The organism is Fibrobacter sp. UBA3629 (assembly GCF_002374005.1).
Taxonomy (GTDB): Bacteria; Fibrobacterota; Fibrobacteria; order Fibrobacterales; family Fibrobacteraceae; genus Fibrobacter.
Window position 1 is genome coordinate 27,055 of the sequence record NZ_DFLC01000012.1, and the last position, 115,343, is coordinate 142,397.

The following is a 115,343-nucleotide window of genomic DNA, read 5'->3' on the forward strand; positions in this document are numbered from 1 at the left end:
CTGAAGAAAAAGTTGTTCGAATCCCCGGACGATTTTGACAAGTAGAATTTTAATAAAGAAACATTTTTCATAACAAAGGAATTTATCATGAAGGTCGTTTTATTCAATGGTAGCCGTCGCGAAAAGGGTTGCACCTACACGGCTCTGAACCTGGTGGCTGGCGAACTCAAGGCCGCTGGCATCGAGACGGAAATCTTCTTTGTGGGTGGTCGCGTGCTGAAGGGCGAAACCGATGCCGTGGTTCACGAAGCCAAGGAAATCCTTAAAACTGCCGACGCCGTCGTTTACGGCTCCCCGGTCTATTATGCATCCCCGAGTGGCGAGATGCTGATGTTCTTGGACAGGCTTTACGGCATTGCCGAAGCGGAACTGCTCTTTAAGCCCGCCGCAACGGTTGCTTCTGCCCGCCGTGCCGGCACTACCGCAACGCTCGACGCCCTGAACAAGTACCCCACCTTTGCGCAACAGCCCCTGGTGACATCTCGCTATTGGAACATGGTTCACGGTTCCAGCCCGGAAGATGTGCTGAAGGACGATGAGGGCGTGCAGATTATGAAGGAACTGGGCCGCAACATGGCGTGGATCCTGAAGAGCATCGAAGCGGGCAAGAAGGCGGGTGTCGTGCAGCCTATTGCCGAAAAGAAAATCTTCACGAACTTTATCCGCTAGAATGGGAACGATGCGCTTGCGTTTTGCAAAGAACAAGAAACTCATGATTACGGCGATTATCTTATCTGTACTTTTTATTTTGGGAGATGTGGGCGTGTTGTTCTTATCGCAGGCAAGTTTCGGGCGCATCCCGCAGGGCAAGCGCCTTGAACGTATCAAGCAGTCGCCGAATTACGACGGAAAGCAGTTCATGAACGAGGTAGAAACCGTCACCATGACGGGCGACAGGAGCGTATTTGCCGTTTGGAAGGATTTCCTGTTCGGAGACAAGAGTCAGACCGTTCCCGACACCGCATTGAACGTCATCAAGACGGACCTGAAGTCGCTACCGCAGGACCGCGATTGGATTGTGTGGTTCGGACATTCCTCGTACCTGCTTAATTTATCCGGAAAGAAAGTGCTGGTGGACCCGGTTTTTTACCAGGGTTCGCCGGTGAGTTTCGTGAACAAGATGTTCAAGGGAACGGACGTCTACAAGCCCGTCGACATGCCGGATATTGACTACCTGGTGATTTCGCACGACCACTGGGACCACTTGGATTACCGGGTGGTGACGGAACTGGAACCCCGCGTAAAGCGCGTGGTGACTGGCCTCGGCGTGGGCGAGCATTTTGAATACTGGAAGTATCCCGTTGAAAAACTTACGGAACTCGACTGGTGGGAATCTGTTGACCTGGGCGAAGGCTTTAACGTGACGGCGACTCCGGCAAGGCATTTTTCGGGCCGCGATCTTCACCAGAATAAGACTCTGTGGGCGTCGTTCGCGTTCAAGTCTCCTAAGCGCACAATTTGGATTGGCGGCGATTCGGGTTATGGCCCGCACTTCGAGAAAATCGGAAAGAAATTTACCGACATCGATTTGGCGATTCTTGAAAATGGGCAGTACGACAAGGATTGGTCGCTTATCCACACCATGCCGGAATACCTGGGCAAGGAAATGGTGGAACTAGGCGCGAACCGCTACATGACGGTTCACCACTCCAAGTTCTGCCTGAGTAAGCATTCGTACACGGAACCGCTGGAAAATGCGAAACGCGCCGCCCAGGAATCGGGCAAGCCCGTGCTCATGCCGCAAATGGGCGAGGTCGTGTACCTGGAATAAATTACAACTCGTGATAGTACGGGCAGATGTTTTCGTAATGCCCGTCCTTCATTCGAAAACCTTTCGGAATGGTTCCGAGCTGGACAAATCCGAGGCGTTCGTACAGGTGTCGCGCGTGCGTGTTGCTTTCGACGACGGCATTAAACTGCAAGACTCCGAAGCCATGCTTTTTAGCTTGTTCAAGACAGTCCTTCACCAGCTTTTCGCCGATATGCTTGCCCCTGGATTCCGAAGCGACTGCGTAGCTCGCATTTGAAATGTGCCCGCAACGGCCCACGTTATTCGGGTGAAGAATGTATAGCCCGAAAATCTTGTCGTCCTCAACCGCAACGGCGCAGTAGGTCTGTGCGGTAAAGAACTGCTTGCCGCTTTCGGGTGTGAGCAAGTCCTCTTGCGGGAAGGCGATGCCGTCTTCGACCACCTCGTTCCAGATGCGGATCATTGCCGTAAGGTCCGCTTCGTTGTACTGCCTGATAACCATAAAATAAATATAGTTATTCATGGGACACAATTTTTTTCATAACCCTTTTTTCTATTTTTTTATATGATGAACAAAATGACAAACATTATTTTTTCTGTACTCCTGGCTTTTGCTGTGGCAACCGTCTATGCAGTCGATGTTTCTGCACCGTCAGGAGCAACGCGTAACCTTACAGCAAATGACTTCTTGCCACACCAAAATAGCGCAAAGGAATTCAACGAAACATGGAGCTACCAGTTTGTATTTGACAACGGCACCCGTGCTTTTGTAAACTACTCCACGCTATATGTTCCGGCGTCCGGCAAAAAAGTTGGCTGCGACCTGACCTTCTGGAATTTCAAGAGCAAGACCCACGCCGTCGGACGCCAGTATCCTCCGGAGCGCCTGAAAGTTCTCAAGGAAAAAACATCCATCGATATCAAAGGTGAATATGCGATGGAAGGCAAGCCCGGCAAGGGCCACCGCGTGTATTTTACCGCCGACAAGGAGGGAAAATTTTTCCTGGATTTGACATTTGAAAGCGCCGAACAGGGCAAGGTCAACGGAGACGGCATCTGGAAAGTCGGCAACGACAAGTTCGCCCAATACATCCATATTCCCTATGGCCGTGTCTCGGGCCGCATCGGCTACAACGAAGACACCATCGCCGTTAAGGGATACGCCTACATGGACCAGACCTGGCAAACGGTACAGGCAACGGATCTCACCATTCGCTCGCTGAATTTCAGCACGAATGCGAGGAACCCGATGTTCGCAGGACGCATCTCGCTCACCAAGGACGGGAAGTCCTTCGGCTATGCGCTCTACAACGACGGAAACGGTTCCAAGGTCGTAATCCCGGCAAGCATCAAGGAAGGCGAAGAAACCTACAACGGGAAGAAGTTCCCCAAGAATCCGCTCGCCATTGAATGGAAAGAAGCCTCCCCCATGCTCAGTTTCCCCGTGAACAAGACTTACCAAAAAGCAAGCCTCTTGGACAAGGTAGACGGTTGGATCGCGAAAAAGGCGATGAAGATGGCAGCCGGTGGCGAAGTCCTGTTCTACCGCGGCCGTAGCGATGGAAGCAACGGCAAAAAAATTGACTGGACGGTCACTGGAGTGAAGGACTAATGACCAAGTTCCGCCCCTGCATAGACCTGCACGACGGCCGCGTAAAGCAGATTGTCGGAAGTTCCCTCTCTGACAGCGGAGAAGGACTCAAGACGAATTTCGAGACCGATCGTTCCCCAGCCTGGTTCGCCGAGCTCTACAAAAAAGATGGAATCAAGGGCGGGCATGTAATCATGCTCGGAAAGGGAAACGACAAAGCGGCGAAAGCAGCCCTCGCGGCATACCCCGGAGGACTGCAGGTCGGAGGCGGAATCAACGCCGAAAACGCTCGCGAATATATCGATGCGGGCGCATCGCATGTTATTGTGACAAGCTGGATTTTTCCAGAAGGCAAGCTCGACCGCGAAAGGCTCGAACTGCTATCGGCAACCGTAGGCCGCAAGCATCTCGTCCTTGACCTGAGCTGCAAGCGCACAGCCGACACGTATAGCAATGCAAGGCCCCGTTGGAAGATAGCCATTAACCGTTGGCAAACGCTCATCGATATCGAGATTACGGCAGAGACGCTAAACGACCTTTCGCGCTATTGCGACGAATTCCTAATTCATGCCGCCGACGTGGAAGGAAAGCAGCAAGGCATGGACGATGAACTTATCGTTTTCCTAGCAGAAAACAGCCCTATTCCCTGCACCTACGCGGGGGGAGCCAAGTCACTTGCCGACCTTGAACATTGCAAAAAAATTTCTAACGGAAAGATTGACCTCACCATCGGATCGGCCCTTGACCTTTTCGGTGGCAAAGGAGTAAAATATGAAGACTGCGTCAGGTTCAACAAAGCTTAAGGCGACCGACGCGCTGGATTCGCGCCCCCATATCTTCGGGCGCACTGTCACGAGCACCTTCAGGAAGATGTTCAGTTTCAGACACCAGCCCCCAGGAAACCTCCGCACCGGCTTGATTCCGCCCGTAGTATTCTTGGCGCTCCTCGTAAACGTTCCCAAGCTCCTTAAGCTACGCTTCTATTTAAAGCAGGAACGCAAAAAGCGTCCCGCCGACGACGTGCGCATCCTTTTCTACTCTGACAACCTGGACGAGACAAACGGAATCGCAAACAACCTGAGAAACGTGATTCCCTACATGCGCGCCCACAACATGAAGGCTTTCCTTGCGGGAAGCGCGTTCAACACGCGCCCCTGCGGTGTCGTCGAAAACAGCTACTGCATTTTGCTTCCGCGCCTGTTCAGCATGGAACAGCTCGGGTACGCGAACAGCGAACTCGCCATTCCGCGCATAGGCCCCGTTCTACGACTGCTCAAACGCTACCCCGTCGACCTCATCGAACTTGAGACGCCGAGTCCCGGCGCCTGGCTCGTATGCTTCTGTGCAAAGGTTGCGGGCATCAAGGTATTCAGCCACTACCGCACCGACGTGCCCACCTACACGCGCACGCTTGTAAAGGCAAAGTGGATGTACTATTTCGTGCTTTGGCTCATGAAAACCTTCTATGGCATGACCAAACCCGTCGTAAGCCCCTGCAAGGACTACGCAGACATTCTCACCTCGCAACTGAAAGTTCCCAAGAACCAGGTCCAGATTCTACCCCGTGGACTCCCGCTCGAAAAATTCTCGCCCGACCTGCGCGGCAAAGGCGTGTGGGAACAGTTCAACGGCACCGCAGCATCGGCACAAGCCGAGCGCAAGGTGCGATTCTCGTTCATCGGCCGCATCTCGAAAGAAAAGAACCTGGAATTCCTGAACAGCGTGTGGAAAAAATTCGCGGCCAAGCACAATGATGTGGAACTCATGTATGTTGGTTACGGCTGGTATCTCGAAGAAATCAAGAAGTTCTTCGAAGGCGACAGCAGCGTGCACTTTGCCGGAGAACAGGGCGGCGACACTCTCGCAAGCCTCTACGCAGATTCAGACTTTTTCCTATTCCCGAGCGTAACCGATACTTTCGGAAACGTCGTGGTCGAAGCCATGGCGACGGGGACACCCGCCCTCGTAAGCGACTATGGCGGTCCCCACGACATCGTGATGGACAACGATGCCGGGCACATTCTCCCCATCGAAGAAAACGCCTGGCTCGATGCGCTGGAAGAAAGCCGACGTCTCTATCTCGAAGAACCGGAAGCATACCGGAAAATGCGCGAGACCGCATACGAACGCACGCGCAAATACACGATGCAGAGTTCCACCAGGGCTCAGTTCGAGTATTTCAGGAAACTGAAGAAAGAAGCCTACGGGCTATAAAAAGCAAAAGTATCGCCTAGCGGCCGCCGACGAGAATCTGATCGACCTTAATGCTCGGCTGTCCCACGGTCACGGGCACATGTCCCGAAGAGGCTCCGCAGACTCCCGCAGCCAATTCCCAGTCACTCCCGACCATGCTGATGCGCGGCATGATTTCGTGCCCCTTGCCGATGAGAGCAGCCCCGCGCACAGGTTCGCAAATCTTGCCATTGCGGATGACATAGCCTTCGTCGACCGCGAAATTGAACTCGCCCGTCGCAGGGTTCACGGAGCCGCCTGCCATGCGAGCTGCATAGAGACCATTGTCGACGCTCGCAATCATGGAATCGAGCGTATCCTTACCAGGTGCGATAAACGTGTTTCGCATGCGGCTCACGGGTGCGTACTTGTAGCTTTCGCGACGGGCAGACCCCGTGCGGGCAATCCCCACTTCGGCAGCGCCCACGCGGTCGCTCATGTAAGTTTTCAAAATACCATTCTCGATAAGAGTCGTGCGCTGCGTGGGCATCCCTTCGTCATCGAACTTGAGACTTCCCCACACGCCATCGAGCGTGCCGTCGTCAATGGCTGTAAGGCACGGTTGGCCAATAGCCTCACCGAGTTTACCACAGAAGGGACTAGCACCACGACGCACCGCTTCCGTTTCGAGCGGATGGCCGCACGCCTCGTGGAAAATTACACCACCAAAGCCGTTACCCATCACCACGGGCATCTGACCGCCTGCGATGTAGCCTGCATCGAGCATACGCACGACGCGTTCGGCACAGACAGTCGCCAATTCCTCCGGAGAGTAATTATCGAGAAGTTCGTAGCCGCCAAGTGCGCCCGGAGCTTCGTGCGTCGTCAATCTCTCGGTTCCATCCGTCGCCGTGACCGTTACGTTCACACGGAGACGAGAACGATCCAGAACGAGATTCAAGCCCTCGCTGTTCATGAGCGTTATCATGGAACAGGAATCCGTTACCGAAGCGCCCACCTGGACTACCTTGTCCGAAATTTCACGAGCTGCCTTGTCGGCACGGAAAAGAAAATCTTGCTTGACCGCCTGCCCAAGCACGCGAGGATCGCGGAACGCATCCGCATTAAAATCCGCCACGCGCTTCCGAGGTGCAAATTCTACAGGTTTCGCCGACATGCCGGCGATACGTCCAAAAGCAAGCGTCTGCACCAATTTGACCAGAGCATCTTCGCTATCATCGCTCGTAAAGCCGTAAAGGACCTCAGTCCCGTACAAGAGGCGAATGCCGATACCGTATTCTGTCCCTGCCGTTGCAGTCTCTATATGGCGATCCTTAAGTCCAAGAGACGAGCTACGGGTTTCTTCTTCGAAAATTTCGACAAAGTCGGCGCCGGCAGCCTTGCCCGCCTCGAAAATTTTGACAGCGACTGACGGATTCACTTTAAACCTCGCCGTTCATCTTCTTGCGCACGGGGATTCCCGCAGCAAGCATTTCCTTCTTGATTCCGGGAACCGTGTAGTCGCCGAAGTGAACCATCGAAGCAACCAGCGCCGCATCGGCAGAAGTCTTGCGGAACAAGTCCACGATATGCGTCGGAGTACCAGCGCCACCGCTCGCAATCACCGGCACCTGCACGGTTCGCGCCACCTGGTCGGTGATGTTGAGTTCGTAGCCGTTGCGCACGCCGTCGGTATCAATGGCGTTCAGGCAGATTTCGCCCACGCCCAAATCTTCGGCCTTTTTCGCCCACTCGACAGCATCGATTCCCATCGCCTGGCGACCGCCACGGATATACACCTCGTAGCCGCTTTTGAACTTGTCCGAAACACCCACGAACTTGGCGTCCATGCCGAGCACCACGCACTGGCGACCAAACGCCTTCGCGCCGTCGACTATGATTTCGGGATGCAGCACGGCGAGGCTGTTCACGCTCACCTTCTCGGCACCTGCGAGCAGGGCCTCGTGCATGTCGTCGAGGTTGCGGATTCCGCCACCTACGGCAAACGGAATAAACACACGCTTAGCAATCTGGCGTATCATTTCCATGTCGCACGGGCGGTTCTCGGCGCTCGCTGTAATATCGTAAAAAACGAGCTCGTCCACGCCATCGGTACTATACTGCGCCCCCATTTCTACGGGGTCGCCGATATCAACATTGCCCTTGAACTTGACGCCCTTCGTCACCTTGCGGTTGCGGACATCGAGGCAAACAATCAGACGTTTTGTCAACATGGAACTACAGGTTCCTGTCGATGACGGCCTTGACGGTCGCCTTGGGCACGGCACCCACCACGTTTCCTACTTCTACGCCGTTCTTGAACAGCTTCATGTTCGGGATGTTCGTGATGCCGAAGCGGGCGCAAATGTCCTTCGCGCCATCGCTGTCCACGTCCATCTTCGCGATAATGGCCTTGCCGTTGTATTCGTCGGCAAGTTCATCGATAATAGGGCCCATCATCATGCACGGACGGCACCAGGTTGCCCAGAAATCCACAAAAACAAGCTGACCAGAAGAAATGGCCTTGTCAAAATTTTCAGCAGTCAAATGTATTGCCGGCATAAAAATCTCCGTTTTTGTAGATAAAAATAGAAAATTCTAGGCTAGAAAGCAAAGCCCATGGAGAAGTTCAGATCGAAACCAAAACCGTTTCCGGCAATTTCCTCGGCATCTTCAGCATCGCTGGCAGAACCCGACATTACCGTATAACCCATACCGACATCCATGGCCATGACGAAGCGCCCGCTCGTATACTTATAACCGCCATAAACAACAAAGACAAACGCATTCACGGAAGCCTCCTTGTCATCGTCATGATCATATTTGTAAGTGTACTCCATCGAAACATGTTCATAGCCAATCTGCGGGGAGACGTACCAACCACGATGTCCTTCTCTAAAATAGTACCTGACACCTTCATAGAGGCCAACCAAGAACATGCTGATCGATTCATCCTTATCCGAAACGTCCAGCCACATCAATTCCGGACGGGATACCAGGGACAGGTGGGTGCCAAGATTATTTTCGACCGTCGCAATAATCGAAGGCATTCCAATAAGAGAGAAAATAGCCATCGATATCGGGTGAATGGACACGGACATGGAGTAGTCGTTCGACGGAGCCGAAGCAGCCGGCTGGGCTTCCTGGCTAGACTGCGTGGCGCTACTTCCGTCAGAATCCCCATAGCTATAATCGTCCTGGGCATTCGCGAGAACAGCGACAAGGAGGGATGTGACAATGATTCGTTTGAACATTTTGATCTCCTTCTAGTAAAGAATGGTTAAATATGTTATCAAATATAGTAATAAATCAATAGAACAAGCGCATCTCGTCAACCCAGAGAGTAGCCCCGACAGTCCCCTTGTAGAGATTTCCGAGCGCACTGGATGCCACGACAACGCGGATATGCGTCACGTCAAAGTCATCCGGGGTTTCCGTCTGCACCATATGGTTGTCGATTCCGGCGGAATTCTTGAGGTTCTTGTTAAAAGCGCTAGAATTGAAAATCGGCGACCCTTCTAGGGGGGGGCCATACTTGAGCGCAAGGCGGATAGTCTTGTAGCCATCGCGTCCGGCATCGGTAATGGAGACCACATCCGGGTCATCCTCGCTCTCGACCGTCGTCGCGCGGTACCATGCAGAGGCCACCATCGTGTTCACATCGCTGGACGTGCGGTACTGGTTCTTGCCCTCGTTGCTCGTGCGGCTGCGGTGTTCGAGAATCACGTAGAGGTCACAGGAATCCTTCTTGCCCTCGTACTTCACGTCGAATTCCACAAACTTCGGGCGACCGTAGAACGGCCTGCCAAAATCTATGAGTTCGTTGCCGTCGTCGTAGCTGGTCAACTTGAGCGTGCCTACGCCCTTGGGATTGAAATAGCCGATAAACATGTTGCCACTCGCAAAGCGGCCTATGCCTAAAACAGTCGCATTTATCGATTCCATCTTGATAACTTCTTCATCCTCGTTCACAGTAAGAGTCTTGGTCGACGAAATGGCGGAGTTGTTGCCATTGTCCCAGCCGTCGATATCGTTCTTGTTGCCAAAGTCATCCTTCGCCCAGTGGTTGAAATCGCTGCCCGGATACTGGTAGCCCGCCTTCACGGTGTAGGTTCGCTCAGCATCGTCATTAGAAAGAGTCACCTTCAATCCACGCGAAAAGTCGTGGGACTCGCCCACCTTGACATTTGCCGTAGCGCCATCCGAAAGATCCAGTCCCTTGATTTCAAGGTCGCGCAAGTCCAAATCAATTGCATAATCCATATTCAGGAAAACCGTACCGGCATCCTGGTCGATTTCGCCCTCGACCTCTCCCGCGCCGGCAATAAACCTGAGGAGTTTCGGGGCATTCGCTGGCACCTCCACTGACGAGGAGGATTCCGGTTCCTCGCCACTCGCCGAAGACTTTCCACTGCTTGCAGAATCGCCACCCTTTGAAGAACTGCTAGACGTCTCCTTCTTCGCGCTACTCGAAGAACCATCCTTATCGGAATCTTTTGCCGAAGACGATGACTTGCTAGAGCCTTTTGCCGAAGAGGACGACTTGTCCGATTCCTTCTTTTCGGGAATTTCAAACGCGATCTGCCACAAGTCGGGAATACCGCTTTCGGAAACAACCACCACATAGACAATCCCGCTCGAAGGAATGCGAATCTTATCGCCTTCGCGCAAGCGTTCCTTCGCATACGAAACCTCCTGTGAAAGCGAATCCAATGCAGCGGAATCCTGCGGGAACTCCTTGAACTTGCTGGTGACGAGATGGAGCGTCGCCATGGAGCTTATATCGAGATTGCCAATAGCCACAGAATCCCAGGTATCGAGACTGTCGGGAATCTCGGCGAGAGTCACCATAATCTTGTGTTCATCGGGATAGACCGCCGCATTGCCATCCTGTTCCTCAAAGGCAATCTCGTTCATCTTCCGGTAATCGGACGTGCCGAACGTATCGTAGTCCGCAGTACAGCCAACAAACAAAAGGAATGACGCCACAACGACGAGCAGGAACTCAAGAGGGCAAATCGCAAACTTCTTCATCTATTCCTCCTCATAAATCAGTTTAAAGTCATCCAGCACAAGCGCCGAATTTTCGCCACCACGATACTTGTCATCATTGCCCAGCGTCCCGCCACTCACGACATGAGCGTATGCGGAAGAAGCGAACATCACATGAATCGCGACCACATCCTCGTCACCCTTGCCAAGCGAAAGGCCTTCCGCGACGGGGTATTCTCCCGAAAGCAGCCCGAACGGATCCTTGCCGTAAGAAAGATTCACCGTACGGTTTTTCATATCCACGCTCGCATCGTCCGAGAACGCCCCCGTAGCCACGACCTTGCCGTTCTTCCCCACGAGCATCACGTAAACGAGGCTCTTTTGAGGGTAATCCGAAGATTTTCCAGTCTCATGATGGTAAGAATACCTCAATTCGAAGGCAACCGGACGCGCAGTAAAGGGCTTACCGAAACTCATGTCATTTGCAATGTAAGAATCGCCTGTCGAAGGTGTACCTCCGTCAGAGCCCTGCTCATAAATATCCAGCGCCGTCTCACCTGCGTATTCCCCGCTAAAGTAGAAACCGCCCGCCATCTTCCAGCTTCCATCAATAAACAAGAATGAGCCTTCCACTTCGCGGGTCGTAACAGTCGCCATACCGCCATCGAATTCAAGATTCGCCTTCGAAGAGACCTTTATGGCGGCAGACGATGTCTTCGTCGCCATTGCATCGCTCGTTGTAGCCCAGAAGTCGTTGCGGGCGCTAAAGTCGGAACCGGGCAGCTGCACTCCGGCAACCACGCTGTAGGTTGCAACTTTCCCGGAATCATCCGCAAATTCCATCGTTACCCTGTGCCGCAAGTCGTTCACCGTATCGAGCGGCAAAAGATTCACCTTCGAGATGTCCGTTCCGTAGGGCACTTCCACATACACAAGCGAATCTTTCACCGTCACAGTTCCCTTAGCGACAGAAAGTTCAGAAAGTTTCACCGCCTCGCTGGAGCTAGACTCTGGCATTTCACTACTCGACGATTCCTCGCTAGAACTGGATTCGGGAGTCACACTGGACGACGACTCATCCTCCGACGAGCTCGATTTTTCCGAAGAAGAACTTTTTGCCGACGACGAAGATTTTTCACTAGAAGAACTCGACTTCGCCTTTACACTACTCGAGGATTTCTTTTCAGGCAACCTTATAGTCCAGACAGCAACGACACGACTCTCGTCGTCAAGGACGACCAACCGGAGATCTTCATCTCCAAGTTCGATTTCCGTACCAGTATTTACGGGATTGTCCCAGTCAATTTCGGGATCTACCGGATCGTCGTCGAGCGCGAGATAGCACTTGCTGCCGCCAAGGGCCGCAATATTATCGACCGTAAACGAATTTAGCCCATCGGGAAGCACAATCAAGTGCGACTCGATGTCGATTTTGGCATCGTCTACATCTTCAAAGAGTTCGGACATCTCAGGCGCTGCAACAGGAACTTCCGGTTCCTCCGCGCAAGCGTGCAGCAAAAAGGCAAAAGAGCACAAAAAGCCCGCACCCAGCAATTTCTTCCATTGAAAAGCAAACCGCATTGGAACCTCCTAGAAGAACGTCACCAGCGAGAACTTGAGCGCCAGGAGGTTGATTGTAAAATTGACGACATTATATACGACACGGCTCTTTGTTTCGTCATTTTCTTCCACATCGATGATGCTTGAGCTAAGCCCCAGAAGTCCCACCGATGTTTCAAAAGCAATGCGGTTCAACACCATGATGCAGATGCCCGGATTTATACCCGCTTCGATGGACCAGCCCGTATTGCGGGTTTTCTTCAGGTCTTCGCCGTCATCCGTCTGCGAGATTCCGTAGGAATACTCCACCAAAACGGAAGTCTCGTTGAAGAGGTAGAAAATGCGCGAATCCAGCACCTTCAGGTAATTTTTCAAAAGCGGCTGCACAAAGAAGCCGTTGCTCACGTACTTGCGGCGCTCCTTCACGTCCATCAGGTCTTCCAGAAGCGAGAAATCGACATCGAACCAAGTGCGAGAATAGCCCGCTCGCAAGCCAAGCGCCATCGCATCGCGGATAAAATAGCCCCCGAATCCCTCTACCGTGAACGTGTATCCGTAAGCGTCATACACATCGCCGATAAGAATGTTCAAGGCATCGTCTTCCGTATTCGCCTGAATCAGCGAAAGTGTTGCGCCCGCATAAAAATTCCCTTTTGCAATCGACTCGTCCGGTTCAACCGGGAAAAGGGCACCCAGAAGGCCCGATTTCTTTGCAGGCTTTAGTTCCTCGGTCTGCACGGGAACTACGGCCTGGGCAGAATCCGAAACCTTTTCCTGGGCAAACACGGGGAAAAAGGCCAAAAGAAATACGACAAAGGCGGCTTTTCTCATACCCCTAAATTTACCTTTTTACAAGGCAATGAGAAAGAGCCTCAAAATTATCTGTGAGAAATTTCAACTAATCTGGTGTATTTTCGGCATCCCTGACGCAACGGACTGCATAACCCATGCGTCTATCGAAGGATTGCCCCTTGAATTCATTGACATGAAGGTACCAGTCAACGGCCGACCTTGAATTCGAAGATGTCGCGCTCCAGTAGTGGGCGTTTTCTCCGCTGGAATAAGCCCTTCCTTCACGACCATCCATCTCCCCCGACGGAACCGCTCCAAAACCGTAGGCGTCCGTCCCGCGAGGTACCGCCCACATTCTTGACCCGGGATAAATTCCAACAACGGACTGCAGCAGCAGCCACTCATCATCCGTCGGCACGTGGAATCCCGCAGGGCAAATTCCGCGAACAGGGCTATCGAGCGAGCAATCCTTTTCATACCCGCATTCTTCTTCTGTCTTCCCCATTGCTGCATGCCACAGGTAAAGCGCCCCACGCACTTTGCAATTTTCGGGGTCATCCTGCCAGCAGAATGTGGAACCCTTGAGGACGGGCGTTTCCGTGCTGTCGACGTACCTCAGGTTTTCCGCCATCCAGACCTGCGTGCCAATTTCCACCACACGATAAACTTCACCATCACGCTCGTCCGTGAAGGTTTCCAGGTCATCGCGGAACACATAGCCCTCGCTACTCGAAGATTCCGCAAGCGTTTCGTTCGACGACGATGAAAAGCACGAGTAGTCACACGAATACTGAGGACGCGAAGAAGAAGACGACTTTTCCGAACTGCTCGAAGATTCCTCAGGTATGATATACTTGTCGAGTTTAACCTCGCCCGAATCGGCAACGCAACGGAGCGCATACCCATACGACTTTCTGTAGCTTTGGCTATAGAAATTGGAATCTCTGCCGCAGCGGTAATATTCGTACGAAGCTTCGGCATTCGCCTGTGACGCCGTCCAGTAGCGGGCACAGTTGTCCATCGTGGTTTTGCTTCCATGTTCACCGGTCGGGGCAGAGGGGAATCCGAGATAGCTATCGAGAGGCACGCCCAACGCGACAGCTTCCTTCAAAAGGAAATCCCATTCATCATTGGAAGGAACATGCCAGCCTTCCGGGCAGATACCCCTGTGCGGGTAGGAAACTTCGCAGAGAGAATAGGCACATTCCGGAACATCCATCACAGCGGCGAAGTCGTACAGATAACCGTCTTTTCCGCAATCAACCCCAGAACCGATGCACCAGCTATAAGACTTGAGAGCCGGGGACGCCGCCGTATCGTTGTACCGCAGGTTGTCCACCATCCAAATCTGCGGCCCTACCGTAAGGACGCGGTAGACGTTGCCATCGCGCTTGTCCGTGAATGCGTTCAACCCTCCCTCAGCCACATACGATACATCTATTGTGTACGAAGACGATGACCGTTCCATGAAAGAACTTGAACTCGAATATACCCTTCTTGAAGAAGACGACCCCTCATGCGAGCTAGGCCGTTCCGGTATTTCAAATTCGACATACTTGTCGAGTTTGACTTCGCCCGAATCGGCAACACAGCGGACCGCAAAGCCATTGTCCTTCGTGCTTTCAATATGAAAGAAATCCGCAAGGCCATCCTCGAGCAACCACACGAAAGCCTCGTTGCTTGCCCTGGCCGACGACGTCCAGTAGTAAGAGTCGATATCATCTATCAACAAGTCCTCGTCCGCATAGTACATGCCCGTAGGCGACCAGTCGAATCCGGGATACTTCACAAGTAACGAATCCTGCCCAGCGGCAAAATCGAACAGTTCCTGCCATTCGTAATTCTCGGCGACATGCCAGCCCTCGGGGCAGATTCCACGGTGCGGGTAAACAACATCGCATTTCGATTCCGCACACGACGAATCGAGCATCACGGCCGCCCAGCTATAAAGAAAGCCTTCCTTTTCGCATTTCTTTTTGTCACCGGATGCGCACCAGGAATTATCCTCGAGAATCGGGTCGGCCTTGACATCCCGGTACCTGAGATTTTCGGCCATCCACATCCGGCCATCCACCTCGACAACGCGGTAGACGTTGCCATCGCGCTTGTCCGTAAAGGCATTGTATTCATCATTATTGCCACCTTCACGGGGATTCGACGGGCCGTCACCTCCATCACAGGCCAGAAGCAGGAACGCACCCCCGATTAGCGCCGGGAAAAGCAACTTGCCGAGTTCATTACGCATAAAGTCCTCCTATCAAACAATTCAAATATATATAATAGGCAAGGACAAAGGTCTACTTTTTCTTGTATCTCAGATAAAGGCCCTCTATTTCGGAACGAAAGGCCTTGAAAAGAGACAAACCGTCAAGTCCGTCAGCAAAATATTCCACTTCAAGCGATTCCGGGGACTGCACATCCGCATTTTCCATATCCGTCGTCATCTGGATGTAATTCGACGGATCGGCAACGACAACGACGAGCATCGTCCAGTCGGCGGCAACAGGTTTCGTAAGCTCCGCGACAAAATCGATTACCAGTTTTCCTTTCGACAGTTCCGCCTTGAAATTCTTGATGCGGGAAACCTTCAAGAAGTCCGTCCCCGCCTGCACGTAGTTGAAATAGTTTTGCTGCTTGATGGGGTCAAGGATTGCGGATTCGAGTATCTTCGCTTCGCTTTTCGAAATTTTCCCGTCTTTATCCTGGTCGGCGGAAGCCATCATCCCGGCGCTATACATCTCGTCGTAGACCCAGCGGTTCTCGACTCCCGTAAAACCGGACGCATCAAAAAGCGCCTTTACCGTAATATCGGCAAACACATGCGGATGCGCATGGGCCAGCACCGCAAATGCCAAAAAAAGAAGGAGCGCCGACAGGCGCCCCGTGCGAAAAAGACTAGAAGACAAAGACAACTCCCGCCACCAGAAGGCCGATTCCGAGCGCCCCAAGCCCTATGGCGACACCGCCCTTGACATCGCCCTGCTTGTTCAAGTCGTGATTGTCCTTGATGAGACGCTGCGCCTTCTCGCTATCGAACACGGAACGATCATACTCGTGCTTCTTGTCGGCCGCATCGCCCCAGTTGCGTTCAGCCAAGTACCAGAGGATGCCACCCGCGACAATCGGCGCGATGGAACTGAGCAGGAACACCTTACCTATGCGGCGGTCGCTGCGCTTCTGGTTGAATTCCCTCTGTCCCTGGATGTACTCGACATCGTCGATAGACTGGAGTTCGACATTGATGAAGTTCGGCATGAACGCCTTGACTTCTGTCGTGATGGTCGTATCGCGGTAACCCACCTTGCGGAAAAACAGTTGCAGCTGCGGCTGCGGCTTGATTTCGTCCACCACCACGTCGGTCACGTAGTCGGGCATGTGGTTCACCGAAGGTTCCTCGCCGATATAGACCTCGACCGCTTCGGGGTTCGTATTGAGCGTAAGCCTCGTCGACGGGCGCTCCACGGCGATATCCACCTTGTTCAGGCTGTCCGCGTTGATCTTTACCGTCTGCGTACCCCACCATTCCACGTCGCGCAGCACCCTCATCACGGAGATAGTGTACTTGCCCGGCTTGATATTCTTGATGGTATCGGGCGCCACCTGATGGAGCGGGATGCCGTTCACGAAGAGCGAGCACGCTTCCGGATTCGACGTCACGAACAGGTTCGCGTTTCCTGCAGGATAAAGTTCAATGGTCTCCTCTTCTTCCTTGACAACCGGGACCACGTAATTCGAAAGCGAAAGGTCAATCATCACCTTGTCTTCGAGGTTGTACAGGCGCTTGAGGTCAAGCCTGAAAATCTTGATGTAGGGGTTTTCGACAACGTTCGCAAGGCTGTCCTGGATTTCACGTTCGCGGATTTCGGCCTCGACCTTCGCTACCTCTTCCATCTTGAGGCGCTTCTCTTCCTTTTCGAGGGCAGCTTCAAGATCGTCTTCGGCATCGGCAGCAATCTCGGCAGCCTTCGCGGCCTCGGCGGCGGCAATGGAATCGGCAGCGGCGGCAGAATCGGACTTCGCGGCCAGTGAATCCTTCACGGCATCGGTCATAATGATTTCGGCTGGCTTCGCGGGTTCGGCCTTGTCATCATCCTCGAACTCGTCTTCTTCCTCGACCTTCTGGCCGTTGCTTTCCTGAAGCGCAACCGCCTCCTCGTCGCGGATTTCTTCAAGCACCTTCTGGGCGGCATCGTCCGGGGCACGCAGGTAGACGGTATCCTTCTCAATCTTCACGAAGATGGCTTCCTGTTCCACGGAATCACCCACAAGGAAGTAGCGGACGGGCACCTCGCGGGTCGTAGCCGTATCGGCTTTGGTCGGCACAGAAGATACAGGAGCGGCAGGGCTCTCGGCAGCAAACGCCAGGGCAGCAGCTAAGGACACAACAAAAAACACGAAAGGAGCAAATCGTTTCAGCATAATCTAAAGATATATAAAAAAAGCCAAACTAGGGAGCCTTTTCGAGTTTTGCACAATAAATAGGGCCGCGTCCTTCGCAACGGTCGGGCAAAATGTGGACGCCGAATTCAGTACGGTCGGCGCCGGAGGGCAGTTCCGCTATCTGCACGCTGCGCATCGAGGGCCGCTTTTTGAGAATTCGCTTCACCACGTCGTCGTTTTCCATGGGCGAAAGTGCGCAGGTCCCGTACACGAGCGTTCCGCCGGGTTTCAGGGCATCGATTGCCGAAGCCAGGAGCCCGCCCTGTTCCACCGCAAGGCGCTTTACGCGCTTTACCGACCACACCTTGAGATGTTCCGGCGAATTCAGCACATGGCGGTCCGAAGAACAAGGGGCGTCGAGCAAAATCTTGCTGTAGGATTCCTTGCGGTGGAGCCCGAACTTCACGCCATCGTAGCCCGAGACCGAGACTATCTTGCGCCACTCCTCGGGGAGCGAATTCTCGATGACATGCGAAAGCCGTAGGCGCCTGTCGGGAGAACGATCATTGCTCTGCAAAAAGCCTTCGCCCTTGAGCATGGAGGCAAGCACAAGCGTCTTTCCGCCGGGAGCGGCGCACATGTCGAGCACGCTGTCTCCGGGACATACCCCCAGGGCGCAGGCCGCGAATACGGACGCCTCGTCGAGATAGTAGGGTTCGAGGCTTTCGCCAAAGCGGAGCTCCGTGGCCTTTCCCTCCCCCTTCAGGGATTCGAGCAGTGCGGGCCAGCGGTCGCCGAAAAGATTGGAAAAGTAGTCGAAGAACTCCATTTTTACCAAAAATAAAAAACCTCTCGGGCGAGAGGTTATTGAGCTACCAGGATTCGAACCTAGACAAACAGAGTCAGAATCTGTTGTGCTACCATTACACCATAGCTCAGTGTGGGCACAACTTTAGAAAAATTTCTTCTGTCGTGCAAGGGGTAAATTCAATTATTTTACAGATTTCGGCAAAGCGGGCGGGGTATAGGTCATTCCCTGCCATTCCAGCACGTCCCCTTCGGGGAGGTTCACAAAAACGCTCACCACATACTCGTCGAAAGCCATTTCGGCATCCTGGAGCGTCGAAATGACCTTCGCATCGCCGGAATAAAGCACCAGTTCCTGTTCCCCGGACGGGATTTCGGCAATGGACAAAGGCTTGCACGTCACCGCGCGGACAAAATGGGCGGTTCCCTTCGCTCCGATAACGACGCTATTCATCATGCAGTTGTCCGACTGGCTGGAATCCTGCTTGTCGATAACCAGGGCTATCCGGCTGTTGAGTCCCGACGGCTTGGAAAGTTCGACCGTACCAAGGTCCAAGGTGTCTTCCAGGGCCTCGACTTCCGACTTCATCACGTAGCGGCTGAGCCCCATCCCCGGCACCTTGCCCACCGCGCGGAACTCCACGCGGAAGCTGTCGGCGGGAATTTCGGACGGGACCGGCAGCCACCAGCGTCCCAGACTGTCGGTCGTGGTCTCGGCGACAAATTCGGAGACATCCCCTGCAAAGCCAAAGCCGAAGAGATCCGTAATCGCCATGACCTCCACTCCGGCACACTCCTTAGCGTTCTTGCAGGCTACACGGCCGGAAATGCGCGAAACGGGCGTTTGTTCTTCCGGCTGGTTCATCAGGGAATCCACTTCGGACTCGGTGCTCCAGAGGAACGGCCCCGTAAGGAGCGTATCGCCAGGTTCGACCTCGACAGAATCCATGTTCCACACGCGGTAGATGAGGCTGTCGGCAACGCCCGAATCCTTGAGCTTAGCCACGATCTGCGGGTCGCCCGGGCAGAACCCGAACCACCACGTGCCGGCAGGGATCATCATGGAGAAGGAATCTCCCGCGAACACGCTCTGCGTGAACGGCATGCCGGGCATGTACACCATAAAGTGCGACCCGACCGGCACCGCAGGCTCGGTCACTTCCTCGTAGAAAAGCACTCCGCCGAACACGGCCGCCTTTTCGAGCTTGATCTTTTCGAAATCTTCCTTGGACGCCGCCGTTACGCGCGGCATGTAGGAGATTTCTTCTGCATCCTCGTCCACGACAGCAAGCTGGAACGTGTCGGCGATAGCGGAATCGAACGCGAACACGCCCGTCGTATCCGTCCGGACTTCGACAAATTCGGGAACGGAAAGATTTTCAGATTCATCGTAGATACGCGCCATGCGGACCACGGCATTCTTCGCATACGAGCCGTCCGTCCGGACAACAGAGCCCGAAACTTCCGCCGTTATCATGTTCTCGGTATCGGTCGCCGTGCCGGCAACCTTATCCCCATCGGAGCAGGCGCAAAGAGCAACCGCCGAAGCGACGGCAATCTTCAAAAAGTTCTTCATGTTGCGTCCTCCACGTCCTCCACGGACTTCGAAGGTTCCCTCTCCTTGCTGAGGGGGAAAAACTGAACATTCAACTCACACACCATGGATTCACCACTATCCGACCGTACAATATCCAAGATTTCCTTGCGGAACACGTCTATCTTGTTGATGATGCGCTCCAGGCCCTCGGCCGAGACACTCATCGTAGTACAAGATACATTTCTGCGTTCGGTGCTATAATGGTCAAGAGCGTTTTTCGCAAGGTCAATCATCTGTTTCTGGAACTGGTGACCGAAAAGCGGGGCGATTTCGCGGCCGCTCGATATGGTCTTGTTCACGGAACGGTAGAAACCGTCCTCGGCAATCTCGATAAGCCCGAGGTCGAGCAGGAGCTGTACGGCCTGCTTCGCCTGCGGGAGCGAAATTTTAGGATTCAGGAAGAGCGCCACCTCCTGAATGTTCTTCTCGTTGATGTTCAATACCGAAAGCGCCTCGCGGACAGCCACGTAGTACCACTTGCTATAGTATTCCTGCTGGTTCCGGGTGAGCGTCTTGACAGTGCGGGGCAAAAGTGCCGACATCTGGTCGAAGATCTGCTGCTTGGACGCCGGAGTCGTCGCGTGCGTAAAATCCACCATCAGGGTAAAATAGCGGCTTTCGCGTTCGTTCAGGCCGAGCGCCTTGATAAACTTGGGCAACATCTGCGGGGTGAGCGACTTGCGGCCACGGATGAGGTCGAGATAGAGTCCGGACGACGAGTAGCCCGCCTTCTTCGCGAAGGACCGGTACGAGAAGTAGCGCTGGACGGACTTACGGTACTCGTAATAGTCCTGCAGGTACTTCCTGTAATTGTAGTAGGCGTAGACGTTCATTGCTTACAAAAATAATTTTTTATTTTCCCGGGAACACCCCCTTTTTGCGATTTTTGATAAAATTTGCGATATTTGTCAAATTTTGGGTAAAAAAGAACACTTCGAGAACACTTTTCGTATTCCACCCATACCCTTTGCCAAAAAATTTGGATATATTTGGGGAACACCCAATCCCATCCCTCGGACCTTCGCTGATACTCCTAGCGAAGGTCCTTTTTTTCGCCCCCTTATTTCTATATTTGCGCGCATGGACATCAAGAAGAGCGCTACCGGAATCGCATTCCGCATTTTACGTCTTGTGGGAATCCTCGCCGTCATCTACGTGAGCATGGTTTTCTACCTCGCGCTTACCGAACGCCGGAACGCCTTCCCGAGAGCCATCACGCACAAGGAAGCGCGAGAGGCCATCGCAAACAGCGCTAAATCCATCACCTGCACCACCAAGGACGGAATTGCGCTCGAAGGCTGGACCATCGGCAATTCGGTCGCACCCTTACTGCTCTATTACCCCGACGCAAACGAGGATGCAGCGCAGTTCCTCGCCGAGGCCCAAGGTCAAAAAGGGTTCTCGCTCGCCGCATTCAACTACAGGGGCAGCGGTTCGAACAAAGGAACGCCCTCGCAGGAGGCATTCGAGGCCGACGCGAAGGACATCGCCGAATGCGCAGCACAAATCGGCGGTAAATCTCCAGAATTCCTTGCAGGACGTGGAACCGGAGCCATTCTAGCCGCCGAACAGTTCAACGGGAACGGGAACCTGCTCCTTATCGACCCCGCCATGAGCATTGCCGACGCTATCGGGGCAAAATACCGCTTTCTCTATCCGAAGTTTTTGGTGCGTGCCGATGTAAAAATGCCGACAGAGAAGCTAGAAAAGTTCGGGAAGCGCACCACAATCCTTCTGGACCGCAGTTTTAGCCGTGATGCAAATCACACGTTCAAAAGCCGTTTCGGCGGTCTAAACTCCTTGGAAAGAGGCGAAAAAAGCTTCGCAGAAATCCTCCTCTACTGGATTACTCAATCGTATTAAAACGCCTCCAGTCCCTTATTTTATAAGGGTTTTTATAGGAAACGTTATTTAATGAAACAACGTAATGTGCAAAATAGTTTTCATGCAAAAATACAAGAAAGTGAAATACCTCACATTCCGCTTTTTTGAACAACCGCTTGACAAAAGCCCCTTATTTTGTTTATCTTTTATATGGGGTGAAGAAATAATCAAATAAAATAAGAGGTGTATAATGGACTCTATCAACGTCAAAATGGACATCCGCGGATTCATCCGCTTCTCCAACGAAGCTGTCAAGGAACTCAAGCTCGACAAGAATCCGTATGCGGATCTTGAAATCGATGTCGTCGGCAAGCGCATCGCCGTGACCCCGAGCAAGACACTCAAGCCCACATCCTTCCGCTTCATGCCGAACGGTGCCGGCTACCTTCTCTACTTCAAGGGTGCCATGAACGCCACCGGCTTCCAGATTGTCACCGGAAGCTACACCATGGTCAGAGAAGGCAACAAGTTTGTATTCACGGGCAAGGCCCCCGCCAAAAAGAAGGGCGCATGGGAAATCATCGCCTGCCGCAATTCCGTCGGCATCCCGATGCTCTCCATCGACTCCCGCGGCACCATCATTTTTGACAAGCGCACGAGCACTGCCGTCGAAACGGCCAAGAACGACACCATGATCGCCGAATACGACATGGCGAAGAAGACCTTCAAGCTCACCTTCAGCAAGAAGGGCTTCATCAACGTCCGCACTATTGCAAGCCATGCGAATGCCTCCTTCATGGGCACGCTCTCCTCTCACGGGATTGCGCTTCCGAAGAAGAGCTTCCGCACCGAATGCAAAATCGACGGCAAGGTCGTCACCTTCAGCGTTGCGGCTCTCGTCGCCGAACAGAAGGCCCTTGAAAAAGCGGCAAAGGCAAAAAAGTAAACAACTAGGCGGTAGCCATGATTGACGTTCTCAAGGCATTTTACAGCGTTCACTACAATTTCGGCATCCTCGCCATAATCATCCTGTTGATCGGCATCCTCTTCGCGACGAAGAAAATGTGGATCTTCCTTGCGATTACGGTAGTTATCGTGCTCATCATGAACGTTGCCTTCTACAAGATGACCGATGGGAAATCCTGGACCATCGAACCTGCAGTCGTCAAGACCGAGTTCGGCGAGACCAAGGGTTCTCCCATGACGTTCGATGTCAAAAAGAACTGGGTCAACGAAGAAGGTGTCATTGTGGATCGTGGCGACACCATCCACCACTGGTGCTGGGTCGACCAGATCTGGGAAAATTTCTCGGAGACCGATGTCATCGGAGCACTGTGGGGCGAAAACAAGAGCAAGAAGATGATCAAGGCGTCTGAATCGCACGGCGAAGGCGTCGGCGAATAAAAGCTCGCTCTAGAGATTCTCAAGAATTAGCCCGCCTTTTTCCATACGGAGGAAGGCGGGTTTCCATATCCACTCCCCGGGAGAGGCGACCACACCGCCCTCGACATCCCACATGCCTGCGAGATGATGGTGACCGTGGATGCAGAAGTCGCAATTGTTGCGCTTGAGGACGGACTTGCCCCAACTCAGGTATTCTTCGAGGCGGATCTTTCGGGATTCGCCGATTTTTCGGCTATTGCGGCCCACAAAACGCGCAAGCGCCATTCCCCAGTCCGGGTGAATCTGCTTGAAAAGGAAACGGTTCAGCGGGAAGTCGAGCACGCGCCGCATGATGCGGTAACCGAAATCGGATTTCGCGACACCATCGCCGTGATGGAAATAAACGCGCTTGCCCTGGATTTCAAGGACAAGGCTCCTGTGGACCTGAACACCCAGCGCCTTCGGGAAAAAATCCCCGTAGGCAAAGTCGTGGTTTCCGCGCAAGATATGCACCTCGCAGCCCGCCTGGACAAGTTCACGGAGCGTGAAGAAGAGTTCCATGTGGTTCTTGTTCACGTAGTCGCTGTACTCGTACCAGAATTCGAACAGGTCGCCCACGACAACCAGGTGCGATGCCTTGCCCTTGATGGAGGCGAGGAAGTCCACGAGCATCTTCTCGCGGTCGGGCAACGCTCCAGGAGGGTTTACCCCCAGGTGGGCATCGGATATGAAGTAGGCACAGGATTCCATTGTAGAAGAATATAGTAATTAGTTGGCAGAGCGCAGAACTTAGTTGGCAGAGCGCTGAACTTAGTTGGCAGTAGGTGAACAAAAGAATTATATTTAAGGTAATGAAATTTTCCGTAGCAAAATCGCTGGCCATTGCAGGTTGTGCGCTCATTGTGGGGTGCTCGATGAGCCTCACGAAATACGACCTGCAGGAATACCCGAAGACTATCCCGTTCTTCGAGCCCATCACGATTGCATACGGCGGGGACACGCTCTACCTCGATACGAACCTGCAGCGCGCCTACACGCGGGTAATAGACACGCTTAGCTACCCGATGGAAAGCTGCCGCGGGGTAGCCCACATCAATGCAAGCGTCTCGCAGGACGAACAGCCAAGCGCCTGGAACGTGGGTCTCGCATTCGTGCCGTTCTGGCCGATTGCCCCCGTGAAAGAAACGTGGACCTACAGGATGGACGTGCGCATTTTTTGCAACGGCTCCCTCACCTTCAAGGCGGAACTCGAAGAAAGCGAACACGTGGACGCCTTCTGGTACGGCAAGTTCCGGGCCGACCTCGTGAACGATGCCTCGCAGGAGATGCACCGCAAGCTGCTGGAGCGCATCCGGTACGAAACGCAACTCGGAAGGAACACCGACCTCAATTCCGCGCAGGACTTTTAGCATGCACACTCTCTATATTGTCGCGACCCCCATCGGGAACATGGAAGACATCACCTACCGCGCCGTGCGGATCCTCAAGGAAGTCCCGCTCGTGCTCGCCGAGGACACGCGACACACGCGCATCCTGTTCGACAACTACGGGATAAGCACCCCGATGGAAGCCTACCACGACTTCAACAAGGAGAAGGTGACCCCGAAGTACGTGGAATACCTGAAGAACGAGGGCGATATCGCGCTCGTGAGCGACGCGGGAACGCCGGGCGTCGCCGACCCCGCTTTCAATCTGGTGCGGCAGTGCGTGCGCGAAGGTATCGACGTGCGTGCCGTACCCGGCCCCTGCGCGATGATTACCGCGCTTGTTTCGAGCGGCATGCCCACAGACCACTTCACGTTCCAGTACTTTTCGCCCAAGAAGAGCGCCCAGCGCATCCACCTGCTCGAAAAGCTGAAGGACGAAGAGGCGACGCAGATTTTTTACGCGAGCCCGCACAACATCGACAAGTTCGTCGAGGAAATCGGCCAGGTTTTCGGCGAAATCAAGATTGCGCTGATGCGCGAACTCACCAAGAAGTTCGAGGAACACCTCATCGGCACGCCGGCCGAGATTACGGCGCACTTCAAGGCGCACCCGCCCAAGGGCGAATTCGTGCTGATATTCAACCCGAAGGACAAGAGCGGACTGTAGGTTAGACGATAGATGGCAGATTTTTTGAACCAATTGAAATTGCGGGTTAGCTCGCTCCCAAAAATTTACTGGATTTATTTTGCAGCTCTTTTTGTAGCGGAACTTGTCGCGTTCGCGCTCCGGCCCAACGAACCGGGGTTATACTCGAACCCCGTGCACTTCGCGCCGCTCGCCATCGCGCTCGGATTCCTCTTTACGCACGAGGCCCGCAAGAACTTCCGCCGCCACATATACACCTACGGCATATTGCAGTTCGTTTTCCTCGCCCTCGACTACACCCTCGGGGACAATGCCGGCACAGGACATGCGGGCCTGTACCAGATAGCGACCCTCGCCCTCCCGCTGTTTATCTTCTGGCTCGTGCTTTTCGCCCGCTGGAACGTGGCCCGCATCCGCGAGTTCGATTCCCGCAGGGCGCTTCTCCTAAGCGGCATCGCCTGGGGGCTGTTCGCATTCGCCTTCCCGCCTCTCCCGCTCGGGCCCGCCGCCCTCCTGCTTCTCGTGCCCTGGTTCATCGTGCTTGACCGCTACAACAGGAACACCGCAATATTCGCGACGTTCTGGTCGGGAATGATTTACAACACGGTGAACTACTACTGGATTTACAACGTGATGAACGTGGATTCCGCGCCCTCCGGCCTAATCTGCCTCGGTGTGTTCCTGCTCATCGCATTCTTCAGCGCGTACAGCGTGTTCGCCGCGTTCATCTACACGCTCGCAAAGAACATCAAGTTCGGTGGCCGCGCCTGGCTACTCGCGCTCTACCCCATATTCTACGCGGGTCTCGAGATGACGCGCACACGCGGGGATTTCGCCTTCCCGTGGAGCCACCTCGGGTACGTTTTCGGCAACACGCTCGAAGCACTGCAGGCGCTCTCCGTCATCGGCATCTTCGGGTACACCGCACTCATCATCGCGTCGAACATGATGGTCGCGAAGGCCATCGAAAGCCCGTGGACGCGCAACAGGCGCGACGTTCTCGCGAAACTCCCACTGGCTGCACCCGCACTGATATTCGCAGCCCTCCTGATTCACGGGAACATGGTGCTCAGCAAGCCCGAGGCGCAGCCCTTCTACGGCGCAGAAGCCCCCGAAACGCCCCTGATGGCGATGATCCAGCCGAGCATCGAGCAGGGAGAAAAATGGAGCAAGGCCCGGTTCGATTCCATTACCGCAAAAACCTTCGGCATGGTGAACGACAGCGTGCAGAAGGGAACAAACCTCATCATCCTCGCCGAGACCGCCGTCCCCGACCATATCCGCAGGCAGCCTACGACCATCAGGGAACTCCACAAGCTCGCGGAACGCCACAAGGCGAGCATCCTCACGGGGGCGCTCGACTTCCACCGTAACGAGCCGGACAATCCGCGCAAATACGACATCTACAACGCGTCATTCCTGTTCACTCCCGACAATTTCCATTCGTACCAACGCTACATCAAGAAACACCTGGTGCCATTCAGCGAACGCATTCCCTTCGACGACATCTTCCCCATCCTCAACTACGTGGACCTGGGCGAAGGCGATTTCGTTCCCGGCAAAGAGACTCCCGTATACGAACCGTACAAGTGGACGCCCTTCATCTGCTACGACGCCATCTTCGGCGACCTCGTGCGCGAGGCAATCAACGCGGGTTCACGCCTGATGGTGAACATTACGAATGACGGCTGGTTCGGCAGGAGCACCGCTCCCTACCAGCACCTGAACCTCGTGCGCTACCGCGCCATCGAGAACGGCATGCCCACCGCAAGGCTTGCGAACAGCGGCGTCACGGCGTTTATCGACCAGTACGGGCATTACGACAAGAACACCGAAATCTTTACCGACCGCGTAGTCTCGCGCAAGATGCAGCTCAAGACCCGCGACACGCCCTACCAGCACTACGGCGACAGCGTAGAGACCGCCCTCCTGTGGTTCTTCGCCATCTATGTGCTGGCATGCTTCGGCCTTGCCCTCATCAACAGACGCCCCACGCCCGCTTGCAAAACAGCGTAAAATCTATGCACAAATGAGCAATTTTTTGCTATATTTGGCGCGATGGATTTTGGAACACGCGTAAATACCTGGTGGAGCCGCAAGTGGCTCGACACGCTCCTGGAATCGGCCGACGAGCAGGCCGTGAAGCAGGGGCTAAAGTTCGTGGAACGCGGGCAGGTAACGAGCATCGACATCATCGACAACCGCGTGATTTCCGTAGTGAAGGGCCCGAACGGCGGCATCCACAACAACTACATCGTGTTCCCCAAGTTCAAGGACGAGAAGGCCGACGTGTTCATGAACCTGCTGATGCAGCAGCCCGCCGAGATGCTCGCGCTCAAGAACGGGGCGATGAACCCGCCGCTCGAACTTCTGCTCGCCAAGAGCGGGCTCACGCTTTTCGACAGCATCGCCGACGTGAAGATGGGTTGCGACTGCCGCGACCCCGTGCCCTGCAAGTACATCGTGGCGACCTTCGTGAAGATTGCCGAGCAGGCCGATTCGAGCCCCAACCTACTGTTCAAGCTGCATGGGCTCGACCTGGAAGCCTACCGCGAGCACCACACGTTAGAGACGAACCTCGAGGCCCCGCAGGAACAGAAAATCGTGCGCGCCCTGGGCGGCAAGAGCAAGATTTTCGAACAGGCGATAGACAACCGGCTCGACTTCGCCGAGGATTCGAGCGACAGCTTGTTTGCAAACTCGCAGGCTTCCGTAACCCGCACGCCCCGGCAGATACTGCCGCAATTCGATTTCGATTCCTGGAAGGACTACTCGCGCATACTGCCCGCCATGCTGCCGAACTACCCCAAGTTCTGCCCCGCCGGGAACTTCCGCAAGAGCTTTACCGACGAGCTGGAAGGCTGCCGCAAATTCTTCGCAAACTACGAGAACTTCGACCAGTTCCTGGAGCACTACCGCGTAAACAACTCCAAGACGTTTATCGCCGAGAACGAGGCCCTGCGCATCTACCACAAGAACGGCTGGCGCTGGCATTTCGACCACCTGAACGAAGGAGGGAACGTCATCGAGACAGGCCTCAGCGTGCCCCAGGTGATGGGAGCCGTGAGCTGGCTCGGGGGCCGCAACCTCTCCTGGCACCACTACACGGCATGCTACCTGTTCTTGCTACTGAAGGTGGCGTTCCACCTGGTACGCACGGGCGCCATCTACCCGCAGGTCTTCTGGACGCACAAGGATGTCGCGCAGGTGCGCTGGCTCCCCGCCGAAATGCTGCCCGATATCCTCGGGATTGTCGCGGACCTCGAGGCGGCCGCCCCGCAAAAGTTCGCATTTACCGCCCGCGAAGAGGATTTCGTGGAAATGGCGGAACCCGCGGAACAGGTGCTCTCGCTGTTTATTTCGCAGCTGCTGCGGTTCGCGCACACGTACAAGCCCGCGCTCAAGACAAACCACGGGAACCTGCTATCGTTCTTCTTCACGTGCGTCTCGGGCAGGCTTGCGGGCAACATGCTCTCCGTACCGGCGGGCATCCAGAAGTGGTTCTCCGTCTATTCGAGCCTAGACTTCCGCACGCAACTGCTGTTCAAGTGCTACGAGAGCGGCGAGCAGGTCGCACTCGAAGTTTTCGTTATCGATACGGACAAACTCACACCCCTTTCTACTTTATTCGAAGAGAACGATGCGCGATTGCTTTCGATCCTGAACATTCTGAACGGCATCGCGGATTCCTTCAAGCCGATGGGCACCTACATCGAGAACCGTGCGGCCTCCCCCATCATGATGCAGGGAGCCGTACTGCTCCAGTTTTTGCAGGATTGCCTCAAGAAACTTGAAATTTTCGGCATCAAGACCGAAATTCCGAAGAACCTGATGAACGTGGGCAAGCCCAAGCCCAAGATTCGCCTGCAGGGGAGCATGAGTTTTGGCGCATTTACCGCGAACGACCTGCTCGATTTTGACTGGGAAGTGGCGATTGGCGACGAGAACGTGTCGGCGGAAGAATTCCTGGAACTTGCCGAGAATGCGGATGGGCTATTAAAATACAAGTCGCAGTATGTGGAGGTGAGCGCCGAGGACCTGCAACGCATCCGCGAACAGATTGAAGGCCGCGCGAAAGGCGATAAGGGCGCGAAAGACCCAGATGCGGAAGGCGCCGCAGACAGCGAAAACGCGGGTAAAGACGGCGCAGGTTCCGCTGCGGGTGATGAAAGCGCGGACGGCGAACCGATCATCACGCAGGCGAAACTCGTGCAGGCGTGCTTTACCGGGGAATGCGACGGCATCCCGGTCGACATGGCGGGCGAATTCAAGCAGCAGTTCGATTCCTGGCGCAGCGAAACCGAAGTCGCCCTCCCCGAACACCTGAACGCGACCATGCGCCCCTACCAGGTGCGCGGCTACTCATGGATGTACAAGAACCTGGAAATCGGTTTCGGCTGCATCCTCGCCGACGACATGGGCCTCGGAAAGACCCTCCAGGTCATCGCGTTCCTCCTCAAGATGCACGAAGAAGGCAAGCTCGCCGAAAAGAAGGCGCTCGTGGTATTGCCCGCGGGCCTACTGTGCAACTGGCAGGTCGAAATCAAGAAATTCGCGCCCGACCTCACGTTCTTCGCCTACCACGGCGGGAGCCGCGACCTCGAGAAATTCCACGCCGATGTGCTGCTCACCACCTACGCCACGTTCCGCAAGGACTTTGACGAACTGAACGAACGTGAATGGCAGGTAATCGTCATCGACGAAGCGCAGAACATCAAGAACGCCGACAGCGAGCAGAGCAAGCTATTGCGCCGCATGCGCGCCCCCATGAAAATCGCGATGAGCGGCACCCCCGTCGAGAACCGACTCATGGAATTCTGGACCATCATGGATTTTGCGAACCGCGGGTTCTTCCCGAGCGCCGCCGAATTCCGCGAAAAGTTCGAGACGCCCATCCAAAAAATGGGCAACGAGAAGGTGGCAGAAACGTTCCGCAAGATTACGGCACCCTTCATGCTGCGCCGCCTCAAGACCGACAAGAGCATCATCAGCGACTTGCCCGACAAGATTATCCAGGACGAATACGCCGAACTCACCAAGCCGCAGGCAGCTCTGTACCAAAAGACGCTCGAGCACTTTATGCAGGAACTCGAGATGGAACAGGCGCTGAGCGAGAAGGCGAACGACGCGCACGCGCTATTCAAGCGCAAGGGAATCATATTGCAGATGATTCTCGCCCTCAAGCAAATATGCAACCACCCCGCGACATTCCTGAAGGGAGCCGCAGCCGCATCGCAGGAGAAGGTCGCTGAGCCTGCCGAAGCGACGCCGGCCCTTTCCTCCGGCAAAATGCAGATGCTCCTCGACCTGCTCACCTCCATCCAGGAACAGGGCGAAAAGACGCTCATCTTCACGCAGTTCGCCGAGATGGGATTCCTGCTCGAAAAGACCATCACGGAAGAACTCGGGCTCCGCACGCACTTCTACCACGGCGGATGCACGCAGACGCAGCGCACCTCCATGATCGAGGACTTCCAGAAGAACCCCGAATGCAAGGTGCTCATCCTCTCGCTCAAGGCGGGCGGAACGGGCCTCAACCTCACCGCCGCATCGCAGGTCATCCATTACGACTTGTGGTGGAACCCCGCCATCGAAGCGCAGGCCACCGACCGCGCCTTCCGTATCGGGCAGACACGCAACGTGCAGGTCCACAGGTTCATCACCAAGGGAACGTTCGAAGAAAAAATCAACGCGCTTCTCGAGACAAAGAAATCCATCGCGAACATGACCGTGAGCGCGGGCGAAACCTGGCTCGCCGACATGGACGACAAGCAGCTCGGCGAAGTCTTCGGGCTCGACAACACCCTCGTATAGCAAGATTTCAGCACAAACTAATCACAGAAAAAGGCCGCCGGAGCGACCTTTGGAAAAAACAAAGCATTTGAATTAGTTTCTTAATGAGATAACATTTCTTTTAAAAAATTTCCTTTTGGGGTAGTATCAATATATTCATCAGGTTTCAATCGTATTTTCCCGCTATATACATCAATTTTTATTTGACCATATCTACAAAGACGAACATCTTTCTTGCAAAAGTCATAATGACTCAACAAGGTGTGCACCCGATATTTGTCCTCATCTATTTTTTCAACAGATTTGGCTAAACGAAGAAGGATATACTTTGATGTTAAAAAATACGCTAGCAACACGAATAATATGAAGAAAACATAACATTCAATAAACTTACTAGCATAAGGGCTATTAAAATAAACTACAGATATATATGCAATCATCGTAATAAAGATGACCGTCCATACAATAAAGAAAAACCAAACAAATTTCAGCAATCCTTGTTTTAGTACTAACATTATTTACTCCGGGTAACACTCTGTACCTCTCCAATCATAGGAAATTTTCAGCGACTTGAGCCTGGTTTCTATTCCGCCCAGTGGTTTCCGTTGTAGTTCTTGGCGGTGTCGGCGTCCATGCCGATTTGGCGCACAAGGTCTTCCATGCTGGCGAACTTCTGTTCGGGGCGCAAATAGGCCATCAGGTCGAGCACCAGGTGCTGCCCGTAGATATCCTCGCTAAAGTCGAGAAGGTAGGCCTCGATAGCCATCTGGTGGGGCCCGGGCGCAGAGGGCTGCACGCCGATATTCACCACGGCGCGGCAAATGCGGCCATCCGCAAGCCTCGCGGACGCCACGTACACGCCGGATTTCGGCAGGAACTTGTACTGTTCCACCTGCAAATTCGCGGTCGGGAACCCGATGGTATGCCCGAGGCGCTTGCCCACGACTACGGTTCCGGAGAGGCGGTAGGGTCGCCCGAGGTATGTCTGCGCGCGGGAAACGTCGCCGTTCAAAAGTGCGTTACGCACGGCGGAAGAACTCACGCGTTCGCCCTTGTGCAGCACAATGGAAAGCATCTGCGTGCTGAGTTCCGGGAACGCGGCGGTAATCGTCTCGTAGTTGCCCTTGCCGCCAGCACCAAAGCAGTGGTCGTGCCCGAAGAACATGGAGCACACGCCGCGCTTCTCGATGAGTTCCTTACGGACAAATTCATCGAACGGGAGTTTCGCGACTTCGGGCGTAAACGGCAGCACCAGGAAATCGAGTCCGAGACTCTCGATGAACTCGCGCTTTTCTTCGGTGGTGGTGAGGAGCAGCGGGTCGCCGGGGCCGCGCAACACGTAGTTGGAATGGGGTTCGAAGGTGATGACGGTCGGAGTCCAGCCGTTCACTTCGGCGACGGCCTTGAGCGTGCGGAAAAGCGCCTGGTGCCCCAGGTGGCACCCGTCAAAATTGCCCATCGTCACGGCTCTTTTCTGTTTCTCGTTCACCGACATTCGTTCCCTACCTTGTCATTCCCGCGAAGGCGGGGATCTTCCTTACTCATCTTCCCCTAAATATATCTTCGGGCAGATACGGCCCGGTTCGTAGCGACACACGCTCAGCACGTTGCCGCTTGCATCGGCGGCGAACACGAGCCTTTCGCAGTCGTCGCCACGGCCCTGCTGTTTTTCGGCGCCTTCCACGGGCTCGCGCCACGGAATCCAGTTGCCCTTGCGGATAACCGCCATCTGGTCTGCATCAAGTTTCACGACCGGGAAGTCGAGCACCTGCTCCACGGACTTGAGGTGTTCGCGCGTCAGGTCTTCCCCGCGCACGGCGGATTCCACGGAGACCTTCCCGATGCAGTGGCGGCGAATCTGCGAGACGCACCCGCAGGTCCCGAGAGCGCGGGCAATGTCGCGCCCGAGCGCACGCACGTAGGTCCCCTTGCTGCACACGCACTCGATATCGAACGTCGCAAATTCCTTGCCGGAGCAGCCTTCGGTTAAGCCACCCTCGCCCACGACCCTGAGCGATTCGATGTGGATGCGGCGCGGCTTCATCTCGAAATCCTTCCCGCGTTCGGCCCAGTCGCTCGCGCGGCGGCCGTCAATCTTCACGGCGCAATAGCGGGGCGGAACCTGGTCTATGTCGCCCGTGAACTGCGGAAGAACCGCCTCGATGGCGGCACGGCTCACCGTCAACGCGGCCCCTTGCTCGGCGACATCTCCATCCCATTCGAGGGTGTCGGTCTCGTAGCCCAGATGCAGGCGGAACGTGTAGCACTTGTCCTTCGCCTCCACGTAAGGCAACAAGCGCGTCGCACGCCCGGTGGCAGCGATAATCAGGCCCGACGCCCGCAAGTCGAGCGTCCCGGCATGCCCCACGCGCTTAGTACAAAAGACCCTTTTCAACGGGAAAAGGGCCTTGAACGATGTTTCGCCGGCAGCTTTGTCCAGCAGGATGAATCCCGAAGGAGCCAACTAGAGTTCCCCTTTCTGCTTCAGCTCGGCGAGGATTTCCTCGATGTGCATCGCATGTTCCAGGTTCTCGTCCAGCACGAACTTCAGTTCGGGAATCTTGCGTATCTTGAGCGACTTGCCCAGCACGCCGCGGATAAAGCCCGCGGAATTGTTGAGGCCTATCAGGGAATCGGTCTTTTCCTTGTCGGTACCCATGACGGACACGAGAATCTTCGCATAGCTCAGGTCCTCGGTAATCGTCACGCGGGTAATGCTCGCAAGGCTGCTCACGCGAGGATCCTTCAAGCCTTTCTGCAAAAGCTTTCCGATTTCCTCGCGGAACTGTTCGCCCAGTCTGTCTGTTCTGCGGCTCATTAGGCGTCCTTTTCCTCGGCAGCCTTCTTGGCCTTCTCTTCGGCTTCTTCGCGGGCGACGTCTTCAAGCGTACGGGCAACCTTGACTTCCTTGAAGAAGATGAGGCTGTCGCCTTCCTTGATATCGTCGTAGCCCTTGAGGCCGATACCGCACTCGAAGCCACGAGCGACAGACTTGACGTCGTCCTTCATGCGCTTGAGCGACTGGACCACAGTCGTACCGAGTTCCACGCCGTTGCGGTACACGCGAACGTGAGAGGTGCGGTCCACTTCGCCGTCGGTAACCATACAGCCGGCGATGAGGCCAATCTTCGGAATCTTGAACACCTGGCGGATTTCGGCTTCGCCCGAAAGTTCCTCGCGCATAATCGGCTTGAGGAGGCCTTCCACGGCGTTCTTGATATCTTCAATACAGTCGTAAATCACGCGGTAGTTGCGGATTTCGATGCCTTCCTTCTGCGCCATCTCGCGGATAGAGAGCGAGGGCATCAGGTGGAACGAGACGATGATGGCAGATGCGGTCGTCGCAAGCAGGATATCGGATTCCGTAATGGTACCCACACCCTTGCGGATGATGTTGACGCGCACTTCCCTGTTGGTAAGCTTTTCGAGGGATGCGGCAAGAGCTTCGGCAGAACCACCCACGTCGGCCTTGACGATGAGGTTGAGTTCGGAGAGCTTGCCTTCCTTCTTGTCGTTGAAGGAGTTCTCGAGAGAAACGGTCTTGCGGGCGCGCAGGTCGCGTTCGCGAGCGGCCATGCGGCGCTTGCTCGCGATCTCACGTGCCGTCTTTTCGTCGTCGACCACGATGAGGTCGTCACCGGCCTGCGGCGTACCGTCGAAGCCGAGCACCTGGCACGGGCTGGAAGGCGGCACGGCCTTGAGCTGCTCGCCACGTTCGTTGAACATGGCGCGCACGCGACCGGCGTAGATACCACACACGAACGGGTCACCCACATGGAGCGTACCGTTCTGCACGAGGATCGTAGCCATGGAGCCCTTGCCCACGTCGAGCTTGGATTCCACCACAGCACCGCGGGCGTGAGCGTCCGGGTTCGCCTTGAGTTCCTGAACTTCGGCTTCGAGCGCGAGCGTTTCCAGGAGCTGGTCCATGCCCTGACCCGTACGGGCAGAGACTTCCACACAGCTCGTGGTACCGCCCCACTGTTCCACTTCAACGCCGCGTTCGGCAAGTTGTGCGCGGATCTTGTCGGGGTTCGCCGTCGGAAGGTCGATCTTCGTGATGGCAACAACCATCGGGACCTTCTCGCGCTTTGCAAGTTCAATACATTCAACCGTCTGGGGCATCACCATGGAGTCGGCAGCCACAACGAGCACGATTACGTCGGTCACCTGAGAACCACGGGCACGCATGGCGCTGAACGCCTCGTGACCCGGAGTATCGAGGAAGGTCACCTTGCCCTGTGCCGTCGTTACCTCGTATGCACCGATGTGCTGGGTAATGCCACCCGATTCGCCAGAAACCACGTGAGTCTTGCGGATCCAGTCGAGGAGAGAAGTCTTACCATGGTCCACGTGGCCCATCACGGTCACCACCGGATGGCGCGGCTTCAGGTTTTCCTGAGATTCCTCTTCCACGCCGAGAGCTTCCTCTTCGTATTCTTCCATGAGCTGGGCCTCGTAGCCAAACTCGTCGGCAAGAATCTGGATGGTCTCGAAATCGAGGCGGGCGTTGATGGTCACCATCATGCCCATCTCCATGCACTTCGCAATCACGCGGGCAGGCATCTGGTCCATAAGGCCGGCGAGTTCGCCCACGGTAATGAAGTCGGAGGTCTTGAGAATCTTCTTCTCTTCGCCGGAACCGTTGTCGTTGTGTTCCTTGCGATAAACTTTCTTGACAGGCTTCTTGGAAAGGTCGGCCATCACGCGCGAGACGTTCTGGCGTACCATTTCCTGCTGCTGTTCTTTCTGCTGTTCCTGGCGGTCACGGCTGTTGCCACGGCGGTTCTTGTCGTTGCCGTGACGGCCATTCTGGCCCTTGCCCTGAGCGTTGCCGCCCTTGCCGGCATTCTGCGCGCCCATCCCGGATGCGCTCGCGTTGAACGCCTCCTGCATGGAGCCGCTGGAGAACCCGCCGTTACGGCCGGTGTAGCCGCCGCGGGAGGAACTTGCATTCTGGCCGCCTTGGCGACCACGGTTGTCGTTGTTGCCGCGCGGGCCGAACGAACCGGTGTACCCCTGGGCATTGCCCTGCGGGCGTCCGCCAGGACGGCGGTTGCCACCCGGGCCGCGGCCACCCTGCTGTTGCTGCTGGCTCTTCGCGATACGCGCGAGGATTGCTGCATCGGGCTTGAAGACCTGGGCCTTCATCGGCGGTTGCTTGAGTTCAGTATTGGCCGTCATCATCGTAGGCGCGGCCGGGGCCGGAGCGGCAGGCTTCGGGGCGGGAGCCGCAACAGGCTTGGGATCCATCTTGGGCGCCTCTGGCTTCGGCTCGGCCTCGGCGACAGGCGCTGCAACAGGCTTTTCGGGAGCAGCGGGTGCGGGAGCCACCGGAGCCGGCTTTTCGGGAGCCTTCTCTACGGGCTTTGCGACGACGGGTTCTGCAGCAGGAGCCGCATCCGGCTTCGGAGCGGGAGCCGCGGGCTTTTCGACCGCAGGCTTTTCTGCAGCGGGTTTCGAAGGCTTCGGCACAGCGGGTTTCGCGACCTTCGCAGCAGAATCCTTCTTGACTGCAGCCTTCTTGAGGCTTACCTTCACGCCGTTTTTCGTCGTCGATGTCGTCGTCGACTTCTTCTCGGCAGGGGCTGCGTCAGACTCCGAAGAAGACGCCTTCTTCAAGTTCTTCGCACGGGAGTCCTGCTTCTGCTTTTCGGCAGCGGCGGCCTCTTCAATCTTCTCGAAATCGGCGGCATCCACCTTGGACACATGGGTACGAACGGTGACTCCCGCATCACGCAGGAGCTTCATGACCACGTCTACCTTGAGTCCGTGCTTGTTCGCCCAATCGATCGGTTTAATTTGTTCTTCAATACTCATCAATTAGCCTGTTTATAAAACCCTTTTCCTGAGATGCGACTACTCGTTCTCCTGAGCTTCCGCCACAGCCTCTTCCTGAGGTTCGGCAGCAGCGTTCTCCTGCTTGGCGGCATCGCCAAAGAGAGCGTCGGCCTTGCGGGCGGCGGCACGGCGCAGTTCCTGCGGGCGCGGAGCGAGCACGAGAGCCTTAGCCTCGTCGTCCTTCTCGGACCATTCCTTCTCGCCGAACACGTCGAGGTCACGTTCCACAAGCTGGGAAGCGAGCTTCACGTTCTGGCCGTTCTTGCCGATAGCCTGCGCGAGATTGTCGTCATTGATGACCACCACCACACGGCGCGTGCCCGGGACTTCGGAAAGCTTCACTACATTCGCCGGAGCGAGGGCACGGGTAATGAACACGTCCATGTTCGGATTCCAGTGCACGATGTCGATGCGTTCGTTACCGAGTTCGCGGACAATCGTCTGCACGCGAGCACCCTTCATGCCGACGCATGCGCCGACCGGGTCGATCTTCTCGTCGCGGGAGTATACGGCAATCTTTGCACGGTACCCCGGTTCGCGGGCGACACCCTTGATTTCGACGGAGCCATCGTAAATTTCCGGGACTTCCTGGCGGAAGAGTTCCTTGAGGAAGTCGCCACTTGCGCGGGAAAGAACGACCTGTGCGCCGTTCTTCGCGGAATCTTCAACGCGGGCGATGACAGCCTTCACGGACTGGCCCTGCACGAGGCGTTCGTGACCAATCTGTTCGCGGGGAGGAATCATGGCCTCGGTCTGCTTGCCCAAGGAAACAATCACGTTGCGGCCTTCGAGGCGGAGCACTTCGCCGCTGATCATCGTGCCGATGCGGCCGCGGTAGGTGTCCGTAATCTTCTGGCGTTCGGCATCGCGGATTTGCTGGGTCAGGAGCTGCTTGGCGGTCTGGATGGCCTGGCGACCGAAGGAGGTGGTCGGAACTTCCATTTCGAGGAAGTCACCCGGCTGGGCATCTTCGTTATATTCCTGGGCCTCGGCTACAAGCATGTAGCCTTCGTCCATCTCCTCGACTTCCTCGGCGGTCATGTTCGGGTCGTAGTCCGGATAGTCGTCCACAACTTCAACGCGGAGGAACACGTGAATTTCGTTCGTTTCCTTGTCGATGTCGACTTCAATCTTCTTGTCGATATGCAGGTACTTGCGCGCAGCAGAAATCAACGCCTGCTTGAGGGCTCCCTCGATGACGGAGTCGTCCATGTTCTTGGCATCCATCACTTCCTTGAGCACTTCAACCAAATTGACCTTGGGTTCTTTAATTTTAGCCATTCTAGACCTTCCTATTATATTTGTACATCCACTTTCGCCACAAGCACCTCGGAGCGCGGCACGACGATATCGCCGGCATTTCCCTTGAGGGTGAGCGTCAAGCTTTCTTCATCGCAAGCCTTGAGCTTGCCTGTCACGGGCTTTCCGGTGCTGCGGGTCACCCGCAAAAAACGACCGATGTTGCGTGTAAAATCAGCGACCGACTTGAGGGGGCGGTCCAACCCGGGAGACGACACTTCGAGCGTGTAGGCCCCCTCAATAATCTCAGGGTCAAGGTCCAGGGCGTCAGAAAGGTGACGGCTCACGTTCGAGCAGTCGTCAATCGAGACCCCTTCGGGTTTGTCTATGTAAAGGCGCAGCGTCTTGCGCTTCCCGGCACGGAACATGTCCTGTTCCACTAGTGTCACGCCAGCAGCCTCGCAAGCCTCGGCGATAAGCGTATCCAGTTTCTGGTTAACCAAATAGACCTCGTATAATAAACGGCGTTCGTATACGGCCCCGAAATCTGCTCATTTAAGCCGAAAACGGGTCCACGAACGTCAAGACGCACCAAATAGAGAAAAATTTTTTGCCTTAGGCAACCCAAAGAATCAAAAACAAGCGGCAAACGGGGCTATTAACGGGCCAGCACGAACTTCTCGATAACCTCGGTGATTCCCGAATGGTTGTTGTCGTTTACGGTCACGTAGTCGGCAATGTCCTTCGCCACCTGCGAGGCGTTTGCCATCGCGACACCTGTACCCGCCGCCTCTATCATCGGGCAATCGTTTTCCTCGTCGCCCACCGCAATCGTATCTTCGATGCCCACCTTGTAGAAGTCGGCCATGAACTTCACCGCAGCACCCTTGTTGCTTAGCATGTGAGAAAACTCGAGCATCTCGGGCTTGCTGAACACGTCAAAGAGCTTGCCCTCGGTAGTCTTGCGCATCTCGGTGCGGAAATCCACGAGGCCAGAATGTTCGAAGGGCGTAATGATGTTCACCTTGATGGGGGGCTTTACGACGACATTCACAAACTTGCCGTAATACTCGCGAATGTCATTTACAACAACGTAATCCATCTTCATCAGGCGGCAATACGTCTTGAGCTGTTCCGTCTCGTATTCCGAAACAACCAGGTCGCCCGAGTAGGTGTGCGCGTGCATCCCGCGGGCGTGAGCGGCATCCATGATGGCCTTGACCTCGTCGACGGGAATGTACCGCGTGAGAATCGGCTTCTTTTCGCCGCAATCGTAAATGAGCCCGCCGTTGAAACTCACGAGGAAAAACCCTGGTTCCAGGAACCCGTACTGTTCTGCCAACTGCTTGACGCTCGTGAGCGGCCGACCTGTAGTCATCACGAACTTGTGGCCCGCATCGATCATCGCGCGGATAGAGCGCATGTCGGTTTCCGAAATGCGCTTGTCGTCGGTCAGGAGCGTGCCGTCAAGGTCTGTGAACAGGATTTTCATCGCGGGCAAATATAGAATTAGTCCTTCACGCAACGGACAGAATAAGCGCAGTACACAAGGACGTGAGGCAGCTCTGCATAGTCGTTGTCGTAGTACAAACTCATTTGGTACGCATTTCTGCTATCGTACGCAGTAGAACTCCAGAAAAACGCGTAGTAGCGCTCACTGTAATACCCAGAGCCACCCCTGCCAGCAGGCAGCGCCGAGAACCCAAAATCATCCGTGCCATTGCCATTGCTAAACCACCCAGACGTTGACTTGAGTTTTGTTCCAGCAGTGGAAGAATCGCCGACTGCAGTGCACAAAGTTTTCCACTCTATTTTGCTGGGTAGATGCCAACCTGTGGGGCAAACGCCACGCACGGGATAAGTCGGCGAGCACCTCTTGTCATATCCGCACCCCTTGCCGTTCGTACTCCATATACCAGCACTATCCATGGCGTCACTCCATAAATAAAGGCGACCGTACTTGGCGCAGTTGCTGGTGTAATCGTTGTAGCATTGGCTATTCGACGTTTCGTAGTTCAGGTTCTCCGCCATCCATACTTGGTCACCAATTTTCACAGTCCTGTAAGTTTGGCCGTCACGTTCGTCCTTAAAGCAGTTCTCGTCTGTTTCAACATTACACTGATCCCTTTTATCTTCAGGATCAGACGACTTCGCAGAACTGCTGTTCGTCATGACGGACAGAGCCTGCTCTGAACTTGATGAATGAAATTCGCCATCTCCCCTATTGCTACTAGATTCAGCACTGCTACTGGACACGTTTGTCTCGCCATCGCTCGACTGCAATATAATACTAGACGAAGATTTCGCCAAACTGCTGGACATAACAGAAGAAGACGAATCGCCGGAAGGCTTCGTCGCGAAATCGCTGTCATCGTCGCTACAGGCGACAAGCATCGCCGCACAAAGAAACGCAATGGATCCTATCAGTCGCCTGCGGCTCCTTCCAGGATGACACCATAAATTTGTCATATATCCTCCTTTTATATTTCAAAAATATAATAAAGAAGAATTTAGAGTCAGCGACTATCAGAAGAACATATTGCCAAAGCGGACGATGACACCGGCGAAAACGACGCTCACCATGGTCATGAGCTTGATGAGGATGTTGAGCGAGGGGCCCGCGGTATCCTTGAACGGGTCGCCCACGGTATCGCCCACTACGGCAGCCTTGTGCGTATCGGAGCCCTTGCCACCATAGTTGCCCTTCTCGACAAACTTCTTCGCATTGTCCCAGGCGCCACCCGAGTTGTTAAGCATGGTGGCAAGCGCAAACCCGCTCGCAAGCCCGCCGGCCAACAGCCCGAACACGCCAGCCACACCCATGAAGAGGCCCACCAGTACGGGCACAACCACCGCAAGGATAGACGGCACAATCATCTCGTGCTGGGCACCCGTCGTTGAAATTTCCACACAGCGAGCATAATCGGGTTCGCCTGTCCCTTCCATGATTCCCGGAATCTCGCGGAACTGGCGACGTACCTCCTCCACCATCGCGCTGGCCGCACGCCCCACCGCCTTGATGGTGAGCGCGCAGAACACGAACGTCATCATCGCGCCGATGAACAGGCCGCCAAGCAGCATGGGGTTCATCAGGTTCAGGTTGTATATCTGCATGAAGTCCGCGTAATTTACCTTGCTCGCGACCATACCGAGCAGGTCGCCGTTCTCAGCAATCGCACGCGTGCCTCCATCCAGGAACTTGACACCAGCGACACCCGAAAGCGCATTCGCAAGGTCGTTCGCGCCGTTCGCAAACGCGACGGAGCCCACCTTCCACACGCCCTCCGCAGAGGTCGCGAGGTGCCCGAGCCAAATCTTCACTTCTTCCACATACGAGGCGAGCAAAGCCATCGCGGTAAGGGCGGCAGAACCAATCGCGAATCCCTTGCCCGTCGCGGCGGTAGTGTTCCCGAGCATATCGAGTTCGTCGGTACGGGCGCGCACTTCGGGGTCGAGGCCCGCCATCTCGGCGTTGCCGCCCGCGTTGTCGGCAATCGGCCCGAAGGCATCGGTCGCAAGCGTAATGCCGAGCGTGCTGAGCATACCCACCGCGGCAAAGCCCACGCCATAGAGGCCCATCGCCATGTTGTCAAATCCGCCGGAGCAGCCAAACGAGAAGATGATACCCACCACAATCGTCACCACCGGAAGCCCCGTGGAGAACATGCCCACAGATATGCCGTCGATAATCGTGGTCGCGGCCCCGAGTTTTGCCTGGCCCGCAATGCCACGCGTGGGCTTGTACGCATCGGAAGTGTAGTACTCGGTAAACTGCCCGATAAGGATACCCGCGGCAAGGCCCGAGAGCACGGAGCCGAATATGCCCATCGAGATGAAGTCGAACTTCACGAGCACGAGGAGCGCCACGAGAATAAGCACCGACGAGCCAAGCGTCCCCGTAAGGAGCGAACGCAACAGGGACTTGGTCGTGGCATTTTCCTTCGTGCGTACAGCAAATATGCCCACGAGGGAAAGGACAATCCCGATTGCCGCCACCACCATCGGGGCGATTACGAGCTTTATACCGCCCATCGGGAGGGCCGCCCCGAGGGCAGCCGTCGAGAGTATGGACCCGCAGTAAGATTCGTAGAGGTCGGCGCCCATCCCGGCGACATCCCCCACGTTGTCACCGACGTTATCCGCAATGGTCGCCGGGTTGCGCGGATCATCCTCGGGGATGCCCGCCTCGACCTTGCCCACAAGGTCGGCGCCGACATCGGCCGCCTTCGTGTAAATGCCTCCACCCACGCGGGCGAACAGCGCCTGCAGGGAAGCACCCATCCCGAAGGTAAGCATGGTCGTGGTGATTTCCACCATCTTCGCGTGCGCCCATTCGGCGTTATTCACCATATCGGTGCTCCAGGCCCCGAGCGAGAGCTTTGCGGCCACATCGGCACCGAAGTTCCACACGTTGTGGTCGTAAATGTAGTTGAGCGCAAAGAACCAGGCCGAAATATCGAGCAGGCCGAAACCCACCACCACGAGCCCCATCACCGCACCGCTCCGGAACGCGATGACAAGCCCGCGGTTCAGGCTGCTGATGGCACAGTTCGCCGTCCTGGAACTCGCGTAGGTCGCAGTTTTCATGCCCAAAAAGCCACAAAGCCCGCTGAAGAAGCCGCCCGTCAGGAATGCCACCGGCACGAACGGGTTCTGGATGCCCATAACGGCTAGCACCACGAACACCACGAAAAGCACGGCAAACACGATAGAGACCGTCTTGTACTGCCGCCGGAGGTAGGCAAACGCGCCCACGCGCACAAAATGCGCAATCGCCTTCATTTTCTTATTGCCGTCGGGTTGCCGTTTCATGAAGCGGTAGAAGAAGAACGCCATGGCGAGCGCCACCAGCGCTGCGACCGGAACCAAATACCAATAGCATGGAATAGTAAGCATAGAGACCTCTTTTTTTACTAGACCTGGCCGGCATCCGACGACCTTATAAAGAAATCTATACCGAAAAAGCCGAAAAAGGAGTAAAATTTTTAAATTTTCCCTCCATGTTGGAAAACCTCAATTTCCATTTCGCGTTTTACGACTGGCTGCTCGTGTTCATGGTGACCGCTTTAGGCGTTTTCAGCGCCTACACCAAGGATCCCCAACTCAAGGCCGTCGCCGCCACCATCCCCATCCCCTGCGGTTTCGCCTACATCGCCGTCGGTCTCCCGATGGGGGCAGCTAACGCCATTTCGGGGTTCATGTGCCTCCTGTACGTGCATATCGTGCGGATCATGCACTACAAGGTCAAAATCCCGATTATTCCCTCCATCGTGATCGGTCTTGCCTGCTTTGTCGCCCTCGGGACCTTCCTCATGCCCATAGTCCCCGATACCGAAGCCATGTTCCTCGGGGCGTGCGCATTTGATTTCACCGTAGGCGTAATCCTCTTCCAAAAACAGAAATACAAGTCCGGTGTGCGTTACAAGACGCCCCTCCCCGTCTACATCAAGGCCCCGGCCATCGCGGGCGTAGTCGCCGGGCTCATGGTCATCAAGAGGCTCATGGGCGGGTTCTGCACGAGTTTCCCGATGATGAACTCCATCGTGAGCTACGAGAGCCGCTTTTCGCTGGGCGACCAGTGCAGGCAGCTCCCGCTATTCCTCATCGCGGGCCCCTTCATGTTCATCGAGATGCGCTACCTGGAAATTTACCTCCACCTGAACCACTGGATTGTGCTCCTGTGCGGCTACATCCTGTTCGCCTTTATATACTGGCCGCTGAACAAGGAACTCAAGCGCAGGAATGCCGTCAACTACAACAATCCGGCCCCGAAAGATCCGTAAAAAAGCACGGCGGCAAAAAAATTATTAGATATTTTCCGTCATGGATAGTCTGGAACTAAAGGTCATCGCGCGAATCGAAAGCGACTTTCCCGAAAAATTCGGGATTCCGAGGCAGAGCGGGATAGTTCCCGCGCTGCGTTCCACGATCCGTTTCGAACCCGAATTCCGCAACGCCGATGCCCTGCGTGGACTTGACGGATTCAGCCACCTGTGGCTCCTCTGGATTTTCTCGGAGAACGTGCGCGACACCTGGAAACCGACCGTACGGCCGCCCAGACTCGGAGGCAACACTCGGCTCGGGGTATTCGCGACCCGCAGCAGTTTCCGCCCCAACCCCATCGCAATGAGTTGCGTGAAAATCGAGGAAATCCGGCTAGAAGGTTGCGATGGGCCCGAAATTGTCGTGAGCGGCGCAGACCTCATGGACGGCACCCCCATCGTGGATATCAAGCCCTACCTGCCGTATGCGGACGCCATCTCCGATGCGAAGGGAGGTTTCGCCACGGCAGTCGCCGAAGACAAGCTCCCCGTGGTCGTTCCCGCGGAACTCGCAGACGCTCTTCCTGCAGGAAAAATGGACGCACTCAGGGAAGTCCTCGCGCAAGACCCGCGCCCGCATTACCAAGACGACCCCGAACGCATTTACGGGTTTCCTTTCGCAGGCAAGGAAATCAAGTTCAAGGTCAACGAAAAAGGCCTAAGCGTAGTTTCCATCGCCTAGGCCTCATCACCACCCCTGGTTGCTTCTCCAACCGAACCCCAAAGAGGTGATTTTTACTTAATCTTCAACTTCTGCACCGAGCGAACAGCGCCCACCTCGACAGAAACAATGTAGTTTCCAGACGGAAGCATCGCGGAATCGAACCCGAGCATGCCACCGGCATAGCTGCTGCCAAAGTCAAGGACCTCGTTTCCAAGCAAACTGTAGACCTTCGCGACAATGCGGTTCGCGGACGCCATGACCGGGACGGACACGCGGTTATCCTTCACGACTACCTTTCCGATGATTCCGGACTGAGCCTGTTGCAAATCAATGGCATCCGTCGCAGAAGATTTCGGCCAGGACCAATTGTGATGGCTGGAACTGGACGCCGCGCTCGATGAACTTTCTGCCTGATGGCTGCTGCTTGACTTCGCCTCGGAACTGCTTGACGCGGCCGCGGTCGCAGGCTTGATCTTGTCGCCCAGCACTTCGATCATCTTTTCGGCATAGCGCTTGCCGAAGTCGCGGTATTCCTGCGAGGTAAAGTGCACGTTCTGGCCATCGCCCAATGCCTGGTTGAAGCCCTCGGAAGAGACCACATAGAAGTTCTTGGACTGCTGCGGGAGTTTCGCGATGTTGTTGTTGGCACCGCTGCTTACGCCGCTGCGCAGAACTTCGCCAGCGAGGAACGGAATGTCGCTACCGAGGCCCAGATCCTTGATAATGTTGTCGTAGACCTTCTTGACCTTGGAGGGCCACTGGCCGTTACCGGCATCCGTTTCGCCCTGGTGGAAGATAATGCCCTTGATGACGCCTTCTTCCTGGGCCTTCTTGGCCATCTCGATCATGCGACCGTAGGGATTGCCGCCATAGGTGTTGATTCGCTGGGTCATCCAGCTCTGCTGCGTCCTCGCATAATTTGCGTAGTTGTCCTTGTCAAACAGGTCAATACTGCACCCCGCGACAGCCACCACGATGACACCCACCTTGATCTGGGGATCCGTCTTTTCGACCATGGTACGGCCGAAGTAGTCCGTGGGGCCGAGCTTCGCGCCCTGGCAATGGGCCAGCGGCGGAACGGCAGTAGACCATTTGCCCTTGGTCTTCCCAGAACAGGAGCCGTTATCGGCCGCCCAGAGAACCTGGAAACGTTTGTCAACCGTCGTGTCCTGATTCCCGATATCGCCCTGACCTTCCATGTTGGACTGGCCAAACGCGAGATAGATATGGAAATTCGGGTCCGGCGCTGCGTATACAGCCGAAGCAACGCACGCTGCGAGTGCAATTTTCTTTAGATTCATTTTATACTCCATAACATAGACAGGTAACCAGCCCGTCACCATGTAAAATAAATCATAAACGCTGGATAATCGAGCCTAGAATCCAAATTCCGTTGTATAAAAAAGCAACACCAGCCCCTTTTTAAGGCTCAATAACATCAAAAAAAGATATGTCGACTAGCTAGTTGCAAAAGTTTTATATATATTCTCTAAAAACACTATCCGGAGAAGTTCTATGAAAAAAATTTTCCTGACCGTCCTTGCCGCAGCAAGCCTCTCGCTCCTTTCTGCCTGTGGAGACGACCCCGAACCGACCATGGTCGAAAAGTGCGCCAACGGTCTGAGCAAGGACTGCCTCGTCGGCACCTGGAACCTCCAGGCCATCAAGACACTCGACCTGAGCAGCGTCCACATCGACTTCGGTACAACACCAAGCACAATCGAGTTTACCAAGGACGGCAAGTTCACCTTCACCTGCACCTCCAACACGACCGAATCCGAAATGGCAGGCCGCGGATGTGCCGGGCAGAGTTCGTTCGGAACATGGGAAATCGCAGGCGCGAACCTTAACATCAAAATCGACATTTCCCGTTGCGGCGAACCCGTCGAAGGAAGCTACACGGTCACGCCGACCATCAACGACACCTACATGGACTTTCACGGACTCCTGTTCCATGTGAACGACATGACGGACTCGCTCACCAACAAGAACGCGACGGAATACTACATCCGCGCGGCAAACTAACGGCGCCAGCGGTTCTTCTCGTAATCGCGAATTACATCCAGGGCACGCTCGAAGAGGGCGCGCCTTTTTTGCGGGATACCCTCTGTATTTTCTATCCGCCGCAAGAACGCACCGACCGTTTCTCCGGGCTTGCGGACAAGCCCGAGCCTAGCAAGTGCTTTTTCCGCAGAATCGAGCCCCTTGACCCAGTGCTGCACGGACTGCGCGTATCCCGCATTTGACTTGCGGCAACGGAGCCCCCGCACGAACCTGAAAGCAATAACCGCAAGCGCGATGCACCCGAGAACCACATAGAGGGCAGTCCCCGAGAGGATGTTCTGCACGGCATCCTGCCAGGAATTCAAGGCAAGCCTCCATTCCCCATCGCGCAACACGTGGAAAACGCGGGCCGCACGCGCACGCACCCATTCAAACTTCATGTCAAACCAGGAGGGGCGTTCCACCTTCACCACGAACAGCGGAGGCGTCGGGTCAAACGTTGCCCAGGTTCCCATGTTACGCATTTCTACCCACGCATGCGAGGAATTCCGGCGGAATATTGCATACGGGCGCCCCGGTTCGACTTCCGGGCGGGCAAAACCCGTCACATAACGAGCCTTGATTCCAGCACGGCGCAACAGGAGCACAGACAACGTTGCATAATACTCGCAATAGCCGGAGCGGGTCGCCCAGAAGACCCGAAGCGGGTCTGCCTTCGCGCCCAGCTTGGCGGCAGCCTCCTTGGAATCGTCAACCTTCAAGGAATACGCAAAATGATTCAAGAAGTAATCACTTATTGCACGAGAATAGCGATATGGTCTTAATACAGCCGGTTCGTCAGGAATCGTATCAAGCCCCATTTCCATCGCAACCGTATCGAGGAAGCCCGCGAGGGGTGCAAAGACCTGCAAGTAGGAACTGTCCGGCGTATCGTTACCATATGTACCCGCAACAAACGGCCCCGTGGAGCCGCTCGGCACCGGCATGTAGTAGAACCAATCGCCACGGCGAGTATCGCCCTGCTTGAATATATTCGCTCTGAAATATTCCACGGAATCCGCATTCTTCGCGGCAACGGCAACGGCATCGTAAGGGGCGAAAATAAACCCGAAATTGTCGAGCGAAGATTGCACCCACACCGGGCGCGTGCTATCGGCAGACGACACGGAATCGCGGGTTTCGAACACGGCGTAATCCACCTTGTAGCGCGAAGCGTAGAGCATGCGGTCGTGGTGTGCCGGAAGTTTCCAGATGCCACCCACGTATTTTTCGTACACGGCTGCGCGCATATACTTCGGAGCGAGAGTATCCCACACGCGCAATACGACCTCGCGGTTGTACTTGCCTGCAAAGTTGGATTCGAACGACCCGAGCTTTACCACAGGGTCAAAGCCCATCAGGTTGCGTTTCTCATAGTAGTTCGCCATGCGCTCGGCGCTGTAGCTGCGGTGATGACGCCAGTACTGGAATCCCGCATACGAGATGGCGGAGAAGCCCGCCAAAAGGAGCAAGAACAGCGCATGTTTCCACCACTTGACTCGGGGCCTGGCGTAGGCATGGACAAGGATCAAGAGCGCCACAAGGACCGCCGCAGCTCCGTTTCCATACCCCTGATAGCAGCTCAACAGCATCGCCGCCACGCCATTGAAGAGGATAAAGACATCGTGTCCGCCATTGCCTAGACTTCGCATCTGCAACAAAGCAAGCGACAAGAGATAATATGCGGGAATATACACCAGCCATGGAGAAATTCCATATTCCGCCTGCGGGCTAAGCACCCACCAGATGGCAAAGGGAACAATCAGCCCGTAGGCTATCGACTTGCGGTACACAGGATTGCGCGAGGCATCGTTGCGGAAAAACACCACCATGAAAACCGCAAAGAAAATAAAGCCCAGCCAAACCAACCCCGAAGAGAATCCCAGGTTGATGCTAGTCATGCCAAGGAGAAGCAACTTCGCCCATTCGCGCAGGGTGAATTTTTTCATAGCGCCACCCCCTCCGCATCAAGCCTATCCAAGTCGACAAACAGCGCGTCTTCCGCACATTCCTTCGCAGCCGACGAGGCTACAACAACCTGCTTATGGACAAGCGGGTTTGATTCCACCTCAAGCCCCAGCCGAAGCACTGGTCCCATCGGGCGGGCCGCGGGCGACCAGACTTTACCTGCAGGCGATCTTGCAGACGAGCCGCGAACCCACCTTTCGAATACTTCCGCACGCGGGATGCGCGCCAAGGCCTCCAGGCAAGCGTCGAAGCGGCTGTCCGCATTCAGCGCAATCTCGCTGTCGCAAATGAAGAGCCTACCGAGGATTCCACGCTCGCACAGCCAATGGCAAACGCCGGCCGCTAGCCGGATCAAGGGTTCCACGCGGTACTTTTCCTGTATCGAGCGGGCTGTAACATCTATAACGAGCACTATGCCCGCACCGCGCTCCACTTCGAATTCCTTAGTGAAGGGACGACCATAGCGCGCAAAAGCCTTGTGATGCAAGTCGCGCAGGGAATCGCCCTCGCGGTATTCGCGCACACCCACAAAATCGAGGCCGCGTCCGAAATCCGGCATGAGGAGCGGGGCGAACGCCTGGCCGTTCTTCCCCATCGTGAGATAGGCAAACGAACGCAACGCAATCTCGCGCGGGTACACGAGAAGTTCGGCTTCCCCGCAGACAAAGGGCCAGCAGAGCATTCCCCTGATCTCGGGAACGACAAGCGACACGCGCGGAATCACGAAGGCCCCGCGGCGCGACGTAGCTATATCGCAACGCAGCGTGTGGTCGCTCCCGGGCGCGCATAGCGTCGCGGGCCCGGATTCCTTGCAGACAAGCGAAGTATCTATCCGTTCGCAAGAAAGCGTCGCGTAGTCAAGAGGACTCAGGGCGCGGAACTGGAGCTCGACATGCGCGACATTCCCTTCCACCGCATTCACGACGCGGATACCGCGGCCTTCGATACGGGTCTTGCGCGCCGTCATGAAAAGCGACGGGACAAGCGTCAGCATGAAGAGGAAGCAGACTCCCGAGAAAACCCACGGCAGCCAGAAATTCGCGACAAAGCCCACCATCAGCGAAAACAGGAACAGGCTCGCACAGGCGCGGCCCGCATAGGTGAAGCGTTCGCGCCACAGGTAATAGAGCCGCATCAGGATTCCGGCACGGCGCGGAGTCCTGGGGATAGAATCCAGAAACCACTTGAAAAACGACTGCCTCAAGCTTACCTGGGGATAGACGTTTGCGAGAGGATTCCCGAGAGAATGGCATGCGAAGCGCCGGGCGCGCTCTCCTTCGCGAACACGCGGTGTTCCATCACGGGGTAGAACACCCTCTGGATATCATCGGGGTTCACGAAATCGCGCCCCGCGACATAGGCGCAGGCTCGCGCCATCGCCAGCAGGTTGATACCCGCACGCGGGCTTGCGGCAAGCCGCACCCCCGCATCGCCGCGCGTCGCCTGCACGAGCGACACCGCATAGCGTTCCAGCGACTCGTCGACATGGACATCCCGCACCTGGGCCCGCGCGTCCAGGACGCCTTCCGGCGACGTCACCGCGCCGAGCTTTGCCAAAGGCCGCCCCGCGCGGTGGCTCCTCACGATGTCGAGTTCTGTCTCCGCCGTGGGGTAGCCGAGCGAAAGCCGTATCATGAAGCGGTCCATCTGCGCCTCGGGAAGCGGGAAAACCCCGTGGAATTCCACCGGGTTCTCGGTCGCGAGCACCATGAAGAGTTCGGGCAGCGCGTGGCGTTCGCCCTCGAGGCTCACCTGCCGCTCTTCCATCGCTTCCAGGAGGGCGCTCTGCGTGCGCGGCGAGGCTCGGTTGATTTCATCGGCCAGGAGCACCTGGGTAAACACGGGTCCCTTGCGAATTTCGAACTCGCCCGTATTCGCCTTGAACACCGCACCTCCCGTCACGTCGGCGGGCAAAAGGTCGGGCGTGAACTGGATACGCGCGAAGTCGGCACCGACAGCCGCCGCCAGCGCCTTCGCGAGCGTCGTCTTGCCCGTGCCGGGCACATCCTCGATCAGCACGTGGCCATCGGCAAGGAGCGCCATCACAAGCAGTTCAACGGAATCGTGCTTTCCAAGCAGCACGGAATCAAGAGCGTCAACAAGTTTTTTCACCATATCCGTAAAATACATTTCTATCCGCCCGCGCGGTTCAGAAATTTTCGCAAAAATGCCCGCCTTTCTTCTTTTCTATATTTTTGGTATGGAAATAGAGAAGCAAACCGTCGCCGTAGGGCTTTCCGGAGGAGTCGACTCCTCGCTCGCCGCCTGGACCCTCAAGCAGCAGGGCTACAACGTCGTGGGCATCACCATGTCCACATGGGACAACTCCATCCCCGGCATGCCCAAGATCGAGGGCCGTTCCGGATGCTTCGGCCCCAACGAGGACGAAAGCATCGCCGAGGCGCAGGAAATCGCGAAACGCATGGGAATCCCGCACTACACCGTCCCCGTCTCCGACGAATACAAGCGCCAGGTGCTCGACTATTTCCGCAGCGAATACCGCGCGGGCCGCACCCCCAACCCCTGCGTCCGCTGCAATCAGACCATCAAGTTCGGCGCCCTCCTGCATACCGCACGCAAGATGGGAATCGCCTTCGACCGATTCGCCACCGGCCACTACGCGCGCCTCGAATTTACCACCCCCGACAGGCCGTTCCTCTACCGTGCCGCCGACAATTCTAAGGACCAGTCGTACTTCCTTTCGAGACTGAGCATGGACCAGCTTTCCACCGTCATCTTCCCGCTCGGCGGCATGCACAAGGAAGACGTGAAGAACCTGGCCCGCGACCTCGGCTGGAACGACTACGCCGACAAGAAGGAAAGCCAGGACTTCCTCGAATGCGGAGACTACTCCGTACTCTTCGACGAGAGCGACAACGTCCCCGGCGACTTCGTGGATATAAACGGCAAAATCCTCGGCAAGCACAAGGGAATCGTCCACTACACCATCGGGCAACGCAAGGGGCTAAACATCGGCGGCCAGCCGGAACCCCTGTTCGTCGTGAGCATCGACGCCAAGAACAACCGCGTCGTCCTCGGACCACGCAGCACCCTGCAGTGCCACCAGGTCCACGCCGTAAACCTGAACCTAATGGTCGACCGCGACTCTTCCCTGCTTACAGGCAAGCTGTCCGCGCAGATCAGGCTCGGGCACAAGGGCGCACCCGCGCACATCACGCAGCTCGAGAACGACAGTATCTCCGTGGAATTCGAAGAGCCCCAGTTCGCATCGACACCGGGGCAAATCCTGGTACTCTACGACGGAGACGGTGTTGTCGCCTCCGCCGTCATCGACAAGTAAAAACTAGCCCTGGCTTTCGGTATATTCGCCGCCGAACGCCATCCCGCTCACCGAGAGGATCGGCGGGAACTGGATGCGTTTCGCAAGCGCAAGCCCGCGGAAGCGCCTGTGCCATGCGCGCATGTCCTCGAGCGCATCGGCCTTCGTCTTGAAAAGCTTCTTGAAGTACTTCGGGTCCGCCCCGATTTCCCTGCAGAGAGTTCCCTTCTCGAGCAGTTTCTCCGTATCCTCGAGACCATGGTTCTGGTCTACCCAGTAGGCGAATAGCCTGTCGTGGTACGGGTACTTGATCGGATCGCCCTTGCCCTCGTCCACGTTCATCGCCTCGCTGAGTTCCGCACTCGCGGGTACGTCGATGGAAGCCTTCGGGATGATTTCCTTCTTGCGGTTGATATAGCGGGCCAGTTCGTACACCTGGGTCTTCCAGAGGTCGCCGAGCGCGCACATCACGCCGCAGGTATCGCCGTAGAGCGTGCAGTAACCGGCAGTGGCCTCGCTCTTGTTGCCGTTGCAGGTGATACCCGCACCGAGCACGGATGCAATCGAAAGCAGCACGGAAGAAGAACGGGTGCGCGCCTGCAAGTTCTCGTAAGCAAGCCCTTCGATATTGATTTTCCTGTCGCTACGTTCGAACTTGCACTTGGAGAGGCTCCCGCGCACGGCTTCGAGCATGTCAGAAATCGGGGCGACCATGTAAGGCGTCTTCAGGTTCTTCGCGAGATCGCGAGCCGCATTCTTCGTGGTATCGGAATTGAAGCGCGTCGGCATATTCACAAGGTAAACATTCTTCGCGCCAATCGCCTCCACGTACAAGGCCGCAGAAACGGCACTGTCGATACCGCCGCTCGCACCGATGACCATGCGTTCGATATGGAACTTCTTCAGGTTCTCGCGGATCATGTACACGAGCGCATCATGGAGCTGTGCAATCGGCTCCGCGGGCTTCACGGACTTTTGACCCGAAATAAACTTCACGCGGCCCTTCGTAATATCCAGCAGGGCCTCGCATTCGCGGAACTGCGGCATGCGGTAGGCAATTTTGCCCGTCCTGTCGTACACGCGGCAACCGCCATCGAGCGCATAGATGTTCTTGCCGGAATTCTCCGTCCCGACAGCGCCCATGTAGACAATCGCCTTCTTGTTTTCCTTCACGAAATCCGTGCAGAACTCGTCGACGTATTCTTCCTTGACAATCGAGAATTCCTGATAATCAGAGACGACCTCGAAGTCGTTCTTCCAGTCTTCGACACAGCCATTCACATAATGGTTGTACATGAATTCTTCGAGCATCGCACTCGTACCTGCGAGAATCTCGACACCCTTCGAAACCTTTTCAAGTTCCACTTCCGCATCACGGCACCTTATCTGGAAGCCGATTTCGTCTTGTCTGGAGCCGAGCCTGCTGAAATCGCCAGATACCGAAAATTCCGGGAACAGCACCACCTCCGCACCCGCCTTCTTGGCGCGCGCGACAGCGGCCTTCATTGTCTTGAAATTTTCTTCCGGCTTTCCCGGAACCACATTCATCTGCGCTATATAAACCTTCATGGCAAGCCTCTTGTATATTCAATCCAAATATAAAAAACGCTGCCAGCACAAGACCGGCAACGTCATAATCACTCAATGGCGTTCAGCCTCGCCACTATTCGTACTCCGGAGCAATCCAGTCCTCAGGAATCGAGGGATCGTCGGGATCCGAATTGCCGTAGTTGAAGAACGAGCCGGCCTTCCATTTCGAGACAGAGCCTATCACGGCCGGAGTGCACTTGCCGCCCAGGCAGCCGGTCACCTTCATCAGCAGCTGGTTGCCGTAGACATCCCACGTTCCCTGCTTGAGCGCCTTGTTCTCGTTGCCCTTGAAGGCCTTCACCTCGAAGGTGCGGTCGGTGCGCAAGTCAAGAGACCAGGCGAGGCCGCCTTCGTCAGATTCCCATTCGCCCTCGAGATCGGCAGCAGGCACTTCGTTATACTTCAATTCGCTCAACGTGCACGAGACATCTTCCGCTGATATAGTCAACGTCTTGTAATCCGAGCTCACGGAAGCCGACACCAGCGCATACACAGGAGCACTGTAGAACAACGGGCGCATCAGGAGCTTGCCGCGGTGGATGTCGTAATAGCCGGCAGACCAGGATACAAGAGAATCGTTCGTTTGTTTGGCATTTCGGACAACATCGGTCGCCACATAGCGGCCCTTATAGAAGCTATAACCCGTAAAGGTATTCTCGCCGGTCTTGCAAAAGAGTTCCTTCGATGCAAGGCTGTCGCCGTTCCAGACTACCGAGGAATTCTTCTTGACGGAAGTCTCGCCAACATCCTTGTATTCCCCGCCATCCAGGGAATACTGCAGCTGGTCATCCTCGTTCACGATAAATCTCATGGAGTGGTCGGAATCCTTCTCCACCAGCTTTTCCATGGACTTAATCGCATCGTAATCTATCTTGATAGAAGTAATGGCACCCTGGCTAAAATTGAGCACGCCATCCTTGAAATCGGACGGGGCGGCAAGCCATGCCGTGTCGGGAATCCAGAGAGAGAACAGGCCGTGCTTCTCGCCCGTCGCCAGGTAGATGTCGCGCCCGAACAGGCCCTTGAGGGTCATGTTCTTCTCGAGGTCGTCGAGGGTGGCCGCGCGTGCACCCTTGGGAATATCCTTCGAGACAGACGAAGACGATTCTTCCTCCTGCGAAGAAGAAGACTTCCCGGAATCATCGGCAGAAGACAAGATATCATCATCGGTATCGGACGGAGAGCTGCCGCCACAGGCGACAAGCGAAATCGAAGCGGCCAAAATGCCCGCACAAAGCAAATATTTTTTCATAAGAACCTCTTTCCCTTGAATATACTCTTTTATACGGGAAACGACACGGAAAAACGCAAAAAACATCCTACAAAGCGTTTTTCGGGTGATATTCGAGGTCTTTTTCCGCATTTTCGATGCCGGGTACGGCATCATAGAGGAATCCGGCGAGCGCCTGCTCGGCAGAAACGCGCCGTCCGCCAATCCAGTTCCGGAGTACCGCAAGCCTTTTCGCAATCCACCAAGGCAGCGGGAACATCTGGTGGCGTTTCCCCGCGGTACGCAAGATGCGCGCCGCCATTTCGGCCATCGTCATCACCTCGGGGCCCGCAAGCGCATACGTATTCCCGATAGCCTCGGGAGCAAGACCCGCAGCGGCGATTCCCTTCACGAGGTCAACACTCCGGACGGGCTTCTTGCGCGCGGTACCGCCCCCCGGGAGCGGGTAGACCGGGAACCTGCAGACAAAGTCCGCATACATCCTGAATTCAACACCCCCGCCGTCACCAATCACGAGGGTCGGCCGCACGATGGTCCAGTCAAGCCCGGATTCCTTTACCGCAGTCTCCCCCGCAAGCTTGCTTGCCCCGTAGGGAGTGAGCACCGGATAGGTGACAGAAATGCTCGAAACATAAAGCAGGCGACGCACGCCCGAATCTTGGCAGGCAGAGACCACGTTGCGCGTTCCGCCCGCGTTGATGCGCTCGAACGCGGAAGCATCCCTCGAAAGGAGAATTGCCGCCAGGTGGAAAACGCAGTCCACGCCATCGAACGCGGGCCGAATGGAGGCGTAGTCGGCAACATCGCCATAAACAACATCAATATTTCGAGGAAACGACTGCACCAGGGGATCACCGGGGAGCGTCAGGACACGCACACACACACCGCGTTCCTGTAGCTCCCGGCATAGCGCCCTCCCTACGACGCCAGCCCCGCCCGTTACCAGAGCCCGCATCAGGACTCCAACATGTAACGCAAGTCCCTGACGCGCCCCGCAAGGGCCTCGTCATCTTCCATCATCTTTTTGAGGGACTGAATGGCGGCAATCACCGAGGTATAATCGCGCTTAAAGACCTTGCCCACATCCTCGACCGTTTCGGAGGTGAGCTCGCGGCAAAGGAACATCGCCACCTTGCGCGGCAAGGAGGCGCCCTTGTCCTGGCGCCTGGAAGAAAGCACAATCGTGTCGACACGGAAGGAGGCGGCCACGGTTTCGCTGATATTCTTTAGCGTAAGCGTCGCGCCATCGTTTTGCGGGGATACAAGCAACTGCTTGATGCAGTGGAGGCTCAGTTCCACGCCGTTCAGTTTGTGCATGGCGTCGAGCCAGTGAAGCACGCTTTCGATGAGGCGCACGTTCGCACGCGGCGGAATGGAAAGGAACCTGCAGATTTCCTCGCGGTCTTCAGCCACGAACGGGAGATTCTCCGACTTCTTGCGGATAACGTCCATGCGAGTCTTCAGATCGGGTTCCTCGATCCCGACGGCGACACAACTTTCGAGATGGTTCAAAAGAATCGACGTAAACTGCGGCGTCTGATCGTCCGTCGGCTTCTCGCCCGGCATGAGCTTGCGGAACGAACCCGGATGGCGGTCGCAACTCAAGATAATCTGCTTTCCCTCGTGACGGAGCGTGTTGATGAGTTTTGCAAGATGATCTTGGCAATAGACGCTGCTCTTGAGCAACTGGATATCGTCCAAAAGCAGCACATCGCAATCGATATACATTCCCTGGAAGCGTTCCTTCAGCTCGTTCGCGAGAGTCCAGTTTTTCTTGGAAGACGCTCTCACGATATCCATGGTATCGCGCAAGAAGTCATAGGCCTGGCGATAAACGACCTTGAGCGAGGAGTTCCGCGCGCAAAGCCTCGCCGCAACGGCATGGAGCAGGTGCGTCTTGCCAAGGCCAGTCGCCCCGTAAACCAGGAGCGGGTTCATGGCCATGTCGCCCGGATGATCCACGACCGAAAGGCACGCCTTCAGCGCCGTGTTGTTGCAATCACCCTCGACAAAGTTCTCGAAGGTATAGTTTGCATAGAGTTTCGGGATGCGACACGACTTCTTGCGGGTGCGAGCAGTCGCTTCCGCCTGCTTGACAACCGCAGGGGCCACCGCCGGAGCCGAAAGCTTCATTTCGGGAACCGCCGCGGACTGCGCAATTTGACGCACGCGGTAATCGACAAAGGAAGACCCGACAACCGAGGCAAACGCCTTGCGCAAAAGTTCGCCATAGTGGCTGTTCAGCCAAGTTTCACGGAACTGGTCCGGGACTGTCAAATAAGCAATGCCATCGTCGATTCCCTCGAATCCGACCGCATCGAGAATAGCCATTCCAAAATCATTGCACTGCGAACGCATGTACTCCATGACCATCGGCCAGGGCGACGCAGATAAACTCAATAAGGTAACCGTATTTTCCACAATAAACCAAATAAACCAAAAAAACTTTCGGGTTTAAAAATTAGATAAAGGGCCAACAGCGAAACCGGGGCTTTTTCTTTTTTTTTAAAAGCCCCCCAAAAAGGGCCAAAAAAGGCAATTTCCCACAAAAAACTTTTTATTCCCGCTTCTATCCCCAAATCTCGGGAGTTTAATCACGCAGCAATCAAGGTATCATCACTACCGACTGCACAACATATCAACAGAAAAATTTTCAATCATCCCTTGACAGCGAAAATAATGACCATTTGTTCACTACAACCCTGACAAAATGCGTTTTTTTGTCAAATTTCGGCACTTTAGGAAGGCCCGGAATTCGTAAGTTGTTGATATTGTTGCCGTTATGTGAGTTTTATGTATCATTTTTTGCAGAATACGATATAGTATTCATCCACATGCCCCACTTGCCATTCCGGGGCACTATCGAGAGCGTCGAGAACCCTTCCCCAACGGGCATAGTAGCGGAGCGGAAAAACAGCGCGGTCGACCCCCCAGGAATCCGCCTCGGAGAAAAACAGTCCCGGCTCTTCGGCAAAGCGCAGATAGCGTTCAAAAAAGTCTGCCGTCTTGAGAATAAAGCGTCCATCGACATAGACGGAATCGGACGGGTTCACGAAAGCGAGGTAGCCGCCAGCGCGATCGTCATTGAAAAGCCTGCCAGCATGCGGATGAGCCGACATCCATTTCGCCGCATCGACAGGGACCCGCTGGTAGGCGACAAAGGAATCATAAGCGGCAAGGGAACGCGCCCAGAGCCCGAACACAAAAGCCAAGACCGCAACCCCCGACCATTTATAGAACAAATTAACATTTTGCAAGCAACATTCAGCACGAGATATTTCATGTAAAAAAGCAACGGCAAATACGGGTAGGAACAGCGCCATATTGCGTTCTGCGACTAACGCGAGTACCGCCGTCGTCAAAAGAGAAGCAGACAAAGTCCACTCCCGACGGTACAGGATGTTGCGAAGCGACCAAGCACACGCCACAGCGCACACTGCAACCGCAAAGACACATCCTAAGACGTTTTCTCCCGCCGCAAGTATCGAAAACGGGCTACGGTTCTCGGCGATGGACGATGCAAACACGGCCACCGACGGAGTAATGCCGAGAAGCCTATCCAAAAGCCCAAGCGGGTACAGAAACAGACGCAATCCATCCCCGCGCAACAAAGGCATCGCAAACATCGAAAGGAGGAATGCGGATTTCAGAAGGCGTTCGCGCGCGTTCGCACTTTTTACAATCTGCGGCAAAAGCACGGCCGCCGCAAAGAGCGGCCCCAATATATAGAGGCCCTGCACTCGACACCACAGCCACTGCAAAATGAGAATCGCGACAGCAACGGGAACACGGCGCAATCCCGGCAGCAGATTCCAATAGACACCCAGAATCAACAGGCTGAACAGCACCGGCCGTATTTCGAAGCAATAGCGGAACACAAACAAAGTCACTGTCAAAGTAGCGGCAGTCACAGCATTGCATCGGATTGCCTTACGGAACGGCCAAAGGAACAGCGCAAACACAGTTCCCCAAAGCAACGCCTTGAAAGCGACAAGCAACGGCGCCCCGCCGAGAGAATACGCCGCATAGACGACCTGCTGGAAATACTCGTGAACATTCACTGCGGGAAGCCGCACCGGGGACCACGTCAGATACCACTCCCGGGCACAAGCCAGATGCCACCAGATATCCGTATCCGTCAGAGGAAACAGGGCAAACAGGGCAACCGAAACGGGGACCAGGAGCCCGCTACTGATTGCTCTTTTCGTGATGGCACAGAGTTTCAACAGAATGTCCAAGCAGTTTTTCGATTTCGGGCAGGAGCGAGCCTTTCACGCGCTCAAGGTAAAGGCACTGCAGCTGAATCATGCGGTCGCGATGACGCCCAGCGTGTTCCTGAATCCAGTTGCTCACGGCGGCCTGCCTGTTTTCGAGCTGGCTACGCAACGTCTGCTGGATAAAGGTCCGTTGCACTTCCATATAGCGGTGCATATTGAAAGGCAAGCGGTAGGTGCGGATAAACTGCTTCAGAAGGACCAGGAGCGAAAGGTTCTGCCCCTTGTGCAATTCGATGAAGTTCTTCAAGTCATCCAAATGATCCCTGAAAAAAGGGACGATTGCCTTATCGTCTATTTGATAAAGTTCCAACTCGTCCTGTTTTTTCGTCGCTTCGTCGACTGCCATATTCAAAATTTACGTATTAGACGCCCTATGCGCTGTGATTTTCTTTACAATGAACCCGAAATTGGCCTTTTCCGTGTTTTTTAGCACATTTTCCTGTAAAAAGACGCGCCCTTCCGTCCCCGGGTTCAAGCGGTCGGCCGCCGCACCCCGGAAATCCATCAGGCTTTCCACCTGGATCGGATCCATCCCCGCGGGAGTCATGATTTCGAGCGAATCGTCCATGCAGAACGGGTTCTTCACGTTCACGCGGCAGGAATTCGTCGTAGCGTCATAATCGAGGATCTGTGCGGCGACACACCCGCCTTCAGCATCCACATGTGTCGCCTCGTAATTCTGCGGCAGGGGGCCACGTAAAAATCCCGGCATGAACCCGCGGCCGTCCACAAAGCGCATCGCCCTGCGGGACTCCTGCGGAACAAGGTCCTGAGAGCAGGGACTTCCCGATTCCAGGGCAACAACCGACGCATCGATGGCCATGCGATAAGCGCGCACTACTTGGGAAAGGTAATATACCGAGCGCGTGCGGCCTTCTATCTTGAACGAGTCGAGTCCGCCCTGCACCAGTTCGGGAATCACGTCCAGGGCGCAGAGGTCCCGGCTACTCATAAAGTATGTTCCCCAAGTATCCTCGTCCAGGGCCACCGGTGGAAGTTCGGGTCTATCCGTCCGCTGCAAGCTGAATTCGCCTTCGTGTTCGCGGTAATCCTCCACTTGAGGCCCGGAATTGGCATAAAGCCGGTAAGGCATACGGCAGCTGTTGTCGCAGGCCCCCTGGTTCGCATCGCGGTGGGTCACCCAGTTGCTGAGCATACAGCGTCCGGACATTGCCATACACACGGCACCATGAACAAACACCTCCAGTTCAAGGTCCGGCAGCTTTTCCTTTATCTCCAAAATTTCAGACAGCCGAAGTTCACGACTCAGGATAATTCGGCGGACACCCAGATCTCGCCAGAACTTTGCGGCGAGGTAATTCGTGGTATTCGCCTGCACCGAAAGGTGGATTTCCACATCGGGACGTTCTTTACGAAGCCAGCCGACAAATCCAGGGTCAGCGACAATCAGCGCATCGGGCTTGAGTTCTATCGCCGCAAGCAGCGCCTTTTGGAACGATTCGACCTTCACGTTACGGGGAATCACGTTGCTCGTGAGGTAGAATTTTTTCCCGAGGCTCCTCGCATAAGCGATACCTTCCGCCAGGTCATCCAAGCTCCTGAACCCGTTTTCGCGGGCCCGGAGGCTAAAAGCAGGTTGGCCCGCATATACAGCGTCCGCACCATAGGCATACGCATACTTCATGCGCACAAGGTCACCCGCAGGAGCCAACAGTTCTGGTTTTTTCATACAAGCTACCACTTGAATCCGGCGCGGAGGTACACCTTGCGGTCGTCAATAAAGGTAAGTTCACCCATGAAGCTTACGTATTGTCCCTCATATGCAAGTGCGGGCGTGAGAGAATACTGCATTTTCGCCCCGTCGAGAAACTTCTTATGGATCTTCATGTGGTTATGGCGCGGAGTCGTGTCATTTACGGCACTCCCGTAATCCGTCCCCTTCCAGAACCAGGTATTGCGAAGCGACGCGAAGATATGGCCGTCGAACTGCGCAAATACATTCCAATCTATCGTTTGGCTATTCGGACCGCCCTGGTTTCCGAGCGGATAGCCCAGGTGCGCCATCTGCGCCGTATTCTTCACGAAATGCGTATAGACATAGGGCTCGACACGGGCATATTCAGCGACAGTCCCCACTTCGAGCTTTTTCCCCTTGATATAGAAATCATGTCCCGCCTGCAAGCCGGCCATCCATGCCCACTTCGCTTCGATATTGTCGTTCTTGACGAGACTAATCGGAGATTCCATGTCATCGAGGAAGAATTCCGTATAAATTCGTACCTTGTTGAACAGGCGATAATTGAAATCCATCGCCAGGGAGCCATTGTTGCTGCTTTCGGAATAGTTGCCCTTTTCCATAAAGAGCGGAACCGTCGGCACAAACAGCCACGGCTTCATGTTATTGTAAAGCACCGTGAGTTCGCTAATGCCCACCGTCGCATTCCCGAAGGCAAGTTCGTAGCGGTGTCCAAAGAGGTTGCGCGTTTCGTCCTTATTCTTGTCGCTCATGCTCCCGTAAATGCGAAGATCGCCATAGAAGCTAAACACGCGCAAAGGTCCGAAGCGCAAATCGACACTCATCGAATTGAACGGAAGCGAGAACTGATTCAACGTGAGGTTGTTATAGTAGCCAGGGCCCCAGTGCATCACGTCACGACCGAAGTCCAGCCGGAACCAATCGTAATTGAACGACAGGTGCGTGCGATAACGGGCATAACTCGTATATTCGACCCCGGAGTTGTTTTCTTCTTTCTGCACTTCCAGGAACTCGCGGTCCCACGACTTCGGTTTAGCCGCGGAATGTCCTTCGTCGTAAATTCGCGCATCAAGTACAAACTCGACGGAATCGGCAAAGCCGCGCAGGTAGATGCCACCGTCGATTCCTGGCCAAATGGTATCGCCCAAAGCCTCGCCTCCGCGATAGTCGATTCCACCCACAACACTCGTCGCAATTCCTATGCGCGGAGCCCTGACAGAATCATCATCGAATCCGTGGCCCGCAATACCCACGCCGTTCGCATTGTCGTAATAGAGAATCGCGTTCGATTCCGTTTCGACAAAATGCTTGTGGAATTCCGCATCACGTCGCGGATAGGTAAAGAACTGGCGGTCGCTACCGGTTGTCTGCCGATGGTATTCAAAAAGCATCGGGGCCATTTCAAGCGTCCGCAAATTGCGCGTGTGCTCGGGGCCAACGACCGGGGATGCAGCAATCACCTGCGAAGAAATAATTGCCACAAGAGCAAGAGAACGAGTTTTTTTTACGAACATAACTGCAATTTAGTTTTTTAAAAAGAGTCCGTGCCGTTGTCAAAAGCACAACAGGTCTTTTCTGACCGCATTCGTTCCGAACGGAACGAAAGCCCCCAAATATCGAATCGACTTTTTTCAAAACAAGCGAAAAAAAACTTAAAACCCGGACTTTCACTTGGTATTTTTGAAAACGAACAAGCCCATTCAGGATTGTTGTTTGGAAAAGGGATACAATCATGACATCAAGAATTCAAAAAAAGCTCGCGGTTTCTTCTGCACTCGCCTTCGGCCTACTCGCCGCCTGTTCGGACGACGCTCCTAATACCCAAGCGCCGGCAAACAGCGATTTCGAAGGAATCGAAACTAACGGGAATGCCGATAACATCTGCCTCAACGAGAACTACACGGGATTTTACGCCGCTGACGGGATTACGGTCATGTGCTTCGATGCCGCAGGGAATCTCTCGTTCTGGATTGGAGAGGACGGCATTATCGGCGTCCCCGAATCCGAAGCAGGGACGCCCTCCGGAGACACCCCAGCGGACACAGGAACGGCAACCGTCGAACCCACCTCCAGTTCCGCGGCAGCAATCGACTGCGACACTCGCGGAGCAACAATGTTGTATGTTCTGGACGGAATCACCTACTACCGGGCACAGGGCAAGACCTTCTACTTCGACAATGGCTGCAACAAGATTATGTTGGCCGAGGCGGTCGGTTCTTCTTCCAGCGAAGCAGCCGCCATCGCATCTTCTGCCGATGTCGCCGTAGCATCTTCGGGAGACTCCGAAACAGGCTCCAACGACACCCCCACCCCCGAAGCCGTATCCAATGGCAACGAGCCGTCCATCGCTTTTGCCGCCACGGGCGCAACCGTCGTAAACGACAACGGCTGCGTCAGCATCGAAGGAAGCAACGTCACCGTCACCTGCGCAGGCAACTACTTCTTCAGCGGAAGCAGCAGTAACGGACAGATCAAGGTCCTAGCCGGCGCACAGGACAACGTGTATCTCTTCATGAATTCGCTCACGCTTTCGAATACGACTTCGGCACCGGTTGTATCGCTCAACAGCAACAAGACCTTCATCGTCGCAAACGAGGGAACAAGCACATTCTCTGACGCATCGACGAGAAATTCTGTTATCTCATTTACAAACGCAAACGGGGCATCCGATACGACCTACGCGGGCGCCTGCATTTTCTCGAAGGATGACCTTACCATCAAGGGTTCCGGCACCATCAAGGTGACCGGCAACTATAACAACGGCATCCACAGCAGCGACGACCTGCGCGTCCGCGACAATCCGACCATCACCGTAACCGCAAAGAACAACGCCTTCAAGGGCAAGGACTTGGTCGATATCGAGGGCGGCACCCTTAACCTCACGGCCACAAGCGGCGACGGCATCAAGAGCGACGAATGTACCATAAACGGAAACGACACAACGATTACCGAAGGCAAGGGCATTGTCAACATCAAGGGCGGCACCATCAACATCGAGAAGGCGGGCGACGACGGCATCCAGGCCTACAACTACGTGTTCGTCAACGACTCCGTCTCCGCCCCGAAAATCACGGTCAAGAGCACCGGCAAGGGTATCGTCTCTGACGACCGCATCTACATCAACGCTGGCGACATCGATGTCACCTCGAACGATGACGGCATTCATTCCAACCTGAACATCTACATGAACGGCGGCAACGTGACCGTGAGCGCCGGCGACGACGGCATCCACGCCGATTCCGCGCTCCACCTCGCAGGATCCACCATCAACGTCACGAAGGCCTCCGAAGGCATGGAAGCGTTCTACATCTTCGCCGAAGGCGGAATCACCGCAACCTACGGCACCGACGACGGCTGGAACGCCGTAGGCGGTTCTGCCGACCCGGGCACCTCCAGCGGTTCCCAGTGGGGCGGCATGGGTGGCGGCATGCAGAGCAGCAGCAAGGGCTACATCGTCATCACGGGCGGCTACCACTACATTAGCGCCTCGGGCAACGACATCGACGTGCTCGATGCGAACGGTACGGCAAAGCAGTCCGGCGGAGTCGTCATCGTAGAAATTCCCGCAAGCAGCGGCGGCATGGGCGGCAGTATGGGCGGAAGGCCGGGTCAGAGCGGTAGCAGCGGCGGATGCGCAACGAACGGCGCGGGCGGACTCATCGACACCGACAACGGGTTCACCATTACGGGCGGAGTGTTCCTCGGATTTGGAAGCCAGACCGAGGAATACCCGAACTGCACGGCAACATCGTACACAGCAGGCACGGCCTACGGTAGCGCCAACGCAGCATTCGCCCCGAAGGGCTCGGGAAGCATGATCCTCTATGGCGGCTCAGTCACTTCCGTCGCACAGGTAAACACCAGCGGCATGAAGCAAGTCACCTTCCCCAACGGCCTTGTTTTCTACGAAAAATAGGCAAAGTGACCAAAATCACATATGTGACTTTTTTCAAGAGGAATATCTTCCCAAGGGCATTTAAATTTCTATAATTAAGGATACTCCAAACCAACCCCAAGGTCAGACATTCTAAGCGTTCGCGCTTGCGGTGTCTGGCCGCTTTTTTTATATATTTAAAGTCAAGAAGTCCCCCAGCGAGGTTTCCATGTTTTTTTTGCGCACTTTTCGCACTTTTTTAGCTGTTCTCTGCACCTTAGTCCTCGGCGCCTTTGCCCAGGTCGAGTTTCCCATGGGCGCCGAAGTCGTAAACGTCAAGGCAGACCCCTACAACGCGAAGGGAGACGGCAAGGAAGACGACACGGAGGCCATCCAAAGAGCTTTGAACGACCACCCTGATGGCGACTACATTATCTACCTGCCCCATGGCATCTACAAGATTTCTTCTGCGCTCACCTGGCCTACAGCAAACGGCAAACCCGAAAAGGACTACCGCCGTACTATTCTCCAGGGCGAAAACATGGGTAGCACCATCATCACTCTCCAGGACGATGTCCCGGGATTCGAGAACCCCGACTTTCCGCAGGCAGTCATCTACACAGGCGACGGCCCTGCCCAACGGCAGAGGAACGCCATCCGCGACCTTACTATCCGCACCGGCAAAAAGAACCCCGGCGCCATAGGCATCCGCTTCAACGCGGCAATCCAAGGCAACATTACCAACGTGAAAGTTCAGTCCGGCGATAGCGCGGGCGTCTATGGTATCGACATGGGCTTCACCGAGAACATCGGCCCGTTGCTCCTGAAGAACGTCGAAGTCAACGGATTCGACGTGGGTGTCTACACTGCGGGTACGACCAACAGCATGACCTTCGAACACTTGACTCTCGGAGGCCAAAAAAAATACGGTCTCGACAACGACGGTCAGATGATTGCCACGCGCGGGCTCAGATTCAAGGGCAACGCGCCGGCAGTCTACAACCACGGCACGGACGCATCCCTCGTCATTGTCGATGCCACCCTCGAATATGACCCCGGCAAAAATGTCGCCAAGCCGACCACCGCCATCGTGAACGAAGGACAGCTTTTCGCACGGGCAGTCATCGTAAGCAAGTTCAAGTCCAAAATCAAGAGCACCGTCAAGGCACACAACGAGGAATTCAGCAATACCGAGATTATCGAGTTTTCCACGCAGGAAAACCACCAGCTCTGCCACAGCCCCAAACAGTCCATGAGGCTTTCCGTGACCGAGACGCCGACCGGAAGCGATCAAAAGTCCATGTACTGGACGTCCATCACCGGCGATTATGGCGGCAGGGCAAACGACGGATCCGATGATTCCAAGGCCATCCAGAGCGCCATCGACGACGGCGCAGAAACCATCTTCTTCCCGCCCGGAGGCCGCTGGACCATCAACCGCGACATCTACCTGCGCAACCGAATCCACCGCATCATCGGAACCGAAGGAAAGATTGACGGCAAGGGCAAGTTCATTATCGAGGAAGGCACCTTCCACGACATCACCATCGAACGCTTTTCCACCTTCGGAAGCGGCATCATCAACAACTCCAAGCGCACCGTGCTCCTGAAGAACATGTACGTGAAGTCATTCGAGACATCCGAATTCGGCAACGGTGACGTATTCCTCGAAGATGTCTCGGTAGGCACCATCCAGATGAACTACCAGAAACTCTGGGGGCGCCAGGTCACCATGATCGGCGACACCAAGGGAGCCAAGATTACAAACAACGGCGGAACGCTCTGGATTCTAGGCCTCACCGTCAAGGACGGCAACACCATCCTCAACAACTTCAACAAGGCGTCTGCCGAACTCCTCGGCGTGAACGTCATCGCAAGCGACAAGGCGAAGAACGCGCCCATGTTCATCAACGACAACTCGAACCTCTCCATTGTCGGCCTCAAGGAGACTCTTACCCGCGGGAACCCCTACGTGAAGATTGTCGAGGAATCGAGGCAAGGTTCGAAGGTCTACGTGCTCAAGAACACGGAACTGCCGAAGAACGAATCCGGCGGAATCATGATGAACCTCTACACAGGCTATGCCCCGAAGCAGGGCCACAACGATCCTCCCAAGGCGAGCATGGCCAAGGAACTCATCCTGGTGCAGCCGAACAGGCTCAAGCTCACCGGGACCGTCGAGGATGATGGCCGTGGCGACGGACTCTGCCGCGTACCCGTTGTCTGGAAAAAGGGAGTCGGCCCCGGCAAGGTGACCTTCTCCGATTCCACCGAATACGAGACGGACGTGTCGTTCACGGCAAGCGGTCGCTACAACATCCTCTTTACCGCAAACGACGGCTACCAGACGGGCGCCGATACAGGCAAGGTCTATGTGTTCGACAAGCGCTACACCACGTTTGACCATTCGGGCGACAACATCCCGAGCGGGCGCGGCGCCGACACCTGGATTTCACAGTTCGACAACTATTCCCCGCACGGCACCGACGAAAACCTCCGTGTCGCTCACGACAAGAACGATGCCGGCAAGATCTACCTCAAGTTCGACCTGTCCGTGCTTCCGGGACCGCTATTCGACGTGGCCCTCAAACTCGACTTCGACCCCGATTCCATCAAGAAGCCCGTGCAGTTGAACATCTTTGGTCTCAAGGAAACCGCCAAGGAAATGAACTTCGGAGAAGACAAGCTGGGAGTGGACTGGAAGAGCGACGAACTCACCTGGGAAAACGCCCCCGCGAACCTCGACCAGCCGGGCGGACAGTTCAACATCCGCAAGAACTCCGGTGGAGGCATCGACACGAAGTACGCAGACTTCCTCGGTATCATTACGCTCAATCCGAAGGCTCCCCTCGGAGCCTTCCTCCGCACGCCGACCCTCACCGAGTTCTTCAAGAGGAAGCACCCCTCCAACCTCTACACGCTCATCCTCACCGCCGTCGAGCCCGGCGAAACGCACATCCGCTCCCACAACTCGGGCAAGGATGTCGCCCCCACGCTCTATGTGGGCTACTACGACAACACGCGTTCCGTCGGCGGCGACGCCATGGACGGCGGCTACACGCTTTCGAAGGTCAACATCGACATCGTGAACCTGGAATGCAACTTCGACCTGACCGTGGGCTACCCGCAGTTCGTGCAAATCGAGATTATCAACGAATCGGGCAAGCGCATGCTCACGGTTGCTGCACGCGAAGTCCCCGGCGAAAAGAAAATCAATTTCAAGTTCAAGGCGAAGGCCTTCCCCACCGGCAAATACACCCTCAAGATTAACGGCGAAGCCTTCAACGCCGAACAGAAGTTCTTCATCCTCAACTAACGCGATTCCCCGGTATCCCTATGAACAAGCTTCTTTCTGCACTCATCCTCCTTGCCGCACTCCTTATCGCGTGCAGCGAGACAACGCATACAAACACATCGTCCGTCACCGACGGCAACGAAAGCTTTGCGGGGGAATCGTTCAGTTCGAGTTCCTCGCTCAGCACGCGCCTCGACATCGACTACCGCGACACCATCGACATCGGCGAGACGATGAACTTCTACATGGAAATGGCCACGTGGGACACCGTCAAGGTCAAGAAGGATTCCACCGACAAGAAGTCCGAAGATTCCACCTACGTCGAGAAGGTCTGCCACGACGACATCGTCTGTCTCGACAGTTCGAACACGACCGTTTCGCTGTTCCTCGGGTCGTTTCCGAAGGGAACCCGCATAAACGTTGCCGCAGCGACCAGCGGCACAGAAGGGGACACCATCCGCGTCCGGAGCGAAAAATCCGTCAATCTCAGGACGACCGGACCCGTCTGGAACTCCACGAAAAAAGATTCCGTCTACTCAGACTACATGCATTCCGGCTCCGGAGCCGACATGCTCCAAAACAGCTTCGTCGTGTTCAACGAGGATTTCTACTACCTCGACCTCAAGGCTAAATTCGACACTTCCGCCCACCTGCGCATCAAGGTCGACGTCGACACCTCCTACTACAATTACACCGGAGACTCCTCCCATATCGACATCGACTTGCGCGATACCGTCCGCGGCATTCTCGTCATCGGCGAAGCCCCCAAGAGCATCGAAATCGCCTTCAAGGTCGAAACCGGCTTCAGCGTGAACCTCTCCGTGCAGGGAGATGGGATCAACAAGTATGAACTGATTGACAAGGACAGCAATGTCTACTCCCCCGAGACAAACACGCTCGACACCCTGCTCGTCACCAACGATTCTTCCGCATGGACCCTCAGGCTGAATCCGAGCAACGTGGTAAGCTTCCTCTCCGGGCCTTTCGCCACCTTCGAAGCCGCCACGCGCTTCCGCAGGCTGAACCAGGGAGAATACCTCGCTAACCCCGATTCCATCGTCTATCCCGGCGACACCCTCGTCATCGTGCGTCCGGCAAACGATTCCACCAAGTACTACCTGCGCCAGGACCACTACGTGTGGCTCGCCGACCTCAAGAAGGGAGACTCCATCGTCGTCTACCACGAAATGCAGGGCTACTGCAAGTACATGGAATGCAACGGCACGCCGAAAGCCTACTATGCACTCATCAACGCGAAGGGTGATTCCGTCGGCACCATCAACAGCCTCCAGCACGGCTACAAGGCCAAGAAGGACGGTGCGCTCTACCTGCGCTACCTCCAGCTCAATTCGAAGGCGCTTACCGATTCGAACCTCACCCTCCGGACGTTCATCCAGCGCCCGGGCTCGCTCGATTCCCTCAAGTTCTACAACGAGGCCAAGGACGTCACCTACAAGACCATGAGCGTCGATTCCGGCGACACCGTACGCCTGGACAAGTTCTCCTTCCAGACCGTCCCCTACAAGACGAGTTCCAACGTCAAGTGGTTCGTCCCCTGCGAAGACCTCACCGCCCTCGGCACCGAATCTTATATCAGACAGATGGAAATCTGCAAGGGCGAACAGGAAATCTCCTCGTACTACCTGATTGCCCAGGATGGTGCAGAAGAAAGGACGGCCAGGCTCATCGCACAGAGCATGGCAGACCCCCTGATGAGGGACACTTTGACCGTCCTGGTGCGCTAAAGGTCGGACCAGCCCTTGAAGACCGCCCCGATTTTACTATTTTTGGGGCCTAATCTTGCAAGTCGCGCCAAGCTCTGCCAACCTGCAAGCTGAACCAAAGAGCTTCCTCAAAGAGGTAACTATGTCCTCCTTCCGTGGACCAAAAGGTAAAGTAGCGCGCTCCCTCGGAGTCGCCGTTTCTCAGAAGACACAAAAGGCTCTCGACCGCCGCAACTTCGCGCCCGGCCAGCATGGCCAGAACCGCAAGAAGTCCGCTTCCGTGTACAAGCAGCAGCTCGTCGAAAAGCAGCGTCTTCGCTTCACCTACAACATTTCCGAAGCACAGCTCGCCAAGGCTTACAAGGAAGCCAACCGTCGCGAAGGCTCTGCCGGTGACAACCTGATGATCTTGCTCGAAACCCGCCTGGACGCTCTCGTCTACCGCATGGGTTTTGCCCGCACCATCTTCGCTGCCCGCCAGTACGTCGCACACGGCCACTTCGCCGTGAACGGTGTTCGTAGCTTCTCCCCCAGCCGCCTCGTGAAGGCCGGCGACGTGATTTCCGTGCGCGAACGTTCCAAGGAACACGTGCAGATCAAGGAAGCCATCGCTAACGCCCCGGCTGCTCCGGAATACCTGACTGTCGACGCCGGCAAGATGGAAGGCACGCTCGTGAAGCTCCCGCTCCGCGAACAGATCCCCGTCAAGCTCGAAGAACAGCTCGTCGTGGAATACTACTCCAGGTAGTAAACCATACAAACGAAAGTTTGAGAAAACGCCCGGCGAATGCCGAGCGTTTTTCTTTTGCAGTTTCGAATCGCGCAAGAAGGAGGGAGCCGGTGCTCCCCACAATCAGTCGTCCGCAGCGGACGCGCCCACCGCCTGTTCTAGCGTGGTGAGGCCCTGCAGCGCCTTGTTGATGCCGTCCATGCGGAGCGTAATCATGTCGCATTCCTTCATGGCGCAGCGCTTGATCTCGTCGCCGGATGCGCGGCGGATAACGAGGTTACGCACGGATTCGTTCGGCACCAGGAACTCGTAGATACCGCAACGGCCCTTGTAGCCCGAACCGTCGCACTTCTCGCAGCCCTTGCCGTGGTAGAACTGCATGTCCGGGGAGAGGTGCAGTTCGTCGCGAAGGGAGTCGGAAATTTCCACCGGCTCCTTGCAGTACTTGCAGATGCGGCGCACCAGACGCTGGGCCAGGATGCCCTTGATAGCGGTAGAAACAAGGAACGGTTCCAGGCCCATTTCCAGCAAGCGCGGGAACGAACCGGCAGCATCGTTTGTATGGAGCGTACTGAAGACCAAGTGACCCGTCAATGCAGCTTCGATAGCCATGGACGATGTCTCCTGGTCACGCATTTCACCGATCATGATGACGTCCGGGTCCTGACGGAGCAAGGCGCGGATGCCCGCCGCGAAGGTAAAGCCCGCGGCATTGTTAATTTGTCCCTGGTTGACGCCGTCGATGTTAAGTTCGACCGGGTCCTCCATGGTAGAAATATTGATCGTAGAATCGAGAATCTCGCGGATGGAAGCGTAAAGCGTGGTGGACTTACCGGAACCCGTAGGACCGGTAACGAGGATAATGCCGTTCGGAAGGTTAATCGCCTCGAGGAACTGCTTGAGCACTCGGGAATCGAAACCCATTTCGCGGAGCGGGAACTGACCCGAGTTCGGGTCCAAGATACGCATAACGATCTTTTCGCAGACACCGCGCTTGCGGAGCGAAATAGGGAACGAGCTCACACGGAGGTCGACTTCGGAACCCTTGTAGCGCACCGTGAAGCGTCCGTCCAACGGGCGACGCTTTTCGGCGATGTCCATCTTGGAGAGGAGCTTGATACGCGAAAGGATCTGCGGCATGAGGCGCGCGGGAATCGGAGCCATCACCTGCAGGTCGCCGTCGATACGGTAACGGAGCTTGAGGAAGGTCTCCTGCGGTTCGAGGTGAATATCGGAAGCATGTCGTGCAATCGCTTCGTGAATCAAGGTCGTCACGATTTTCACCACCGCGCGTCCTTCTTCGTCGGTCAGTTCGGGCTCGTCGTTACCGCCCTGGCCGCGTTCCACCGTTTCGAGTTCCTCGCCATCCTTGGTTTCGCCGATAAGTTCGGCAAGGGATTCTTCGGCGGGGCCGTGGCCCGCAAACACGCGTTCGATAGTCTTCTGGATGTCGGCCTCGGAGGCCATCACCACATCCACTTCCATCTTGACCTTGAACTTGACGATCTGGATGACGCGCATGTTGGTCGGGTCCGCCATGGCAAGCGTAAGCGCCTCACGGACAACCTTGCGTTCGTCCTCGTTCTTCGAGATGAACAGCGGCACCACCTTGTAGGTCTTGCACATGTCTTCGGGCAGGTAGGTGTAGGCCTCGGAATCTATGGCGAAGTTTTCGAGCTTCACATAGGGCACTTCGAACTGCCTGGAAAGAATCTCGATAAGGCGTTCTTCCTGCATGTAGCCGAGGTCCACCAAGGTTCGGCCGAGACGCTTGCCGCTCGCCTTCTGCATTTCGAGGGCCTTCTCCAGCTGTTCCTGGTTGATGTAGCCCTGCGCAAGAAGCATCTCGCCGATACGCATCTTGGTCGTCGACTGCATCTGCACGCCGAGGATGCTTGTCAGTGCGTCTTCCGTCACCATACCGAGACGGACCAGGATCTTCGCAAGGGCCATGCCCGTACGCTTGTGTTCAGAAACGGCATGGGCCAGCTGGTCTTCGTCCAGGACTCCCTGACGGAGCAGCAATTCGCCCAAGTTCATTTTCACGTTGCTTATCATAAATGCGACCACGCTTGTGCTTTGACAATTTCAACACGGCCGTCCTTACGCACCATGCTCACGCCGGAACCGGCCTTTACGGAACCAATTCGCGTCAAGCACTGCGACAAGGCGGCATTTTTTAAAAATATATCATTTTTTAAAGAAAATGCACATAATAGTTGATATTCCTCACCACCATTCAACGCAAATTCCAGGGGATCGAGCCCGAACCGGTCCGCAAGCCTGCGAACATCGGCATCCACGGGCAGCAGGCCCTCTTCGATTTCGATTGCGACCCCAGACGAAAGGGCAAGGTGGTTCAGTTCGGAGGAAAGGCCATCGCTGATATCCATGCAGGCCCCGCACACGCCATGCTTCACGAGTTCCGCGCCACAGCGTTCGTCGATTTGAGGGGCGAGGTGGTAGTCGGCGAGGCGCGCGAAATCCGCGCGAGCGTCCGGGCGGTTCATGAGAAGCCAGAGCCCCGCCGCCGACTTGCCCAGCGTTCCCGCGACATACACGCCGTCGCCCGGACGCGCGCCGCTGCGCAGCAGCGGCGAACCGCCTTCCATCTGGCCAAGAAGCGTCGTCGAGAACATGCCGCACTCCCCCGCAACCGTATCGCCGCCAATCAGGGCGATTCCGCGCCGCGCAAAGCCTTCGGAAACGGCACGGCAGATGCGGTCTCGCACCTCGGCATTCCACGCCTTATTCACGCAAATGCCGAATACGGCGAGCTTCGGCACGCCGCCCATCGCGGATATGTCCGAGACGTTCGATACAATATGCTTTTCGACCGCCTGTTCGGGAGTGGACCAGTCCAGGCGAAAATGCGAACCTTCCACCGAGAGGTCCTTCGTCACGAGCCACCCGTCAAAGAGCGCGCAATCGTCTCCCGCGGGCAACCAGTCACGGTTCCCCGGTGCTTTCGGGTCCGGGGCAACGCTGTTTTCTAGAATCTTGCGAACAAAATTAAACTCGCCTAAATTAGGGAACATACCCCAAATTTAAATAACTCGCGCCCCCTCCAAAAAAACATCTTGGCGACAAATGGTGGATAAGTTGGCAATAATCGTGGGGTAAAAAATAAAAGTTCAAAACACCCTAAAAAATCTATTCACAATTCAAAATAAATACCTATCTTTTAATCCGTGGGACACATATTCTTCATAACGCCATCTTCCCCGGGCAGCCTCGACCGCATGAGCCAGTGGACTCTCCGGTGGCTCCTGGAAAACGACATGGCCGAGGACTGCACCATGTACACGTGCAACTCCGTGGAAGAGGCCTCCGGCATCCTGGAGACGGCCCTCATCGTAGGCGAGACCCCGTCTCTCATCATCTTCGACCATGCCGACCGCCCCACAGACGTAAACATCGAGTTCAGCAAAAGGCTCCACAGCAGCATCCCGGAATCGTGGATTGTGGAAATCGTCCCGGATTCCATGCCTATCCAGAAGGACATCGACAACAGCCTCTACTGGATCCGCCGACCGCTCGACGAAGACGAATGGCGCGAGACGCTCGAACAGGTGCTGTGCAAGACACCGACCCCGCAATGGGCGAGCACAGAAATCTAGATTTCCATACATGGAAAATCCGATTCTCAAAATCAAGGGCGTCAGCTATTTTGGCGTACGCGCGCCCAAGCACGTTCTTGCCGACATGGCCGACGTTAAGGCGGCAGGCTACAACGCGGTACTCCACACGTGGAGCGAAGAAGACGAACAGTATTACTACGGAACGATGAAGGACATCGTGGACGGGAGCGCCGGAATGGGCCTCAAGGTCTACGTGAACCCGTGGGGCGTTGGGCGCGTGTTTGGTGGCGAGGCATATTCGGAGCTTACCGCCCGCAATCACGACATGTGCCAGGTGGCGCTCGACGGCAAGCCCAAGGTGGCCGCCTGCCCGAACCATCCGGAATTCCGCGCCTACATGCACAAATGGATTGAATCCGTTTGCGCGACAAAGGTCGACACGATTTTCTGGGACGAGCCGCATTTCTATTTCGAGAAGGGCGGACTGCAGAACTGGAGTTGCAGGTGTGAAAAGTGCCGGGCGCTGTTCAAGGCGCGTTTCGGCTACGAGATGCCCGCCGAACTTACCAACGACGTGTTGAAGTTCCGCGAGGATTCGCTTATTGATTTTCTGAAAGAAATGACCGAGGACGTTCACGCGCGCGGCAAGCGCAACTGCGTGTGCATGCTTCCGCCCTGGTTTCCCGCAGGGCTCGATGACTGGGGCCGTGTAGCCTCGCTCGAAAGCGTCGACGAAGTGGCCAGCGACCCGTACTGGGAACGCGGCGCCACCGAGGAATGGGTCCGCGAGAAGTATGCCGAGACGGCCCGCAAATTGACGGATGTCGCCGCCAAGTACGGCAAGGCCGTACAGATGTGGGTAAAGGCGTACCAGATTGAAGCGGGCCGCGAAAACGACCTCGCGATTGCTGTCGAAGAGAGCCGTGCCGCCGGCATCGACAATATCTTCGCGTGGAGCTACCGCGGCACCGAGACGCTCACCTGGCTAAAAAGCGACAACCCGGACGAAGTCGCCCGAGTGTTTAGGGATGCTTTAAATGACTAGGGAGGGCATGGGCACACCTGCAGTGTGCTTGAATTATTTTATCTGCATCGTCAAGGAACCTGCGCGGGATTTCGCAATGAACGTGCCGCTGTTTTTCACGAGGGTTTTCGCGCTGGCCCGGAGTTCCTGCATTCCAGAGGCTCGCACCATTCCCAGATAGTTGCCGTTCATGTCAAAGACGCGGTAGTTTTCGGCTCCGGTCGCATGCGATAGCGCAGGCCTTACAAAGTCTGTGCATCCGTCAACGCAAACGATTTCGTCTTCTCCGAACACAAAGTAATCCACGTCCATCCAGGAACCGGTTACCGTAAAGCGCAATATGTGTTCGCCCGCGGGGAGGTTCACCGTCGCACGCACCTTGTTGTAGTCGTCATAGTTGTCCTCGCCTTCGTTTTTCGGGACAGAGATCACGTCGGTGATGTTCTTGCCGTCAAGCGACATCTGTAAGCCTGAAGTCTCGTTTGCGGATGCGACAGACGCGTAAAAGGAATATTCGCCCACTTCCTTGACGTTCACGGTGTATTCGAGCCATTCGCCTTCCTGGTTGTAGCCCACGATGTAGCCCGTCGCCTTCTTGTAAATGTCGACACCCGTCCCTTCGCGGTAATTGGTGCCGCCGTGGTCTTCGGAATCGTTTTCGCTGTAGGAATCGTTGCCCGAGCCGACACCCGGGATGTCGAAGTCTTCGGCCTCGATCTTGCCCGGAATTTCAAACGGCTTACCCTTGAAAGGCTTTTGCGGTTCGGGAACCACCGGAGCGCGGTTTATTGCCTTGAGCATCTGTTCGGCATAGCGCTTGCCAAATGTCACGTAGGCATCGTGACCGAAATGGTAGCGGTCCACGCCGTTGCCGTCAAGGCCTTCGGAAGAAGCGTAATAGGTATTATCCATCGTGTTCGGGAGTTTCGACACGCGGTCGGAATAGCAGCAGCCCGAACGCAGGAGCTCGCCCGCCACGAACGGCACCGTATCGGAACTCATGTCGAGCGCCTTGAGGATATCGTCGCGGGTCTTCTTCACAATTTTCGGCCAGTCCGGGTAGCCGCCGTCGGTTTCACCCTGGTGGAAGATGAATCCCTTGATGACGCCCACCTGCTGCGCCTTCTTCGCGATATCGATAATCGTCTTGGTGACGTTGCCGTCGCTCGCGTATTCCTTCGCGTAGTTCTGGAGCCAGCTTTCTGCCGTAGAGAGGTACGTTGCGTACTGGTCCTGGTCGAACAGCTTGATGCTTGCGCCACCCACCGCGACCGGGATAATCCCGATGGTCACGTCGGGCATGCTGTCGGCCATCGTGCGCCCGAACCAGTCGGCAATCGAAATCGTGTTGCCACAGTTGAACAGCGAAGGCACCGCCGGGTAGACCTCGCCCAGCGTGTTGCGGCCCTTGCCACTGCACTTTTGCGAGGCGAAAATCTTGAAACGCGGGTTTTCGGCCTTATCGGCGCTCTGGGCATCGGCAGTGCCACCCATATTGGACTGCCCGTACGCGATGTAGATGTGGAAATTCGGGTCCGGAGCGGCACCAGCAGGCGCGGTTCCGAACGCAAGAAAGCCCGCGGCAAAGCACGCCACGGACATAAACCGGGTGAGTTGTTTAAACATTCCCATACATACTCCTTTCAAACAACATTCTAAATCTACCCTCTAAAATGCGAAAAAGGCGCCCAAAGCGCCCTTATTCCATAGACAGATTGTCAATGAGGTGATTTTTGAAGGGGTTAGCCCTAGTCCTTGAGGCAACGAACAGAAAAACCGTCGTACTTGCCATTGTAGCCCAAGTGCGCACCGCCGTAGTAGTAGTACAAGAACATGTAGTACGCGTTGTAGCTACCGTCCTCTGTAGAACTCCAGAAGTCCGCGTAGTTGCCCTCGCCGTCGTAACTCCCGTAGTAGTCCCTGCCGCCGGTAGGGAGCGCGGAGAAGGCGAAGGCATCCTCGTTGGTGATGCCGCTCTTCGTCGTCCAGCCAGTCGCGAACTTGAGCTTTTGACCAGCAATCGATAATCCACCGACTGCAGCAAACAGTGTTGCCCACTCCGTTGAATCAGGCAGATGCCAGCCCTCGGGGCAAACACCGCGAACAGGATAAGTCGGAGAGCATGTCTTATTATAGCCGCAACCCATGCCGTTCGTGCTCCATGTGCCCACGCTGTCCATCGCGGCTGCCCATGTATAAAGGCGGCCGTATTTGGTGCAGTAGCTTGCACTGTCTTTGTAGCACCAACTGGTGGAATCAGAGGTATAGTCTAGACGTTTATAAGGAACATCAGTATAGGCGTAGTTGAGGTTCTGGGCCATCCAAGTCTGAGTGCCGATGGTGACCGTCTTGTACGTTTGGCCGTCGCGGGAATCCATAAAGCAGTTCTTATCAGTGTTCACATCGCACGATGTTCTTCCAGTCACTGAACTGCTGCTGGACACACTTGTCTCGCTATCGCTCGACTTCGGTGTGACACTCGAAGACGAATCGTCCGAAGGACGAGTCGCGAAATCGCTGTCGTCGTCACCGCAGGCGACAAACATCGCCGCACAAACAAGAACACTAAACCAAAGTGAGCGCATATTTCCTCCTAAAATTAGTCCTGGAGACAACGAACCGAAAAACCGACGTACTTATAGTCGTAGTTGTTCAGGAATGCATCGTCGTTGTCGTAGTACAAGTTCACGAAGCATGCGTAGTCGATATTGAGCTCCATAGAACTCCAGAAGTACGCGAGGCTGCCCTCATAGTTGTAATTCCCATCGTCGTCCCTGCGGCCAGCAGGGAGCGCCGAAAACGAGAAGGCATCCGTGCCGTTGCGGCTACTATTCCAACCGGATGTAGACTTGAGCTTTTTTCCGGCTATCGTCTTTCCACCGACTGCGTTGAACAAAGTTTCCCATTCTGCGTTGCTAGGCAGGTGCCAACCACTGGGACATACTCCTCGTATAGTACCGGTTGGTGAGCATGTCTTGAGATATCCGCAGCCCTTGCCGTTCACACTCCATGTGCCAGCACTGTCCATCGCCGCGCCCCATGTGTAAAGGCGACCGTACTTGTCACAATAATCGACAGAATCGTTGTAGCAGACACTTTCATCCGTTTCAAAGTTCAGGTTCTCCGCCATCCATACCTGATTGCCGATTTTCACAGTCTTGTATGTCTGACCATCGCGGTCATCCTTAAAGCAGTTTTCGTCAGTTTCAACTTTGCATGGCCCACTTCTATATACAGAACCAGACGACATTGCCGAGCTACTGCTCAACGAAGACCCGTCCGAAGGACGAGTCGCAAAATCGCTGTCGTCGTCACCGCAGGCGACAAGCATCGTCGCACAAAGAAAAACACCAAACCAAAGGGAACGCATATTTCCTCCTAAAAACACAATCAAATAATAGAATTTTTTCGTTTTGGCGGTAAAAAAAAAGACCCCCGAACGAGTCGGGGGTGACAAAAGCGTCATTTTCGCGCAGGCGAAAGGGAGATGCCCGCCTTCGCGGGTATGACAAAACGACGAACGAGCGGTCTTACTTGGCGCGTTCGAGGTAAGAACCGTCGCGGGTGTCCACGCGGATCTTGGTGTTGTTCTCGATGAACAGCGGGATCATCACCTTGGCGCCAGTTTCGAGAGTGGCTTCACGCATCACGTTACCGCTGGTGTTGCCCTGCACTGCCGGAGGAGCTTCAACGATCATCAGGTCGACAAATGTCGGCGGGATGACTTCGATGGGGAGCGTAGAACCGCTCTTCGGGTCCTTCCACCACGTGACTTCGACGGTAGCACCGTCAAGCAGCCACACTTCGCAGCCGTTGAGGGCTTCCTTCGCGATTTCCATGGTTTCCTGCGTGGTATTGTCGAGGAAGTACCAGGTGGAACCGTCGTTGTAGAGGTAAGTCATTTCGGTGTAGGTCACGTCGGCTTCTTCGACAGTGTCGCCGCTCTTCCAAGTACGTTCGAGAGTACGGCCAGTCACCAGGTTCTTGATGCGAACGCGGTTGAAGGCCTGGCCCTTGCCCGGCTTCACGAACTGGTTCTCGATGATTTCGTACGGCTGACCATCAACCATGATTTTGAGTTTCTTGCGGAATTCGTTGGTGCTTACAGTACCCATATTATCCTCTTGTTGATTTTTGATAGCTAAATTTAGCAATATAATGGAAGAATCAATGGACGAATCCCCAAAAATTTTCACGCAAATTCCTGCATTTTTAGAATATCTGGGCCCGGAATGCTCCCCTGCCATCGCAAATGCGGCCCCGCACGGCAAACTAGACTTAAGCCCTAAGTTTCCTTTCGTGTGTTCGAGGCACTATGCCGACCTAATCAAGAAGGCAAACGAACCCGAGGCGCTTTTGCGCGAAATCCTACCGCATGTCGACGAGCGCGAGAACGTCGCCGGATTCGTGGACGATCCGGTAGGCGACCTGCCCGCGGGCAAGGCGGACTGCGTCATCCAGAAATACGACCGGAGGGCGCTGATTGTCTCGACCGCCACCTGCGGTGCGCGTTGCCGCTTCTGTTTCCGCAAGAACTACCCCTTCCAGAACATTCCCGACGTGGCGCGACAGGTAAGCGATTGGCTCGACACGCACAGCGACATCTGGGAAGTCATCCTTTCGGGAGGTGACCCGCTCATGCTGGGCCCCGGTGAATTCCGCGACCTGGTGGAGGCGATAGCCATGCATGGTTCTGTCACCACACTGCGCATCCATACGCGACTCCCCGTAATGCGGCCCGATGTGGCGATGCAGCACTTCGAGTTCCTGCGCGAACTGCCCGCGCGCTTCGAGTGCGTGCTTACAGCACACGTAGACCACCCGGACGAACTCGACGAGGAATCCCAGATGGTTTTCGGACAACTGAAGTATTCCGGCTGGACACTATTGAACCAGAGCGTTCTTTTGAAGGGAATAAACGACAGCGCCGAGACGCTCGAGAAACTGTGCCGCAAGCTTTTTGTCCAGGGGGTGCTCCCTTATTACCTGCACCAGCTGGACCACGCAAACGGCGTCGCGCATTTTGAAGTGAGCGACGAGAAAGCGCGCTCGCTGATTGAAGAAATCCGCAAGCGCCTGCCCGGCTACCTCGTGCCGAAGCTGGTGAGAGAAATCGCGGGCGAAAAGAGCAAGACGCCTGTGTAAAAGATGCTCGCCTTCGCGAGCATGACGAAAGAATGTGTCGCGAGCATGACGTCAGTATAGCGGCTTCCGCCGCGGTGACTAATGTGTAGTGTGAAATGTGAGGTGTGCGATGCGAAATCATTCATTACACATTCCACACTCCACATTCCACATTAAAATAAAGTTTTCACGCCGAAGCCGATTATACCGTCGAGGAAATCGCAGCCGTTGCGGAGCGCGTAATACAGGTTCACGCTCCAGTTCCCGCGATACTGCGTAAACCCGATTCCGTAACCCTGCTCGCGCGCCCAGCCGTGTCCCGGAGCCAAACGGCGATATAGCCCAGGCTGGTAGAACGCCTCGATGCTCAGGTCATAACCGTCCTGCCACAGTAGGGCAAACTCCGAAAGCCCGTAGGCGCGACTGCGAAGCATGCGGTACTGCATTCCCTTGAAATCGCCCGGGCCGCCGAGCGCAAACAGGTCGGAGCGACGGAGATCAGCCTCCGTCGGGAAAATTCCGCCCGCCATGCCGGCAAAGCGCGCAATGAAATTGCCGTACAACGGGTAATACGCCATCACGTTCGCCTTCGCCGAGAGGTAGTTGTCGAGTGAATCGGGCCGGTCAATCTTCCATGAAGCGGAGGCATCCAAGCGCATGCCGCTACGGGGCAACACAAACCTGTCGAGCGACACGTAAGACATTTCGAGGGACGTGTGCTTGTCGTCTTCGCTGATGCCGAGGAACACGCCGATGCTGAAATCGAACCCGATATCGCGCGTAATGCCCGCCTCGCCCACGACGACCCTCTCGATAGTCGAGTCTTCAACCGTTTCCTCGTCGAAGTTACCGCGCACCACCACGTTCCATGCGGTCCCGAAAATCCAGGGTTCTTTGTAGCGGCCCGAGAGGTGCCGCGTATTTTCGCCCGTAAAGCCTTCCAACTGCAGGTCGCGCGCCGTCCCCGCGATATTGAACAAATTAACATCCAATTTTCCTTCCCACACATTGCCTTCGCTGGAATACGTCAGTACGCCTTCCGCTTCCGACACATTTGCCTTCCGCATGCTGAACGCGGGCACAATCCTGTTCCTTGCGGGGTCGCGGAAGAGGCGCGTGGGAGCCGTGCGGTTGTAGTACCCGATGCGCGAAAGCCTGCGCTCGCTGCGTTCCAGGTCCGTGAGGGACACGGCCTCGCCCGCCTCGATGCCTGTGAGTCTTGCAAACACATCGCGCCTTGTCCCGCCGGAATCGAGATTTTCGGGCGTTGCCCATACGTAAGCCGCGCCCCGCTGGATTTCAAGTTCCAGCACATTCCTTCCATGCGTTCCACCCTCGTGCCGGACTTCACCCTGCACGCGCGCTGCGACAAATCCCTGGTCCTCGTAATAGCGTTCCAGTTTCGCCGCCAGCGCCTTCCACGCGTCGCAAGGTTGCCCGAGGGCGCCCTTGATTTGCGCCTCGTCGAATGCGGTATGTTCACCCTTCCACGCGATGCTATTGATAGTACATGCGCCCTCGCCCTTCGCGAAAGCGAAGGCCGCCAAGAGCAATATGTACAACACCAATCGATTCATATCCTAATCTTCAAATTTAAAGTTCACACTCCACATCATCCATTATCAAAATACCGCACGGGCCTCGGTTGAAAGTTTCTGGAAAACATTTTCTTCGGAATCACCGAACCGCAGCACATAATGCAGGCCGAAAGAAATATTCTTGTTCACCGAAAGCGATGCGGAAGCCTCCAGCCTGAAGGTATTGCCGTCGCTGTAGCCCGACATCATCTGGTAGGGAACGACGTCGTCCCCCGTTTCCACCTGCACATAGGAGAAACGCACGAACCCATCGAAGGTGTTAATCCGTCGATAACCGAAACGCAACGACGCTTCCCAAAGGTAGGCGTCGAACTCGCGACCCGTAGATTCCTCGCCCGCGCCATAGCGGTAGCGGCCGCCGGGTTCCAGGCTGAAGCCGTCCAAAAAATGGAAACGGTACTTGCCGGACACACTCCTGATATCCCATTCCAGATCCTGCAGCGCATCCAGTTCATCGCTCTCGACAAACCCGGTCAAACCCATGTAATGGTCTTCATTGATCTTGTAGCCGATTTCCGCCTCGTGACGGAATACGGACTCATAATACTCGATAGATGAAAGTTTCTTGTCGAAATTCGCCGACGGACGGTAAACCGCCAAGGCACCTGACGGATGCTCCCATTCCACATTCCCGCTCCATGAAAGCGCACCCGAAGAAACCCGGTGCAGCGCCGAAGGCAACAATGCCGGGAAATACAGTTTATGCCCCGTCGTATCCTCGGATAACGCGTTGAAGGAACCGGACAGCTTGATATCACGCAAGATACCCGAATTTACTCCGAAGAGGCGCCCAGGCCACATTTCCATACTCGCAGTAAATCCCGAATTCGACGCCAGTACCGCCCCGATGGAATCGTTACGCCCCATTCCCTCGTACACAAAGTCGCCATTGTCGACCCCTTCGATAAACGCGCCCGTCAGGCTATCGTAACGCACGTCGCCCGTCCCCTTCGCCACCGCCTTGTAGACCGGCGTGTAGGTCTGTTCTTCCGTTAGCCCCAATTTGTACGAAACTGTCCCGTGGATTCCCGCCTTTTCATCGCCGAAACGGCCCGCCAAATCCCCCGCCCAGCTATTTTCGTCTCCCGATTCTGCAAGGTCGCGGTATTCATACTGCAAAAAATGCGTCAACTCAATTTGCTTCAGGTGAATTTCGGCAGACTGGTTCCACCTCACTTGCCGCAGGGAATCGCTCCATTCTTCACCATAGGAATCGCCACGCCTGTCCACGTTCCAGAATTCCGCAGCCTCGCGCACGTTCCAGGAATCCTTCACCAGCGATATCCCGGCATTCGCCCTGAGCGAAAATTCCTCGTCCACGAGCCCGGCGCTATCGCGTTCGGTATAGCGCACATCCGAACCGGCAAAGGGTCGCACGAACCCACGTTCCCATTTTTCGGAAAAATACCCTTGGAAACGCTCCCCGGCCGCCTCCGTCTGGCTCTGCACATGGATAAGCGAGAGCTCGGTCGCATGCCCCTGCACGTTACGAGTGAGCCCCCCCTTCACGCGCGAAGAATTCCAGCGTTCAAAGTCGCCCTGACGGTAGCCCCACGCGACATTACCGAACCAGCCCGCCCCCAGGCGGAAGCGCAGGGCGAATTCATCGTGGCGATAGCTGCCGTTTGCAAGCAGCGCGCTATCCAAGTCCCATTCGTCCTTTAGCTTATACGAATTCCAGTCGTTATCGCCGCCCTGGAACCCCGAAAAGTCGAAACGTTCCGCCACGTAGTTTCCGTATGCGGAAAACGCCACAGGAAGGGCGCGCATCGCGGCAGAGGAATCCGTCGTCAAGAACCAGCGGAAGGCACGTCCCGAAGGTCCGTTCACTTCTTCGGAAACCGTATTGCTGTCGCGACGGCTCGCCGCAAGCTCGAAATCCGCAAAATAGCGGTGCATCCCCTGCAAACGGATTCGCGCCCCGGCCATCTCGGTACGCATCGGACGACGCAACTCGCCCAGAGAGTCGTCACGAACAAACTCGCTTCCGTCATCGGACTTGAGCATCTTATAGTCGTCATCGCTCCACAGGCCCTTTTTAAGGCGGTCCACATCGTGCTCCAGCCGGAACCCCGACAAATCCAAATACAGGTTCGGATGCCGGAACGCCCCCGCCACGCCGTAAAGGCCCATTACGTTGTCCGCTTCGTAGGCATCATATTCCACACGAATTTCGTCTTCGGGATGCGGCATCCGCGTCCCCCTGAAGTTCAAAAGGCCGCCAGCATAATTCACCTCGTAATCCTTGCCCCGCGAAAGTTTTTCGCCGTTGATCCAGACGGATTCCGATTGCGGAACCACCGAAATGAAGCTTCCGTCACCGCTCAGGGAATAGCCCTCGCGCTGGCCACTCACGCCCGCAAAAGTGCGAGAAATACTCTGGACACCATCCGTTCCGGCCACGGCGCGAACTTCAGACAAATTCGTCCTAAACCCGACCATTCCCCCCAGTGTGGTCCGTTCCACCGAAAAAAGTCCAAGGTCGGAATCCTGCCACGTGAGGTCGCCCAGATGAAGCATCCAGTGTCTGGAAGTCGCCTTGAAATAGACCTGATCCACCTCCTGGAGCGTCGCGGTCGTCTGGTCTCCCGCCTTGCGGTCCACATCGCTAAGCAAAGCATCTATTTCGACGCTATCCCCGATCATTCCCGTAATGGAAAGCCTAAGCTGCTGGTCAACCTGGGTATCGTCGTCCCCCACGGTCACCTGCATGGTCTTGTAGCCATGGGTCTCAAGCGACTGCACAGGCCTCGCCGAATCTACAGCAACAGGGATGCTGTCGCGAAAAAGCGAATCGGGATTCCATACCGGAAGTTGTTCCACATCCAAGGCAAAAGCCTTGCACGCGACAAGGACGCCCGCCCACAACAAGCGCCTCATGGGCCCTACCTATCGGCTTCGATGCGGAACTGCTTGCTCGACAGAAGCTCCCTGCCGGCAACGAGGTCCACGCTCCATTCGCCCGGTTTCAGGAGTTTCGGGGAAATCTCGGTATGGCAGACGCTAAAGCTGGACTGCGAAGACTGCTTGTCTTCGATTCCCTTATGGATTTCTGCAGCCTTCATCACGCAGGGAGCCTTCTGGATAGTGTCCGTGCCCCAGTACCAAACGTGCAGCAACGTATCGGCAGAATAACGGACCGAACTGGAGACGGTAGAATAGAAGTAAAGTCGAGTATTTTCCTCGAAGACGCTGTCGACACCGAACGGCGTTCCACGCACGACATCGCGGCACACAACACTCTGCGCAGGAGTGAGGTCCGTCCCCGTGAAATTCTGCAACGAGAGGTCGTCGGTCAAGAAATCAACGAAGCGGTGGATGAAGAATCCAAAAAAGACAATGACAACGACGAAGGTCGTCTTCCTCAAATTGCGAAGTGGCGGAATGCCTGCCACGGAAAACCCCTGTTACCTGAGCTTGCTCGTGTTCTGCGTAAATGCGGGGACGGCATCCACCAGCTTTTCGACAAGCAGGCGGTTGAAATCGTCGATACGGTTCGGGAGTCTGGAACCCGGGAACACCTGCACCAGCAGCAGGGATTCATCGACAGGCGAAATATAGATGGAACGGTTTTCGCCGGAATACGATACCGATTGGAAATTTTCGCCACCGAGCATCATCCCCACCTGGCGGGCGGAGTCGAACGACGCCGTACTGAGGACGGCAAGCGGAGTCGCATCTATTCCGAGAGATCCCACTTCGGCAATAATGGAACCGTCACGATGGCACAGCACAATGTAGTTGGCCTTCACGCTAGCCTGGTAAGCAAGCATCAGGCGGCGAACCTTGCCAACGTCATCGGAAAAAATCGTAAAATCGCTCATTCAGCAACACTCCTGAAAAATCCGCAAATCACTTCTTCTTCGGGACATACGGACGAAGTTCGATTTCGTCGTCCGAGACCTCCTGGTTCGCCTTGTCGACCACGCGGCCGAATGAAGGCATGCGCGGAGCCTGCGGAACCGCACGGGGACGTCCGAACGGGGACGAGGCAACGTTTTTCTGGAAGAGCCCCGAACCTGCATTGCCAGACGGCATAGCGCCGGCAGTAGGCCTTGCAGCAAAAGAGGGCATCTTGAAAGGTGTGGCAGCGGGGGCTTCCGCCGGGCGCGGTTCGCGCTTGGGAGCGGGCTGGGAAACGGACACCCCTTCCTTGGTGAGGCTCACGTCGTGCACGCCCGTGTTGTTCACGCTTTCGGCGGCCTTGCGGAGGAACCCTTGCTTCACGTTGAACTTTTCAATCACGAGCATCGCGATAGTCTTGAGCGTCGTGACGACACCCTTGCCGTTGTGAGCCGTCGCCGGGAAGAACGGAACCTGACGCGGGTTAAGCTCGGCGTTCATCTCGTCGAGGGTAAACACGTTTTCCATGTCGCGCTTGTTGTACTGGAGCACGAAGGGCATGTCGTCGAGGTCCATGCCGTAATCCTGGAGGTTCTGGCGGAGGTTCTGCAGGCTCTCGATATTCTCGGCCTGGCGCGACCGCTGCGAGTCGGCGACAAAGACAATTCCATCGACACCGCGAAGCACAAGCTTACGTGTACTATTGTAATAGACCTGGCCCGGAACCGTATAGAGCTGGAAACGGGTCTTGAAGCCCTTAATATCACCTAGATTGAGCGGAAGGAAATCGAAGAACAAGGTGCGGTCACCCTCGGTCGCAAGCGACACCATGTCCGTGCGCTTGTCCTGGGGCATTTTCTGGTGGATTACCTGCAGGTTCGTCGTCTTACCACTAAGACCGGGCCCGTAATACACCACCTTACAGCTGATTTCACGCGTAGCAAAATTAATCGAAGACATTTCTAATCCTTGATACTTGTCGCTAATCTAGAAAAAATTATCAGGAACGGAGCCGGAAAGAGCATGAGAAGCAACGATTTAGCCCCATTTAGACAAGTCCAACTCATTGCCGTACAACGGAATAGACGGGAACGGCCGCAAAAAACACGAAATACCGATGCACGGAAGTGCACCGGTACGCAATTCGTCGAACTAGCGTGCGCGATTAGGCGAAGCCGTTAATGACCTTAGCGACCTTGGCCTTGTAGTTGGCAGCGCGGTTGGCATTGAAGCCGGCGCGGCTCTTGTTGGCAGCAACGTCGAGAAGGCGGAACAGCTTCGGCATTTCGGCAAGGGCGGCATCCTTAGAGGTAGCAGTACGGATGGCCTTGAGGCTTGCGCGAATTTCGGCGCGGGCTGCACGGTTCATGGCATTGGCCTTTTCGGCCTGACGCAAACGCTTTTTGCAAGATTGATGTTGAGGCACCTTAAATCTCCGGGTAAAACCTACTTAAAATTTTTTGTAGGGACAAAGATAGTAAAGAATGGGAATTTGTCAAGCCCCCAAATTGGGCGAATTTGCTAAATTTTAGCCATTATGATGCCATTCGTGAACCTGACAGCGCAAAGAGAGGCCTATCGAGAAGAACTCGAGACCGCAGAACGCGCCGTTCTAGACAGCGGATGCTACATCGGCGGGCCGGAAGTGGCAGCCCTCGAGAAGGAACTTGCGGATTTTTGCAATTCTGGGAATTCGGACGCCGGAATGCAAGGCTCTTTTGCCGGAAAAGACCGCGCGGAACCCGAAACTCACGCCATCACGTGCGCAAGCGGTACCGACGCCCTCACCATCGCCCTCATGGCCCTCGGGCTCAAACCGGGGGACGAGGTCATCGTACCCGACTTCACGTTCATTGCACCGGCGGAATGCGTCGCGTTTTTGGGCGGCATACCGCGTTTCGCGGACATCGACCCCGAAACGCTCCTGATCGACCCGGAAAGCGTGAGAGCGCTGATTGGCCCCAAGACGCGCGGGATTATCGGCGTGGACCTGTTCGGGCAAGTTGCGGATTTCAACGAGCTATGGGAAATCGCCGTCGCGAACGACCTCTGGCTTTTAGAAGATGCAGCACAGGCATTCGGGGCGACATTCGCTCCGTGGGAAGGCATATCCCCAAACAAGCCCTGGCGCGCCGGCACCATCGGCAGCATCTCGATCACGAGTTTCTACCCCTCGAAGCCGCTGGGTTGCTACGGCGACGGCGGTGCGCTGTTCACCAGTGACCCGAAGTTGGAAGCAAAAATCCGGCAAATCGCGAACCACGGGAGCAGGGAACGCTACCTGCACGAGACCGTGGGCATGAACAGCAGGCTCGACGCACTGCAGGCGGCAGTGCTACGGGTAAAGCTCCGCCACCTCGAAGAAGAACTGAAGGTGCGCCGCGAGAACGCCCGCAAATACGGCGAGTTTTTCGCGGAATACAACGCAGGTGCGGGCATTTCGGGCGCAAGCGCCGGTGCAAAAATCGTGCCGCAGAAAATCGCCCACGGGAACACGAGCACCTACGCGCAGTACACCGTGCTGGCCGACGACCGCGAAGCTTTTATCAAGAAACTGGACAAAGCGGGAATCCCGCACTGCATCCACTACCCGCAGCCGCTGCACGAACAGCCCTGCTTCAGGGGGCTCGCACAGGGCAGCGAAAACAGGAACGCCATCATGGCGAGCCAGAAGGCAGTAAGCCTCCCCATCTGCGCCTTTACCGATGTAGATTTTATCATAAACAAGCTGAGGTCCGTCCTATGAGAAACACAGGCCTGATACCCGGAATCGCCAACGACAAGACTCCCCGCAAGGTCTCTGAGTCCGCACTGGAATCGCACGCCATCGTGCATCCCGTCGACACGAACGCGCTGAACAACGCCTTCGGGGGCTACCTGATGAGCCTCATGGACGAAGCCGCCTGCATCGTCGCCTTCAAGCATGCGGGCCGCAAGGTGAACACCGTCTCCATCGACGGCGTGCGGTTCTTCCGCCCGACTGCGGTCGGCACCATCCTCAATATCCACGCGAGCATGAACCGCGTGTTCAACACCTCCATGGAAATCGGGCTCAAGATAACCGAAACCGACCCCGAGAACGGAGCCGAACTCCCGGTCGCGCACGCCTACTTCACGTTCGTCGCCATCGACGACAACGGCAGGCCCACCGCCACTGCCCCCGTGGAACCCGATTCCGACGAAGCCCGCCGCCGCTACGAGCAGGCGCTTGTCCGCCGCGAAGCAAGGATTGAATTGGGGAAGAAACTCGGGTAACAGCGGCGCGGACTGTATACAGGCGGAACCATTATTTATGTTCGGGGCTCTTTCGCGGGCCCCTTCCCATTTCTAAAATTATGGCATGCGCGGACCCAAAAAAGACGTCAAAGACCGCTCCCTGATAAGCCTCTCCTGGCCGCTTATCCTTACGTTCGCCGTGGGCATGATCCAGCCCATGATGGACAGCTGGTTCCTTTCGCGCACTTCCGAAACCGCGGCCGCCGGCGTCGGCGCCATGCTCCCGATTCTAGGCGCCCTGTTTACCGCGCTCCACGCCTTCGCGCAGTCCGGCGCAAGCATCGTCTCGCAGTACATCGGCGCCAAGCAGAACAGCCACGCAAACAGCACGCAGACGATGGTCCTCTTCGGGAGCATCTTGCTCGGGGTCGCCCTCACGCTCGTCATCTTCCCGCTTTCAGGGCATATCCCGCAATGGATGGGCCTCACCGAGGAACCCGCGAAATACGCGATGATGTTCCTGAGCGTCGTCTCGTTCGGGTTCGCCTTCCGCGCATTGCAGACCATCCTTACCGCCCTCATCGCCACGCACGGCCTTACCGTATGGAACCTCGTGGGCAACACGCTCACCATCGCGAGTAACGCCGGCCTGAACGTCGTGTTCCTCGAAGGGTATTTCGGGCTTCCCAAGATGGGCGTTTACGGCGTGGCCCTCGCGACAGCGCTCTCGTGGCTGATATCTTCGGGCATCCTGTGGTTGGTGCTCAAGTTCAAGGTAAAGCACCAGAGCAGGGCCCGCGACTGGAAGCGCTCCCGCATACTCCTCCCCGACTGGATTCGCATCGGCCTCCCCGCCGCCGCGGAACCCATCAGTTTCCAGCTTTTCCAGGTGTTCATCACCGCGATGGTCGTGTACGTGGGCACCACCGCGATGACCGCCCGCGTGTTTGCGGGTAACTTCGCGGCCCTCTCCGTGATTCTCGGGGTTGGCCTCGGCAGCGGAAACCAGATTCTCGTGGCACATCTCGTAGGCGCGCACGATTTTGTGAAGGCGAACCGCCGCGTTTACCAGACGCTCGCCGTGGGCATCACGAGCGGGCTCTTGCTCTCGATAATCGTCGCTCTCTTGGGCGAACACCTGCTACGGCTCTACACCGACAATCCCGAAGTTCTCAGGCTCGGAAAGATTTGCCTCTGGTGCGACGTGGCCGTGCAGCCGTTCAAGGCGGTGAACTTCATCCTCACCACATCGCTCAGGGCCGCGGGCGATTCCAAGTTCCCCGCAATTGTCGGAAGCGGCATGATGTGGACGCTCGGGCTTGCGACTTCGCTCATTCTCGCGTTTGTCGTGGGGCTAGGCCTCCCCGGCCTCTGGCTCGGCATGGCAAGCGACGAATTCTACCGCTCGTTCGCGAACATCTGGCGCTGGCGCAGCGGCCGCTGGAAAAGCAAGGCCGTGGTTTAGTCTTTGAGACAACGAACTGAGAACACGAAATACTTACTGAAGTCATCCAGGAGCGCATCATCGTAGCGCAAGCGCATGCCGCCATCGTCGTAGCCGAAGCGCAAGAGCATGCAGTCAGCGTAACTACTATCGTTCTCCGTAGAACTCCAGAAGAACGCGTCGCGGCCCTCAAGGCTAAATTCCCCTCTGACGTTCCTGTCGCCAGCAGGAAGCGCCGTGAACCCAAAGGCATCCGTGCCATTGCCACTGCTATTCCACCCAGATGAGGACTTGAGTTTTATGCCAGCGGTTGATTTTCCACCTACAGCGTTAATCAAAGTTTCCCATTCAGCCCTGCTCGGCAGGTGCCAGCCACTAGGGCATACACCCTGGAGGTCTCCTGATGGCAGAGAGCATGTATAGCCATAGCCACATTCACTCTCCGACTTGCCTACCGTCGCAGCCCACCTGTAAAGGCGCCCGAACTTTTCACAATACTCGGCAGAATCGTTATAGCAGAAACTAGAATCCACTTCGTAATTCAGGTTCTCCGCCATCCACCACTGATCGCCAATCTTTACAGTCTTATAAGCCTGACCATCGCGGCCATCTACCAACTCGCCGTATTCGCAGTTGTCTTCCGTTTCTGTTTTGCATGGAGTCGCCAAAGTGACCGAACTCGATGACTTCGCAGAACTGCTACTCGACTTGACGCTGGAAGAAGACTCGTCATCACAGTCCTCGCACACGCTGGACGAAGACCCGTCCGAAGGTCGAGTCATGAAATCGCTATCGTCATCGCTACACGCGACAAAAGCAAGTGTCAGGCAAACGATTGCCGCCACCACGCTTCGCTCGTGGCAGGCTCTAGCAAATCCCCGCAGCAACCTAGAGAATAAGTACTTCATATTTCCTCCTATTTTTTTGAAATATAAGAAAATGCAGTTCAAAGGAAAACCGAAAGGACAAGCAGTCACGAGGTTTTACTCCCGCCGCCCCCCCCCCACATGCGCCAAAAACAACAAGCATTTTTCTACTGGAGTCCTCGTCATTTTTTGCGTAGAAGGCAACCTTACAAAGCGAATACTTAAACGAAGTGATTGTGCGAGCGTGCGGGGCGTGCCCGAAGCCAACATTTTTACTAAAAAAAGCTAAATTTGACGCATGCCGTTCTACCCTAACGAAGTCATTCAGCAGCTCAAGAGCCAAGCGGACATTTCGCTCGTGATCCAGCAGTTCTTGCCGCTGAAGCGCACGGGTACGAACCGCTACGTGGGCGTATGCCCCTTCCACGACGACCACTCCCCCTCCATGACCGTGAACCCCACGCTCGGCATCTACAAGTGCTTTGCATGCAATGCGGGCGGCGACGTGTTCAAGTTCGTGCAGGAGCACGAGAAAATCGACTTCAACGGCGCCGTGGAATGGGTTGCGAACTTCGTGGGTTTCGACCTCCCGAAATTTACATCGAAGGAAAACGCCGAGGTCACCGAAGAGCGCGCGATGGTGCGCAAGCTCAACGAACTCGCCTGCGAATGGTTCGAGCAGCAGCTCCCGCTCAGCAAGAAGGCTCTCGAGTACCTCAACAAGCGCAACATCAGCGAAAAGACGCGCAAAGAATTCCACATCGGTTACGCTCCCGATGGACGCGAAGGCTTTATCGGCTATGCGGCAAAGAACGGCTTTTCGCCCCGCGACTGCGTGAAGGCGGGCCTTGCCACCGAGAAGAAGAACGGGGGCATCGCCGACAAGTTCCGCGACCGCCTGATGATCGCCATCCAGAACCAGTCGGGAATCGTCGTCGCGTTCGGCGGCCGCGACCTCGCGCCCAAGCAGGAAGGCTTCGAACGCCCCAAGTACATGAACAGCCCGGATACCGCACTCTACAACAAGAGCGAGATCCTTTTCGGGCTCAACCACAGCCGCGCCGCCATCTCCAAGGAGAACGCGGTCATCATCGTCGAGGGCTACTTCGACCTAATGAGCCTCTACCAGGGCGGCGTGCAGAACGTGGTCGCCGCTTCGGGCACGGCGCTCACCGAAATTCACGCGAGCATCCTCGCCCGCTACGCGAAAACCGCCTACCTCGTGTTCGACGGCGATGCCGCGGGCCAAAAAGCGACCATGCGCTCGCTAGAAATCGTACTCCCCAAAGGTATCAACCCGAGAATCTTTGCGCTGTCGCGCCCCGACGGTACCAAGATCGACCCCGACAATTTCGTGAACGAACAAGGAGCCGACGCATTCCGCGAAGAGCTCAAGCACGCCGATGACTGGCTCAGCTATCTCGCCCGCAAGACGGACCTCCAGAGTATCGAGTCCAGGGCCAGGTTCGTCACCTACGCAAAGTCTATCGTCAAGAGCATCCAGGACAGCGAACTCAGGAACCAGTACCTAAAGCTCATCGCCGAGCGCTTCGACACGTCGCGCTCACTGGACGGCATCCAAAGCATCCGCCCGCAAAGGGCGCCCAAGGTAAGCATACCGCAGCCGCAACCGGATCCGGAATTCGCGGAATATGGCGAGATGCCCGCCGCTCCGCAGGAAGCCGAAAGTGTCCCGTGGAACGTCCTCGCCCAAGTAGAGACCCGGTTCGCGAATCTCCTCGTGAAAAACCCGACGCTTCTCGACCGTGCCTGCGAATATTTCGACATGGAACTCGCTGCGACCGGCATACAGTTCTTCGAATCCTCCCTCGTCGACGAATTCGTGATGACCGTCATCGCCTTCTACTCCGAAACAGGCACATTTTCCCCGCAGAGCCTCTACGAGCAGCTTTCGCCGTTACAGCAGCAGTTCATGGAAGGGCTTCCTGACGAAGCATGGACCCCGCCGAAAGAAATCTACGAGTTCTACGAGACGCTCCTGGTGCTCACCTCCAGGCTGTGCGACCGGTTCCGCAAAACCATCGACCTCAGCACAAACGAGGGCGTGCAAAAGCGCATCTCGCTGAATACGTTCGTGCAGAACATGCAAAAACTCGAGAACCAGTACCGGAACGGCGCCGTATCCATCGACAATCTCGCCGACCAGCTCATAAAGAGCAAGAAACCCCTTATACAAATCCTAGCCGCCACACAAGGATAAAACCATGTTATCTATCAAGAACCTGAAAGCAAGCATCGAAGACGGAACGCAAATCCTCAAGGGAATCGACCTCGAGGTAAGACCCGGCGAAGTCCATGCCATCATGGGCCCCAACGGCTCGGGCAAGAGTACGCTTTCGAAAGTCATCATGGGCCACCCCGCATACAAGGTGGACGACGGTTCCGTGGAACTCGACGGCAAGAACCTGCTCGAAATGGAAATCAGCGAACGCGCCAATTCCGGGCTCTTCATCAGCACGCAGTATCCGACCGAAATCCCGGGCGTGAACAACGTGGATTTCTTGAAGATGGCGCTCAACAGCAAGCGCGCCTACCTGGGCATGCCCGAAATGAGTGACGACGACTTCAAGAATCTTTGCGAAGAGAAGATGGCCCTCCTCGAAATGGACGAGCGCTACCGCGAACGCGGCGTGAACGACGGCATGAGCGGCGGCGAGAAGAAGAGGAACGAAATCCTGCAGATGGCGATTCTCGACCCGAAGGTAAGCTTCCTCGACGAGACGGATTCCGGCCTCGACATCGACGCGCTCCGCATCGTGGCTAACGGAATCAACCACATCATGGCGCCGGAAAAGGCCGTCATCCTCGTCACCCATTACCAGCGCCTGCTGGACTACATCAAGCCCACCTACGTGCACGTGCTCCGCCACGGAAAGATTATCCTCTCCGGAGGCCCGGAACTCGCCCTCAAGCTCGAAGAACAAGGCTACGACTGGATCGAGGAGAAGTGATGGACGCCATTGCCCGCATCAAGCAACTGGGGATGCCCCGCCGTAACGACGAACTTTGGACATTCTTCCCCGTTTCAAAGATTCCAGCGCCGGAATTCCCCGACGCATGCGCCTGCGAAGAGGACTTTTCGGACGAAATGGATTTTGCAGCCCTCCTGCCCATCGCAAGCAACGCCCGCACGATGGTCCAAAGCATCGCCGACAACGCCGAGGAAATCGCGATGCTCAAATGCAACAACGACTTCGGGCGCACGGTACTCAACATCGGCAAGAACGCGAAGGCAAGCATCGAGATTCTCGACAACAAGGTCCTGCATCCCATATGCGCCGAACGCTTCGACGTGAACGTGGGCGAAGGCGCTGACGTCGAAATCTTCTTCGCGAACCCCGCAAACGACCTCCCGCTCGCCTTCAGGCACTTCCGCATCACGCAGGCGGCAGGTTCCCAGGTGCGTTTTGCCTCCATCGAGCGCGGGAACGGCATTAGCCGCGTAAGCATCGACGACTTCCTGAACGCCCCGGGCGCAAAGTTCGAATGCCGCACGCTCAACATGCTCGGCGGCACGGCCGAAAGCCACCACAGGCTGCATATCTACCACAACGCCCCCGAGACGACGAGCACGCAGCTTTCCAGGAACCTGCTCGACGGCAGTTCCCGCGCGAGCTACGACGGCAGCGTCATCGTCGGTGCCAACTGCACCAAGGCTCTATCAAGCCAGCTCGTGAACACCATCCTCCTCTCGGGAGACAGCTCCGTCTCCGTAAAGCCCGTGCTCAAGATTTACCACGACGACGTGGAATGCACGCACGGCAATACCGTGGGCGAACTCGATGCAGAACAGATGTTCTACCTCGTGAGCCGCGGAATCCCGCAGGAGACCGCCAAACGGATGCTCATGTCAAGTTTTGCAAAGGAAACGTTCTACCCGCTCCCCGATTCCGTAGGCAAGAAGCGCCTGCTGCAGGTCCTCGCCTAAGACCCGCCTACCGCAAAAAAAAGAAACGCCCCCGTGCATGGGGGACGTTCCTTTGGTAGGATAGATTTTAGGAGGAGTTACGAAAGTGTCTGCAAAAGGTAGAGTGTCACGCCCATGAAGGCGAGCATGAAGTTGGCGAGGAACGTTGTGGAGGCGAGGTCTTTGAAGATTCGTGTCATCATCCGTTATCCCTTTTTGGTTACGGTCACAATATAGAATAGAATATTCCAACTTCAAAGTAATGGAAATCACACTGCGATTTGCGTCACGCGAAATACGAACGGTCCTTGACAAGCGGGAACCAGGTTCCCAATTTTTCACTACTCCTTCTCGTTCTCGATAATCTTGATGGGTTCGTCCATCATCTTTTCGGCGATGACTTCGGGCGTTTCCTCGGCAACCGCGGCGTTAGATTCCTCGGGCATCCAGGGCTTGTCGAGGCTCTTTTCCCAAGAAACCGTAGGCGCGGGCTGGACTTCGTGCGATGTATCCACCACGGGGAGCCCCAGGAGTTCGCGGGCACGGTTCAACGCGGCGTCGATATTGCCAAGGGCATTCTCTTCGCCAAGCTGTTTCAAGACGCCGGCACGGGTGAGCGCCACCACGGGCTGAGCATGCACGCCACTGAGCAGGAGCTGCGTCCCTTCGCGGTTGCAACGATTCAGCAAGTCTTCAATCATCTGGATACCGGCGGCATCGATGCTTGAAACGCTGCGCATGCGCAAGATAAGGATTTTCGGCTTGTCGGAAATGCGCGCCATCGTGTCCTTGAACTTGTCGACCGCACCGAAGAACAGCGAACCGGCAAGCTCGTACACAACCACGCCCTTCGGCACCTGGCGGCTGAGTTCGTTGTGAGCGGCCTCCTCGTCGTCTTCCTTGAGGGCTTCGGTCACCGTCTCCATCTCGGAAACATCGCTCATGCGCTTGATGAAGAGCACCGCGGCCAGCAGCACACCGACTTCGATAGCCACCGTGAGGTCAATAATCACCGTGAGGAAGAAGGCCACGAGCATCACGATGACGTCGCTCTTCGGGGCCTTGAACATCTTGATGAAGCTCCGGTAGCCGCACATATTGAACGCCACCTGAAAAAGCACTGCAGCAAGCGCCGCCATCGGGATCATTTCGGCATACTTGCCGAGCACGAGCATAATGAGCAGAAGCACCACCGCATGCACAAGGCCCGAAACCGGACTCACTGCGCCGTTACGGATGTTGGTCGCCGTACGGGCAATGGCACCCGTCGCCGGGATACCGCCAAAAATCGGGGAAAGGATATTCGCCACGCCCTGGCCAAAGAGTTCGGTGTTGGAACGGTGCTTGGTAGAGGTCATGCCGTCGGCCACGACCGCAGAAAGCAGGGATTCGATGGCACCAAGGATGGCAATCGTCAAAGCCGGCTGGAACACCTTCTGCATCATCTCGAGGCTAATGTTCGGCAGGTGCGGAGTCGGAAAACCTGTCGGAATGTGGTTCTTCATGCCGATAGTCACCACGCCGTGGCCCGTAATCGGGTCGTCCCAGCCCAAGACCTTCACCATCACGGTCGCGACGATAATCGCAATCAGGGAGCCGGGCACCTTCGTGGTAATTTTCGGCCACAAGATGCATACGGCAAGCGCCACAAGGCCCACGATGACAGCATATATATTAATAGTGTCGAAAGAAGTCGCGTAAAGCTTGATCTTGCCGATAGCATCGGCGGGGTCCTTGGCCAAAAAGCGGAGTCCGAAGAAATTCGGGACCTGGCCGAGCGCGATGATGATGGCGATACCCGCCGTAAAGCCGACCGTCACCGGGTAAGGGATGAACTTGATGATGGCGCCAAGTTTCGCGATACCGAAAATGATGAGCAAAATACCCGCAAGGAGCGTCGCGGAAGCAAGGCCGTCGTAGCCGTACTGGGAGACGATGCCGTAGACAATAACAATGAATGCACCGGTAGGGCCGCCAATCTGGAAGCGGGAACCGCCCAGCAAAGAAATCGCAAAACCCGCGATAATCGCCGTGTAGAGGCCCTGTTCGGGACCCACGCCCGAAGCGATGGCAAACGCGATGGCGAGCGGAAGCGCGAGAATGCCCACGATGAGGCCCGACATGAGGTCGCTCACGAAGTTTTTCTTGGTGTAGCCTCGACGCAGTACCCGGACAGATTCAGGGGTAATGGTCGCTTTAACGCCCGATAGGAAATTCTTGAAGGATTCCTTGGCGTGGATATTGGTCATCTGGCACTCCGTGATTGAAGAACGGCGCCAAATTTAGAAAACTTTACAATACCCGTTAAGGGTAAAAAGAAAAAATAATGGAAGACCTTTGCGAAGGCTACAACAGGCCCTTCTTGGCAGACCGCATCAGGTTCTTCACCTGCTTCTTGGAAAGCTGCGGAACCTCGGCGTCCTTCTGGGCCCTAGACTTCGGGGCGCATTCCTCGCAGAAGTGCTTGATGACGGTCCCGTAGCTTGCAGCGCCGTCCATCTTGTCGGCCTGGCGGGAGCGGAACGGCCTCACCAGTGCCTCGCGGTGGCACTTGTCGCAGATACCCATCTTGGGAGCAGCAGGCTCACGGCGCACGTGTTCCTTTTTGTCCTGGTCATGGGTCATTTCCCAGGCACGTTTCTGGGCGGCAATCTTCCTTGCAAATGCGTCATCTAATAGGCTCATATCATCTCCTTGTTTTCTTTAATCTCTTTCAATATACAATCTTGCAGGAAAAGGGAATGCAACGTGATGCACAAAGAAGTGGGTTTCGCCTCGTCCGAATAGAGGCTCCGGGCAAACTTGCCGCGTTCCACCTGTTTTTCCTTGAAAAATTGCGCGTGGCTGGCGAAATCGAGGACCTTGACGCGTCCCGGGAACTCGCTTTCGAAGCCTCGGATGGCCTCGTTAATGACCTCAATCTGGTCGGAAGCATCCGGGAGCAGGTCGCACGGAATGGTCTCGACAAAGATGTCGGACTGGGTCTTACTAACAAGTTCACGGACCAGGTTCCCATAGTTTTCGGCCGTTTTCGCCCCGTTGCCGTGTTCCCCCCTCGTCAAGTCGTGAAGCCCGAGGCCGAGCACGATGCGCCCCGCCTTCTTGCCGATGATATCGGACGCCGCACGCGACAGGAGCTGCGGAAGCAGGAGCGGAATCGGGGAATTGATGGAAAACTGCATGGGGCGGTTGGGCGCCCTGCAAAGGAGCATCTCGGCACAGCGGGTCGCCACTTCGCCCTGTTCGCCGAGCAATTCGTCACCTATGATGAGGATCCTGTTTTCCACGATTATAATCTACTACTTATCGGCGGGTTTGACCACCGAAATTTTCCAAAAATCCGCATTTTTTTCGCGGGAAACGATGCGGCAGCCGTCTGCAACCAGCGCTCCCGGTACATTTTCGATCGGGGAACCCTCGTCAAGGAGTATCGAAAGTTCCCTTCCCGGCGGAAAACCGGCCATCACGAGCCTTGACCGAGCCGCATTCAGGGGGCACTTCACCCCCCGCAGGTCGAGTTCGCCAGGCAAATCCCCCTGCAGGGCTTCCGGCAGAGGTCCGGACTTCGATTTTGCGCAAAAATCGGCAATTTCAGCCTGATGTTCTTCCGGGGACTCTAGCCAGCGGTTGACCGGGACGTCGGGAAGGCGCGCAAGGGCGACACGGGAAAGGGCCTCCGCAGGCGGAACGGGCACCCCCAATCCCCGGCGGAGCCACTCCGCACAAGCAAAGGAAACAAGCCTCGAAAGCGCCTCCGCAAACCCAGCCGAACCGCGGTTCGCCTCCATCCAGCGGACTACCGCCCGAGCATCTGCCTGTTGCCGTTCTTCCATCGTTTCATTCCTTTTATCATAAAAATCTGTTTTTTTCTCAGAAAAATACACAAAAATGATTTTTTTTCAAAAAAGCCTATCCTACCAACTTTTTTAACATAAAAATCGACCTAGAACATAGCAAAGTTTTGGTTCAATTTCTATATTTGGCGCCAAGCATCACAAATGCAAAGGTTTTTGATACGATGAATACATTTCTCCTCTACGCAATGTTCGTAGTATATGTCATCGCCGGTGTGGGTTTGGTGATTTACGGCTTTAGCTGTTATTACAGCATCTACTTGTTCCTCAAAAACAGCCGAACCACGCGACTCACCGACCGCAAAAAGATTCTCAAGTTCTACCGCGAGCACTCCATCAACGACCTCCCGCAGGTCACGACCCAGCTCCCCGTCTTTAACGAGGCGAACTGCGTGGAACGTCTGCTCGACGCTGTCTGCGCCATTGACTACCCCAAGGACAAGCACGAAATCCAGGTTCTGGACGACTCCACCGACGAATGCTACGAAGTGGCGAAGAAGAAGGTGGCCGAACTTGCCGCGAAGGGTTACGATATCAAGCTTATCCACCGCACGAACCGCAAGGAATTCAAGGCCGGCGCCCTCAAGGAAGCCATGGCCGTCGCGAAGGGCGAATTCCTCGCGATTTTCGACGCGGACTTCGTTCCGGAGAAGGACTTCCTCCTCAAGACCATCCCCTACCTGGTGATGGACGACCAGATCGGCCTCGTTCAGGGCCGCTGGGGCCACCTGAACCGCACGGAATCGGGCCTTACGCTCGCCCAGTCCATCGGTATCGACGGCCACTTCGTTATCGAGCAGTCCGCCCGTAGCTGGGGCAAGCTGTTCATGAACTTCAACGGTACCGCAGGCGTGTGGCGCAAGCAGGCTATTTACGACGGTGGCGGCTGGGAAGGCGACACCCTGACCGAAGACATGGACCTCTCCTACCGCAGCCAGCTCGCCGGTTGGAAGATGAAGTTCGTGTTCGACGTGATTGTGCCGGCAGAACTCCCGAACGACATCAACGCCTACAAGGCACAGCAGTTCCGCTGGGCCCGCGGTTCCATCCAGACGGCCATCAAGATTCTGCCGCGCGTGTGGAAGGCGAAGGTTCCGCTCCGCATTAAGATTGGCGCGTTCCTGCACACCACGCACTACTCCATTCACCCCTGCATGCTGTTTACCGCCCTCTGCGCCTGGCCGCTTCTCGCGTTCTTCGAACCGGTCGCGCACTTGCCCAGCTGGGCCTACACCATCGGCTTCAGTTTCATTTTCCTCGCCGCTATCGCTCCTTCCGTCCTTTACTTCGTTGCACAGCGCTGCTCGGGCTACACCGGCTGGAAAATCCGCATGCTGAGCCTCCCCATCTTGATGGCGCTTGGCGTGGGCATCGCCGTGAACAACACGCGTGCCGTGTTCGGTGCCGTGACCGGCGTGAAGGGCAGCTTTGTCCGCACCCCGAAGAGCGGCGGGTCCAAGAAGAAGGCGAAGAGCCACTACGCACAGAAGTTCCCCTGGATGGCCGTCCTCGAACTTGCCGTGGGCGTCTACTGCATCTTCGGTCTTCTGGAATACATCGGCGCACAGAAGTTCATTATCGGACCGTTCCTCGCCCTCTATGCGGTGGGCTTCCTCTCCGTGGGCGTCCTGAGCTTTATGCACTTTATCGGCAACATCATCGAAGTGCACAAGGCCCGCAAGGAACACGGCAACGTCGAAGAGCAGGAATCGTAATCCGCTACAAACGATTTGCATCAGGGCATCCGCGAAGTTCGCGGATGCTTTTTTGCATTTCTCGGACTTTCGCATCGAACATCAACGAATGCGAAGAAAGCGCGTAGGCGTAGTCGCGAAGCCCTTTTCCGTAAGCCCCGAGCGAAAGCGAGACCAGGACTCCGGCAAGAGCGAGAGCCACCATCAGTTCCATCAACGTAAATCCACGGTGCACCGCAGCAACCTCCTGAAAACGTAGGGTTCCGCGCGAACTTCCACCCACTGGAATCCGCCCATGCCGAGCGTCCACGATTGCAAGACGCTAAACCCGCCACCGCATGCAGGGGCAGGGCATGCAAACAAGATGTCGGAGCAACGCTCCGGAGCGGAGATTCGTCGTTCCAAGTAGGATATAGCCTCTACCACAGCATCTGCCCGGGACTTTTCTCGAGCCGACATCCGGGCGAAAGCGGCCGGGAAAAATGAAATGGCGGCAAGCCCCGACGCAAGCACGGCAAAGGCGACAAGGATTTCCATCAGGGTGAATCCGCATGTCCGGTTCATGGTTCAAACCTCCGGCGGAACACCATACGGTCACCATCGAGCACGACCGGCAACAACGCAAAAGACGAATCCGTCACCGGCCCCGGATACGACGCACCCAAAAGATTTTTTTTGTCTTCGATATCGACGCTACCTCCGGGGGATGCAATCACGCCCTCGAAGAGGGCGTGACCGGCGAGCTCGGCGCGGCTGTCGCCCGACCCGAGCGACACCGCGACGCACGGGAATATCCCGTGCGCACGGCCCGCGATGCGGAGCCCATCGCGGCCGTAGAGCCCGCCGGAAAAGCTGAATTCAGACTTAACTTCCACAAACGCATCGCTCACAAGTTCGAGGTAGGCGACCGAGACTCGCCCCCCGAGTTCGACATTGCCGCGCGCAAATATGCGGAGCGTATCGAACGTCGCGCTCCCCTTTACCGCTACATTCCCGTCCACGTCGAAGGAGGCGCTCCGGACTCGTCCATCCAGGTCCAAATAAAGGTCCCCGTCCTGTATCCGGAACGCGGCCGAAGAATCGAGCGTAAAGAAGCGCCGGTTCCCCGACAAATGCCGCAGGCGCAAGTCGCCTGCAATCCCTTCGCGCACCCCACGGCGCAAGTTCTGGACAACCAGCATCCAGTCCTCGAAACGGAACCTCGCGAACTTCGACCCGTACAGGGCACAAACTTTCGATGGCTCCAGCAACGAATCGCCCGGAACCGGAGCGCACACCCTTCCCCACAAGGTTCCCTCTTCGGATTCTATGGCCACTTCCCCATGCGGCAAGCCGTGAAGAAAAGCGACAATCGCCGACTCTGCCGCATAGATGCCACCCGCCTCCCGTGCGACCCTGTCCGCGTAGCGGCGCAGATTTCCCGAGGCATGCAGCAGTCCCTGGAAGAGGATTCCCAGCGAAAGCAAAATAATCAACACGAACGGCAAGACGAAACCCCTACATCCCATTTTCCACCTCCACGATACGGCCGCCGCAGGCAAGCGACACCTTAGAACCGCCGATGGATTCCACCCGGAAATTTCCAAGAGAATCACCCGTCCGAAACCAAGCCATTCGTCCATCTTCCATCTCGACCCGGACAAGCCTGCCGCCGACAATTCCACGAATCTTGAACAGCACAAGGCATGCGGGCGAATCCGGGAACGACGCTTCCGGAGAATCCACCTTCATAACCCGGACGCCATCCTTGCCCCTTGACATACCCATCGGATGATCAACGACGGTGATTTCCGGGGCGACCGACAAGGACGGGGCCGCCATGTCGACTTTTGCAACATTCTCTCCGCTCCCGCGCCAAACAAAGGAAAAAAAGAGAGCAACAGCGAATGTCGCCGCAAAGGCGAGACGCCATTTCGCCCGAGGCTTGATTCCATCGAACAAGTCCAGGTCGTAATCCTTCCAGAACGGGTCCCTGGATGCCGCCTTGAGAAGCGCCTTTCTCTGCGAATCCGAAAATTCCCTTGATTCCACAAAGACCTTCCGCCACGATTCCGCCCGCGAGAACAGGTCATCACGCATCAGGAACTCGTCAAAACGTTCAAGGCGTTCCTCCGCAGTCGCATTGTCGTGCGCCACTTCCTCCGTCCAATGGCACAGCCGCCCCTCAAAAAAGACAAGGATGTAAAGCGTCGATTCCGCAAGCACCGCATAGCGCAAGTTCCCGAAGCCATCGTTTGTCCGCATCAGCGCATCGGCAGCACCGTAAAGCATCGCCGTCTGCGGGAGCACCCGGTCAAAATGCCGCCTGAGACATTCTACGTCTTTTTCGGGAAGCGCCACCAGGAACCGGTGCCGACGCCCGCCCGAACTGTTGAAGCCCACCATCTCCCTGCAAACAGGATTGCGGTCCCTAAGCGTTTCCGGAAAATCTTCACGGAGCCATTGCAGCAATTTTTCATGGGACACGTCCGAATCAAAATTCGTCACAAGTTCCCAAGTCCACAGGCGGGCTCCAACAAAAGCAACACGTTCCAGCATCAGAAATTCACCTCGGGCGTGATGAATATGGCCAGTTCGCTCTCGTCTTCGACCTCGCTCACGTAACTGAAAAGCCTGCCGATAAGCGGGATGCTACCGAGGAACGGCACCGCCGTGCGCACCTCCGACTTGCCCTTCCGTACGAGGCCGCCCAGGCAAAGTGTCTCGCCGTTTTTCAAGGTGACGGTCGTCTTCAGGTTTCGCGTGCTGATATCGCGCGGGCCATCGCCGCTCGAGCGCCCCGCCGTCTTGATTTCGGGCGAAATGTTCAGCGTGATGCTCCCGCCCTGCGTGACCGTCGGCGTGATTTCAAGCGAGATTCCGTCATTGAAACTGCGGTAATCCGTAATCGGGTAGCCGTCGGCGGATACCTGACTCACCAGGTAATAGACCGTGTTCGTCACGTTGAGTTCCGCCTTGTTCCCGTTGAGCGTCGTGAGCCGCGGGCGCGCAAGAACCTCGGCCCTGTTGTTCTCTTCCATCGCGGAAAGTTCCATCTCGAAACGCGCCGGCAGAATCCCGATTTTCCCGAACGCGCCCGAAGCGGAAACGTCCTTCCCCATAAAGTCCCAGAACCCGCGCACGCCCAGGTCGTTCTCGCCCGTCTTGCGCGTAGAACCGCTGTGAAGCCCGATTTCGAAATTGCGCCCGCGCTTGAGCTCCACGATTACGCACGAGATGGTCACCTGCATGGCAGCCCTGTCTAGTTTCTCGAGAATTGCGGTTGCATCCGCGATTTCGGAAGGAGACCCGCGAAGCATTAGAGCATTCTGTTCCTTCACCTCCGACACGACAAGCCCCGAACCCGGCAACAACTTGGAAAGTTGCGGCACGAGGGCCTCCGGCGTCGTTGCCTTCAGCGGGTAAAGTTCCGTACGCGAAAGCACGTTTTTCGCCCCGCGTTCTGTTACAAACAAAGTATTCGAATCGAGTGCATAGGTGTAGCGGCTCCCGCGAAAGAGCGACTGCAGGAGATTCGCAAGCGGTTCGCGTTCAAAACGCATCTGCAAGCTCTCGCGCACGTCTCCGTACAGCACCAGATTGAGGTTCGATACCCGCGAAAGTTCCTTGAGGAACACGTCCAGCGGGGTGCCGTCCAGTTCTACCGTATAGAGCGAGTCGTCCTGAACGATATCCGGCACGGAATTTGCGCCCGCGGGCGAAGCGCCGTTCGCACCCGCGCCATTCGGGCCCGAGCCACCCGCAACACCCGCGGGCGAATTGCGTGCGCGTTCCACACGGAAGCAGTCCGCATCGCGCCTCACGCGGAAACCGTGCGATTCGAGCAGCACCCGGAGCGCAATCCCGGGCGGTACGGATTCCAGCCGGCCGCTCACGGGACCCGCGACATCGGGCGAAGCCACCACGTTCAGTCCCGTATTCGCGGAAAAATCCCGAATAAACTCGCGAACGTCGCGCTCCCGCACGTCGAGCGACACGAGCGAATCCGCGACCCGGAAAAAATTCTCGCCACGTTCCAGCCGTTTGCGGATATGGAAGACCGTTCCGTCGCGAATGAGTTCCAGCCCGAGGGTAGAACACAACGACGTGAGCCCCTCCAGCAGCCCGACGCCATCGAGGTGGAACGTGACACGCGCCTCCGCACCGACGTCCACAAGCACGGGCACCCCGTAGGCAAGCGACACCGAGCGGGCGACATCCTGCAGGCTCGCATCCACGAAATCAAGCGAAACCTTGTCGGGCACGTCGCGCTCAGCGCACCACGCGCGCCCCAGGCAAAGAAGTAAAATAATAACGAGGCAAGCTACCGCGGGCATAAAGCATCCGCGACTTTCCTCCGCATTTTTGCGAGGCACAATCGTCCCCTAGATTTTAACACTATAATAAAAGGGCGTCACTCGACAGCCGACAAAACCCGAAAACGGGTTTAGCCTAATCTACAAAATAAGAACCGGAAAAACAAGTCCCTACAGATTTTTTTCAAATTCCCTTAAAAGGGCACGGCCTTCTTCCCATTCGCCGAGGTTCGAAAGCGCATTGATATGGCCCTTGCGCCCCACGTCGAAAAACAGGGAACCCCAGGAATCCGCAAACTGACGCGCACGCTCGATGGTCACGTACTCGTCGTTCTGGCTTGCGACAACGCACGAGGGCACGGGCAACTTTTCCAGGGGCATCGGCGCGAAATCCTCGACAATATCAATCACGTCGATATCGGCCGGAGCGACAAGGAACACGCCCTTGACTTTTGCCGGAACGGCACCTTCCGTCGCCTTCTTCATCAGCCAGAGGACCGTCGTCGCAACCCCCAGACTGTGCGAAACGAGAACCGTATCGGACTCGAGTGCGGCCACCGTCCTGTCGAGCGTATCGACCCACTCAGCCTTGTGCGGGTGTTCCCAGTCATACTGTTCAACGCGGCTTGCATCGGGCATGTTGTTCGCCCAATAAGTCTGCCAGTGAGTGGGGCCAGAATTGCTGTAACCGGGAACAATCAGATAATGCATCAAGAACCTTGTTGAATTACATGCTCACGAACTTGCGCATGCTTAGGATAGCAGTGAGTACGCTGAGGGCCAGACTTACAAGCAACGTAACCGCGGGAATGAAAAGCCCGACCAGGAACGTCTCGTGGAAAACCTGCACCAGCAAGAGAAGCGGCACCACGACGAACAGCGAGAACTGCGTTGCCGCGCGGACCGTCTTTACGCGGAGGGAAAGCACCAGCGAGAACGATGTCGTGAGAAGCACAGCAGAGACGGCCCCGAGAATCGAGGCAATCGCCGCAGTCGATGGAATCTCGGGATGCGCCAACCAGTAGGCCACCTGCGCCAAGATAGCAAACAGCACCGGGAACGGGAGGATTGCCAGGAGCTTGCCCCAGAAAAGCTTTGCCGGAGCAATCGGAGAAAGCTGCAGGAGTTCGAGCGAATTGCGCTCGCGTTCACCCGCGAAAGAATCACCCGCAAGGGGCGAACCCATCGGGGCCATGAGGCAACCGAGCAGGAGCATCATGTAGCCTTCCATGCCCTGCATAATCTGCCCGCCGTAACGCGAAACCGCAATCGCCTGGCTCGCCGCGAGAATCACCGGCGGGATGATGAAGGGAACCCAAAAACGCGGGTCCCTAAAAATCAGGCGGATTTCGTGTCTAAAGACAAGGAGCATAATTTCGCGACTAAAAATACAATTATTCGTGCAAAGAGCGGGCTAACGTGCGCCAAAAACATTTGTTTTCGCTTGCGAAATTGGCAAGAACATTTCAAAGGAAGACCGCAGGGACTAACAGTCACAAGGGCTTCTTCCCGCCGCTCATCTCACAACCTGCAACAAAAAGCAACAAACGCTTGTTTGCTGGAGCCATCGTCATTGATTGACGAAGGCGCGCGCTCCGCTAAGCGAACACTGGAACGAAGTGATTGTGCGAGCGTGCGAAGTGCCGCCGAAGTCAACAACTTTTACAGATGTCATAATTTGACACCTTAAAAATCTATATTACGTCATACGGGGAGCATTGGCGACATCCCGCAAACAGCCAACAGGAAAATTTGCCAAAAAAAAACAAAATTTTCTGTCAAAACATATTGACTTTTGATTATAAAATATGTATATTATAGATATAAAAGTAAGGTTTGACGAAGAAAAAGCCAAAAAAGTGTTCGAAAAGCATGGCGTCATCATGGAAGATGTCAGGCAAGAAATACTTGCCGAGCGTTTTGACATGGACGATGTCGTAAACCAAGACGGACATCCTGGGCAAAAAATGTTTATTGTACTTGTAAACGGTTACGCCCATTGTGCTCCATTCGTCAAGGAACCTGACGGAACATATTTCCTCAAGACGGCATTCAAAAGCCACCTTTATCAGCGGAGGTACGAAAATGGCGAACTCAGAATTTGACCCGATGGACGAAGAAGAACGTATTCTCATGGAGGCAATTGAACGCGGTGACACAAGGCCTGTACCCAAAGAAGAACTTGAAGCAATCAAAGCAGAAATCCGAGGATCGGCCCACAACATCACCATCCGGATGAAGGATGCCGACATCGAAGGCATGAAGGCAAAGGCGGCCCGTCTCGGAACAAGCTACCAGACGCTCATCAACAGCCTTGTACATCGCTATCTAAACGGCGGCGTCACAATAAACGAGGCGTTTTAAATGATTCTTATATAGACGTCTTGTACTGCAGAATGCAATAGAAAAGAGTATATTAGAAAGGAAACGTCATTTCATTAGGGGTATTCTATGGATAAATTCACGTATCCATATACTCCAGAACAAAAGCATTCTTTCTATGCTTGTTTCTAGGTTTTCTAGGGATTCACAGATTTTACGAAGATAAATTTTGGACAGCATTACTGTGGATGTTTACACTTGGCTTGTTCGGAATAGGTTGGGTGGTCGACCTGATAATCATTCTCAATAAGCCTCGCTATTATGACTCGGACGGGAATGAGTATTATTATGATTAAGTAACGCAGGGAACTCCGGCAAGTTGACAAGATTATCCTCGTTTCTTATATTTTTATTATGAAGCCAAGAACGCGCAACACGCTTACCCCCCCATCAACTGCCCATTTGTGCAGTGATTTTAACAGTATAGTCAGCTTCATAGCATTTCATTCTTTTACATCGAAAGTTCTTCGTGTGCCCCCCCTCTTACGACGGGGGATTTTTCGTGTTTCAAACCCTATAGCGACCCTTTACGAGTCAAAGGAAAAATATGAAAATTCGCAAAAAAATTATTCAAGCATTGGTGGCGCTGGCGGTCATTATGCCGAGCGTAAGTTATAGCGCAGACGCGCAGAACGACATCAAGGACAAATGGATGGCCGAGGCAAAGGAAATCTTTGAGAAGCAGGATTCCACGACCTCCATTCTCGACAGATGCCGCGCTTTCTACTACGGATACCAGAGAGACGCCGAAGCCCAGCGCAACAAAGAAGTCGACTTCCGCCTTGTATATGCCGACCGTATGGTAACCAGCTGGAACCTACTGTTCGACGCGAAGGTGGGGGTCAAATATGAGGATTTCGAGAAAAGCAAAGAAGGTTTGTCCATTAAAGATCCTGCCGACAAGCTGACACTCGAAGCATGGGAATTTGTGAAAACTGAGGTTTACAACAAATTTCCCGGACGAAGCACAAAATACTGGTCGGAAATATACAAGCTCAACCAAAACTTAGACGTACCGCTGCCATTCCAAGACATTTCGGGCTACATCAAGGGTATGCTCGACAAGTCTGAACAATGCAAGAGCAACGAGTGCAAGCTCGTCTGTCTCTACCGTGTAATCGTCAACCGCGAGAAACACACCGTGGAATATCCGCAGGTAATCCCTAACGACGAAATTCTCTATACCGAGCGCATCAAGAATGGCGTAGCCGCATTGCCCGCCGACCTCCTCGCTAAAAACCCGCTACCCGTACTGCGTACCGCCGAGGAGCTCTTCAACAAGCGCATCTCCGACGCAGAAACTCACAAGCTGCCATTTGAGACGCCCAAGAAAAACCGCGACACCGCATTGGAAACACAAATCAAGAAACGCGTTCAGGCTGGCAGCCCCTCCGCCAAAATCAAGGCAGTGGCATTCGGATCCGACGCCACTGCATCGTGGTCCATCCACAGAAACGCATTTGACATACCCATCTCTCGCAGCAAGCAAGGCATCATCATTGTGGAATACCCCGGCAAGCCCGGACTCTATTTGGGCCATGGCCTCACCGCAACCCAGGCACACCAGGGCGGCGGGAAATACGGCAAGTCCGAGGTGAGCCTGGACAATTCGTTCATAATCTGCAAAGAAATGATTTTCGATTCGAATTGGATGCCGATCGATTTGAAATAATTGTCTTCAAAGCGCCAACGCCGCGTACTGCTTCAACGTGTTCCAGATGAAACACGTTGTTTCATAAATGCATCAAATAGCGAAAAATCCGCATCGAACGCACGATAAAGTTCCCCGATTCCGATAAATTTGCATCTTTAATTATATACATTAAGGTAGTTAGGATCGCAAAGTCCATGCGATTACGGGAAGGAGGAATACCATGTTCACGCTACGTTTTTTGTGGATTGCCGCAGCACTGTCCGCCATGTTCCTGGCTGGCTGCGGAACGCCCGTGTACAGGCAGGGGAACCTAACGCAAGGCATTTTCGAGACAAGCGTTCCCGAAAACTTCACCGGTGCAGGCAAGGAATTTGCAGCAGGCTCGTCTATCAAGGGGGTTTCACTTTCGTTCGACTACACGACGGAAGAAGAAATGAAAATGAAAAACGTCAAGAACGCGGAACTCAAAGAAGGCGATTACGACCCTCTAATCAGCGGAAGCGACGATGACAAAAAAATCATGTCCGAAACAAAAATAAAGAAGTTCAGCTACAAGCGAAACCGCTTTCCCGTCTCGGCAGCATTCACGCACCTTTTCAAGGCGAAAGACGAACTTGCATGGGGATATTCCATCGGCCTGGACCCGGGATTCTACGCTCGGGTCATCGGCGGAATCAACAAGAAGAATTTCGAAGTCGGTGCCTATTTCGATATCGAGTTCTATAACGTGGGCGACATTTCGTTCGATTATTACGAATGCAGCGCCCCCACTAAGGAAGGATGCAAGGACATAACCGAAGAGAAGCACCTTGAAGAAGAAAATGTCCGTCAAGGCCGTCTGGGCGCAGGCATCTTCACGTCGTTCTACGTGAACGGCCTAGCGATTTCTTACTCACCGCTGCTCTACGTGCCCACAATAGAACAGGAATACGAGCTGCAAGAGAACGACATGCACGGGAACACCTTACGCACGCGCGTCGACAACCCATTCATACTGAGCCAATACGCAGGCGTATCGAAGTGGATTGACGAGCACTGGAAAGTTTCTCTCGGGGCAACGGTCCTCAGCAGCCTCTATTTCAACGACTTCTACCTTACCGCCAACGCTTCGCTCGGATTCTGGTTCTAAAAAAAATTTCCGATGGCCATCGTTTTAGCGAATGCAATCAGTAAGAGCTCGACGAAGACTCTAGTGTCCGCGCACTCGACAACAAATCATGAACACTCATCGAACATGAAGATTCGGGCATGGGAGGCTTGCCCGGATCCGGCTCATACACAACTTCGTAAGTGCTATGCTTGGCGTAAGGCGCCGTGTAATCAATATACTTGATATTTTCAAGCTCAGATCCATAACTTATCGCGAAATCAGACCAGCAGAGACAATAGGTACTTGCCTGCACGTCAACAAATTTCATGACCAAGGTGTCCCCAGACATCGTCTTGGATAGGGTGCCTCCCTGCCTTCTACAGTTATCTACAACATAATACAGCGTGCCCGAGTATCTTCCGCTCGAATCCGGCTGCATATACGCTTTGGTGGCAAGCGGCGGCACTTCCCCAATAGGATAATCAGCAAAGCAATTCATTGACACCTGGACATCCAATTCCTGCGGCCCCGAAGACGAAGAAACGACTTCCACAGACGAACTAGAATTCACAGTAGTCGTATCGCCCGAATCCGAGCTCGAGGACTTCTCAACGACTACCGAAGACGACAGAGCTTTTTCTGATGAAGAAGATTTCTGTTCAGCTACAGAAGACGACGATTTCGCCTTTTCTTTTGATGATGACGACACATCCTTTGACGAGGAACTTTTCTGTTCAATCGATGACGAAGAAAGCGTTTCTTCTACAGAACTAGAACTGTCAAGTTCTGAATCTGCAGGATTTGAGGATGAAGGCGAATCATCGCCACAAGCAGCCAGCGCCATGGCAAGAGCCGAACTAAAGATAAATGATTTCTTCATGAGAACCTCTTTCTGTTTTCTTCCGTCCCCTATTAAATAATATAATCTTTTTTTCAACGCACTGCATGTAAAAAAAAAGACGCAAAGTAAAATTAATTATCTTCACTTATATGAAATGAGCAAAAATGGCGGCTCAACGGCCGCCTCTTTTATTACTGTCTCGTGAGCGTCTTGTACCTGATGGGCTTCGGATTATCGGCATCTTCGCCGAGGCGCTTCTTGCGGTCGGCTTCGTATTCGCTCCAGTTGCCTTCGAACCACACGACCTTGGAATCGCCTTCGTAAGCGAGGATGTGGGTTGCGATGCGGTCCAGGAACCAGCGGTCATGCGAGATAATCACAGCACAGCCCGCGAACTTGAGGATAGCCTGTTCCAAAGCCTGCAGCGTTTCGATATCCAAGTCGTTGGTCGGTTCGTCGAGGAACAACAGATTGCCCGGCTTCTGCAGGTTTTTCGCCATGAGCACGCGGTTGCGTTCACCGCCCGAAAGCGCCGTGAGCTTTTTCTGCTGGGCAGCACCCGTGAAGTTGAAGAGCCCACAATAGGCGCGGCCGTTCATCTTGCGGTCACCCACCATAATCTCGTCGTTGCCGCCGGTGATTTCTTCCCACACGGTCTTGCTGTCATCGAGGCTATCGCGGCCCTGTTCCATGCTGATGATTTCCACGGTCTCGCCAATCTTGAGCGTACCGCCATCGGGCTTTTCCTGGCCCATAATCATCTTGAACAACGTTGTCTTACCTGCACCATTCGGGCCGATAATGCCCACGATGCCGGAGCGCGGCAAGTTGAAGTTCAAGTCATCAAACAGCACCTTGTCGCCAAAGGCCTTCTGCAGGTGTTCCGCCTGGATAACGATATCGCCCAAGCGCTTGCCGTTCGCAATGTGAATCTGCGCCACCTTGATCTGTTCGCGGGAATCTTCGGCCAAGAGTTCCTCGTAAGCCTTGAGACGGGCCTTGCTCTTGGCCTGGCGCGCCTTCGGGCTCTGCTTGACCCATTCCTGTTCGCGGGCGAGGCGCTTCTGCCTGTCGGATTCGCCCTTCTCTTCGCCACGGAGGCGTTCCAGCTTCTGATCAAGCCACTGGGCGTAATTGCCTTCCCAGGGAATGCCGCGGCCGCGGTCGATTTCCAGAATCCAGTTCGTCACGTTGTCGAGGAAGTAACGGTCATGGGTCACGAGAATCACGGAGCCCTTGTATTCGCGGAGGTGGCGTTCGAGCCAAGCAACCGTTTCGGCATCCAGGTGGTTCGTCGGTTCGTCAAGGAGCAGCAAATCCGGTTCTTCGAGGAGCAAGCGGCAAAGGGCCACGCGGCGTTTTTCACCACCAGAGAGGTTCGTCACCGGCCAGTCACCCGGCGGGCAACGGAGAGCGTCCATCGCAATTTCGATATTGCGGTCGAGGCTCCACAAATCCTGCGCGTCGATGATGTCCTGAAGCTTCGCCTGTTCGTCGAGGAGCTTGTTCATCTCGTCGTCTTCCATGGGTTCGGCGAACTTCATGGAAATCTCGTTGAAGCGATCGAGCACGGCCTGCTTCTTGGCCACGGCCTGCATCACGTTTTCCTTGACGGTGAGGTTCGGGTCCAGCTGCGGTTCCTGCGGCAGGTAGCCTGCGGTACGGCCCGGTTCAATCCAGGCTTCACCCTGGAATTCCTTGTCGATGCCCGCCATAATGCGGAGGAGCGTCGACTTACCGGCACCGTTCTGGCCGATGATGCCAATCTTTGCGCCGTAGTAGAAACTGAGTGAAATATCCTTCAGCACCTCCTTGTTAGGCGGGTACGACTTGGTCATCTTGTACATGTAGAAAACGAATTTTTCTGCTTTATTCTGTTCGGCCATAAAAGGTTCCAGTTTGTTTATGGACTCTACGTCCAAGGTGATACGCTATATTTTTTCAATATAGCTTTTTCACGCAACGCCGTTCTTTACTTTTTGAACCGGACAATATCGGTGCGGTTTCCATTGCGGGCAACTACATGGTAGATTCCCGGGGCAAGGCCCTGCACATCGAAAACCGCCGAGCGCACCGCCTGCCTACGCATGACCTCGCGCCCCTGCAGGTCAAGGATGCGCACCGTCGCACCATCAATAAACGTGCTTCCGAGTTCTACAAACAGATGGCTGTCGGCGTAATGGACCGAAGTTCCGTACACGCTTGCGAAATCACCCAGCGCAGTCGTACCCGTGTCGGTTTTCGCCGTATCTTCCTTCGTCGGAATCTTGTCGTCCTTGCCCACCAGGCGCCACATCTGGTTCCATTCCCAGTCGTCGGCCCAGCTCTGCACCACGCGCTCGCCGTCCGTCGTCGCGCGCAGGTACATGTTGCTGTGCTGCATCTTCATGCGCACCACGGAGCCCTCGTAACCGGACTGCTTTTCCATCACCACCTTCTGGTGGGCGCCCCCATTCCACTTGTAAAGACCCATCGTGATGCCCGCATCCGTAGACTCGTTCGGGGTATCGAGAGAGATGTCGCCGAAGTTGATGCGGAACGTCGTCGAAGAAAGCGGCGTAACCGTCGCAACAGCATTCTCGCCATTGCAATCGCCCAGCGCAAGCTTGTCTTCGGATGTACGCACCATGCACGTGCCAAAATTCATCGACATGATGCGCACCGTATCGGGTTTCGCGGGTTTGGCCTGCCAAACGCGCACCCAGTCAGCCTCGAAATACGCCGGCTTGTCGGAGGTAATCTCGATATCGTCGCCCGCCCAGCCACCGATGGCGAGGTTCACGATGATGTACTGAGCCGCAAGCTGCTTGATTTCGGTCGGGCGCGTGTAACTTGCAAACCGCTTGTCGTCAAAGTAAAAACTGAGGGTCGACTCGTCCCATTCCACGCCGTAGTTGTGAAACCCCGCAGAACGGTCCACGTCATCGTCCTTGTGTCCGCCGAAGGACGCCTCGTGATCCCATGCAGAGCCGTGACTGCTATACCAGCTCGGGTCAGTGTAGTGCAGGTAGTAGTGGTGCTGCTTGCGCGACGCAGGAATTTCGAGAATGTCGATTTCCGGAGGCCAGCCGTCCTGCAATGTCCAGAACGCGGGCCACGTTCCCTTCTGCCACGGGGCCTTGAAGCGGCCCTCGATGTAGCCGTACTTGACTTCGAAGTGACCCTTAGTATCGATAGCGCCCGAGGTGTAGTCCACCGGGATTTCCTTGTTGTTGAACTTCGCCTTTTTTCCGTTGGCATTAGGGTGAACTTTCTTTTCGCCCTTCAGCTTGAGCGTACCATCGGAGACAATCACGTTCTCTTCGGCGCAGTAGGCGCGATGGTTGTGCGTCGGGCCCCAGTTGTACGTGGGGTTCCACTTTTTTTTGTCAAGAGAAGTACCGTCGAAGTTGTCCTCGAACACCTTCTCCCAGCCGCTGAAGTTCGCCGGCGGGTCAGCAAAGGCAAGCGTTACTGCAACCGCACCCGCGAGAACCAGGAATTTTCTTTTCATATCCTAAACCAACCTCATCCAAAGTTTATTTCCGACATCCCACCTTTTATTACCTCGCTTAATCTATACTCTTTTGTACAAAAACGCAATAGAGAGCCCCCGCACAAACGCAAAAACGCCCCGATTTCGGGGCATTTTCTAGAAAAATTTTACAAACGTTTATCGCATGCGGCGCGGGAGCTCGGACGCATGCTTCTGGAGCCACACGGCATCTTCGAGAGCGCGTTCGGCCTCGGTAGCCCAGTCGGAATCCGGGAACTGCTGCACGACGTCGCGGTAGCGCTGCGCCGCGCTGTTGAAGTCGCGCAGTTCGCGGTAGATATTGCCCATCTGGAGCATGGCGAAGTAGCGTTCGTCCGGAGAAATTTCCGTATTGAGCAGAGCCTTGTACATCTGGAGAGCCGCTTCGAAACTACCCGCCTTGAAGAGCAGGTTCGCATTCGCGATGGAATTACCGTCGGACGCGGGCGCCGTAGAAGCCTCGGGGGCGGATGCCGTCGCGGGGGCCGCGGCAGGTGCGGCGGCCACGGGTTCCACGGCACCAGCCTTCGCAATGGAATCCTTCTTCTCGGCTTCCACAACCTTCAGCGAATCGGCGACAGCCTTCATCTCGGCAAGTCGGTCCTCGGCAGGGCGGCGGAACTTCGCATCGGGAGCGGCCTTCTTCAGGTACGCCGCCAGGGATTTCTTTTCGAGGTCGCCACGCTTGGTCTTCTGGTAGACAAGCGCAAGATAGTAGTTGGCGTCGTTGCCCTCTTCCTTGTACTCGATACCCTTCTTCAGGTTGATTTCTGCCTTGTCGTATTCGCCCATGTAGTAGCGCGTGACACCGGCATAGAAATAGGCACCCTTGTCGCCGGGCTTCTTGGCAAGCACTTCGCGCCAGAGCGGAGCCGCCTCGCTGTATTTCCCGGCAGCGAGCAGGACCTTGCCCTTCTCGAACGGGTCGGTCGGCGTCGCAGCCTCGCCCTTCGCGGGTTCCACCGGTTTGGCCTCAGGAGTGGCCTTTGCCGGTTCGGCGGCCTTTACAGGTTCGGCCGGCTTCACGGGCTCAGCCGTTTTCATCGGCTCGGCGGCCTTCGTTTCGGGAGCCTTGGTCTCGACCGGGGCAGGTTTCGGTTCGGCGGGTTTCGCCTCCACAACCGGTTCGGCAGGCGCTGCAGGAGCTTCCGCATGCTGCACAGGCGCTTCTTCCACAGGTCTGTTCTTCGGGTCCTTCAGGCGTTCCTCGTCGGCCTTCGCCTTCTGCCCCATGAGTTCGTAGACTTTCGCGGCACCCTCGTAGGCCTTGCTCATCGTGGGCGCAAACTTGTACGCGAGGCGGTAGTTGGCAAGCGCACGGCTATAGTTCTTCGTCTTGACGTAGACTTCCGCAGCGAGGAAGTAGGCCTCGGAATTCTGGGGCTG

Annotated in this window: 99 protein-coding genes, 1 tRNA gene and 1 pseudogene (1 of these 101 running past the window's edge); 35 read left to right on the forward strand and 66 right to left on the reverse strand. The window is 55.6% G+C overall.

Features of this window, described 5'->3' with window-relative positions:
* Positions 1-87 precede the first annotated feature (87 nt).
* Positions 88-669, forward strand: coding sequence for a flavodoxin family protein (locus B2310_RS03775; RefSeq protein ID WP_290728798.1), 582 nt, complete (start codon positions 88-90; stop codon positions 667-669).
* 1 nt (position 670) lies between these two features.
* Positions 671-1,771, forward strand: a complete 1,101-nt coding sequence (locus B2310_RS03780) for an MBL fold metallo-hydrolase (protein ID WP_290781579.1) — start codon at positions 671-673, stop codon at positions 1,769-1,771.
* 1 nt (position 1,772) lies between these two features.
* Here the strand turns inward: B2310_RS03780 and B2310_RS03785 are convergent, their stop codons facing one another.
* A complete protein-coding gene (locus B2310_RS03785) occupies positions 1,773-2,252 on the reverse strand; it encodes a GNAT family N-acetyltransferase (RefSeq protein WP_290727016.1) in 480 nt (159 codons plus the stop codon).
* A gap of 75 nt (positions 2,253-2,327) precedes the next feature.
* Between B2310_RS03785 and B2310_RS03790 the strand changes: the two genes are divergently transcribed.
* Genes B2310_RS03790 through B2310_RS03800 form a run of 3 tightly spaced genes read left to right on the forward strand, consistent with a single transcriptional unit; the run spans position 2,328 to position 5,555 of the window.
* Entirely contained in the window at positions 2,328-3,362 is a 1,035-nt protein-coding gene (locus B2310_RS03790; protein WP_290728802.1) for a hypothetical protein, read from the forward strand.
* On the forward strand, positions 3,362-4,144 hold the full coding sequence (hisA, locus tag B2310_RS03795) for a phosphoribosylformimino-5-aminoimidazole carboxamide ribotide isomerase (RefSeq protein ID WP_290728804.1): 783 nt from the start codon (positions 3,362-3,364) through the stop codon (positions 4,142-4,144). The genes B2310_RS03790 and hisA overlap by 1 nt, the downstream gene beginning before the upstream one ends.
* A complete protein-coding gene (locus B2310_RS03800) occupies positions 4,113-5,555 on the forward strand; it encodes a glycosyltransferase (protein WP_290728807.1) in 1,443 nt (480 codons plus the stop codon). Before hisA ends, B2310_RS03800 begins: the two co-directional genes overlap by 32 nt.
* 16 nt (positions 5,556-5,571) lie before the next feature.
* Here B2310_RS03800 and B2310_RS03805 read toward each other — a convergent pair whose 3' ends face one another.
* The 14 genes from B2310_RS03805 to B2310_RS03870 all read right to left on the reverse strand — a co-directional run bounded on the left by B2310_RS03805 (position 5,572) and on the right by B2310_RS03870 (position 20,474).
* On the reverse strand, positions 5,572-6,954 hold the full coding sequence (locus tag B2310_RS03805) for a TldD/PmbA family protein (protein WP_290728809.1): 1,383 nt from the start codon (positions 6,952-6,954) through the stop codon (positions 5,572-5,574).
* Between the two features lies 1 nt (position 6,955).
* The gene (hisF, locus tag B2310_RS03810; protein ID WP_290728811.1) at positions 6,956-7,747 is read right to left on the reverse strand and encodes an imidazole glycerol phosphate synthase subunit HisF; all 792 of its coding nucleotides are present in this window, start codon (positions 7,745-7,747) and stop codon (positions 6,956-6,958) included.
* 4 nt (positions 7,748-7,751) lie between these two features.
* The gene (trxA, locus tag B2310_RS03815; RefSeq protein ID WP_072808313.1) at positions 7,752-8,075 is read right to left on the reverse strand and encodes a thioredoxin; all 324 of its coding nucleotides are present in this window, start codon (positions 8,073-8,075) and stop codon (positions 7,752-7,754) included.
* 41 nt (positions 8,076-8,116) lie between these two features.
* Positions 8,117-8,767 (reverse strand): DUF3575 domain-containing protein, encoded by a 651-nt coding sequence (locus B2310_RS03820; RefSeq protein WP_290728813.1) that lies wholly within the window; start codon positions 8,765-8,767, stop codon positions 8,117-8,119.
* 55 nt (positions 8,768-8,822) lie between these two features.
* On the reverse strand, positions 8,823-10,547 hold the full coding sequence (locus B2310_RS03825) for a PCMD domain-containing protein (protein WP_290728815.1): 1,725 nt from the start codon (positions 10,545-10,547) through the stop codon (positions 8,823-8,825).
* Complete coding sequence (locus B2310_RS03830) at positions 10,548-12,086, reverse strand: PCMD domain-containing protein (protein ID WP_290728817.1); 1,539 nt, start codon at positions 12,084-12,086, stop codon at positions 10,548-10,550.
* Between the two features lie 9 nt (positions 12,087-12,095).
* On the reverse strand, positions 12,096-12,896 hold the full coding sequence (locus B2310_RS03835; RefSeq protein WP_290727025.1) for a hypothetical protein: 801 nt from the start codon (positions 12,894-12,896) through the stop codon (positions 12,096-12,098).
* A 67-nt stretch (positions 12,897-12,963) separates the two neighbouring features.
* Positions 12,964-15,102: an FISUMP domain-containing protein gene (locus B2310_RS03840; RefSeq protein WP_290728819.1), complete on the reverse strand. Its 2,139-nt coding sequence runs from the start codon at positions 15,100-15,102 to the stop codon at positions 12,964-12,966.
* 52 nt (positions 15,103-15,154) lie between these two features.
* Positions 15,155-15,763 carry a DUF1007 family protein gene (locus B2310_RS03845; protein WP_290728821.1) on the reverse strand — a complete coding sequence of 203 codons (609 nt, stop codon included), beginning with the start codon at positions 15,761-15,763 and terminating at the stop codon, positions 15,155-15,157.
* Positions 15,753-17,276 carry a hypothetical protein gene (locus B2310_RS03850; protein WP_290728823.1) on the reverse strand — a complete coding sequence of 508 codons (1,524 nt, stop codon included), beginning with the start codon at positions 17,274-17,276 and terminating at the stop codon, positions 15,753-15,755. The genes B2310_RS03845 and B2310_RS03850 overlap by 11 nt, the downstream gene beginning before the upstream one ends.
* A gap of 28 nt (positions 17,277-17,304) precedes the next feature.
* Positions 17,305-18,066 carry an RNA methyltransferase gene (locus B2310_RS03855; RefSeq protein ID WP_290728825.1) on the reverse strand — a complete coding sequence of 254 codons (762 nt, stop codon included), beginning with the start codon at positions 18,064-18,066 and terminating at the stop codon, positions 17,305-17,307.
* Positions 18,067-18,104: 38 nt separating this feature from the next.
* Positions 18,105-18,175 (reverse strand) — tRNA-Gln (locus B2310_RS03860).
* Positions 18,176-18,228: 53 nt separating this feature from the next.
* Entirely contained in the window at positions 18,229-19,620 is a 1,392-nt protein-coding gene (locus tag B2310_RS03865) for a carboxypeptidase regulatory-like domain-containing protein (RefSeq protein WP_290728827.1), read from the reverse strand.
* Positions 19,617-20,474 carry a TIGR02147 family protein gene (locus B2310_RS03870; protein WP_290728829.1) on the reverse strand — a complete coding sequence of 286 codons (858 nt, stop codon included), beginning with the start codon at positions 20,472-20,474 and terminating at the stop codon, positions 19,617-19,619. The genes B2310_RS03865 and B2310_RS03870 overlap by 4 nt, the downstream gene beginning before the upstream one ends.
* 247 nt (positions 20,475-20,721) lie before the next feature.
* On the opposite strand from B2310_RS03870, the gene B2310_RS03875 reads away from it, so the two are divergent.
* The 3 genes from B2310_RS03875 to B2310_RS03885 all read left to right on the forward strand — a co-directional run bounded on the left by B2310_RS03875 (position 20,722) and on the right by B2310_RS03885 (position 22,869).
* Positions 20,722-21,504, forward strand: coding sequence for an alpha/beta hydrolase (locus tag B2310_RS03875; protein WP_290728831.1), 783 nt, complete (start codon positions 20,722-20,724; stop codon positions 21,502-21,504).
* Between the two features lie 211 nt (positions 21,505-21,715).
* Positions 21,716-22,411 (forward strand): hypothetical protein, encoded by a 696-nt coding sequence (locus B2310_RS03880; protein ID WP_173365191.1) that lies wholly within the window; start codon positions 21,716-21,718, stop codon positions 22,409-22,411.
* Between the two features lie 17 nt (positions 22,412-22,428).
* Positions 22,429-22,869 carry a hypothetical protein gene (locus B2310_RS03885; protein ID WP_173381929.1) on the forward strand — a complete coding sequence of 147 codons (441 nt, stop codon included), beginning with the start codon at positions 22,429-22,431 and terminating at the stop codon, positions 22,867-22,869.
* Positions 22,870-22,878: 9 nt separating this feature from the next.
* Here B2310_RS03885 and B2310_RS03890 read toward each other — a convergent pair whose 3' ends face one another.
* Positions 22,879-23,598, reverse strand: coding sequence for a UDP-2,3-diacylglucosamine diphosphatase (locus B2310_RS03890; protein WP_290728833.1), 720 nt, complete (start codon positions 23,596-23,598; stop codon positions 22,879-22,881).
* A 101-nt stretch (positions 23,599-23,699) separates the two neighbouring features.
* Here B2310_RS03890 and B2310_RS03895 point away from each other — a divergent pair, with 101 nt between their 5' ends.
* The 4 genes from B2310_RS03895 to B2310_RS03910 all read left to right on the forward strand — a co-directional run bounded on the left by B2310_RS03895 (position 23,700) and on the right by B2310_RS03910 (position 30,735).
* Entirely contained in the window at positions 23,700-24,257 is a 558-nt protein-coding gene (locus B2310_RS03895; protein ID WP_290728835.1) for a hypothetical protein, read from the forward strand.
* Between the two features lies 1 nt (position 24,258).
* Positions 24,259-24,942 carry a 16S rRNA (cytidine(1402)-2'-O)-methyltransferase gene (rsmI, locus tag B2310_RS03900; protein WP_073114612.1) on the forward strand — a complete coding sequence of 228 codons (684 nt, stop codon included), beginning with the start codon at positions 24,259-24,261 and terminating at the stop codon, positions 24,940-24,942.
* A gap of 153 nt (positions 24,943-25,095) precedes the next feature.
* Entirely contained in the window at positions 25,096-26,937 is a 1,842-nt protein-coding gene (gene lnt / locus B2310_RS03905) for an apolipoprotein N-acyltransferase (RefSeq protein ID WP_290728838.1), read from the forward strand.
* A 42-nt stretch (positions 26,938-26,979) separates the two neighbouring features.
* Positions 26,980-30,735: an SNF2-related protein gene (locus tag B2310_RS03910; protein WP_290728840.1), complete on the forward strand. Its 3,756-nt coding sequence runs from the start codon at positions 26,980-26,982 to the stop codon at positions 30,733-30,735.
* A gap of 80 nt (positions 30,736-30,815) precedes the next feature.
* Here B2310_RS03910 and B2310_RS03915 read toward each other — a convergent pair whose 3' ends face one another.
* The 10 genes from B2310_RS03915 to B2310_RS03960 all read right to left on the reverse strand — a co-directional run bounded on the left by B2310_RS03915 (position 30,816) and on the right by B2310_RS03960 (position 42,690).
* On the reverse strand, positions 30,816-31,229 hold the full coding sequence (locus B2310_RS03915; protein ID WP_290728842.1) for a hypothetical protein: 414 nt from the start codon (positions 31,227-31,229) through the stop codon (positions 30,816-30,818).
* 68 nt (positions 31,230-31,297) lie between these two features.
* On the reverse strand, positions 31,298-32,203 hold the full coding sequence (gene ribF, locus B2310_RS03920) for a riboflavin biosynthesis protein RibF (protein WP_290728844.1): 906 nt from the start codon (positions 32,201-32,203) through the stop codon (positions 31,298-31,300).
* 48 nt (positions 32,204-32,251) lie between these two features.
* Entirely contained in the window at positions 32,252-33,178 is a 927-nt protein-coding gene (gene truB / locus B2310_RS03925; protein ID WP_290728846.1) for a tRNA pseudouridine(55) synthase TruB, read from the reverse strand.
* Positions 33,179-33,532 carry a 30S ribosome-binding factor RbfA gene (gene rbfA, locus B2310_RS03930; RefSeq protein ID WP_072808365.1) on the reverse strand — a complete coding sequence of 118 codons (354 nt, stop codon included), beginning with the start codon at positions 33,530-33,532 and terminating at the stop codon, positions 33,179-33,181. It lies immediately after the preceding gene.
* On the reverse strand, positions 33,532-36,534 hold the full coding sequence (gene infB, locus B2310_RS03935) for a translation initiation factor IF-2 (RefSeq protein ID WP_290728848.1): 3,003 nt from the start codon (positions 36,532-36,534) through the stop codon (positions 33,532-33,534). Before infB ends, rbfA begins: the two co-directional genes overlap by 1 nt.
* 39 nt (positions 36,535-36,573) lie before the next feature.
* Entirely contained in the window at positions 36,574-37,836 is a 1,263-nt protein-coding gene (nusA, locus tag B2310_RS03940; RefSeq protein ID WP_290728850.1) for a transcription termination factor NusA, read from the reverse strand.
* A gap of 14 nt (positions 37,837-37,850) precedes the next feature.
* Positions 37,851-38,297, reverse strand: coding sequence for a ribosome maturation factor RimP (gene rimP, locus B2310_RS03945; protein ID WP_290722995.1), 447 nt, complete (start codon positions 38,295-38,297; stop codon positions 37,851-37,853).
* A gap of 155 nt (positions 38,298-38,452) precedes the next feature.
* Positions 38,453-39,286 carry a Cof-type HAD-IIB family hydrolase gene (locus B2310_RS03950; protein ID WP_290728852.1) on the reverse strand — a complete coding sequence of 278 codons (834 nt, stop codon included), beginning with the start codon at positions 39,284-39,286 and terminating at the stop codon, positions 38,453-38,455.
* Between the two features lie 17 nt (positions 39,287-39,303).
* On the reverse strand, positions 39,304-40,263 hold the full coding sequence (locus B2310_RS03955) for a fibrobacter succinogenes major paralogous domain-containing protein (protein ID WP_290728854.1): 960 nt from the start codon (positions 40,261-40,263) through the stop codon (positions 39,304-39,306).
* A 57-nt stretch (positions 40,264-40,320) separates the two neighbouring features.
* The gene (locus B2310_RS03960; RefSeq protein WP_290728856.1) at positions 40,321-42,690 is read right to left on the reverse strand and encodes a sodium-translocating pyrophosphatase; all 2,370 of its coding nucleotides are present in this window, start codon (positions 42,688-42,690) and stop codon (positions 40,321-40,323) included.
* A gap of 104 nt (positions 42,691-42,794) precedes the next feature.
* On the opposite strand from B2310_RS03960, the gene B2310_RS03965 reads away from it, so the two are divergent.
* Together B2310_RS03965 and tsaA are read left to right on the forward strand one after the other, a co-directional pair.
* Positions 42,795-43,577, forward strand: a complete 783-nt coding sequence (locus tag B2310_RS03965; protein WP_290728858.1) for a hypothetical protein — start codon at positions 42,795-42,797, stop codon at positions 43,575-43,577.
* A gap of 40 nt (positions 43,578-43,617) precedes the next feature.
* The gene (gene tsaA, locus B2310_RS03970; protein WP_173381630.1) at positions 43,618-44,298 is read left to right on the forward strand and encodes a tRNA (N6-threonylcarbamoyladenosine(37)-N6)-methyltransferase TrmO; all 681 of its coding nucleotides are present in this window, start codon (positions 43,618-43,620) and stop codon (positions 44,296-44,298) included.
* A 53-nt stretch (positions 44,299-44,351) separates the two neighbouring features.
* Here the strand turns inward: tsaA and B2310_RS03975 are convergent, their stop codons facing one another.
* On the reverse strand, positions 44,352-45,581 hold the full coding sequence (locus B2310_RS03975; protein ID WP_173381629.1) for a sialate O-acetylesterase: 1,230 nt from the start codon (positions 45,579-45,581) through the stop codon (positions 44,352-44,354).
* A gap of 214 nt (positions 45,582-45,795) precedes the next feature.
* Here B2310_RS03975 and B2310_RS03980 point away from each other — a divergent pair, with 214 nt between their 5' ends.
* Complete coding sequence (locus tag B2310_RS03980; RefSeq protein WP_173381628.1) at positions 45,796-46,305, forward strand: lipocalin family protein; 510 nt, start codon at positions 45,796-45,798, stop codon at positions 46,303-46,305.
* Here the strand turns inward: B2310_RS03980 and B2310_RS03985 are convergent.
* Genes B2310_RS03985 through B2310_RS03995 form a run of 3 tightly spaced genes read right to left on the reverse strand, consistent with a single transcriptional unit; the run spans position 46,302 to position 50,406 of the window.
* A complete protein-coding gene (locus tag B2310_RS03985) occupies positions 46,302-48,272 on the reverse strand; it encodes a transglutaminase-like domain-containing protein (protein ID WP_290728860.1) in 1,971 nt (656 codons plus the stop codon). The two genes, B2310_RS03980 and B2310_RS03985, sit on opposite strands and share 4 nt — an antisense overlap.
* A complete protein-coding gene (locus B2310_RS03990) occupies positions 48,269-49,495 on the reverse strand; it encodes a DUF58 domain-containing protein (RefSeq protein WP_290728862.1) in 1,227 nt (408 codons plus the stop codon). Before B2310_RS03990 ends, B2310_RS03985 begins: the two co-directional genes overlap by 4 nt.
* Positions 49,496-49,497: 2 nt before the next feature.
* Positions 49,498-50,406 (reverse strand): AAA family ATPase, encoded by a 909-nt coding sequence (locus B2310_RS03995; RefSeq protein ID WP_290723013.1) that lies wholly within the window; start codon positions 50,404-50,406, stop codon positions 49,498-49,500.
* Positions 50,407-50,491: 85 nt separating this feature from the next.
* Between B2310_RS03995 and mnmA the strand changes: the two genes are divergently transcribed.
* On the forward strand, positions 50,492-51,592 hold the full coding sequence (mnmA, locus tag B2310_RS04000) for a tRNA 2-thiouridine(34) synthase MnmA (protein ID WP_290728863.1): 1,101 nt from the start codon (positions 50,492-50,494) through the stop codon (positions 51,590-51,592).
* A gap of 3 nt (positions 51,593-51,595) precedes the next feature.
* Here the strand turns inward: mnmA and nadE are convergent, their stop codons facing one another.
* The 8 genes from nadE to B2310_RS04040 all read right to left on the reverse strand — a co-directional run bounded on the left by nadE (position 51,596) and on the right by B2310_RS04040 (position 61,900).
* Positions 51,596-53,140: an NAD(+) synthase gene (nadE, locus tag B2310_RS04005; RefSeq protein ID WP_290728865.1), complete on the reverse strand. Its 1,545-nt coding sequence runs from the start codon at positions 53,138-53,140 to the stop codon at positions 51,596-51,598.
* A gap of 94 nt (positions 53,141-53,234) precedes the next feature.
* A complete protein-coding gene (locus tag B2310_RS04010; protein ID WP_290728867.1) occupies positions 53,235-54,413 on the reverse strand; it encodes a hypothetical protein in 1,179 nt (392 codons plus the stop codon).
* A 67-nt stretch (positions 54,414-54,480) separates the two neighbouring features.
* Positions 54,481-55,347 (reverse strand): NAD-dependent epimerase/dehydratase family protein, encoded by an 867-nt coding sequence (locus B2310_RS04015; protein ID WP_290728869.1) that lies wholly within the window; start codon positions 55,345-55,347, stop codon positions 54,481-54,483.
* Positions 55,347-56,750: a DnaA ATPase domain-containing protein gene (locus tag B2310_RS04020; protein WP_290723026.1), complete on the reverse strand. Its 1,404-nt coding sequence runs from the start codon at positions 56,748-56,750 to the stop codon at positions 55,347-55,349. Before B2310_RS04020 ends, B2310_RS04015 begins: the two co-directional genes overlap by 1 nt.
* A 440-nt stretch (positions 56,751-57,190) precedes the next feature.
* On the reverse strand, positions 57,191-58,618 hold the full coding sequence (locus B2310_RS04025) for a hypothetical protein (protein ID WP_290728871.1): 1,428 nt from the start codon (positions 58,616-58,618) through the stop codon (positions 57,191-57,193).
* Positions 58,581-59,015 carry a hypothetical protein gene (locus B2310_RS04030; protein WP_173364860.1) on the reverse strand — a complete coding sequence of 145 codons (435 nt, stop codon included), beginning with the start codon at positions 59,013-59,015 and terminating at the stop codon, positions 58,581-58,583. The genes B2310_RS04025 and B2310_RS04030 overlap by 38 nt, the downstream gene beginning before the upstream one ends.
* A gap of 9 nt (positions 59,016-59,024) precedes the next feature.
* Positions 59,025-60,359, reverse strand: a complete 1,335-nt coding sequence (locus B2310_RS04035) for a U32 family peptidase C-terminal domain-containing protein (RefSeq protein WP_290728874.1) — start codon at positions 60,357-60,359, stop codon at positions 59,025-59,027.
* 5 nt (positions 60,360-60,364) lie between these two features.
* Entirely contained in the window at positions 60,365-61,900 is a 1,536-nt protein-coding gene (locus B2310_RS04040; protein WP_290728876.1) for a hypothetical protein, read from the reverse strand.
* A gap of 218 nt (positions 61,901-62,118) precedes the next feature.
* On the opposite strand from B2310_RS04040, the gene B2310_RS04045 reads away from it, so the two are divergent.
* The 4 genes from B2310_RS04045 to rpsD all read left to right on the forward strand — a co-directional run bounded on the left by B2310_RS04045 (position 62,119) and on the right by rpsD (position 70,027).
* Entirely contained in the window at positions 62,119-64,302 is a 2,184-nt protein-coding gene (locus B2310_RS04045; protein ID WP_290728878.1) for a carbohydrate-binding domain-containing protein, read from the forward strand.
* 271 nt (positions 64,303-64,573) lie between these two features.
* Complete coding sequence (locus tag B2310_RS04050; protein ID WP_173381616.1) at positions 64,574-67,576, forward strand: glycosyl hydrolase family 28-related protein; 3,003 nt, start codon at positions 64,574-64,576, stop codon at positions 67,574-67,576.
* Between the two features lie 20 nt (positions 67,577-67,596).
* A complete protein-coding gene (locus B2310_RS04055) occupies positions 67,597-69,300 on the forward strand; it encodes a hypothetical protein (protein ID WP_290728880.1) in 1,704 nt (567 codons plus the stop codon).
* Positions 69,301-69,421: 121 nt separating this feature from the next.
* Positions 69,422-70,027, forward strand: coding sequence for a 30S ribosomal protein S4 (rpsD, locus tag B2310_RS04060; protein ID WP_173364855.1), 606 nt, complete (start codon positions 69,422-69,424; stop codon positions 70,025-70,027).
* A 105-nt stretch (positions 70,028-70,132) separates the two neighbouring features.
* On the opposite strand, the gene B2310_RS04065 is transcribed toward rpsD, so the two are convergent.
* Together B2310_RS04065 and thiL are read right to left on the reverse strand one after the other, a co-directional pair.
* The gene (locus B2310_RS04065) at positions 70,133-72,049 is read right to left on the reverse strand and encodes a GspE/PulE family protein (protein ID WP_290729090.1); all 1,917 of its coding nucleotides are present in this window, start codon (positions 72,047-72,049) and stop codon (positions 70,133-70,135) included.
* 14 nt (positions 72,050-72,063) lie between these two features.
* Positions 72,064-73,047 (reverse strand): thiamine-phosphate kinase, encoded by a 984-nt coding sequence (thiL, locus tag B2310_RS04070; RefSeq protein WP_290728882.1) that lies wholly within the window; start codon positions 73,045-73,047, stop codon positions 72,064-72,066.
* 153 nt (positions 73,048-73,200) lie between these two features.
* On the opposite strand from thiL, the gene B2310_RS04075 reads away from it, so the two are divergent.
* Positions 73,201-73,629 carry a hypothetical protein gene (locus tag B2310_RS04075; protein ID WP_173364853.1) on the forward strand — a complete coding sequence of 143 codons (429 nt, stop codon included), beginning with the start codon at positions 73,201-73,203 and terminating at the stop codon, positions 73,627-73,629.
* Positions 73,630-73,639: 10 nt separating this feature from the next.
* Entirely contained in the window at positions 73,640-74,635 is a 996-nt protein-coding gene (locus B2310_RS04080; protein WP_290728884.1) for a hypothetical protein, read from the forward strand.
* A 33-nt stretch (positions 74,636-74,668) separates the two neighbouring features.
* Here the strand turns inward: B2310_RS04080 and B2310_RS04085 are convergent, their stop codons facing one another.
* The 4 genes from B2310_RS04085 to efp all read right to left on the reverse strand — a co-directional run bounded on the left by B2310_RS04085 (position 74,669) and on the right by efp (position 78,729).
* Positions 74,669-76,246, reverse strand: a complete 1,578-nt coding sequence (locus tag B2310_RS04085; RefSeq protein WP_290728886.1) for a sialate O-acetylesterase — start codon at positions 76,244-76,246, stop codon at positions 74,669-74,671.
* A gap of 116 nt (positions 76,247-76,362) precedes the next feature.
* Positions 76,363-77,199, reverse strand: a complete 837-nt coding sequence (locus tag B2310_RS04090; protein ID WP_290728888.1) for a fibrobacter succinogenes major paralogous domain-containing protein — start codon at positions 77,197-77,199, stop codon at positions 76,363-76,365.
* A gap of 14 nt (positions 77,200-77,213) precedes the next feature.
* Positions 77,214-77,984 carry a fibrobacter succinogenes major paralogous domain-containing protein gene (locus B2310_RS04095; protein ID WP_290728890.1) on the reverse strand — a complete coding sequence of 257 codons (771 nt, stop codon included), beginning with the start codon at positions 77,982-77,984 and terminating at the stop codon, positions 77,214-77,216.
* Between the two features lie 160 nt (positions 77,985-78,144).
* Complete coding sequence (efp, locus tag B2310_RS04100) at positions 78,145-78,729, reverse strand: elongation factor P (protein WP_290723049.1); 585 nt, start codon at positions 78,727-78,729, stop codon at positions 78,145-78,147.
* Positions 78,730-78,772: 43 nt separating this feature from the next.
* Here efp and B2310_RS04105 point away from each other — a divergent pair, with 43 nt between their 5' ends.
* On the forward strand, positions 78,773-79,759 hold the full coding sequence (locus tag B2310_RS04105; RefSeq protein WP_290728892.1) for a KamA family radical SAM protein: 987 nt from the start codon (positions 78,773-78,775) through the stop codon (positions 79,757-79,759).
* Between the two features lie 152 nt (positions 79,760-79,911).
* On the opposite strand, the gene B2310_RS04110 is transcribed toward B2310_RS04105, so the two are convergent.
* The 6 genes and pseudogenes from B2310_RS04110 to rpsT all read right to left on the reverse strand — a co-directional run bounded on the left by B2310_RS04110 (position 79,912) and on the right by rpsT (position 86,605).
* Positions 79,912-81,315 carry a BamA/TamA family outer membrane protein gene (locus tag B2310_RS04110; protein ID WP_290728894.1) on the reverse strand — a complete coding sequence of 468 codons (1,404 nt, stop codon included), beginning with the start codon at positions 81,313-81,315 and terminating at the stop codon, positions 79,912-79,914.
* A 45-nt stretch (positions 81,316-81,360) separates the two neighbouring features.
* Complete coding sequence (locus B2310_RS04115) at positions 81,361-84,216, reverse strand: hypothetical protein (protein ID WP_290728896.1); 2,856 nt, start codon at positions 84,214-84,216, stop codon at positions 81,361-81,363.
* A 5-nt stretch (positions 84,217-84,221) separates the two neighbouring features.
* Positions 84,222-84,731, reverse strand: a complete 510-nt coding sequence (locus B2310_RS04120) for a hypothetical protein (RefSeq protein ID WP_173364847.1) — start codon at positions 84,729-84,731, stop codon at positions 84,222-84,224.
* 12 nt (positions 84,732-84,743) lie between these two features.
* Positions 84,744-85,160 carry a roadblock/LC7 domain-containing protein gene (locus B2310_RS04125; RefSeq protein WP_173364846.1) on the reverse strand — a complete coding sequence of 139 codons (417 nt, stop codon included), beginning with the start codon at positions 85,158-85,160 and terminating at the stop codon, positions 84,744-84,746.
* A 415-nt stretch (positions 85,161-85,575) separates the two neighbouring features.
* A pseudogene (locus tag B2310_RS13340) lies at positions 85,576-86,139 on the reverse strand (GTP-binding protein); the annotation flags it as partial.
* A gap of 205 nt (positions 86,140-86,344) precedes the next feature.
* Entirely contained in the window at positions 86,345-86,605 is a 261-nt protein-coding gene (gene rpsT, locus B2310_RS04135; protein WP_290723061.1) for a 30S ribosomal protein S20, read from the reverse strand.
* A 111-nt stretch (positions 86,606-86,716) separates the two neighbouring features.
* On the opposite strand from rpsT, the gene B2310_RS04140 reads away from it, so the two are divergent.
* The 3 genes from B2310_RS04140 to B2310_RS04150 all read left to right on the forward strand — a co-directional run bounded on the left by B2310_RS04140 (position 86,717) and on the right by B2310_RS04150 (position 89,860).
* On the forward strand, positions 86,717-87,925 hold the full coding sequence (locus B2310_RS04140) for a DegT/DnrJ/EryC1/StrS family aminotransferase (protein ID WP_290728898.1): 1,209 nt from the start codon (positions 86,717-86,719) through the stop codon (positions 87,923-87,925).
* Positions 87,922-88,434, forward strand: coding sequence for an acyl-CoA thioesterase (locus B2310_RS04145; RefSeq protein WP_173381257.1), 513 nt, complete (start codon positions 87,922-87,924; stop codon positions 88,432-88,434). The genes B2310_RS04140 and B2310_RS04145 overlap by 4 nt, the downstream gene beginning before the upstream one ends.
* A gap of 85 nt (positions 88,435-88,519) precedes the next feature.
* Entirely contained in the window at positions 88,520-89,860 is a 1,341-nt protein-coding gene (locus B2310_RS04150) for an MATE family efflux transporter (RefSeq protein ID WP_290728901.1), read from the forward strand.
* Here the strand turns inward: B2310_RS04150 and B2310_RS04155 are convergent.
* Positions 89,857-90,747, reverse strand: coding sequence for a fibrobacter succinogenes major paralogous domain-containing protein (locus B2310_RS04155; protein WP_290728904.1), 891 nt, complete (start codon positions 90,745-90,747; stop codon positions 89,857-89,859). The two genes, B2310_RS04150 and B2310_RS04155, sit on opposite strands and share 4 nt — an antisense overlap.
* A 256-nt stretch (positions 90,748-91,003) precedes the next feature.
* Here B2310_RS04155 and dnaG point away from each other — a divergent pair, with 256 nt between their 5' ends.
* Genes dnaG through B2310_RS04170 form a run of 3 tightly spaced genes read left to right on the forward strand, consistent with a single transcriptional unit; the run spans position 91,004 to position 94,654 of the window.
* Positions 91,004-92,926, forward strand: a complete 1,923-nt coding sequence (gene dnaG / locus B2310_RS04160; protein WP_290728906.1) for a DNA primase — start codon at positions 91,004-91,006, stop codon at positions 92,924-92,926.
* A gap of 4 nt (positions 92,927-92,930) precedes the next feature.
* The gene (sufC, locus tag B2310_RS04165; RefSeq protein WP_290723075.1) at positions 92,931-93,677 is read left to right on the forward strand and encodes a Fe-S cluster assembly ATPase SufC; all 747 of its coding nucleotides are present in this window, start codon (positions 92,931-92,933) and stop codon (positions 93,675-93,677) included.
* On the forward strand, positions 93,677-94,654 hold the full coding sequence (locus B2310_RS04170) for a SufB/SufD family protein (RefSeq protein ID WP_290728908.1): 978 nt from the start codon (positions 93,677-93,679) through the stop codon (positions 94,652-94,654). The genes sufC and B2310_RS04170 overlap by 1 nt, the downstream gene beginning before the upstream one ends.
* 320 nt (positions 94,655-94,974) lie before the next feature.
* Here the strand turns inward: B2310_RS04170 and B2310_RS04175 are convergent, their stop codons facing one another.
* From B2310_RS04175 to B2310_RS04190, 4 genes are all read right to left on the reverse strand, one after another.
* Positions 94,975-96,882, reverse strand: coding sequence for a SulP family inorganic anion transporter (locus tag B2310_RS04175; protein WP_290728910.1), 1,908 nt, complete (start codon positions 96,880-96,882; stop codon positions 94,975-94,977).
* Between the two features lie 97 nt (positions 96,883-96,979).
* On the reverse strand, positions 96,980-97,318 hold the full coding sequence (locus tag B2310_RS04180) for a hypothetical protein (protein WP_173366135.1): 339 nt from the start codon (positions 97,316-97,318) through the stop codon (positions 96,980-96,982).
* Positions 97,315-97,920: a hypothetical protein gene (locus B2310_RS04185; protein ID WP_173366136.1), complete on the reverse strand. Its 606-nt coding sequence runs from the start codon at positions 97,918-97,920 to the stop codon at positions 97,315-97,317. The genes B2310_RS04180 and B2310_RS04185 overlap by 4 nt, the downstream gene beginning before the upstream one ends.
* A gap of 12 nt (positions 97,921-97,932) precedes the next feature.
* A complete protein-coding gene (locus tag B2310_RS04190) occupies positions 97,933-98,466 on the reverse strand; it encodes a sulfurtransferase TusA family protein (RefSeq protein ID WP_290723083.1) in 534 nt (177 codons plus the stop codon).
* A 185-nt stretch (positions 98,467-98,651) separates the two neighbouring features.
* Between B2310_RS04190 and B2310_RS04195 the strand changes: the two genes are divergently transcribed.
* Positions 98,652-100,202: a glycosyltransferase gene (locus B2310_RS04195; protein ID WP_173381265.1), complete on the forward strand. Its 1,551-nt coding sequence runs from the start codon at positions 98,652-98,654 to the stop codon at positions 100,200-100,202.
* 4 nt (positions 100,203-100,206) lie between these two features.
* Here B2310_RS04195 and B2310_RS04200 read toward each other — a convergent pair whose 3' ends face one another.
* The 7 genes from B2310_RS04200 to B2310_RS04230 all read right to left on the reverse strand — a co-directional run bounded on the left by B2310_RS04200 (position 100,207) and on the right by B2310_RS04230 (position 105,848).
* A complete protein-coding gene (locus B2310_RS04200) occupies positions 100,207-100,395 on the reverse strand; it encodes a hypothetical protein (protein WP_290728913.1) in 189 nt (62 codons plus the stop codon).
* Positions 100,395-100,745: a type II secretion system protein gene (locus tag B2310_RS04205; protein WP_290728915.1), complete on the reverse strand. Its 351-nt coding sequence runs from the start codon at positions 100,743-100,745 to the stop codon at positions 100,395-100,397. Before B2310_RS04205 ends, B2310_RS04200 begins: the two co-directional genes overlap by 1 nt.
* Positions 100,742-101,689 (reverse strand): hypothetical protein, encoded by a 948-nt coding sequence (locus tag B2310_RS04210; protein WP_290728917.1) that lies wholly within the window; start codon positions 101,687-101,689, stop codon positions 100,742-100,744. The genes B2310_RS04205 and B2310_RS04210 overlap by 4 nt, the downstream gene beginning before the upstream one ends.
* The gene (locus B2310_RS04215; RefSeq protein WP_173381269.1) at positions 101,679-102,719 is read right to left on the reverse strand and encodes a hypothetical protein; all 1,041 of its coding nucleotides are present in this window, start codon (positions 102,717-102,719) and stop codon (positions 101,679-101,681) included. The genes B2310_RS04210 and B2310_RS04215 overlap by 11 nt, the downstream gene beginning before the upstream one ends.
* Positions 102,719-104,497, reverse strand: a complete 1,779-nt coding sequence (locus B2310_RS04220; RefSeq protein ID WP_290728919.1) for a type II secretion system protein GspD — start codon at positions 104,495-104,497, stop codon at positions 102,719-102,721. The genes B2310_RS04215 and B2310_RS04220 overlap by 1 nt, the downstream gene beginning before the upstream one ends.
* 150 nt (positions 104,498-104,647) lie before the next feature.
* Entirely contained in the window at positions 104,648-105,187 is a 540-nt protein-coding gene (locus B2310_RS04225; RefSeq protein WP_290728921.1) for an RBBP9/YdeN family alpha/beta hydrolase, read from the reverse strand.
* 16 nt (positions 105,188-105,203) lie between these two features.
* Positions 105,204-105,848: an ABC transporter permease gene (locus B2310_RS04230; RefSeq protein WP_290728923.1), complete on the reverse strand. Its 645-nt coding sequence runs from the start codon at positions 105,846-105,848 to the stop codon at positions 105,204-105,206.
* A gap of 436 nt (positions 105,849-106,284) precedes the next feature.
* Here B2310_RS04230 and B2310_RS04235 point away from each other — a divergent pair, with 436 nt between their 5' ends.
* The 5 genes from B2310_RS04235 (at position 106,285) to B2310_RS04255 (ending at position 109,641) form a co-directional block, all read left to right on the forward strand.
* Entirely contained in the window at positions 106,285-106,581 is a 297-nt protein-coding gene (locus B2310_RS04235; RefSeq protein ID WP_290728925.1) for a hypothetical protein, read from the forward strand.
* Positions 106,562-106,840 carry a hypothetical protein gene (locus B2310_RS04240; protein ID WP_290728927.1) on the forward strand — a complete coding sequence of 93 codons (279 nt, stop codon included), beginning with the start codon at positions 106,562-106,564 and terminating at the stop codon, positions 106,838-106,840. The genes B2310_RS04235 and B2310_RS04240 overlap by 20 nt, the downstream gene beginning before the upstream one ends.
* 107 nt (positions 106,841-106,947) lie before the next feature.
* A complete protein-coding gene (locus tag B2310_RS04245) occupies positions 106,948-107,154 on the forward strand; it encodes a TM2 domain-containing protein (RefSeq protein WP_290729092.1) in 207 nt (68 codons plus the stop codon).
* A 251-nt stretch (positions 107,155-107,405) separates the two neighbouring features.
* Positions 107,406-108,530 (forward strand): hypothetical protein, encoded by a 1,125-nt coding sequence (locus tag B2310_RS04250; RefSeq protein ID WP_290728929.1) that lies wholly within the window; start codon positions 107,406-107,408, stop codon positions 108,528-108,530.
* Between the two features lie 202 nt (positions 108,531-108,732).
* Positions 108,733-109,641 (forward strand): hypothetical protein, encoded by a 909-nt coding sequence (locus B2310_RS04255; RefSeq protein WP_290728931.1) that lies wholly within the window; start codon positions 108,733-108,735, stop codon positions 109,639-109,641.
* Positions 109,642-109,678: 37 nt separating this feature from the next.
* Here B2310_RS04255 and B2310_RS04260 read toward each other — a convergent pair whose 3' ends face one another.
* The 4 genes from B2310_RS04260 to B2310_RS04275 form a co-directional block, all read right to left on the reverse strand.
* A complete protein-coding gene (locus B2310_RS04260; RefSeq protein WP_290728933.1) occupies positions 109,679-110,482 on the reverse strand; it encodes a hypothetical protein in 804 nt (267 codons plus the stop codon).
* Positions 110,483-110,634: 152 nt separating this feature from the next.
* A complete protein-coding gene (gene ettA, locus B2310_RS04265; protein ID WP_290728935.1) occupies positions 110,635-112,329 on the reverse strand; it encodes an energy-dependent translational throttle protein EttA in 1,695 nt (564 codons plus the stop codon).
* A gap of 86 nt (positions 112,330-112,415) precedes the next feature.
* Positions 112,416-113,936, reverse strand: coding sequence for a family 16 glycosylhydrolase (locus B2310_RS04270; RefSeq protein WP_290728937.1), 1,521 nt, complete (start codon positions 113,934-113,936; stop codon positions 112,416-112,418).
* A gap of 159 nt (positions 113,937-114,095) precedes the next feature.
* Positions 114,096-115,343, reverse strand: partial view of a tetratricopeptide repeat protein gene (locus tag B2310_RS04275; protein WP_290728939.1) — the 3' portion only. 147 nt of this gene lie beyond the right edge of the window; the window shows 1,248 of its 1,395 coding nt (coding positions 148-1,395); its start codon lies beyond the right edge, outside the window; it ends in the stop codon at positions 114,096-114,098.

What these genes read in the sequence shown, in the direction of transcription:
- B2310_RS03775 (WP_290728798.1), top strand. Translation starts at nt 88, where the DNA reads ATGAAGGTCGTTTTATTCAATGGTAGCCGTCGCGAAAAGGGTTGCACC.
- B2310_RS03780 (WP_290781579.1), top strand. Translation starts at nt 671, where the DNA reads ATGGGAACGATGCGCTTGCGTTTTGCAAAGAACAAGAAACTCATGATT.
- B2310_RS03785 (WP_290727016.1), bottom strand. Translation starts at nt 2,252, where the DNA reads ATGGTTATCAGGCAGTACAACGAAGCGGACCTTACGGCAATGATCCGC.
- B2310_RS03790 (WP_290728802.1), top strand. Translation starts at nt 2,328, where the DNA reads ATGACAAACATTATTTTTTCTGTACTCCTGGCTTTTGCTGTGGCAACC.
- hisA (WP_290728804.1), top strand. Translation starts at nt 3,362, where the DNA reads ATGACCAAGTTCCGCCCCTGCATAGACCTGCACGACGGCCGCGTAAAG.
- B2310_RS03800 (WP_290728807.1), top strand. Translation starts at nt 4,113, where the DNA reads ATGAAGACTGCGTCAGGTTCAACAAAGCTTAAGGCGACCGACGCGCTG.
- hisF (WP_290728811.1), bottom strand. Translation starts at nt 7,747, where the DNA reads ATGTTGACAAAACGTCTGATTGTTTGCCTCGATGTCCGCAACCGCAAG.
- trxA (WP_072808313.1), bottom strand. Translation starts at nt 8,075, where the DNA reads ATGCCGGCAATACATTTGACTGCTGAAAATTTTGACAAGGCCATTTCT.
- B2310_RS03820 (WP_290728813.1), bottom strand. Translation starts at nt 8,767, where the DNA reads ATGTTCAAACGAATCATTGTCACATCCCTCCTTGTCGCTGTTCTCGCG.
- B2310_RS03825 (WP_290728815.1), bottom strand. Translation starts at nt 10,547, where the DNA reads ATGAAGAAGTTTGCGATTTGCCCTCTTGAGTTCCTGCTCGTCGTTGTG.
- B2310_RS03830 (WP_290728817.1), bottom strand. Translation starts at nt 12,086, where the DNA reads ATGCGGTTTGCTTTTCAATGGAAGAAATTGCTGGGTGCGGGCTTTTTG.
- B2310_RS03835 (WP_290727025.1), bottom strand. Translation starts at nt 12,896, where the DNA reads ATGAGAAAAGCCGCCTTTGTCGTATTTCTTTTGGCCTTTTTCCCCGTG.
- B2310_RS03840 (WP_290728819.1), bottom strand. Translation starts at nt 15,102, where the DNA reads ATGCGTAATGAACTCGGCAAGTTGCTTTTCCCGGCGCTAATCGGGGGT.
- B2310_RS03850 (WP_290728823.1), bottom strand. Translation starts at nt 17,276, where the DNA reads ATGCTGAAACGATTTGCTCCTTTCGTGTTTTTTGTTGTGTCCTTAGCT.
- B2310_RS03855 (WP_290728825.1), bottom strand. Translation starts at nt 18,066, where the DNA reads ATGGAGTTCTTCGACTACTTTTCCAATCTTTTCGGCGACCGCTGGCCC.
- B2310_RS03865 (WP_290728827.1), bottom strand. Translation starts at nt 19,620, where the DNA reads ATGAAGAACTTTTTGAAGATTGCCGTCGCTTCGGCGGTTGCTCTTTGC.
- B2310_RS03870 (WP_290728829.1), bottom strand. Translation starts at nt 20,474, where the DNA reads ATGAACGTCTACGCCTACTACAATTACAGGAAGTACCTGCAGGACTAT.
- B2310_RS03875 (WP_290728831.1), top strand. Translation starts at nt 20,722, where the DNA reads ATGGACATCAAGAAGAGCGCTACCGGAATCGCATTCCGCATTTTACGT.
- B2310_RS03880 (WP_173365191.1), top strand. Translation starts at nt 21,716, where the DNA reads ATGGACTCTATCAACGTCAAAATGGACATCCGCGGATTCATCCGCTTC.
- B2310_RS03885 (WP_173381929.1), top strand. Translation starts at nt 22,429, where the DNA reads ATGATTGACGTTCTCAAGGCATTTTACAGCGTTCACTACAATTTCGGC.
- B2310_RS03890 (WP_290728833.1), bottom strand. Translation starts at nt 23,598, where the DNA reads ATGGAATCCTGTGCCTACTTCATATCCGATGCCCACCTGGGGGTAAAC.
- B2310_RS03895 (WP_290728835.1), top strand. Translation starts at nt 23,700, where the DNA reads ATGAAATTTTCCGTAGCAAAATCGCTGGCCATTGCAGGTTGTGCGCTC.
- rsmI (WP_073114612.1), top strand. Translation starts at nt 24,259, where the DNA reads ATGCACACTCTCTATATTGTCGCGACCCCCATCGGGAACATGGAAGAC.
- B2310_RS03910 (WP_290728840.1), top strand. Translation starts at nt 26,980, where the DNA reads ATGGATTTTGGAACACGCGTAAATACCTGGTGGAGCCGCAAGTGGCTC.
- B2310_RS03915 (WP_290728842.1), bottom strand. Translation starts at nt 31,229, where the DNA reads ATGTTAGTACTAAAACAAGGATTGCTGAAATTTGTTTGGTTTTTCTTT.
- rbfA (WP_072808365.1), bottom strand. Translation starts at nt 33,532, where the DNA reads ATGAGCCGCAGAACAGACAGACTGGGCGAACAGTTCCGCGAGGAAATC.
- infB (WP_290728848.1), bottom strand. Translation starts at nt 36,534, where the DNA reads ATGAGTATTGAAGAACAAATTAAACCGATCGATTGGGCGAACAAGCAC.
- nusA (WP_290728850.1), bottom strand. Translation starts at nt 37,836, where the DNA reads ATGGCTAAAATTAAAGAACCCAAGGTCAATTTGGTTGAAGTGCTCAAG.
- B2310_RS03950 (WP_290728852.1), bottom strand. Translation starts at nt 39,286, where the DNA reads ATGAAAATCCTGTTCACAGACCTTGACGGCACGCTCCTGACCGACGAC.
- B2310_RS03955 (WP_290728854.1), bottom strand. Translation starts at nt 40,263, where the DNA reads ATGACAAATTTATGGTGTCATCCTGGAAGGAGCCGCAGGCGACTGATA.
- B2310_RS03960 (WP_290728856.1), bottom strand. Translation starts at nt 42,690, where the DNA reads ATGCTTACTATTCCATGCTATTGGTATTTGGTTCCGGTCGCAGCGCTG.
- B2310_RS03965 (WP_290728858.1), top strand. Translation starts at nt 42,795, where the DNA reads ATGTTGGAAAACCTCAATTTCCATTTCGCGTTTTACGACTGGCTGCTC.
- tsaA (WP_173381630.1), top strand. Translation starts at nt 43,618, where the DNA reads ATGGATAGTCTGGAACTAAAGGTCATCGCGCGAATCGAAAGCGACTTT.
- B2310_RS03975 (WP_173381629.1), bottom strand. Translation starts at nt 45,581, where the DNA reads ATGAATCTAAAGAAAATTGCACTCGCAGCGTGCGTTGCTTCGGCTGTA.
- B2310_RS03980 (WP_173381628.1), top strand. Translation starts at nt 45,796, where the DNA reads ATGAAAAAAATTTTCCTGACCGTCCTTGCCGCAGCAAGCCTCTCGCTC.
- B2310_RS03985 (WP_290728860.1), bottom strand. Translation starts at nt 48,272, where the DNA reads ATGAAAAAATTCACCCTGCGCGAATGGGCGAAGTTGCTTCTCCTTGGC.
- B2310_RS03995 (WP_290723013.1), bottom strand. Translation starts at nt 50,406, where the DNA reads ATGGTGAAAAAACTTGTTGACGCTCTTGATTCCGTGCTGCTTGGAAAG.
- mnmA (WP_290728863.1), top strand. Translation starts at nt 50,492, where the DNA reads ATGGAAATAGAGAAGCAAACCGTCGCCGTAGGGCTTTCCGGAGGAGTC.
- nadE (WP_290728865.1), bottom strand. Translation starts at nt 53,140, where the DNA reads ATGAAGGTTTATATAGCGCAGATGAATGTGGTTCCGGGAAAGCCGGAA.
- B2310_RS04010 (WP_290728867.1), bottom strand. Translation starts at nt 54,413, where the DNA reads ATGAAAAAATATTTGCTTTGTGCGGGCATTTTGGCCGCTTCGATTTCG.
- B2310_RS04015 (WP_290728869.1), bottom strand. Translation starts at nt 55,347, where the DNA reads ATGCGGGCTCTGGTAACGGGCGGGGCTGGCGTCGTAGGGAGGGCGCTA.
- B2310_RS04020 (WP_290723026.1), bottom strand. Translation starts at nt 56,750, where the DNA reads ATGCGTTCGCAGTGCAATGATTTTGGAATGGCTATTCTCGATGCGGTC.
- B2310_RS04030 (WP_173364860.1), bottom strand. Translation starts at nt 59,015, where the DNA reads ATGGCAGTCGACGAAGCGACGAAAAAACAGGACGAGTTGGAACTTTAT.
- B2310_RS04035 (WP_290728874.1), bottom strand. Translation starts at nt 60,359, where the DNA reads ATGAAAAAACCAGAACTGTTGGCTCCTGCGGGTGACCTTGTGCGCATG.
- B2310_RS04040 (WP_290728876.1), bottom strand. Translation starts at nt 61,900, where the DNA reads ATGTTCGTAAAAAAAACTCGTTCTCTTGCTCTTGTGGCAATTATTTCT.
- B2310_RS04045 (WP_290728878.1), top strand. Translation starts at nt 62,119, where the DNA reads ATGACATCAAGAATTCAAAAAAAGCTCGCGGTTTCTTCTGCACTCGCC.
- B2310_RS04050 (WP_173381616.1), top strand. Translation starts at nt 64,574, where the DNA reads ATGGGCGCCGAAGTCGTAAACGTCAAGGCAGACCCCTACAACGCGAAG.
- B2310_RS04055 (WP_290728880.1), top strand. Translation starts at nt 67,597, where the DNA reads ATGAACAAGCTTCTTTCTGCACTCATCCTCCTTGCCGCACTCCTTATC.
- rpsD (WP_173364855.1), top strand. Translation starts at nt 69,422, where the DNA reads ATGTCCTCCTTCCGTGGACCAAAAGGTAAAGTAGCGCGCTCCCTCGGA.
- B2310_RS04065 (WP_290729090.1), bottom strand. Translation starts at nt 72,049, where the DNA reads ATGAACTTGGGCGAATTGCTGCTCCGTCAGGGAGTCCTGGACGAAGAC.
- thiL (WP_290728882.1), bottom strand. Translation starts at nt 73,047, where the DNA reads ATGTTCCCTAATTTAGGCGAGTTTAATTTTGTTCGCAAGATTCTAGAA.
- B2310_RS04080 (WP_290728884.1), top strand. Translation starts at nt 73,640, where the DNA reads ATGGAAAATCCGATTCTCAAAATCAAGGGCGTCAGCTATTTTGGCGTA.
- B2310_RS04085 (WP_290728886.1), bottom strand. Translation starts at nt 76,246, where the DNA reads ATGGGAATGTTTAAACAACTCACCCGGTTTATGTCCGTGGCGTGCTTT.
- B2310_RS04090 (WP_290728888.1), bottom strand. Translation starts at nt 77,199, where the DNA reads ATGCGCTCACTTTGGTTTAGTGTTCTTGTTTGTGCGGCGATGTTTGTC.
- B2310_RS04095 (WP_290728890.1), bottom strand. Translation starts at nt 77,984, where the DNA reads ATGCGTTCCCTTTGGTTTGGTGTTTTTCTTTGTGCGACGATGCTTGTC.
- efp (WP_290723049.1), bottom strand. Translation starts at nt 78,729, where the DNA reads ATGGGTACTGTAAGCACCAACGAATTCCGCAAGAAACTCAAAATCATG.
- B2310_RS04105 (WP_290728892.1), top strand. Translation starts at nt 78,773, where the DNA reads ATGGAAGAATCAATGGACGAATCCCCAAAAATTTTCACGCAAATTCCT.
- B2310_RS04110 (WP_290728894.1), bottom strand. Translation starts at nt 81,315, where the DNA reads ATGAATCGATTGGTGTTGTACATATTGCTCTTGGCGGCCTTCGCTTTC.
- B2310_RS04115 (WP_290728896.1), bottom strand. Translation starts at nt 84,216, where the DNA reads ATGAGGCGCTTGTTGTGGGCGGGCGTCCTTGTCGCGTGCAAGGCTTTT.
- B2310_RS04125 (WP_173364846.1), bottom strand. Translation starts at nt 85,160, where the DNA reads ATGAGCGATTTTACGATTTTTTCCGATGACGTTGGCAAGGTTCGCCGC.
- B2310_RS04140 (WP_290728898.1), top strand. Translation starts at nt 86,717, where the DNA reads ATGATGCCATTCGTGAACCTGACAGCGCAAAGAGAGGCCTATCGAGAA.
- B2310_RS04145 (WP_173381257.1), top strand. Translation starts at nt 87,922, where the DNA reads ATGAGAAACACAGGCCTGATACCCGGAATCGCCAACGACAAGACTCCC.
- B2310_RS04150 (WP_290728901.1), top strand. Translation starts at nt 88,520, where the DNA reads ATGCGCGGACCCAAAAAAGACGTCAAAGACCGCTCCCTGATAAGCCTC.
- B2310_RS04155 (WP_290728904.1), bottom strand. Translation starts at nt 90,747, where the DNA reads ATGAAGTACTTATTCTCTAGGTTGCTGCGGGGATTTGCTAGAGCCTGC.
- dnaG (WP_290728906.1), top strand. Translation starts at nt 91,004, where the DNA reads ATGCCGTTCTACCCTAACGAAGTCATTCAGCAGCTCAAGAGCCAAGCG.
- sufC (WP_290723075.1), top strand. Translation starts at nt 92,931, where the DNA reads ATGTTATCTATCAAGAACCTGAAAGCAAGCATCGAAGACGGAACGCAA.
- B2310_RS04170 (WP_290728908.1), top strand. Translation starts at nt 93,677, where the DNA reads ATGGACGCCATTGCCCGCATCAAGCAACTGGGGATGCCCCGCCGTAAC.
- B2310_RS04175 (WP_290728910.1), bottom strand. Translation starts at nt 96,882, where the DNA reads ATGACCAATATCCACGCCAAGGAATCCTTCAAGAATTTCCTATCGGGC.
- B2310_RS04180 (WP_173366135.1), bottom strand. Translation starts at nt 97,318, where the DNA reads ATGAGCCTATTAGATGACGCATTTGCAAGGAAGATTGCCGCCCAGAAA.
- B2310_RS04190 (WP_290723083.1), bottom strand. Translation starts at nt 98,466, where the DNA reads ATGGAAGAACGGCAACAGGCAGATGCTCGGGCGGTAGTCCGCTGGATG.
- B2310_RS04195 (WP_173381265.1), top strand. Translation starts at nt 98,652, where the DNA reads ATGAATACATTTCTCCTCTACGCAATGTTCGTAGTATATGTCATCGCC.
- B2310_RS04200 (WP_290728913.1), bottom strand. Translation starts at nt 100,395, where the DNA reads ATGGAACTGATGGTGGCTCTCGCTCTTGCCGGAGTCCTGGTCTCGCTT.
- B2310_RS04205 (WP_290728915.1), bottom strand. Translation starts at nt 100,745, where the DNA reads ATGAACCGGACATGCGGATTCACCCTGATGGAAATCCTTGTCGCCTTT.
- B2310_RS04210 (WP_290728917.1), bottom strand. Translation starts at nt 101,689, where the DNA reads ATGGGATGTAGGGGTTTCGTCTTGCCGTTCGTGTTGATTATTTTGCTT.
- B2310_RS04215 (WP_173381269.1), bottom strand. Translation starts at nt 102,719, where the DNA reads ATGCTGGAACGTGTTGCTTTTGTTGGAGCCCGCCTGTGGACTTGGGAA.
- B2310_RS04220 (WP_290728919.1), bottom strand. Translation starts at nt 104,497, where the DNA reads ATGCCCGCGGTAGCTTGCCTCGTTATTATTTTACTTCTTTGCCTGGGG.
- B2310_RS04225 (WP_290728921.1), bottom strand. Translation starts at nt 105,187, where the DNA reads ATGCATTATCTGATTGTTCCCGGTTACAGCAATTCTGGCCCCACTCAC.
- B2310_RS04230 (WP_290728923.1), bottom strand. Translation starts at nt 105,848, where the DNA reads ATGCTCCTTGTCTTTAGACACGAAATCCGCCTGATTTTTAGGGACCCG.
- B2310_RS04235 (WP_290728925.1), top strand. Translation starts at nt 106,285, where the DNA reads ATGTATATTATAGATATAAAAGTAAGGTTTGACGAAGAAAAAGCCAAA.
- B2310_RS04240 (WP_290728927.1), top strand. Translation starts at nt 106,562, where the DNA reads ATGGCGAACTCAGAATTTGACCCGATGGACGAAGAAGAACGTATTCTC.
- B2310_RS04250 (WP_290728929.1), top strand. Translation starts at nt 107,406, where the DNA reads ATGAAAATTCGCAAAAAAATTATTCAAGCATTGGTGGCGCTGGCGGTC.
- B2310_RS04255 (WP_290728931.1), top strand. Translation starts at nt 108,733, where the DNA reads ATGTTCACGCTACGTTTTTTGTGGATTGCCGCAGCACTGTCCGCCATG.
- B2310_RS04260 (WP_290728933.1), bottom strand. Translation starts at nt 110,482, where the DNA reads ATGAAGAAATCATTTATCTTTAGTTCGGCTCTTGCCATGGCGCTGGCT.
- ettA (WP_290728935.1), bottom strand. Translation starts at nt 112,329, where the DNA reads ATGGCCGAACAGAATAAAGCAGAAAAATTCGTTTTCTACATGTACAAG.
- B2310_RS04270 (WP_290728937.1), bottom strand. Translation starts at nt 113,936, where the DNA reads ATGAAAAGAAAATTCCTGGTTCTCGCGGGTGCGGTTGCAGTAACGCTT.